The 115,343-nt window shown below is 39.7% G+C and carries 111 protein-coding genes and 1 tRNA gene (1 of these 112 running past the window's edge); 78 read left to right on the forward strand and 34 right to left on the reverse strand.

What is annotated here, in order from left to right; translation table 11 throughout:
- Positions 1 to 134: 134 nt before the first annotated feature.
- From LHV68_06880 to LHV68_06890, 3 genes are all read left to right on the forward strand, one after another.
- Complete coding sequence (locus LHV68_06880; GenBank protein ID MCB4791595.1) at positions 135 to 1,046, forward strand: PorV/PorQ family protein; 912 nt, start codon at positions 135 to 137, stop codon at positions 1,044 to 1,046.
- 98 nt (positions 1,047 to 1,144) lie between these two features.
- Positions 1,145 to 1,534, forward strand: a complete 390-nt coding sequence (locus LHV68_06885; GenBank protein ID MCB4791596.1) for a HEPN domain-containing protein — start codon at positions 1,145 to 1,147, stop codon at positions 1,532 to 1,534.
- Positions 1,513 to 1,830: a nucleotidyltransferase domain-containing protein gene (locus LHV68_06890; protein ID MCB4791597.1), complete on the forward strand. Its 318-nt coding sequence runs from the start codon at positions 1,513 to 1,515 to the stop codon at positions 1,828 to 1,830. The genes LHV68_06885 and LHV68_06890 overlap by 22 nt, the downstream gene beginning before the upstream one ends.
- A 335-nt stretch (positions 1,831 to 2,165) precedes the next feature.
- Here LHV68_06890 and LHV68_06895 read toward each other — a convergent pair whose 3' ends face one another.
- The 3 genes from LHV68_06895 to LHV68_06905 form a co-directional block, all read right to left on the reverse strand.
- Complete coding sequence (locus tag LHV68_06895; protein ID MCB4791598.1) at positions 2,166 to 2,909, reverse strand: MBL fold metallo-hydrolase; 744 nt, start codon at positions 2,907 to 2,909, stop codon at positions 2,166 to 2,168.
- A gap of 13 nt (positions 2,910 to 2,922) precedes the next feature.
- Positions 2,923 to 3,495, reverse strand: a complete 573-nt coding sequence (locus LHV68_06900) for a flavodoxin family protein (protein MCB4791599.1) — start codon at positions 3,493 to 3,495, stop codon at positions 2,923 to 2,925.
- A gap of 86 nt (positions 3,496 to 3,581) precedes the next feature.
- Entirely contained in the window at positions 3,582 to 4,370 is a 789-nt protein-coding gene (locus LHV68_06905; GenBank protein ID MCB4791600.1) for a hypothetical protein, read from the reverse strand.
- 213 nt (positions 4,371 to 4,583) lie between these two features.
- Here LHV68_06905 and uppP point away from each other — a divergent pair, with 213 nt between their 5' ends.
- From uppP to LHV68_06925, 4 genes are all read left to right on the forward strand, one after another.
- Positions 4,584 to 5,357: an undecaprenyl-diphosphatase UppP gene (uppP, locus tag LHV68_06910; protein MCB4791601.1), complete on the forward strand. Its 774-nt coding sequence runs from the start codon at positions 4,584 to 4,586 to the stop codon at positions 5,355 to 5,357.
- 137 nt (positions 5,358 to 5,494) lie between these two features.
- Positions 5,495 to 7,216 (forward strand): phosphoenolpyruvate--protein phosphotransferase, encoded by a 1,722-nt coding sequence (ptsP, locus tag LHV68_06915; GenBank protein ID MCB4791602.1) that lies wholly within the window; start codon positions 5,495 to 5,497, stop codon positions 7,214 to 7,216.
- Positions 7,217 to 7,233: 17 nt separating this feature from the next.
- Positions 7,234 to 7,473, forward strand: a complete 240-nt coding sequence (locus LHV68_06920; protein ID MCB4791603.1) for an NrdH-redoxin — start codon at positions 7,234 to 7,236, stop codon at positions 7,471 to 7,473.
- Positions 7,474 to 7,562: 89 nt separating this feature from the next.
- Positions 7,563 to 8,138 (forward strand): rubrerythrin family protein, encoded by a 576-nt coding sequence (locus tag LHV68_06925; protein ID MCB4791604.1) that lies wholly within the window; start codon positions 7,563 to 7,565, stop codon positions 8,136 to 8,138.
- Positions 8,139 to 8,212: 74 nt separating this feature from the next.
- On the opposite strand, the gene LHV68_06930 is transcribed toward LHV68_06925, so the two are convergent.
- The 10 genes from LHV68_06930 to LHV68_06975 form a co-directional block, all read right to left on the reverse strand.
- Positions 8,213 to 8,806, reverse strand: coding sequence for a sulfite exporter TauE/SafE family protein (locus tag LHV68_06930; protein ID MCB4791605.1), 594 nt, complete (start codon positions 8,804 to 8,806; stop codon positions 8,213 to 8,215).
- 114 nt (positions 8,807 to 8,920) lie between these two features.
- Positions 8,921 to 10,435, reverse strand: coding sequence for an AmmeMemoRadiSam system protein B (gene amrB / locus LHV68_06935; protein ID MCB4791606.1), 1,515 nt, complete (start codon positions 10,433 to 10,435; stop codon positions 8,921 to 8,923).
- Between the two features lie 18 nt (positions 10,436 to 10,453).
- Complete coding sequence (gene gltA, locus LHV68_06940; GenBank protein ID MCB4791607.1) at positions 10,454 to 11,839, reverse strand: NADPH-dependent glutamate synthase; 1,386 nt, start codon at positions 11,837 to 11,839, stop codon at positions 10,454 to 10,456.
- The gene (locus LHV68_06945) at positions 11,824 to 12,666 is read right to left on the reverse strand and encodes a sulfide/dihydroorotate dehydrogenase-like FAD/NAD-binding protein (GenBank protein ID MCB4791608.1); all 843 of its coding nucleotides are present in this window, start codon (positions 12,664 to 12,666) and stop codon (positions 11,824 to 11,826) included. Before LHV68_06945 ends, gltA begins: the two co-directional genes overlap by 16 nt.
- Positions 12,667 to 12,737: 71 nt before the next feature.
- A complete protein-coding gene (locus LHV68_06950) occupies positions 12,738 to 13,340 on the reverse strand; it encodes an HNH endonuclease (protein ID MCB4791609.1) in 603 nt (200 codons plus the stop codon).
- A gap of 168 nt (positions 13,341 to 13,508) precedes the next feature.
- Entirely contained in the window at positions 13,509 to 13,919 is a 411-nt protein-coding gene (locus tag LHV68_06955; protein ID MCB4791610.1) for a response regulator, read from the reverse strand.
- A 27-nt stretch (positions 13,920 to 13,946) separates the two neighbouring features.
- The gene (locus tag LHV68_06960) at positions 13,947 to 14,333 is read right to left on the reverse strand and encodes a response regulator (GenBank protein ID MCB4791611.1); all 387 of its coding nucleotides are present in this window, start codon (positions 14,331 to 14,333) and stop codon (positions 13,947 to 13,949) included.
- A 334-nt stretch (positions 14,334 to 14,667) separates the two neighbouring features.
- A complete protein-coding gene (locus LHV68_06965; GenBank protein ID MCB4791612.1) occupies positions 14,668 to 14,871 on the reverse strand; it encodes a cold-shock protein in 204 nt (67 codons plus the stop codon).
- A gap of 145 nt (positions 14,872 to 15,016) precedes the next feature.
- Positions 15,017 to 15,226, reverse strand: coding sequence for a hypothetical protein (locus tag LHV68_06970; protein ID MCB4791613.1), 210 nt, complete (start codon positions 15,224 to 15,226; stop codon positions 15,017 to 15,019).
- Between the two features lie 159 nt (positions 15,227 to 15,385).
- Entirely contained in the window at positions 15,386 to 17,368 is a 1,983-nt protein-coding gene (locus LHV68_06975; GenBank protein MCB4791614.1) for a diguanylate cyclase, read from the reverse strand.
- 313 nt (positions 17,369 to 17,681) lie between these two features.
- Here LHV68_06975 and aspS point away from each other — a divergent pair, with 313 nt between their 5' ends.
- The 34 genes from aspS (at position 17,682) to LHV68_07145 (ending at position 51,870) form a co-directional block, all read left to right on the forward strand.
- Complete coding sequence (aspS, locus tag LHV68_06980; protein ID MCB4791615.1) at positions 17,682 to 19,454, forward strand: aspartate--tRNA ligase; 1,773 nt, start codon at positions 17,682 to 17,684, stop codon at positions 19,452 to 19,454.
- Positions 19,455 to 19,499: 45 nt separating this feature from the next.
- On the forward strand, positions 19,500 to 19,895 hold the full coding sequence (locus tag LHV68_06985) for a response regulator (GenBank protein ID MCB4791616.1): 396 nt from the start codon (positions 19,500 to 19,502) through the stop codon (positions 19,893 to 19,895).
- A 26-nt stretch (positions 19,896 to 19,921) separates the two neighbouring features.
- Positions 19,922 to 21,115: a HAMP domain-containing histidine kinase gene (locus LHV68_06990; GenBank protein MCB4791617.1), complete on the forward strand. Its 1,194-nt coding sequence runs from the start codon at positions 19,922 to 19,924 to the stop codon at positions 21,113 to 21,115.
- 21 nt (positions 21,116 to 21,136) lie between these two features.
- The gene (glgB, locus tag LHV68_06995) at positions 21,137 to 23,053 is read left to right on the forward strand and encodes a 1,4-alpha-glucan branching protein GlgB (protein MCB4791618.1); all 1,917 of its coding nucleotides are present in this window, start codon (positions 21,137 to 21,139) and stop codon (positions 23,051 to 23,053) included.
- A gap of 112 nt (positions 23,054 to 23,165) precedes the next feature.
- Complete coding sequence (locus LHV68_07000) at positions 23,166 to 23,795, forward strand: CsgG/HfaB family protein (GenBank protein MCB4791619.1); 630 nt, start codon at positions 23,166 to 23,168, stop codon at positions 23,793 to 23,795.
- Positions 23,796 to 24,091: 296 nt separating this feature from the next.
- Positions 24,092 to 25,771, forward strand: a complete 1,680-nt coding sequence (locus LHV68_07005; GenBank protein MCB4791620.1) for a diphosphate--fructose-6-phosphate 1-phosphotransferase — start codon at positions 24,092 to 24,094, stop codon at positions 25,769 to 25,771.
- Positions 25,772 to 26,025: 254 nt separating this feature from the next.
- The gene (locus LHV68_07010) at positions 26,026 to 26,268 is read left to right on the forward strand and encodes an AbrB/MazE/SpoVT family DNA-binding domain-containing protein (protein MCB4791621.1); all 243 of its coding nucleotides are present in this window, start codon (positions 26,026 to 26,028) and stop codon (positions 26,266 to 26,268) included.
- Positions 26,265 to 26,663, forward strand: a complete 399-nt coding sequence (locus LHV68_07015) for a type II toxin-antitoxin system VapC family toxin (protein ID MCB4791622.1) — start codon at positions 26,265 to 26,267, stop codon at positions 26,661 to 26,663. Before LHV68_07010 ends, LHV68_07015 begins: the two co-directional genes overlap by 4 nt.
- Positions 26,664 to 26,680: 17 nt before the next feature.
- A complete protein-coding gene (locus LHV68_07020) occupies positions 26,681 to 27,022 on the forward strand; it encodes a hypothetical protein (protein MCB4791623.1) in 342 nt (113 codons plus the stop codon).
- A 220-nt stretch (positions 27,023 to 27,242) separates the two neighbouring features.
- Positions 27,243 to 28,223, forward strand: a complete 981-nt coding sequence (locus tag LHV68_07025) for a PhoH family protein (GenBank protein ID MCB4791624.1) — start codon at positions 27,243 to 27,245, stop codon at positions 28,221 to 28,223.
- Entirely contained in the window at positions 28,216 to 29,724 is a 1,509-nt protein-coding gene (locus tag LHV68_07030; GenBank protein ID MCB4791625.1) for an HDIG domain-containing protein, read from the forward strand. Before LHV68_07025 ends, LHV68_07030 begins: the two co-directional genes overlap by 8 nt.
- Positions 29,725 to 29,751: 27 nt before the next feature.
- On the forward strand, positions 29,752 to 30,198 hold the full coding sequence (gene ybeY / locus LHV68_07035) for an rRNA maturation RNase YbeY (GenBank protein MCB4791626.1): 447 nt from the start codon (positions 29,752 to 29,754) through the stop codon (positions 30,196 to 30,198).
- 1 nt (position 30,199) lies between these two features.
- Entirely contained in the window at positions 30,200 to 31,264 is a 1,065-nt protein-coding gene (locus LHV68_07040; protein MCB4791627.1) for a hemolysin family protein, read from the forward strand.
- Positions 31,261 to 32,520 (forward strand): hemolysin family protein, encoded by a 1,260-nt coding sequence (locus LHV68_07045; GenBank protein ID MCB4791628.1) that lies wholly within the window; start codon positions 31,261 to 31,263, stop codon positions 32,518 to 32,520. Before LHV68_07040 ends, LHV68_07045 begins: the two co-directional genes overlap by 4 nt.
- 23 nt (positions 32,521 to 32,543) lie before the next feature.
- On the forward strand, positions 32,544 to 33,209 hold the full coding sequence (gene recO / locus LHV68_07050; GenBank protein MCB4791629.1) for a DNA repair protein RecO: 666 nt from the start codon (positions 32,544 to 32,546) through the stop codon (positions 33,207 to 33,209).
- Between the two features lie 105 nt (positions 33,210 to 33,314).
- On the forward strand, positions 33,315 to 34,172 hold the full coding sequence (locus tag LHV68_07055) for a glycine--tRNA ligase subunit alpha (GenBank protein ID MCB4791630.1): 858 nt from the start codon (positions 33,315 to 33,317) through the stop codon (positions 34,170 to 34,172).
- Between the two features lie 144 nt (positions 34,173 to 34,316).
- On the forward strand, positions 34,317 to 36,401 hold the full coding sequence (glyS, locus tag LHV68_07060) for a glycine--tRNA ligase subunit beta (GenBank protein ID MCB4791631.1): 2,085 nt from the start codon (positions 34,317 to 34,319) through the stop codon (positions 36,399 to 36,401).
- A 40-nt stretch (positions 36,402 to 36,441) separates the two neighbouring features.
- Positions 36,442 to 36,963, forward strand: a complete 522-nt coding sequence (locus LHV68_07065) for a hypothetical protein (protein ID MCB4791632.1) — start codon at positions 36,442 to 36,444, stop codon at positions 36,961 to 36,963.
- Positions 36,956 to 37,147, forward strand: a complete 192-nt coding sequence (locus tag LHV68_07070) for a hypothetical protein (protein MCB4791633.1) — start codon at positions 36,956 to 36,958, stop codon at positions 37,145 to 37,147. The genes LHV68_07065 and LHV68_07070 overlap by 8 nt, the downstream gene beginning before the upstream one ends.
- 69 nt (positions 37,148 to 37,216) lie before the next feature.
- Positions 37,217 to 37,444: a hypothetical protein gene (locus tag LHV68_07075; GenBank protein ID MCB4791634.1), complete on the forward strand. Its 228-nt coding sequence runs from the start codon at positions 37,217 to 37,219 to the stop codon at positions 37,442 to 37,444.
- Positions 37,445 to 37,473: 29 nt separating this feature from the next.
- Complete coding sequence (locus LHV68_07080) at positions 37,474 to 37,653, forward strand: hypothetical protein (protein MCB4791635.1); 180 nt, start codon at positions 37,474 to 37,476, stop codon at positions 37,651 to 37,653.
- A gap of 68 nt (positions 37,654 to 37,721) precedes the next feature.
- Entirely contained in the window at positions 37,722 to 38,015 is a 294-nt protein-coding gene (gatC, locus tag LHV68_07085) for an Asp-tRNA(Asn)/Glu-tRNA(Gln) amidotransferase subunit GatC (protein ID MCB4791636.1), read from the forward strand.
- 1 nt (position 38,016) lies between these two features.
- Complete coding sequence (gene gatA / locus LHV68_07090; GenBank protein MCB4791637.1) at positions 38,017 to 39,480, forward strand: Asp-tRNA(Asn)/Glu-tRNA(Gln) amidotransferase subunit GatA; 1,464 nt, start codon at positions 38,017 to 38,019, stop codon at positions 39,478 to 39,480.
- Positions 39,437 to 40,426 carry a class A beta-lactamase-related serine hydrolase gene (locus tag LHV68_07095; protein ID MCB4791638.1) on the forward strand — a complete coding sequence of 330 codons (990 nt, stop codon included), beginning with the start codon at positions 39,437 to 39,439 and terminating at the stop codon, positions 40,424 to 40,426. The genes gatA and LHV68_07095 overlap by 44 nt, the downstream gene beginning before the upstream one ends.
- 102 nt (positions 40,427 to 40,528) lie before the next feature.
- On the forward strand, positions 40,529 to 41,992 hold the full coding sequence (gatB, locus tag LHV68_07100; protein ID MCB4791639.1) for an Asp-tRNA(Asn)/Glu-tRNA(Gln) amidotransferase subunit GatB: 1,464 nt from the start codon (positions 40,529 to 40,531) through the stop codon (positions 41,990 to 41,992).
- Positions 41,993 to 41,999: 7 nt separating this feature from the next.
- Positions 42,000 to 42,503, forward strand: coding sequence for a cupin domain-containing protein (locus tag LHV68_07105; GenBank protein ID MCB4791640.1), 504 nt, complete (start codon positions 42,000 to 42,002; stop codon positions 42,501 to 42,503).
- A gap of 16 nt (positions 42,504 to 42,519) precedes the next feature.
- Positions 42,520 to 43,041 carry a ferritin family protein gene (locus LHV68_07110; protein MCB4791641.1) on the forward strand — a complete coding sequence of 174 codons (522 nt, stop codon included), beginning with the start codon at positions 42,520 to 42,522 and terminating at the stop codon, positions 43,039 to 43,041.
- A gap of 28 nt (positions 43,042 to 43,069) precedes the next feature.
- The gene (locus tag LHV68_07115) at positions 43,070 to 43,879 is read left to right on the forward strand and encodes an inositol monophosphatase (GenBank protein ID MCB4791642.1); all 810 of its coding nucleotides are present in this window, start codon (positions 43,070 to 43,072) and stop codon (positions 43,877 to 43,879) included.
- A 451-nt stretch (positions 43,880 to 44,330) separates the two neighbouring features.
- Positions 44,331 to 44,918, forward strand: coding sequence for a sigma-70 family RNA polymerase sigma factor (locus LHV68_07120; GenBank protein MCB4791643.1), 588 nt, complete (start codon positions 44,331 to 44,333; stop codon positions 44,916 to 44,918).
- An 11-nt stretch (positions 44,919 to 44,929) separates the two neighbouring features.
- The gene (locus LHV68_07125; GenBank protein ID MCB4791644.1) at positions 44,930 to 45,811 is read left to right on the forward strand and encodes a protease complex subunit PrcB family protein; all 882 of its coding nucleotides are present in this window, start codon (positions 44,930 to 44,932) and stop codon (positions 45,809 to 45,811) included.
- Positions 45,812 to 45,848: 37 nt separating this feature from the next.
- On the forward strand, positions 45,849 to 48,683 hold the full coding sequence (locus tag LHV68_07130; protein MCB4791645.1) for a hypothetical protein: 2,835 nt from the start codon (positions 45,849 to 45,851) through the stop codon (positions 48,681 to 48,683).
- 4 nt (positions 48,684 to 48,687) lie between these two features.
- Positions 48,688 to 50,715 (forward strand): PorV/PorQ family protein, encoded by a 2,028-nt coding sequence (locus tag LHV68_07135; GenBank protein MCB4791646.1) that lies wholly within the window; start codon positions 48,688 to 48,690, stop codon positions 50,713 to 50,715.
- 187 nt (positions 50,716 to 50,902) lie between these two features.
- A complete protein-coding gene (locus tag LHV68_07140; protein MCB4791647.1) occupies positions 50,903 to 51,442 on the forward strand; it encodes a nucleotidyltransferase domain-containing protein in 540 nt (179 codons plus the stop codon).
- Positions 51,427 to 51,870: a HEPN domain-containing protein gene (locus LHV68_07145; protein ID MCB4791648.1), complete on the forward strand. Its 444-nt coding sequence runs from the start codon at positions 51,427 to 51,429 to the stop codon at positions 51,868 to 51,870. The genes LHV68_07140 and LHV68_07145 overlap by 16 nt, the downstream gene beginning before the upstream one ends.
- A 35-nt stretch (positions 51,871 to 51,905) precedes the next feature.
- Here LHV68_07145 and atpC read toward each other — a convergent pair whose 3' ends face one another.
- From atpC to LHV68_07220, 15 genes are all read right to left on the reverse strand, one after another.
- Positions 51,906 to 52,154, reverse strand: a complete 249-nt coding sequence (atpC, locus tag LHV68_07150) for an ATP synthase F1 subunit epsilon (GenBank protein ID MCB4791649.1) — start codon at positions 52,152 to 52,154, stop codon at positions 51,906 to 51,908.
- A 50-nt stretch (positions 52,155 to 52,204) separates the two neighbouring features.
- Positions 52,205 to 53,605: a F0F1 ATP synthase subunit beta gene (gene atpD, locus LHV68_07155; protein MCB4791650.1), complete on the reverse strand. Its 1,401-nt coding sequence runs from the start codon at positions 53,603 to 53,605 to the stop codon at positions 52,205 to 52,207.
- 111 nt (positions 53,606 to 53,716) lie between these two features.
- Positions 53,717 to 54,589, reverse strand: coding sequence for an ATP synthase F1 subunit gamma (gene atpG / locus LHV68_07160; GenBank protein MCB4791651.1), 873 nt, complete (start codon positions 54,587 to 54,589; stop codon positions 53,717 to 53,719).
- Positions 54,555 to 56,087, reverse strand: a complete 1,533-nt coding sequence (atpA, locus tag LHV68_07165) for a F0F1 ATP synthase subunit alpha (GenBank protein MCB4791652.1) — start codon at positions 56,085 to 56,087, stop codon at positions 54,555 to 54,557. Before atpA ends, atpG begins: the two co-directional genes overlap by 35 nt.
- Before the next feature lie 214 nt (positions 56,088 to 56,301).
- Positions 56,302 to 56,835 carry an ATP synthase F1 subunit delta gene (gene atpH / locus LHV68_07170; GenBank protein MCB4791653.1) on the reverse strand — a complete coding sequence of 178 codons (534 nt, stop codon included), beginning with the start codon at positions 56,833 to 56,835 and terminating at the stop codon, positions 56,302 to 56,304.
- Positions 56,832 to 57,335 (reverse strand): F0F1 ATP synthase subunit B, encoded by a 504-nt coding sequence (atpF, locus tag LHV68_07175; protein ID MCB4791654.1) that lies wholly within the window; start codon positions 57,333 to 57,335, stop codon positions 56,832 to 56,834. The genes atpH and atpF overlap by 4 nt, the downstream gene beginning before the upstream one ends.
- Before the next feature lie 4 nt (positions 57,336 to 57,339).
- Positions 57,340 to 57,702, reverse strand: coding sequence for an ATP synthase F0 subunit C (locus LHV68_07180; GenBank protein MCB4791655.1), 363 nt, complete (start codon positions 57,700 to 57,702; stop codon positions 57,340 to 57,342).
- Positions 57,703 to 57,793: 91 nt separating this feature from the next.
- Positions 57,794 to 58,522, reverse strand: coding sequence for a F0F1 ATP synthase subunit A (atpB, locus tag LHV68_07185; GenBank protein ID MCB4791656.1), 729 nt, complete (start codon positions 58,520 to 58,522; stop codon positions 57,794 to 57,796).
- Complete coding sequence (locus tag LHV68_07190; protein ID MCB4791657.1) at positions 58,498 to 58,887, reverse strand: ATP synthase subunit I; 390 nt, start codon at positions 58,885 to 58,887, stop codon at positions 58,498 to 58,500. Before LHV68_07190 ends, atpB begins: the two co-directional genes overlap by 25 nt.
- Positions 58,871 to 59,089 carry an AtpZ/AtpI family protein gene (locus LHV68_07195; GenBank protein ID MCB4791658.1) on the reverse strand — a complete coding sequence of 73 codons (219 nt, stop codon included), beginning with the start codon at positions 59,087 to 59,089 and terminating at the stop codon, positions 58,871 to 58,873. The genes LHV68_07190 and LHV68_07195 overlap by 17 nt, the downstream gene beginning before the upstream one ends.
- A 46-nt stretch (positions 59,090 to 59,135) precedes the next feature.
- Positions 59,136 to 60,440 (reverse strand): MFS transporter, encoded by a 1,305-nt coding sequence (locus LHV68_07200; GenBank protein ID MCB4791659.1) that lies wholly within the window; start codon positions 60,438 to 60,440, stop codon positions 59,136 to 59,138.
- Between the two features lie 101 nt (positions 60,441 to 60,541).
- Positions 60,542 to 60,871, reverse strand: a complete 330-nt coding sequence (locus LHV68_07205) for a DMT family protein (protein ID MCB4791660.1) — start codon at positions 60,869 to 60,871, stop codon at positions 60,542 to 60,544.
- The gene (locus tag LHV68_07210) at positions 60,868 to 61,458 is read right to left on the reverse strand and encodes a MarC family protein (protein ID MCB4791661.1); all 591 of its coding nucleotides are present in this window, start codon (positions 61,456 to 61,458) and stop codon (positions 60,868 to 60,870) included. Before LHV68_07210 ends, LHV68_07205 begins: the two co-directional genes overlap by 4 nt.
- A gap of 34 nt (positions 61,459 to 61,492) precedes the next feature.
- Positions 61,493 to 63,001, reverse strand: coding sequence for a glycosyltransferase family 39 protein (locus tag LHV68_07215; protein ID MCB4791662.1), 1,509 nt, complete (start codon positions 62,999 to 63,001; stop codon positions 61,493 to 61,495).
- A 12-nt stretch (positions 63,002 to 63,013) separates the two neighbouring features.
- Positions 63,014 to 64,684, reverse strand: a complete 1,671-nt coding sequence (locus tag LHV68_07220; GenBank protein ID MCB4791663.1) for a glycosyltransferase family 39 protein — start codon at positions 64,682 to 64,684, stop codon at positions 63,014 to 63,016.
- Between the two features lie 207 nt (positions 64,685 to 64,891).
- Here LHV68_07220 and LHV68_07225 point away from each other — a divergent pair, with 207 nt between their 5' ends.
- From LHV68_07225 to LHV68_07315, 19 genes are all read left to right on the forward strand, one after another.
- Positions 64,892 to 65,368, forward strand: a complete 477-nt coding sequence (locus LHV68_07225; protein ID MCB4791664.1) for a flavodoxin domain-containing protein — start codon at positions 64,892 to 64,894, stop codon at positions 65,366 to 65,368.
- Positions 65,369 to 65,407: 39 nt separating this feature from the next.
- On the forward strand, positions 65,408 to 66,148 hold the full coding sequence (locus LHV68_07230) for a DUF3108 domain-containing protein (protein ID MCB4791665.1): 741 nt from the start codon (positions 65,408 to 65,410) through the stop codon (positions 66,146 to 66,148).
- Positions 66,149 to 66,419: 271 nt separating this feature from the next.
- Positions 66,420 to 73,514 carry a hypothetical protein gene (locus tag LHV68_07235; protein ID MCB4791666.1) on the forward strand — a complete coding sequence of 2,365 codons (7,095 nt, stop codon included), beginning with the start codon at positions 66,420 to 66,422 and terminating at the stop codon, positions 73,512 to 73,514.
- A 289-nt stretch (positions 73,515 to 73,803) separates the two neighbouring features.
- Complete coding sequence (locus LHV68_07240; GenBank protein MCB4791667.1) at positions 73,804 to 74,370, forward strand: flavodoxin domain-containing protein; 567 nt, start codon at positions 73,804 to 73,806, stop codon at positions 74,368 to 74,370.
- 100 nt (positions 74,371 to 74,470) lie between these two features.
- On the forward strand, positions 74,471 to 75,265 hold the full coding sequence (locus LHV68_07245) for a nucleotidyl transferase AbiEii/AbiGii toxin family protein (GenBank protein ID MCB4791668.1): 795 nt from the start codon (positions 74,471 to 74,473) through the stop codon (positions 75,263 to 75,265).
- Entirely contained in the window at positions 75,244 to 75,867 is a 624-nt protein-coding gene (locus LHV68_07250; protein ID MCB4791669.1) for a hypothetical protein, read from the forward strand. Before LHV68_07245 ends, LHV68_07250 begins: the two co-directional genes overlap by 22 nt.
- A gap of 133 nt (positions 75,868 to 76,000) precedes the next feature.
- Complete coding sequence (locus LHV68_07255) at positions 76,001 to 77,164, forward strand: AAA family ATPase (protein ID MCB4791670.1); 1,164 nt, start codon at positions 76,001 to 76,003, stop codon at positions 77,162 to 77,164.
- Positions 77,165 to 77,457: 293 nt separating this feature from the next.
- Positions 77,458 to 78,669 carry an ATP-binding protein gene (locus tag LHV68_07260; protein MCB4791671.1) on the forward strand — a complete coding sequence of 404 codons (1,212 nt, stop codon included), beginning with the start codon at positions 77,458 to 77,460 and terminating at the stop codon, positions 78,667 to 78,669.
- A 369-nt stretch (positions 78,670 to 79,038) separates the two neighbouring features.
- The gene (locus LHV68_07265) at positions 79,039 to 79,893 is read left to right on the forward strand and encodes a transposase (GenBank protein MCB4791672.1); all 855 of its coding nucleotides are present in this window, start codon (positions 79,039 to 79,041) and stop codon (positions 79,891 to 79,893) included.
- 116 nt (positions 79,894 to 80,009) lie between these two features.
- Complete coding sequence (locus LHV68_07270; protein MCB4791673.1) at positions 80,010 to 80,600, forward strand: hypothetical protein; 591 nt, start codon at positions 80,010 to 80,012, stop codon at positions 80,598 to 80,600.
- A complete protein-coding gene (locus tag LHV68_07275; protein ID MCB4791674.1) occupies positions 80,569 to 81,594 on the forward strand; it encodes a hypothetical protein in 1,026 nt (341 codons plus the stop codon). Before LHV68_07270 ends, LHV68_07275 begins: the two co-directional genes overlap by 32 nt.
- Positions 81,595 to 81,669: 75 nt before the next feature.
- Entirely contained in the window at positions 81,670 to 82,260 is a 591-nt protein-coding gene (locus LHV68_07280; GenBank protein MCB4791675.1) for a nucleotidyltransferase domain-containing protein, read from the forward strand.
- Complete coding sequence (locus tag LHV68_07285; GenBank protein ID MCB4791676.1) at positions 82,229 to 82,672, forward strand: hypothetical protein; 444 nt, start codon at positions 82,229 to 82,231, stop codon at positions 82,670 to 82,672. The genes LHV68_07280 and LHV68_07285 overlap by 32 nt, the downstream gene beginning before the upstream one ends.
- A 490-nt stretch (positions 82,673 to 83,162) precedes the next feature.
- Positions 83,163 to 85,277 carry a type I restriction-modification system subunit M gene (locus tag LHV68_07290; GenBank protein ID MCB4791677.1) on the forward strand — a complete coding sequence of 705 codons (2,115 nt, stop codon included), beginning with the start codon at positions 83,163 to 83,165 and terminating at the stop codon, positions 85,275 to 85,277.
- Positions 85,274 to 86,635 carry a restriction endonuclease subunit S gene (locus LHV68_07295; protein ID MCB4791678.1) on the forward strand — a complete coding sequence of 454 codons (1,362 nt, stop codon included), beginning with the start codon at positions 85,274 to 85,276 and terminating at the stop codon, positions 86,633 to 86,635. Before LHV68_07290 ends, LHV68_07295 begins: the two co-directional genes overlap by 4 nt.
- Positions 86,635 to 89,577 carry a DEAD/DEAH box helicase family protein gene (locus LHV68_07300; GenBank protein ID MCB4791679.1) on the forward strand — a complete coding sequence of 981 codons (2,943 nt, stop codon included), beginning with the start codon at positions 86,635 to 86,637 and terminating at the stop codon, positions 89,575 to 89,577. Before LHV68_07295 ends, LHV68_07300 begins: the two co-directional genes overlap by 1 nt.
- A 15-nt stretch (positions 89,578 to 89,592) precedes the next feature.
- On the forward strand, positions 89,593 to 90,711 hold the full coding sequence (locus LHV68_07305; protein MCB4791680.1) for a hypothetical protein: 1,119 nt from the start codon (positions 89,593 to 89,595) through the stop codon (positions 90,709 to 90,711).
- A 2-nt stretch (positions 90,712 to 90,713) separates the two neighbouring features.
- Positions 90,714 to 91,874: a hypothetical protein gene (locus LHV68_07310; GenBank protein MCB4791681.1), complete on the forward strand. Its 1,161-nt coding sequence runs from the start codon at positions 90,714 to 90,716 to the stop codon at positions 91,872 to 91,874.
- Between the two features lie 158 nt (positions 91,875 to 92,032).
- Positions 92,033 to 95,839, forward strand: a complete 3,807-nt coding sequence (locus LHV68_07315; GenBank protein MCB4791682.1) for a hypothetical protein — start codon at positions 92,033 to 92,035, stop codon at positions 95,837 to 95,839.
- Positions 95,840 to 95,922: 83 nt separating this feature from the next.
- Here LHV68_07315 and LHV68_07320 read toward each other — a convergent pair whose 3' ends face one another.
- The 6 genes from LHV68_07320 to LHV68_07345 all read right to left on the reverse strand — a co-directional run bounded on the left by LHV68_07320 (position 95,923) and on the right by LHV68_07345 (position 99,533).
- Entirely contained in the window at positions 95,923 to 96,741 is an 819-nt protein-coding gene (locus LHV68_07320; GenBank protein ID MCB4791683.1) for a metallophosphoesterase, read from the reverse strand.
- A 31-nt stretch (positions 96,742 to 96,772) separates the two neighbouring features.
- Positions 96,773 to 96,943 (reverse strand): hypothetical protein, encoded by a 171-nt coding sequence (locus LHV68_07325; protein ID MCB4791684.1) that lies wholly within the window; start codon positions 96,941 to 96,943, stop codon positions 96,773 to 96,775.
- A 66-nt stretch (positions 96,944 to 97,009) separates the two neighbouring features.
- Positions 97,010 to 97,243 carry a hypothetical protein gene (locus tag LHV68_07330; protein ID MCB4791685.1) on the reverse strand — a complete coding sequence of 78 codons (234 nt, stop codon included), beginning with the start codon at positions 97,241 to 97,243 and terminating at the stop codon, positions 97,010 to 97,012.
- A 1-nt stretch (position 97,244) separates the two neighbouring features.
- Entirely contained in the window at positions 97,245 to 97,994 is a 750-nt protein-coding gene (locus LHV68_07335) for a hypothetical protein (protein MCB4791686.1), read from the reverse strand.
- Between the two features lie 21 nt (positions 97,995 to 98,015).
- Positions 98,016 to 98,753 carry a hypothetical protein gene (locus tag LHV68_07340; protein ID MCB4791687.1) on the reverse strand — a complete coding sequence of 246 codons (738 nt, stop codon included), beginning with the start codon at positions 98,751 to 98,753 and terminating at the stop codon, positions 98,016 to 98,018.
- A gap of 66 nt (positions 98,754 to 98,819) precedes the next feature.
- Positions 98,820 to 99,533, reverse strand: a complete 714-nt coding sequence (locus tag LHV68_07345; GenBank protein MCB4791688.1) for a sigma-70 family RNA polymerase sigma factor — start codon at positions 99,531 to 99,533, stop codon at positions 98,820 to 98,822.
- Positions 99,534 to 100,043: 510 nt separating this feature from the next.
- Here LHV68_07345 and LHV68_07350 point away from each other — a divergent pair.
- The 18 genes from LHV68_07350 to alr all read left to right on the forward strand — a co-directional run.
- The gene (locus LHV68_07350; protein ID MCB4791689.1) at positions 100,044 to 100,463 is read left to right on the forward strand and encodes a hypothetical protein; all 420 of its coding nucleotides are present in this window, start codon (positions 100,044 to 100,046) and stop codon (positions 100,461 to 100,463) included.
- A gap of 139 nt (positions 100,464 to 100,602) precedes the next feature.
- A complete protein-coding gene (locus LHV68_07355) occupies positions 100,603 to 100,782 on the forward strand; it encodes a helix-turn-helix domain-containing protein (protein MCB4791690.1) in 180 nt (59 codons plus the stop codon).
- A gap of 321 nt (positions 100,783 to 101,103) precedes the next feature.
- Positions 101,104 to 103,227 (forward strand): helix-turn-helix domain-containing protein, encoded by a 2,124-nt coding sequence (locus LHV68_07360; GenBank protein MCB4791691.1) that lies wholly within the window; start codon positions 101,104 to 101,106, stop codon positions 103,225 to 103,227.
- Positions 103,228 to 103,245: 18 nt separating this feature from the next.
- The gene (locus tag LHV68_07365) at positions 103,246 to 104,355 is read left to right on the forward strand and encodes a site-specific integrase (protein MCB4791692.1); all 1,110 of its coding nucleotides are present in this window, start codon (positions 103,246 to 103,248) and stop codon (positions 104,353 to 104,355) included.
- A 198-nt stretch (positions 104,356 to 104,553) separates the two neighbouring features.
- On the forward strand, positions 104,554 to 105,333 hold the full coding sequence (locus LHV68_07370; GenBank protein ID MCB4791693.1) for a sugar phosphate isomerase/epimerase: 780 nt from the start codon (positions 104,554 to 104,556) through the stop codon (positions 105,331 to 105,333).
- Positions 105,334 to 105,410: 77 nt separating this feature from the next.
- A complete protein-coding gene (locus LHV68_07375) occupies positions 105,411 to 106,460 on the forward strand; it encodes a PDDEXK nuclease domain-containing protein (GenBank protein MCB4791694.1) in 1,050 nt (349 codons plus the stop codon).
- A 192-nt stretch (positions 106,461 to 106,652) separates the two neighbouring features.
- Positions 106,653 to 106,979: a hypothetical protein gene (locus tag LHV68_07380; GenBank protein ID MCB4791695.1), complete on the forward strand. Its 327-nt coding sequence runs from the start codon at positions 106,653 to 106,655 to the stop codon at positions 106,977 to 106,979.
- Positions 106,980 to 107,430: 451 nt separating this feature from the next.
- Positions 107,431 to 108,225 (forward strand): nucleotidyl transferase AbiEii/AbiGii toxin family protein, encoded by a 795-nt coding sequence (locus LHV68_07385; GenBank protein MCB4791696.1) that lies wholly within the window; start codon positions 107,431 to 107,433, stop codon positions 108,223 to 108,225.
- Positions 108,204 to 108,827 (forward strand): hypothetical protein, encoded by a 624-nt coding sequence (locus LHV68_07390; protein ID MCB4791697.1) that lies wholly within the window; start codon positions 108,204 to 108,206, stop codon positions 108,825 to 108,827. The genes LHV68_07385 and LHV68_07390 overlap by 22 nt, the downstream gene beginning before the upstream one ends.
- Before the next feature lie 228 nt (positions 108,828 to 109,055).
- A tRNA-Ser gene (locus tag LHV68_07395) sits at positions 109,056 to 109,140 on the forward strand.
- 480 nt (positions 109,141 to 109,620) lie between these two features.
- Positions 109,621 to 110,763, forward strand: coding sequence for a response regulator (locus tag LHV68_07400; protein ID MCB4791698.1), 1,143 nt, complete (start codon positions 109,621 to 109,623; stop codon positions 110,761 to 110,763).
- 7 nt (positions 110,764 to 110,770) lie between these two features.
- Positions 110,771 to 111,613 (forward strand): hypothetical protein, encoded by an 843-nt coding sequence (locus tag LHV68_07405; GenBank protein ID MCB4791699.1) that lies wholly within the window; start codon positions 110,771 to 110,773, stop codon positions 111,611 to 111,613.
- A 182-nt stretch (positions 111,614 to 111,795) separates the two neighbouring features.
- Positions 111,796 to 112,209, forward strand: coding sequence for a 30S ribosomal protein S6 (rpsF, locus tag LHV68_07410; GenBank protein ID MCB4791700.1), 414 nt, complete (start codon positions 111,796 to 111,798; stop codon positions 112,207 to 112,209).
- Positions 112,169 to 112,606, forward strand: a complete 438-nt coding sequence (locus LHV68_07415; GenBank protein MCB4791701.1) for a single-stranded DNA-binding protein — start codon at positions 112,169 to 112,171, stop codon at positions 112,604 to 112,606. Before rpsF ends, LHV68_07415 begins: the two co-directional genes overlap by 41 nt.
- Before the next feature lie 176 nt (positions 112,607 to 112,782).
- A complete protein-coding gene (gene rpsR, locus LHV68_07420) occupies positions 112,783 to 112,989 on the forward strand; it encodes a 30S ribosomal protein S18 (GenBank protein ID MCB4791702.1) in 207 nt (68 codons plus the stop codon).
- Positions 112,990 to 113,082: 93 nt separating this feature from the next.
- Positions 113,083 to 113,553: a 50S ribosomal protein L9 gene (gene rplI, locus LHV68_07425; GenBank protein ID MCB4791703.1), complete on the forward strand. Its 471-nt coding sequence runs from the start codon at positions 113,083 to 113,085 to the stop codon at positions 113,551 to 113,553.
- Positions 113,554 to 113,658: 105 nt separating this feature from the next.
- Positions 113,659 to 115,020, forward strand: coding sequence for a replicative DNA helicase (gene dnaB / locus LHV68_07430; GenBank protein ID MCB4791704.1), 1,362 nt, complete (start codon positions 113,659 to 113,661; stop codon positions 115,018 to 115,020).
- 174 nt (positions 115,021 to 115,194) lie between these two features.
- Positions 115,195 to 115,343, forward strand: partial view of an alanine racemase gene (gene alr / locus LHV68_07435; protein MCB4791705.1) — the start only. Its footprint extends 1,000 nt past the window's final position; the window shows 149 of its 1,149 coding nt (coding positions 1-149); its start codon is at positions 115,195 to 115,197; its stop codon lies beyond the right edge, outside the window.

Genomic DNA, 115,343 nt, shown 5'->3' on the forward strand with positions numbered 1-115,343 from the left:
CGCCAACATCCATTGCGGGAGTGGATGTTGGTGGCAGGACATAGCCGGTAACATTCCCGCATTGTCTTATCCAATGCAGGAATGCTGCTGCACAGAACTGGAGATAGCGGATAAATAATCGGAGGATTTTAAGCATGTTTAAAAAATTATGTTTATCAATAATGGTTTTAAGTATTTCAGCGGTTTTTAGCTTTTCAGCAAGCAAAGGGACATCCGGAGCACAGTTTTTGAAGATAGTTACGGCGCCGAGGCCGGCGGCGTTGGGTGGGACGTTCGCTGGATTTAGCGGTGATGTAAATTGTATGGCAGTAAACCCTGCGGGATTGAGTACGCTTGATATGAAAGAAGCTTCGTTAAACCAGAATAACTGGATGGAAGGTATAAGCAATCAATATATAGCTTTCGGGATGCCGGTGAACAACGACAGCGCATTAGGTGTAAATGTTACGATGTTAAGCGTTAAAGACATAACAAGAACCGATACAAGCGGCAATACAAACGGCACGTATGATGCGTCGGATTTAGCGGTAGGGATTGCCTATGCAAGGAAAGTGGCTGAGAGCTTGAGTTTAGGACTAAATGCCAAGATGATAAACTCAAAGATAGAAAATGAGAATGCATCAGCGTACGGGGTAGATATTGGCGGGTTATATAAGGCAAATGAGAAAGTAGATATTGGCCTATGTGTACAGAACCTGGGAACAAAAATGAAGTTCATTGATGAAGCAGATTCCCTGCCGATGATAGTTAAAGCAGGCGGAGCATATAAGATGAATAGTGAGTTAACTTTAGGAGCAGATATTAATTATCCAAATGACAGCGATATATATTTGAGCGCCGGTGCAGAGTATTACATAAAAAGCGGAGATAAGCTTGAATTCCCAATACGTGCCGGATACCGCACAGGTATGCAGACAGGCGGATTATCCGGTTTAGGTACGGGGCTTGGAGTGCTGTATAACAAAACCTTAGGTATAAACCTTGCCTGGACCCCGGAAGGCGACCTCGGCGATTCGGTCAAGTTCGGCTTAGATATAAAGTTTTAGAAGAGATAACTAAATACGATTATGTTCCGCTTCTATATAAAATTTATTCCATGCATTTTAAGTTATGAAAAAATATAATATTTTGCTATAATTGTTGCGTGAATAAAAAAGAACACATCAAATATTGGTTAGAATCAGCAAAGCATGATTTAGCGGCAGCAAACAGCCTATTTAAAAGCAAACGGTATGATTGGTGCTTGTTTTTATGTCATTTAGTTATAGAGAAAACTTTAAAAGCAATCTGGGTAGAGGATAATAAAAATAGTACTCCTCCAAAGGTGCATAATCTATTAAAACTTGCTGAACAGACAAAATTAAATTTAAATAGTGGTCAGAAGTTGTTTTTATTAGACATAAATGATTTTAACATAGAAGTGAGGTATCCGGATTATAAATTGAGCTTTTATAAAAAATGCAATAAGGACTTCACTGAAAATAATTATAAGAAAATAAGGAGTTTTTATTTATGGCTGCTAAGAAGAATGTGATAAAATCTGTAGTGGATTTGTGCAAAGAACTAGAAGAGAACAGAGTTATAGAAATAAAATCGGCATATTTGTTTGGTTCAACACTAATAAGCAAGGCCAATTCATCCAGCGATATAGATTTAGCTATAGTTTCCCAATCATTTTCCGGGTTTAAATTTAACGATAGAGCTAAAATAAATCCCTATATCTTAAAGATAAATCCTAATATTGAAATTCATCCATTCAAAATAGATGAATTCAACCCCAGCAACCCATTTGCAAAAGAAATAATAAAAACGGGTTTAAGAGTATATTAACCACAATATACTATTCCTACTTCTTTTCTTGAGAAAAACCATAAGAAACAATAGTGTTAAGCTGTAAATTTGGTTTGGAGAATATTCCTTGCTAACTATGCCACAGGAGGTGGACTGATATGATCAGAGAACCAGAGCCAATGAGGCAAATACACGAAATAAGGTTAAAAATATACAAAGAAGAGAAAAACTTATCTATGTAAGAAAGAATTGCCAAACGTCACAGAAAAGATGAAGAGTTAATAAAAAAGTACGGTTTAAAATTTATTACTAAAAAAACTAAAGCTGCCTAAATTTATAAACAAAAAAAGAGCTAAGTAAAACAAGCTCTTTTTTTATTTATAGAATCCGATGAATTTTATTTTTATGGATTTATTTCCCTTCAAGACTTTCTCATAAAACCTGTTTATATTTCCGGCGCCTTCTTTTTCCCTGAAGTGGTACGGATAAACTACCTTCGGCATGAATTCAAGGACCGCTGAAGATGCCTGGTCATCGGACATCGTATAAGGAAGGTTCAGGCAAATAAAGGCATAATCAATGTTTTTAAGGGCTCTCATTTCAGGGATATCTTCTGTATCTCCTGAAATGTAAACCCTTATACCCGGCCCTGTTTGTCCGGTACTTAGGGTAAGAACATATCCGTTGCCTTCTCCTTTCGGATGGTATTGGAGACTTTCAGGAGTTGTATTATACGCAGGTATGGCTTCGATACCTATCTTTCCGTAATTCATGGTTTCGCCGTTGTTAAGTAACTGCCCGGAAGCCAGGCCGTCGATAACGGTTTTTGGCCCGACAATAGCTGTATTCTTATTCTTTAGGGCTGTGACCAGTTTTTTATCAAAATGGTCTTTATGGGTATGAGTTACAAGGATAATATCCGGTGCCTTAAATTTTGAATACCGCATTTTCTCGCCGACCGGGTCTACGAAAATAGTTGTAGTATCTGCAAGGATAACAAAACTTGCGTGTTCTATCGCTATAAAGCTGATATTATTTCCTACTTCAACACTAAAGGCTTTTGTGAACGGCATAAGAGCCGCTCCCAGGAAAAAAACTGGCAAAATTATATTTTTCATAAATTCTCCGTACTCAAGATACTTTTTTGCCCAGAGCCACGGCTTTTTTGCGGATCCTTAAGTTTTTTTTAAGCTGGCCTGAAACTCCGGCATTCGGAACAAGAAGGGACTCAAAAGGCATGCTTGTATAATCTGCAGTAAGTTTAAAAGGTTTCTCAAGGGAGCCTAAACCGGCATCCTCATAGGCGCTGGCTATTACAACAAGGGTCTTTCCTTTTAACGGGGTTTTCATGGTGCCTGCGTCGTTGTCCCATTTATAAAGGCAAAACATCCTGTCAAAAACCATTTTTATCTGCGCGCTTGCGCCGAAGAAATAAAGCGGTGTTGCCATCACTATTACGTCCGCTTCAAGCATTTTAGCAAGGACCGGTTTTATATCGTCATTGACAGCGCATTCGTATTTGTCCAGCTTCTGGCATTTTCTGCAGGACAAACACCCGTTCGCTCTGGTTTTAAGGAAAGCGGTTTGTATAACCTCTAATTTGGAACCTTTTGACCTGGCTCCTTCGCTGAACCATTCTATCAGCGATGCAGTATTGCCGTTTTTCTTTGGGCTGCCTGAAAGTATTAATATCTTTTTTGCCATGTTTTGGAATTCCTCCAGCAAAGAACGTCCTTTTTGTGTTTCTGTGTAATCAGGGCCGTTGAGGATTTTTTCAACAGGCTCAATGTTTACAGGAGGTCGGTTGATGTTCTTCCCGGGGGTATTTTGACGCCTTTGACCTCTATGATGCCGGCCACTATAGCTGCTGTAAAATATATTACCCAGAGGTAAGTATAGTATTTGCCGAAAAAAGCTGCCAGGCCTGAAAAACACAGGGATACTACGAAGATCAATAACCCTACCTCAAGGTATTTCCATTTCAGCGGGAGGTTTACATAAACTTCGCTGTATTTTGAATTATACCTGCGGTGGCGGACATAGGCTGCCGCGAGCATAAAAAAACCTACAGGCGAGATAAGTTGGGAGATAAGATGTATCAGGACTATCTCTATATATTTATGGCCTTCGGGAAACCAGACCGCATCATAAATATGATAATTCCCCAGTGTTACGATTATTTTAGAATCTGTAATTGCAAGTTTGTTTGCAAGAACAAATATTATAGCCGCACAAAGACCCGTGCCGTAGGAGGCAAAATCAGCCGACGCAGGTGGGCCTTTTTCATCAGGCACCCAGTGGAATATACCTACGAGAATGGAAGGTGCGATTATAGCCATTAAAAAAGACTGCCGTACAGAATTGATGATCATCGGCCACGGGTGAGGCCAAAGCATCTGGAACGGCCTGCTGAGGAAATAAATGCCGAACATGATAAAAGCCAGGAAGACTTTCTTATAAGCCATTTCACCTACTATCAACATCCTGACTTTGCTGTATTGGTATATTTGAAAGGCCATAAAAAAATATACACACGCCGTAATTATCGGTAAAACCATATTAAGTATTGCTTCAAACATAAAGGCCCCGTTATCGTTTACTTAAATAAGCTGTATTTATAAGAATTTTAACATTATTAAAGTCTCAGGTCAAGAATCAGTGAGATAATAAGAGGTTCAGTTTTTTGACTAATAAGGCAGAATTATATAAAATAGCTTACTATTTAGAGATAAAAAAACAAACATCCTCTTCTCTAAAAATTATCTTAGCTGTTGGATAAAAGGAATAATATCATGGAAGTAATTCAAGCAGTAGTGCTCGGCCTTGTGCAGGGGTTTACAGAATTTTTACCTGTGAGCAGTTCCGGGCATTTGATAGTGATACCGTGGATTTTTAAGTGGAACGATCTGGGAGCGACTTTTGACGTGGCGCTTCATTTGGGGACCCTTATTTCTCTGGTTTTCTATTTCTGGAGAGATTGGATTGAGATAATAAGAAGGTGGAAAGAACCTTTTCTTTGGCTCATAGCCGTAGGGTGTGTGCCTGCAGCTGTCTTCGGCTATAAATTCGAAAAAACTTTTGAGACAGTATTCCGTTCTCCTCTTCTTGTAGCCGTATTTATGATAAGCATGGGCCTTTTGATGTGGCTGGCAGAGCTAAGAGGTAAAAAGAACAAGGATATGGAATCCCTTAACCTCGGGGATACGTTATTTATCGGGTTTGCTCAGGTCCTGGCGCTTATGCCGGGCGTATCCCGCTCCGGGATAACGATAACTGCTGGCATTTTCAGCGGGTTTAAGAGAGAAAGCGCCGCCAGGTTTTCTTTCCTTTTGGCAATGCCGATAACCTTCGGAGCGGGGTTACTCAAATTAAAACATGTGATGGAATTTGGGATACCTAAGGATGAATATAGAGTATTTCTAAGCGGGATATTGTTTGCAACGATCTCAGGATTTTTGGCTATCAAATATTTATTGAAGTTCTTGCAGAAACACAGCCTTTACGTCTTTATATGGTACAGGATGATAGTTGGTTTAGCGGTACTTTTAATTTATTTCCTGTCTTAAGAATTTCCTGCACGTGAAATAGACAGGTTCCCGCTTAATCTATGCCTAGGCACTTGACTGGCGTAACCTAAATTTATAGGATATTCCCCTATGGATCAACAGCATAGGATTCAATCACATAAGGAGAAAACAGACTCTTGAAAACTTTAAAAGGCATATCAGCGGCTCCAGGCATAATCCAGGGCACTGTATGTGTATATGATACCGAGATAGAGGGCGTTGTACCTCATTATAATATTGATGCTAATCAGGTGAAAAATGAAGTCAAGCGTTTGACGGAAGCATTTGACCAGGCCAAGAAAGAAATGTCGGGTATGATAGAGGATGCCAGGTCTGTGTTTGACGAAAAAGCAGCTGAGGTTTTTAACAGCCACCTTGTTATTTTAAAGGACCAGGGGCTTTTCGACAAAATGGCGGACCTTATAAAAGAAAGGATGATAAATGCCGAGCATGCTGTAAGCGATATATTTGATTATTATATAAAGAAATATGAAAAGCAAGAAGGCCATTTTAAAGAACTGACCCATGACCTTCTAGATACAAGGACAAGGATTTTGTCTGCTTTTAACCTCGGTAGCGGGCATTTTATGTGCCCTATAGGCGAGCAAAAAGCCGTAGTCGTAGCCGCAAAGCAGCTTACCCCTTCAATGATTTTAAATATCCCTAAAGAACACGCTCTTGCCTTCGTCGCAAAAGAAGGAGGGTTTACAAGCCATGCTACCATCCTTGCCCGTTCTTACGGGGTGCCGATAATCTTTGGCTTAGATATAGAAAAAGAGCTTGAATGCGGAACAGAGGTTATCGTTGACGGTTCTTTAGGTAAGGTTATAATCTGTCCCGACGATAATACAAGGCAGTACTACCGGGCAAAGATAGATAAAATTAATCAAAAAAAATTAGTGTGCGATGCTACAAGCACTATCAGCAAAACAAATGCAAGAAAACTAAAAGATGTAAAGCTGAAGCTGAATATAAGCGTCCCGGAAGAGATCGATATGGTATCGGAGTTTACGCATGACGGGATAGGTCTTTTAAGGACCGAGTTTCTTTTTGCAAAGGATGAAAAACCGCCGAGCGAAGAAGAACAATACAGGGAATACAGGCATATTTTAACCGCAGTTAAAGAACCTGTGACTGTAAGGATCCTTGACTTGAGCAACGACAAACTGCCGCCGTTTTTGGAGTTCCCGAAAGGCATCTCTCCGGATATGGAAGTAAGAGGGGCTATGGCTGTAGAGCTTTTCAGAGAGCTTTTTATCACGCAGTTTAAAGCGTTGTTAAGGGCTAACGTAAATAATAACCTGAGGCTGTTATACCCGATGGTGGCCGATCTAAATGACCTGAACGTATATAAGAGTACGTTGGAAGAAGCAAAAACTATCCTGAAAAAAGAAAAGGCAGGGTTTAATGACAAGAATATAAAAACAGGGGTTATGATAGAAACCCCGTCTGCAGCGATGATGATCAGTGAACTGATAAGAGAGGTCGATTTCGTAAACATAGGCTCCAATGACCTTTTTCAGTACACGCTTGCAACTACAAGAAAAAATTATCTTACGGAAAAAAGATACCACATACTGCACCCTGCTCTTGTAAAATTGATGAGTATTATAGCGAACGAAGGTAAAAAGGCAAAAAAAGAAGTCTGCCTGTGCGGTGAGATAGCTTCTTTTGAGGAGTTTTATCCTTTATTTCTGGAACTCGGCATAAGGAGCTTTAGCGTGGCTGTGTCAAAATTTATGGATTTACAATGCGAATTTCTGCATATTAAAGATATAAAAAACAAGAATATCGCAAAGTCCTATTATAAGACCAGATCTAAAGAGGAAGCAGACAGCTATTTCGCAAAATTCATTTAAGTTGTTAAGAGGCATACATGAGCAGGGTTATAAAGGTTTATTCAACAAGCACATGCCCGTATTGTGCAACGGTAAAAGAGTTTTTAAAAAAGAACAACGTACTATTTGAAGATATTAACATAGGCAATGACGCACAAAAAGCGCGGGAAATGATGGATAAGTCAGGACAGCTGGGTGTTCCTGTGATAGATATTGATGGTAAAATAATAATAGGTTTTGACAAAGAAGAGATCAAAAAGGAACTAAATATAAAATAAAGCCTAGAGCGTGTAGTCAAGTCAAAATGAGTTGTGATTTTGGTTTTTCCTATACGCTCTACGCTAAACGCTAATTGTCGGAGGGAGAAATGAAAAGCATTAAAGGCACAAAAACTGAAAAAAACCTGCTGGCATCGTTTGCAGGCGAGTCACAGGCAAGGAACAGGTATACTTATTTTGCTTCGGTTGCAAAAAAAGAAGAATATGAACAGATCTCTGCGATATTTTTAGAAACTGCCGAAAATGAAAAAGAACATGCAAAACGGTTCTTTAAATTATTAGAAGGGGGCATGGTCGAAATAACTGCAAGCTATCCTGCAGGAGTTATAGGAAAAACAACTGAAAACCTGAAAGCTGCCGCAGCAGGAGAGAACGAAGAGCATACAAAACTTTATCCAGGGGCAGCGGACATTGCAGACAAGGAAGGTTTTCCTGAAATAGCAAAGCAATACAGGGCTATAGCTTCGGTAGAAGTCCAGCACGAAAAAAGGTACCTGACCCTGTTAAACAATATCGAGACACATAAGGTTTTTAAAAGAGATAAGGTCGTGAAATGGAAATGCAGAAACTGCGGCTATATCCATGAAGGGATAGATGCTCCTGAAATTTGCCCTGCCTGTGCTCACCCCAAAGCATACTACGAACTCTTCTGCCAGAGTTATTAACAATTTAGGGGACAATTTGGGACTTTCACCGGAACGCTCACTTAGGGTAAAGTATGCTGTGCGTAAAGCTTATCCTATTCTGTTAATATGAAGATTGAGGTGTAAAGGTACCAGAAACCTACCAGGATAGATGCTGTCTGGGCCAGAAGCTTTACCGGTTTGAACCTTGAAACCTGGCCTGCAAAAATTAGTATAGCCACCCAAACGCTTGAGCCAAAATAAAAACCCAAAAAAAAGATTATCGAACCGGCCACACTTCCCATCTCCAGTATCTTGTTAAGACCCAGTAAGAACGGCGGGCAGATGTTTAAGCCCATAACAATTCCTGCAAGCAACGGAAAATTTTCGCCAGGGATAAGCTTATTGGCTGTACGGCATACGGACAGGTTAAGGTTTATTCTGCCGAAGGCAAAGCCTATAAGCCAGAGAGAAAGTATGAGGGTCAGGACAGAGAAAAATCTGGGGTTTATCCTCCCATCAAAATAAAGGCCTAGGGAACCGAAAAAGGCTGCAAAGAAAAGATATGCGATTAACCTGCCTGTCAAAAACTTTAATACCGGGAATACGGAGCTTCTGGTTTCACTTAAGAGGAACGGAAGAAGTACCGGAGAGCAGACTGCAAAGCAGCCTAAGTTGTTGGAAAGCCCTAATAAGAATCCTTCAATCATATTTATTCCGAGCGTATTTTGGATAGCGTTTACCGTATAATTAAGTCAAAATAAATTGTGATTTTGTTTTTCCTATCCGCTAAACGCTCTACGCTGTACGCTAAAAATTATACGTTATTTTGGTTCTTCAAAAGCAACGACCGTAAATACATAGAGTTCTGTGGAAGGATTCTTCCATGCGTCGCGGGAAAGGCCTGCTTTCTGGGAGCACAGCTCGCTCATAAAATCCTCTTTATCCGGGAGTTGTTCCCAGACCTGAGGAAGGAAAAGGCCGCTCCTTCCAAAGCCTTTCTTTACGACTACTCCGTGAATCTTCGGTTTTATCTCATCCGCGTTTTTTATCCGCCTCATGGGAGAAAGAATGGATATTTCAAAATGAAGGTTCTTTAGCTCTGCGGAAGTCACGGGAGAGAAACGAGGGTCTTCTGTTGCCGCAGCTGTGGCCATTTGTGTTACGGCAGCGTATAAAGGCGCCCGGGGTTCGGTTGTGCCGATACAGCCCCTTAACCCGCCGTGTTCCGTAAGCGTTACAAATACAGCCGCTGGTTCTATCAGTTCAGGGTCAGAGGTCTTGTATTTATAAACATTGTTATTTTTCAAATAATACTCTACCGACTGCCTCGCTAGCAAAAGAAGTTCTTTTTGATGTTTTTCGCTGATCTTGAATTCGTCCACAGATCCCTCCTTAGGCGCATTATTTTGGGATTTATTAGCTGATGCGATAAATGCCACTGATCCGTACCCCACTACCCTTGAACGGTCCCCGGTCAAGTCTCCGGAATTTGAATAATTGAGTATTTTTACCGTGTCTGCCCCGAGCGCTTTGGCTGCGAACATCGTTGTATAAATGGCTTCTTCGGCACATACGGTGCAGGCTTCATTCGGGACGTTTAAAGCCATAAGTTCGTCAACCGTTTTCTTAAGGCTGTAAGGGTCGAATTTTTCCATAGATTTTAATGATTTTGAATCTATCATATTGGCATTTGCCCAGGTCGGATAATGAGACATGTCGCTTGAAGCAAGGATCAAGACTTCGTCTGAAACCCCGAGTTCATTGACTGAACTTACGATCGCCTCAGCTATTTCCTTGCAGTTTTCCATGGACTGGTATGAGCTTAAAAGTATAGGTACGATAGAAAATTCTTTTAGGGTATGCTCAAGGAACGGAAGTTGGACTTCAAGGGAATGCTCTTTTTTGTGAGGATAAATGTTCTCTTCAAGGAGAGGTGTCTTGGCAAGGATGTTTCTTGCAAGCTTCTCGTTTACAGGTACTTTGCCGATAGGTGTTTCAAAATTGCCGCTGGCGTATACGGCGCCTTTACTTAAAAGGTTCTGGTGGCTGTTCCCGAATAAAATTACGGTTTTTATGTTTCCGCCCGATAAAGCTTTGTAGCTGTACGCTGCAGTGGGGGCTGAATAAACATACCCTGCGTGCGGGCATAGAACAGCTATAACTTTGCCTTCTATATCGAGTTTGGGTACTGAATTCAAATAACCGTCAACTGTTTTATTTAACTCCTGGGGGTTTGAAGGATAGAAGCTTCCTGCTACTGCGGGCGGCCTGTCATTTGCATAGGTACAACCAAAAAAAGACAAAACCAAAAGTATGAATACTGATTTTTTTAACATTTGAGTTTGCCCCCTGTCTTAGGCAGGTACGAGGTTGGTTAGATATTTTTCTATTGCCCGGGCAGCCCGTTTTCCCATGCCCATTGCCTCAATGACGGTTTCGCCGCCTACGATATCTCCGCCTGCAAAGACACCCGGCATTGTGGTCATGAAATTGTCGTCTATTATAAGCTCTCCCCATTTATTGGTTGTAAGGCCTTTGGTTAAAGAAGGTATAAGAGGATTGGGGGAAAGGCCGACAGCTATTACTACCATATCTATAGGCATGGTAAAATTTGAGTTTGGAATAACTTTCGGGCTTCTTCTTCCAGACTCATCCGGGGCACCAAGTTCCATCTTCTGGCATTCTATTTCTTTTACAAACCCGTTTTCATCTCCTGTGTACTTTACCGGGTTTGTAAGGAGCATGAATTTTATTCCTTCTTCAAGCGCATGGTTAGCTTCCTCAAGGCGTGCCGGCATCTCTTCTTTCGAACGGCGGTAGATAAGCGTAACCTCGCTTGCCCCAAGGCGAAGAGCTGTCCTTGCCGAGTCCATGGCTGTGTTGCCGCCGCCTATGACCGCAACCCTTTTGCCTACGTATACAGGCGTGTCATGTTCAGGAAAGGTATAAGCATTCATAAGGTTGACCCTTACAAGGAATTCGTTTGCAGAATATATATTGTTAAGGTTTTCTCCCGGGATATTCATAAAATTAGGAAGCCCTGCACCCACCGCAAGAAATATCGCTTTAAAACCTTCTTTAAAAAGGTCGTCTAAGCTTTTTGTGCGGCCGATAAGCGAATTCCTTATTATTTTTACACCCATTTTTTCAAGGTTTGCAAGTTCAAAGTCAAGTATATCGTTCGGGAGCCTGAACTCCGGTATCCCGTACCTTAAGACCCCGCCGGGTTTATGGAGGGATTCAAATATGGTAACGTCAAAACCCGCCTTTGCAAGGTCTCCTGCGCAGGTCAGGCCTGCGGGGCCTGAACCTACAACTGCGATTTTGATTTCTGAATTATTTCCTCTAACAGGGCCGGTTGTGAAGTTGTTTTCTCTTTCCCAGTCAGCGGTAAAACGTTCCAGATAGCCTATACCGACTGGTTCGCCTTTTTTGCCGAGAATACACTTTAACTCGCACTGCTCTTCCTGCGGGCAGACCCTTCCGCAGACTGCCGGGAGGTTATTCTTATCTTTTAATATTCTTACAGCCTCAGGCATGTTATCCTGGGCTATGGCTTTGATAAACCCCGGTATATTTATTTCAACGGGACAGCCTTCTATGCACAATGGTTTTTTACACTGGATGCACCTTTTGGCTTCTTCTACCGCCTGCTCTTTCCTGTAGCCAAGGTTTACCTCTTTGAAATCTTTACTGCGTTCAACGGAAGGGCGCTCGTTCATCTTTACTTTTTTTGACATAGGCACTCCGCATTATATTTTTCAAAAGAGACTTTTTCTTTATCTTTGAACAAGCTTAAGCGTTTGATAAGCTCATCCCAGTTGACTTCATGCCCGTTAAATTCAGGGCCTTCGACACAGGCAAACTTAGTCTTTCCTCCTACAGATACCCTGCATGCACCGCACATCCCTGTGCCGTCAACCATTATAGGGTTTAAAGATACAATTGTATGTATATTATAAGGTTTTGTAAGGTTTGATATTACTTTCATCATAGGCACAGGACCTATGGCATAGACAAGGCCTATCCCTTCTCCTTTTTCTATCAAACCCTGCAAAACATTCGATACAAAACCTTTCTGGCCGTAAGATCCGTCGTCGGTAGTAACAAATAATTGATCGCAGGCTTGTTTCATTTCTGCTTCAAGGATCACAAGGTCTTTGTTCCTTGCCCCGATTATGCCTATTACCTTATTGCCGGCTTCTTTATAAGCCTTTGCGACCGGCAGTATCTCCGCCACGCCTACTCCTCCGCCTATGGCCGCAACAGTCCCAATTTTCTTTATTTCTGTAGGGTGGCCGAGAGGGCCGAGGATATCGGGTATATTATCCCCTGGTTCAAGCCTGCCAAGCGAGGCTGTTGTTTTTCCTATCTCCTGAAAAATAAAAGTAATGGTCCCTTTATCTATATTTTTTCCTGCTATGGTCAGAGGTATCCTTTCTCCTTTTTCGGATACCCTTAACATGACGAACTGGCCTGCCAGGGCTTTCTTTGCTATCTGGGGTGCCTGGACTTCAATTTGTTTGACATTGTTGGCCAGATTTATTTTGGAGATGATATTATACATGATCTGCCTTTTTAAAAACAATCCAGCCTTGTCCCTGATAAGATCGAAAGCTGGATATTGAAAATTTAAGCCTATTCCTCGTCTAACTCGCCGTTCCAGTAAATCGTATCAATAAACCTCTGCCATGAAGCCCTGACTCTTATAGGGGAACGGAAAACAAGGGGTATACTGCCGTGCCATTTTGGTTTTGCCGGTTTTACCAGAAGCTTCATGCCGGCCTCTTGAGGGGTTTTATTGCTTTTTCTTAAATTACATGGGATACAGGCAGTAACGATATTTGACCAGGAAGTTTTGCCGCCCCGGCTTTTAGGGACTACATGGTCAAGGTTTAATTCCTGGGTTGAAAGTTTCTGACCGCAGTAACAGCATTTATAGTTATAATATTCATAAATATTTCTTCTTGTGAATTTTACGTCCGTAGAGGGGAGCCTGTCATATAGCTTTAATGCAATAACTTCAGGTATGGCGATCTTGAAACTGGGAGTATGAACGAAACCGGCAGGGTGTTCCTGTATCATATTAGATATTTCCCGCCAGTCTTCGAAGGAATAGGTGCGGTATTCCTGGTCAACTACGCAGGCATGGTCTGCGAACACCAGGGACAACGCCCTCTGCCAGGATGTAATCTGAATTGCATAAAAACTCTTGTTTAGTACAAGCACATCTGTGGACATAAGTGAATATCCTTCGATAGGAGACAGAGTCTCCTATAAATAACACGACATCCCGCCACCATTAAGGTTGATCTCCCGATAAAAGTCGGGACTTTAATTGCGGCGGGATGAATTAGATTATAATTTTTTTGGCGGTTTTTGTCAACATAGAAATAGGGCTGGATATTTTTAGGGAAGTTGTTTTTTTGTTTCTAAATCGTTTTTTGTGGAAGAGATAGATAAAGAATCATTTATGCGTTCTAAAAGCTCGGTCAATTCAAAGGGTTTTAATATGCAAAAGTATGCTTTAGAGCGCGAAATACTCCTTGTGATTTCAGATGAAAAATTTCCGGTAACAAAAATTATAGGTATATCCTTGGTTATATCTGAAACTCCGAGATCTTTCGAGATATGGTCGCCGTCGGTTCCCGGCATGACAAAATCCAAAATTATTATATCCGGTTTTTCCGATTTTGCCAGTTCAACCGCTTTAAGCGCATCGGAAGTACTGACCACGCAATAACCGTTCATTTCAAGCCCGGTCCTGATATATTCTATCATTTCTTCCTGATCGTCTATCACCATGACTTTTTTTTGCATTTTAGTGAACCCTGTAATAAGATATGTCTATTTTTTCAGTGCAGGTTTTAAACCTAAAGCACTATTTATCTTTTCGATCAGCTCGGTTATATCGAACGGTTTTTTTAGGTAGCAATAAGCATTCGTCTCCCGTATTTTATCGGCGACTTCAGGCACCATATGGCCTGTAATAAAAATAATAGGGATATCTTTGGTCTTATCGGATATGCTGAGCCCCCTGTAAATGCTGTACCCGTCTATACCGGGCATCATAAAATCAAGTATTATAATGTCCGGGTTTATAGTATTTGCAAATTCTATGGCATGTAAAGCATTTGAAACCGCAGTCACTTCAAATCCGCACATCTCAAGGCCGAACTTGATATATTCAAGCTGTTCGTATTCATCATCTACCACCATAACCTTTATCGTCATAGGTATTCTCCGTTAAGCGGCTTTTCTTATATTAAAAAAATGAACCGTTTTGCCGATTTATAATGTTTTGATAATTATTTTAGCACTATGAAAGTTTTATGTCAATTAAAAGTAATACATCACTAATACATCGGTTGAAACAAGAGGCGCAGGTTTTTTGTTAGGTGGGAAAAATACGAGGATTCAGCCACGCTGCAAAATAAGTCCCGCCATGGCGGGGTGTCACTGATTCAATGGAGTCTATGGCTCCTGCAGAAGGGGTTTCATTTTTTAAGGCAAAAGAAAAACTCCCCCGCCTATATAATAGCCGGGGGAGTCTTTGTTAAAAAAAGTATTACACTTTTTTTATGTTTGATGCTTTGGGCCCTTTTTCAGAACTTTCAACGTCAAATTCTACGACGTCACCTTCTGCCAAAGACTTAAATCCTTCTGAAGCTATTGCTGAAAAATGTGCGAACACATCTCCGCTGCCGTCGTCATTGGAAATAAAGCCGAAACCTTTTGCATCATTGAACCACTTCACTTTACCGCGTGCCATCCTAAATCACCTACTTTTTTCTTGTCCCACTAAGCGGGATTGTTATTTAAGCCTTACTATGTAAAACTTAGGGTTATAGTATAGCATACTTTTATGATTTTGCAGCATTTAATTTAAAAATAAAATGAAACATAAAAATGGAGCTTCATTTTTTACCCAGCGGTCTGTTGCATTTCGGGCATTTTAGCGCAGAAATCCTGAAACCCGGCTTCGGCGGAACAGGTATATTGCATTTCGGGCAGACCGGATAATGTTCCATGTTCTTCATTTGCATGTTTGCCGAGCTATTGAATTTATTCCCATCGTGCTCATAGGTCTTAGTGCTTCTTATCGGGTTTTGTCCGTTCCTTTGCATGGAGGGTTCTCCTTTAAGTGAAATTTAATTTATAGTATAGATTCCTATACTTGATTACGGTGATTATTAACTACGATTACAACGATTAAAAGCTTAACATCCGGTGAAATCACCGTAATCTTTGTTTTATCGCTGTAATCAGTTAGTCCCCGAAAGGGGCTAACTTTTTTTGACAACTTCAAGGAATGCGTCAACTACCTGCGGGTCGAATTTAGTACCTGAGTTATCTATTATGGTCTGGATAGCCTTTTTTTTCGAAAAGGCTTTTCTGTAAGGCCTGTTTGAGATCAAAGCCTGGAACGTATCTGCAAGGCAAATAACCCTTGCGCCCAGCGGGATTTTTTCTCCTTTAAGCCTCTGAGGATAGCCTTTGCCGTCCCATCGTTCATGATGGTGCATAATGTACGGAAGGATATAATGCAGAAGATGGATAGGCCTTATAATGTCGGCGCCTATCAAAGGGTGCTCCATTATTTCTTCAAATTCTTTGCCTGTAAGTTTTGCTTTTTTTAATAGTATCTTTTCGCTTATGCCTACCTTGCCGAGGTCATGAAGTATGGCAGCCTGCCTTATATGCATAACTTCTTCCTTAGGCATTCCGAGGCTCCTTGCTATTTCTGCAGCAAAATGAGCTGTGCGTTCAACATGCTCGCCTGTATAATGGTCTTTAAGTTCAATTGCTTTTGCAAAAGCAAAAACCGCTTCAATAAGCCCCTGGTTAGCCCTCTTGTGCAGGCGTTCTATCCTTGCTTTTAAGTAATTTACCCCGGTTTTTGTCCGGTTCCCAAGATGGATATTCTCTTCAGGGTTTTCCAGTTTCAGGTCCTCCGATGAAAATACCCTGTTGCCGCCGTACGCTTTTGCCTTATTCAGTATTTTATCGCTGAGCTCCAGCATAGCCGAAGAATTTGCTATGTTGTCCTGAGGGTACGTAGAGACCGCGATGCTGAGCCTGAGTTTGATCAGGCTTTTTTTAGAACCGAAATATTCAAGGTTTATTAAATTTCTGACCCGCTGGGCCAGTGTTTTGGCAGATTTACACTCTGTATTAGGTAAAATAACGACAAATTCTTCTCCGCCGTATCGTATGACGGTGTCATATTTACGCACCAGTTTCTTCAGTTTTTGCGCAAATTGCCTGAGTACCATATCTCCGAAGCGATGGCCGTACAAGTCATTGATGCTTTTAAAATAATCCAGGTCGATCAGTAACATGGAAATAGGCATCTTTTTATGTTTCGCACGCGAAAATTCGGTTTCAAGGATTTTCCCAAGGAACCTGTGGTTATAGAGCCCTGTATGGGAATCTAAAACTACAAGGCGTTCAAGTTTTTTATTGGATTTTAATAAGGCCTTGTTCAAAGATATCAATTTCTTCTCATCTGCCTTGGCCCGGGTGATATCCCGTATCGCAGTTACTATTTTTTCCACCTTGCCGTGTACCGTTATGGGCACTTTTCTTGTTTCTGTATATATTTCCCGGTTGCGCAGGGTAACAATTTCTTCAGTGGTAAGCGTTTTGCCGGATCTAAATACTTTTTCATATTCTTCTGTTATTTTTTTTATGGGGAGAAACGGGAATGCCTGAAATATAGTTTTTCCTACTATATCGGGGCTTATCCCTAACTCTGAATTCATTTTTTTAAATGCAGTATTTACCAGCAGTATCCGGCATTTACGGTCAACTACATGTATCAGTTCCGGAAGGGAATCGATAGTTGTAATATAGTTCTGCTTTGAATCAATAAGTTCATTTTCGATCTGTTTTTGATAGCTTATGTTCGTGATGACGCCGAGTATGGCTGTTTCGTTATTGATTTTGATAAGTTTTGTGGTAATAATAGCGGAAATTATCTTTCCTGATTTTGTTTTTAGTTTATACTCATACGGTTCCACTTCTTTGCCTTTTAAATGTTCGGCATAAGCCTGTTTGGTCTTTCCGGTGAATTCCGGAGTGGTCAGTTTCAGAAAATCAAAAGATTTTGAATAAAATTCACGGCGTGTGTAGCCCATTATTTCTTCGCATTTTTTGTTGGCATAGACCACTTTGCCGCTGAAATTGATGAATATCATGTTAGGGGATTCTTCTGCAAGGACTTTAAAAAATTCTATATCTTTCTGAAAAGCAAAGTTAACAGTCAATTTATAATCCCTCCGAATTAAGATGTGATTATGAAACAGAAACCGAAATGGTATGACCGCCCTATTATATCATCCTAAAATAAAATGGTCAAGGATTTTTATCAAAAATGTTGTTGAAAAAACCTTTCATGGCCATGATTAAAAGATTAGTTAATGGTGTTTCAATTATCCAAAATTGACTATAAACTATTTTTTTGCTAAATTAGAACATCTGAAAGATGTTTGATCACAATGATTCCAAAAACAGATTACAGTGATTACAAGGCTAATACAGAATAATCATTGCAATCAATTATATAAAGGTGTGAATCTTATGAAAAGAACTAATTATTGCGGCAGCTTAAGGCAGGGCGATATAGGGAAGGAAGTAACCCTTTGCGGCTGGGTACATTCAAGGCGCGACCATGGGGGAGTAATATTCATTGACCTGAGGGACAGGGAAGGCCTGGCGCAGATAGTTTTCCAGCCTGAAGAAAAAGAGATATTTGCTGCGGCAGAGAAAATAAGAAACGAATTTGTGCTTGCCGTAACAGGGCTTGTGCGCCAGCGGCCGGCAGGGACTGAAAACCCCAACATGCAGACAGGTCAGGTCGAAGTAGTTGTTGATGAGCTAGAAGTAATAAATAAAGCTCCTGCACTTCCGTTCGAGATATCGGATTATACAGAAACGTCGGAAGAAATGAGGCTTAAATACAGGTATTTGGATCTGAGGCGGCCTAATGTAGCTAAAAACTTTATTTTGAGGCATAAGATACTTCAGGAAGTCCACCAGTATCTTTCAAAAGAGGGTTTCCTTGAAGTAGAAACACCGTTCTTGACAAAATCCACCCCTGAAGGCGCAAGGGACTTTCTTGTGCCTTCACGTTTAAACCCGGACCATTTTTTTGCCCTGCCCCAGTCACCCCAGCTTTTTAAACAGATACTTATGGTAGCGGGTTTTGACAAATATTTTCAGGTTGTGCGCTGTTTCAGGGATGAAGACTTAAGAGCCGACCGGCAGCCTGAGTTTACTCAGATAGATCTTGAGATGTCGTTTGTAGACGAAGAAGATGTGATGTCTGTAATCGAAGGGCTGGTTGCCGACATCTTTAAGAACGCATTGAATATCGAATTAAAAGTACCGTTCAGGCGCTTACCGTACTCCGAGGCGATGATGAGGTTCGGCTCTGACAAACCTGACCTCCGTTTCGGCATGGAGATAGCAGACCTTACTCAGGAACTAAAAGCCTGCGGATTCAAAGTTTTTTCAGGCGCCATAGAAAAAGGCGGAGTGGCCCGCGGTATTTGTGTTCCAGGAGGAGATAAGTTTTCCCGCTCTGAAATAGATGAACTTACAAAATTCGCAGCTATCTATGGGGCAAAAGGGCTTGCCTGGATGAAAGTTACGGACAAAGGCCCGGAGTCCAACATAGTCAAATTCTTTTCAGCCCCTGAACTTGAAGCTATACAGAAAAAACTGGGGGCAAAAGCCGGAGACCTGCTTTTATTCCTTGCTGATAATGAAAAAATCGTCGCAACCGGGCTCGGAGCCTTGAGGCTAAAACTCGGGAATACCCTGAAACTTATACCAAAAGAAGAGTTCAATTTTCTCTGGGTAGTGGATTTTCCGCTTTTTGAATGGGATAGTGAAGAAAAACGCTGGAATGCTATGCACCACCCGTTTACTTCGCCGAAAGAAGAGGATATCCATCTTTTAAGCGAACAGTCAAAGGCAGGGGCCATGCGGGCAAGGGCTTACGACATCGTTTTAAACGGTGTAGAGCTGGGCGGCGGTTCGATAAGGATACATAAAGAAGAAGTCCAGGAAAAACTCTTTAGTATGTTAAATATAAGCCAGGAAGAAGCAAAGGAAAAATTCGGTTTTCTTCTTGAAGCTCTTTCTTTCGGCGCGCCCCCGCACGGAGGCATAGCCCTCGGTTTTGACCGTTTATGCGCTCTGCTCCTGGGAGAAGAATCTATCCGTGAAGTCATAGCTTTTCCGAAAACCCAGAAAGGCATCTGCCCGCTTTCCGAAGCTCCTGGAGTAGTCGCAGAAAAACAACTAAAAGAACTTAACATCAAAAGCACTGTAATCAAACCTGCCTAAAATATATTTGATTTTTCCAGTAATTTAAAAGGAGGAAAGAAATTTATGAAAAAAGTATATATCGTAGATGACGATAGGGACATTGTTGATTCAATTTCGATAGTGCTGAAAAGTTCGGGTTATGAAGTCAAGGCTCAGTATGATGAAGAAAACCTGATAAAAAATGTTGAATCGTTCGGGCCTGATCTTATTATATTGGATGTCATATTCCCTGAAAGCGACAGCGCAGGGTTTGATATGGCAAGGCAGTTAAAAGACAGTAAGTCAACAAAAAATATCCCGATACTGATGCTTTCTGCGATAAATGAAAAAGGCAATTACGGCTTCACTTTTTCAAATAGAGACAGGGATAATTCCTACCTCCCCGTAGAAGAATTTATTGAAAAACCTATAATGCCGGGCGACCTTATAAAAAAGGTAAAAGAACTCATAAAAAAATAATCTTTCAAAAACCATAAAAGAAAAACATGAATAAGTCGATAGCAAGCATTTCTTTAGTAGGTGCCGGCAAAGGCGGCAAAGCTTTGCTGATGGATCTGGTAAAGATTCCAGGAATCAGGATCAAATATGTTTATGATGTCGCTTCCGATGCGGAAGGGATGGTCTTTGCAAGAAAGCAGAAAATAAAGACATTTACAGGCAGGAACTTGAATAAGATACTTTCAGACCCGGAGCTTGACCTGATCCTTGAGGTAACAGGCAAACAGGATGTCTACAATTATTTAATCAAGAACAAGCTCCCTTCTGTGAACATATTGAGTTCTTCGGCAAGTAAAATAATATTTTACTTTATCGACGCTCAGCAGCATATTACAAACGAGCTCGAAGACTATAAATTGACCCTCGAGCACAGGATCCTAGAAAGAACGGAAGAGATAAAACGTGCCAACCTGGAACTTGAAAAAAAGGTTTATGAGTTCGAGAAACTGAACGAAAAACTCCAGCAGATCAACGATGCAAAAACAAAGTACCTCCTTCAGGCGACACATCAGCTTAAAGCACCGTTTGCGGCAATACAGAGTTATATTGAAGTGCTTTTAAACGGATATGCAGGCAATATACCAGAGATGGCTTTAAGCATCCTCAACAAGGTAAAGGTAAGGTGCGATCTGCTGTCAACATCTATCAAGAATATGCTTGAATTGGCAAACCTTAATTCATGCGTGATCGAAAATGTTAAGATGAAGACCGTCAAGCTTGATAAAATAGTGTCGGTTGTTGTGGAATCTTTTGCCGCTATGGCAGGGCAGAAAAAAGTAGCTATAGAAATAAAAAATGAAACAAAGTATGATTCCGTCCTTGGGAACCAGGAGCAGATAAAAATAATGGTAGCTAATATTATTGAAAATGCGATAGTCTATTCTTTTGAAAATACCGTAATTAATGTGGCTCTGCAGGATTATAAGAATAATAAGGTAGCCCTGATAATAGCGGATCACGGGATAGGTATCCCGGAAGAGAATGTAGACAAGATCTTTTTAGAGTATTTCAGGTCGAACAATGCGGTAAAAAACCATGAGAACGGAACGGGCCTGGGCCTTTCAATAGTTAAACGTATCGCGGACATACATGATGCGGAAATAGAGGTTAAAAGCACGGTCGGTTCGGGCACGGAAATAAAAGTTATTTTCAATAGATTAAAAAAAGGCAGCGGCAGGTAACATGCCTCCGGAGAATTGAGAATGGATAATTTTGTAAGAGCATCATCGCTTATGCAGCCTAATGATGAATATCTTTTTAAGGAAGGAAGCCATTTCAGGCTTTATAATATACTCGGCGCGCACTTAATTGAAGTTGACGGAATGAAAGGCGTGCAATTTGCAGTCTGGGCCCCGAATGCGGAAAAGATCACAGTTATCGGAGATTTTAACTTCTGGGATAAGGAAGCCCATCCTTTAAAAGCGCGCTGGGATGGTTCGGGGATATGGGAAGGTTTTATACCTGGCCTGGCGCAGGGCAGTATCTATAAATATTTTATAACTTCCCGTTTTAATAACTACAAGGTTGAAAAAGCCGATCCTCTGGCGTTCCATTACGAAACACCGCAGAAAACCGGCTCTATCGTATGGGGCCTGGATTATAAGTGGAATGATGCTGAATGGATGAAAGACAGGTTTAAAAAAAATAAATTTGCTTCTCCTTATGCTGTTTATGAAGTGCACCTTGGCTCATGGCGCAGGGTTCCGGAACAGGGGAACAGGCCGCTCAATTACAGGGAGACTGCCCACGAGCTTGCAGACTACTGTAAAGACATAGGTTTTACTCATGTGGAGTTCTTGCCTGTTATGGAGCATCCTTTTTACGGGTCCTGGGGTTATCAGACACTCGGGTACTTTGCCCCGACAAGCAGGTTCGGGACACCGCAGGACTTTATGTATTTAGTCGACTATATGCATCAAAACGGGATAGGCGTTATACTTGACTGGGTGCCCTCCCACTTTCCTTGCGACCAGTACGGGCTTTCATTTTTTGACGGGACGAACCTCTACGAGCATGAAGATATGAGAAAGGGTTTTCATCCTGACTGGAAAAGCAGCATATTTAATTATGACAGGAATGAAGTAAAAAATTTTCTTTTGTCAAGCGCGTTGTTCTGGCTGGATAAATACCATGTTGACGGTATAAGGGTCGATGCTGTAGCTTCCATGCTTTATCTTGATTATTCAAGGAAAGAAGGGGAATGGATGCCGAATAAGTATGGAGGCAGGGAAAATATAGAGGCCATAGAGTTTTTAAAACGCTTTAACCATGTCGTTTTTGAAAATTACCCGGATGTGCAGACGATAGCCGAAGAGTCAACTGCCTGGCCCATGGTTTCAAAGCCTACCTATATGGGGGGCCTGGGTTTCGGCATGAAGTGGAATATGGGCTGGATGAACGATATGCTTAAATATTTTTCGGTTGACCCGCTGTTCAGGAAATATCATCAGGGGCAGATAACTTTCAGTTTTCTTTATGCTTTCGCGGAAAATTTCGTGCTGCCGTTCTCTCACGATGAAGTCTGCCAGGGAAAAGGCTCCCTGGTAGGCAAGATGCCGGGCGATGAATGGCAGAGGTTTGCGAACTTAAGGGCCTTATTAGGGTACATGTACGGCCATCCTGGCAAGAAGCTTCTTTTTATGGGGTGTGAGTTCGGCCAGGTAAGGGAGTGGAACCATGACGAAAGTCTTGAGTGGCATGTACTTGGCTTTCATTTTCATAAAGGCATTCAGGATTGGGTTAGGGACTTGAACAAAATGTATAACTCAGAACCTGCGCTTTATGAGTTCGATTCTTCGTGGGAAGGTTTTGAATGGGTAGATTTCAGTGACAATGACCAAAGCATAATAAGCTTCATAAGAAAATCAAAAGACAGTAAAAGTATTGTGCTCTGCGTATATAACTTTACACCTGTATTAAGACAAAACTATCGTGTAGGCGTTCCCAGGGGAGGTTTCTGGAAAGAAATGCTTAACAGCGACGCTTATAAATATTGCGGCGAACAAAGAGGTAACCTGGGCGGTTTTTATGCAGACTGGTGGCATGCACACGGCAGGCAGTTTTCTTTAAACCTTACTATTCCGCCCCTCGGCGCAGTGTTCATGAAGAGCGAAATTTAAGGGCTGTCAGCTGGACATCTACGTAAATCTTGACAAGGTTTTGTCAAATATGTAGATTATTATCGTTAATAAGACGTTGTCTCTAAATAAAAAACTTAAGGAGGAGGTTCGTATGCTCAAAAAAATCTTTATTCTGGCGATGGTTGCGGGTTGTTTGGCTGTTGATTCATATTCTAAGGATATCCCCTTTGAGGAAAGGACTATAGCGGCTGTAATGCCTTTTTCGTATCACGTGGATGAGTACCCTCAATATGAAAAAAGCGTCAGCGGGATCGCAGATGCCCTGGCTGTCGACCTTTTGAAAACGAATAAGGTCAGGCTTCTTGAACGCACGCGCATAGACGACGTTTTAAAAGAGGTAGCGTTAGGACAGTCAGGAGTTATAGACAACGCAAAGGCGATTCAGGCCGGGAAGCAGCTCGGCGCCCAGCAGGTTATCCTCGGCTCGATAATTGCCCTTTCGATCAGGGAAGAAGGCCGCAGCGTCAAGATAGCGGAAAAAACAACAAGATGGGTAGAGATCCAGGCAGAGGTGCGCCTCGTAGATGTTGAAACCGGGGAACTGCTCGCGACAGGAAAAGCCACCAACAAAGTATCGAGCGCCGAGAAACACGCTTTCGGCGGAAAGATCGGGAAACTTGCGACCCCGGAATCCCTTGTTCAACAGGCCTTAGAGGGGCTGGGTGAAAAACTTGCAAAAGACCTGGCAAAAAGCATAAGGCCTGTCACTAAGAAAAAATAATAAATACAAAAAAGAAATTAAAAAATATATTTTAAAAAGCCACATTCAAAAAATGTGGTTTTTTATTTATGAGTCCGGTCTAAAAGGTGCCATTCCCAGGAAAATGGGAATCCAGTAAGGCAGTGTCCTGCGAATGATTAGATTCCTGCTTTCGCAGGAATGACAAAATCAGGTTTTTAAAGTGGGCTCATTTAAGTATTAAGTAGCAATAATTTGAAAATAATAACAAAATTTAGTATATTACACTTCAACATTTAAGACATATCGTCTAATTTATGTAACAAGGGAGAAAGTATATGCAAAAAAAGCAGATATCCGAACTTCAAAAAGAAAGGGCAAAATTCAAGCCCATACTCCCGTCAATATATAAAAACGGGCCGTCAAATGTTTTGGGCAAATTAGGAAAACCGACTAAAAGCATATCCAATGAAGAGACAGTGCAAAAGCTGTTCCCGCACACCTATGGATTGCCTATAGTAAGTTTTGTAAAGGGAAAGAACACTGCCCTGGCAAAGAAGGCAATAAAAGTAGCCGTAGTCCTTTCAGGAGGCCAGGCGCCCGGGGGGCATAACGTGATCGCAGGTATTTTTGACGGGATCAAAAAAGCCAACCCAAAAAATAAACTTATCGGTTTTTTAGGAGGGCCTTCAGGGATAGTAGAGAATAAATGGAAAGAAATAACCGCGCCGCTAATGGATGAATACAGGAACACGGGCGGGTTTGACATAATTCAGTCCGGGCGTACGAAGATAGAATCTCCGGAACAGTTTGAGAAAACCAAACAGACTATCCTGGACAATAAGATAGATGCCCTGGTAGTCATAGGCGGAGATGATTCAAATACTAACGCCGGCCTTATTGCTGAATATTTTAAAAAAGAAGGAATGGAGATAAGTGTTATAGGCGTACCCAAGACAATTGACGGGGACCTGAAAAATGACCAGATCGAAACATCTTTCGGGTTCGATACGGCAACCAAGGTCTATTCCGAGCTTGTCGGAAACACCTGCAGGGACGTGAATTCCGGGCAAAAATACTGGCACTTTATCCGTCTTATGGGAAGGAGCGCATCGCATATCACGCTTGAGGTCGGGTTTAAGACTCAGCCTAACATAGTCCTTATCGGAGAAGAAGTTCTCGCAAAACAGATGACGCTTGCCCAGGTCGTTGATCAGATAGTTGAGGTCGTTATTAAACGGGCGCAATTAAATAAGAATTTCGGGGTAGCCCTGATCCCCGAGGGGTTGATAGAGTTCATACCTGAAATGAAAGAACTTATCACGGCTCTAAATGATGCTTTGGCCGGTAATGAAGAAAAGATAAATTCTCCGGCCAGCCCGGAAAATAAGAAGGATTTCATCTATACTCAATTGCCGGTCCACCTTGCGAACCTGATGAGGTCATTGCCGGGCAATATAGCCTCCCAGCTCATGCTTGAGCGTGACCCTCACGGGAATGTCCAGGTATCTTTGATTGAGACTGAGAAACTACTAATTGATATGGTAAAGATGAAACTTGCAGAATATAAGAAAACAAATAATTATACATGTAAATTTTCTGCGGTTACGCATTTTTTTGGCTATGAAGGCCGGAGCGGTGCCCCGTCTAATTTTGATGCAGCATATACTTATGCACTGGGTTATAATGCAGCCGTGCTTGTGTTGAACGGTTTTACCGGCTATTTATCTTCGGTAAAGAACCTTATAAAACCGTCAAAAGACTGGGAGTGCGGCGGTGTGCCTCTTACGATGATGATGAACATAGAAAGAAGAAAAGGCAAGGAAAAGCCCGTTATACAAAAAGCTTTAGTAAAACTTGACGGGGCACCTTTTAAAGAACTGGTAAGAAACAGGGAAGCCTGGGCAATGACCGAGAGCTACTTGTTTCCGGGCCCTATCCAGTATTTCGGGCCTTCCAGTGTAACGGATCTGACGACAAAAACGCTTGTTTATGAACATATGAAGAAAAAGCGGTAATACCGGCAGAAGAAACACAATATTAAATATAGAACAAGAAGTTACCTCCGTACAGAAAGTCCAGAACTTTTCTTCTCGTGATAACGAAAGCCACTTTCGATGCGTGTTTGAAAATGGCTTACCTAATCCAGCGATAAAATCAAATAAATACTACACCTAACAATAGGTAGTACATATAATAATAGTAATACTATAAAATACTTGACATACAATATGTAATATGTTATACTTTTATTGAAAAGGAGGATATTACTATGATGACCACGATAATGACAACCAAAGGACAGATAGTTATCCCGTCAAGAATTCGCAGGCATATGAACATCAAGAAAGGCTCAAAGCTTTATATTGAAGAAGAGGGAGACAAGATAGTTATAAAACCCATGAATACCGAGTACTTTAACAATCTTGCCGGAGTTTTGCAGACAAAGGGCAAATTAACCAAGACTTTGATCGAAGAAAGGGTTAAAGAAAGAGAAAAAGAGGGGCATAAATGATAAAAGTATTAGACTCCCATGCATTAATGGTATTCTTGGAAAAAGAACCAGGATACGAAAAAATGCAACAGATTTTTGTGCAAGCGGCCGAGAAAGACAACCATTTATTAATGACTAGCGTTAATTTCGGAGAAATTTATTACATTGTACTCCGCGAGTGCGGAAAAGAAAAAACCGAAGAGGTGGAAAAGGTAATCGCTTCTTTGCCTATCCATATTGTTGATGTAAATATTGAGTTGGCCAAAGAGGCCGGGAAGTTAAAAGCTATAAATAAAATGTCTTATGCCGATTGTTTCGCGGCAGCATTGGCAAAAGTCAATAAAGGCGAGCTTATAACCGGCGATAAAGAATTTAAACAAGTAGAAAGCGTGTTGAAAATTCATTGGCTTGAATAAAACCATAAGAGAATTCTATGAAAGAATTATGCCTTAAACTAGCACAAGCAGTTTCTGAAGATGAAATAGAGCAGATAATAAATAATGATTGTATCTTAAGAAATAATGAAAATTGGAGACGTTACGGTTCTATTAACAATATTGGAACAGTTACCGGGCAATCTCCACAAGCAGTTCCTTCCTTAGTGGAAAAGATTACCAATTATATAGATGCTTTATTAATCAAAGCTTGTAAAGATCACGGGGATAATCCCGAAAGTCCAATAAGCCCTAAATCAATGATTGTATTTAATACTAAACTGTTCACTGAACGCCTCTGTTTTAATCGCTTTTTATATGAACTAATAACTCCGAACTAATAACCTAAGAACTCATTTCTCTTGATACTACTCCCTCCGGTTTAGTCTTGCTTTTCCTGTCATTTTTTAGTTTAATATTATATAAATTATATGTAATATCATAATAGCACAAAGCATGATTGTTTGGTGCTATTTTTCATTGGTAGTATTAGAAGGAATTTTGCAATTTTCAATTTGAAATTTGAAATTAAATTAGCGAACAAAGTGAGCCTAACTTGATATGGTTACAAAAAAGATATTTTTAAAAAGTTCAGATGAAGTCTTGCATCTTTTAGGCCAGCAGGACGAGAACTTAAGAAGGCTTGAAAGGGATTACGGAGTACAGATCTTCGTGCGCCAGGGCGGCAGTACGGGCGATTTCTCTCTGGTAGTGCGCGGCGGCAGCGGGAAAGTCGACAAGGTATTGTCCCAGCTTGAATGTATGAGGGAGAAAAGGAACGATTTTCCTTCTCTTGAAAAAGAAAAAAAGCCGCTCCACGTAGTACAGCCGGTCCAAGCCGGGTCAGGCGTGATCTACGTTACGTATCAAGGAAAAAACATAAAGCCGCGTTCAGAACACCAGAAAAAGTACGTAGAGTACATAAACAAATATGACATAGTAATGGCTGTAGGCCCTGCAGGAACCGGGAAAACGTTCCTTGCGGTTGCCTGTGCCCTTGATTTTTTACAGTCCGGAAAAGTAGGTCGCATTGTCTTAACCAGGCCTGTGGTTGAGGCTGGGGAGAAGCTCGGGTTCCTGCCGGGCGACCTTTACGAAAAGATAAACCCGTACCTAAAGCCTCTTTATGACGCATTTTTTGCCATGCTCGGGCATGAGAAGTTCAGATTCCTTAAAGAAGACGACGCTATCGAGATAGTCCCTCTTGCCTATATGAGAGGCAGGACCCTCGACGATGCATTTATTATACTTGATGAAGCCCAAAACACCACTACGGAGCAAATGAAGATGCTCCTTACAAGGATGGGAGCCGGCAGCAAGGTAGTTGTTACGGGAGATGTCACCCAGATCGACCTTGAAGCAAAAAAACAGTCCGGGCTTGTTATGGCCCGGAAGGTTTTAGACCTTGTTGAAGGTATACGGTTCGTAAATTTTTCTGAAGAAGATGTAGTGCGGCATGAACTTGTAAAAAAAGTTATCAAAGCTTATGAGAAATGGGAAACAGGAGAAAATCAACAAGTTTCCGAAGGGAAATATGTTTAAAAATTCTTTTATTTCATCATTCAGAAAAGTTCTTCTCGGTCTGCTTAAGTGGACAGAAAAAGTCCAGGACGTCCAGTCCGTGGTAAGAGGCAAACAGAATTTATGGCAGAAAGAAATAGTTTTGCCTAAACTTCTGATTTCAACGGTAAGTTTTATAATCGTCACCGGGATCCTTGTCCTGGGAATAACTTTCTCGCCTTTAAAAATAATAGGGCTTATATTCCTTCTTTTAATGTGCTTTATATTTTTGAGCTTGTACCTGCAAAAGGACAGGGCGTATCTTTTGGAAGACAGCGAAGCGCTGATGCTTTTGGCGATAGTTTTTATCATAGCTGTGTTCTCCATGCTGATCTTTAAAGTCTGGAACCTGTTTGAAAGGCCGATGATAATGGCTACTCCTATGGCGGCTTTTGCCGTGATCATAGGCATCTTACTCTCTAAAAGGCTTGCGGTCGTTGTTTCTATCATATTATGCGTTATTTTATCTGCTATAAATGATTTTAATTTAAGGTTTTTCTTTGTTCATTTTTTCGGTTCTTTGGCCGGCATATATTCTATCCCGATGATCCGTAACAGGGGCGATCTGACGAAAGTCGGGGTAAGGATTTCCCTTGTCAATGTTATGGGTATAGTCACCGTATGGCTTTTTTACAATAATGATGTTATTAATTTGAAAAATTTTTCTACGGATATTTCCTATGGGATCGCAAGCGGTATACTTTCAGTAGTTATTATCCTTGCCACTCTTCCTTACCTTGAAGTTTTTTTCTCGCGCACAACGAACATCAAACTGCTTGAACTTGCAGATTTTAACAGGCCGCTTTTAAAACGTCTTATGCTGGAAGCTCCGGGAACATACCACCATTCATTGATAGTAGCTTCCCTGGCCGAACAGGCGGCGGAAGCGATAGGGGCGAACTCGCTCCTTGCCAGGATAGGAGCCTATTATCATGACATAGGAAAGCTCGTTAAACCGGAATATTTCATAGAAAACCAGCAGACTATGGGAAATCCGCACGACCCTTTGGCTCCCAGCATGTCAAGCCTTGTTGTGATATCTCATGTCAAGGAAGGAGTTGCTTTAGCCCGTGCAGCCGACCTTGATAAAGTCATAATAGGCTGTATAGAACAACACCAGGGCACATCGCTGATACATTATTTTTATCACAGGGCGCTTGAGAAAAATGCCGATATAAATGCGGAGAATTTCCGCTATCCCGGGCCAAAACCAAAAAGCAAGGAAACAGCGATATTAATGCTAGCTGATTCAGCCGAGGCTGCCAGCCGTGCGCTCGACGACCCGTCGCCGTCCAGGCTAAGGGATATGGTGGAAAAGATAATTAACAACAAATTTACGGACGGCCAGTTTTCCGAATGCCCTATAACCCTTCATGACTTGAGCAATATAGCGGAGAGCCTTGTGCTGACTTTAAACGGTATATTTCATGCACGCATAGAATATCAAGAGTCAAACGGATCGGATGAGAAGAAAAAAGAATAAAAAACTTAGCAGGAACCCTCTATAAAAATGCATCTGCCGAATAATTATAAAAAAATCAAGATAAAAAGAGGCATAAATTTATTCAATTTCAATGAAAAATCAAGGCCCGGCCTTGCTAAAGCCGCAAAAAGGACACTGCTTGAGAAAAAATACCTGAAGCTCGGCGTGGTCAATGTAGTGCTGGTGGGCGATAAGGAGATAAAAAGATTAAATAAAAAATACAGGAAAGTTAACAGGGTAACTGATGTTATATCTTTTTTAGAGAACCAAAAACCGTTGTTCGGCGATATCTATATAGCAAAAGAAAGATCTAAAAGACAGGCGCTGCAGTACGGCCATACCTGGCAGGAAGAATTAATGTACCTTGTTATACACGGTATTTTGCATCTTTTCGGGAACAGGGACTATCTGCCGGCCCAGCGGAAAAAGATGTTTTCAAAGCAAGATAAGATATTTAAAGTGCTAGTAAATTAAAATGCTTATATTCTCAGGTTCTGTAGTAATAATCCTTCTTTTTCTTTTGTCTGCGTTCTGGTCTGGCTCTGAGATAGCCCTGACGAGCCTTTCAAAATACAGGATAAAAAAAATAATCGCATTAAAGAAGTCTCTGTCCGGGCCTCTCAAGCAGTGGCTCAAGTCGCCGTACTATCTGTTGACGACTATCCTTGTAGGAAATACCATAACGAACCTTACTCTTAGTTTTTTTGCTACCGTGCTTGTACTGCATGCCTTTTTACCTTCAGATACTTCTTCGAATAAGCTTGGGATATTCGGCTTTATAACTAACCGCGAGTTCCTGGAGTTCGTTGTGTGGATAAGCATAACGTTTTTGCTGCTTATTTTCGGAGAAGTTACTCCAAAGATATACTGCCGTTCCAACCCTGAAAAAATCACTTTTTTTGCCCTGCCGGTATTATCGCGCATAGCAAATATATTCATACCTTTGATCTGGCCTGTAAAACAGGCCATAAGGCTGATTTTCCCTAAGGCCGAGTTGTTCCCTGTAGGAAAGATGACCGCCCTAAGCATGGACGAGACAAAGGAACTGATAAGGGAAGCGGGCCAGTCCGGGATGCTCGCAGGCGAAACAAGCCAGATGCTTGAGCGGGTGTTGAAACTCGGCGACTTTAGTATAGATAAGATAATGACAACGCTTGATAAAGTCGAAGCAGTAAATATAGATCAAAGCCAGGAGAGATTCCTTGACCTGATAGTTGAAACCGGACGCAGCCGCGTACCTGTTTACCATACTTCCGTTAACAGGATTGCGGGTTTTATTCATACAAAAGACCTGCTTGAACTCTGGCAGGGCGTCAGCGAGATAGAGATAGACGATCTGATACGGCCTCCTTATTTCGTGTCAAAGAACAAAAAGATATATGACCTGATGAAAGAGCTGCAGTCCGGCAGGACCCACATGGCTTTTGTTACGGACGAAATGGAAAATCTTGTAGGCGTAGTTACCCTGGAAGATATCCTTGAAGAGATAGTAGGCGAAATACTCGACGAATATGACCTAAAGGAAAAAAACGAGCAATGAACGTTTTGATAGTTAAATTATCCCTGTTCTGTATATTCTTGCTGCTTGTAGCGTTCTTTTCTGCCATTGAAACCGCCCTGACAAGCCTGTCTCCGCTCAATTTAAAAAACCTTAAAGCAAAATATCCTTTGATCGAGAGGCAGTTCCTGTTCTGGGAAACAAGGCCGAACGAACTGCTTGTAACGATACTTATCGGTATAAACATGGCTATTATCGGTTCGGGTGTCCTGTCCACGTCCATAGCCATTGACCTGTCGGAAAAATATTCTTCTTTCCGTCATACTATTTTAGCCGCTGTCCCAATAATCTCGACCATCCTGATATTGGTCTGGTGTGAGATAATACCTAAAATATTCAGCCGTTACAGGTCGGAAACAGTCGCGAGTTTCGGCATCACATACCTGGCGCTGTTTAAAAAGATATTTACTCCGGTCTCAGACCTTTTGCTTGAGATAGCAAAAAGGATAATAACGTACCTTACAGGGCAGCAATCAAGAGAGATACCTTTCTTAAGGCCTGAGGAACTGAAGATACTCCTTTCTTTAGACGATACGCCACTGTCGAGCCCTGCAAGGAAGATCATGAACAATATCCTTGATTTTGGAAAGACCAGGATCAGCCGTGTAATGATACCCAGGGAACATATCCAGGCTGTGAACCTGGAAGGTGATGTAAATACGGTAATAAAACAGATCATTGAAAAAGGGTATTCCCGCGTTCCTGTGTACAGGAAAGACCTTGACAATATTGTCGGAATTATTTATAGTAAAGACTTGAATTTATCACTCAGGAGCGGGTCTTTATTCCTTCTGGAAGACTTGATAAGGCCGGTTTATTTTGTGCCAGAATCGGCAAGGATAGACAAAGTTTTAAGGGAGTTCAAAACAGGCCATCAGCATCTTGCCGTAGTCGTAAACGAGTTCGGCACTATGGTAGGGCTTGCCACTATCGAAGACCTTGTGGAAGAGATAGTGGGCGATATCTGGGATGAATACGATATACAGGAAAAAACGATATTTCCTCTGCCCGACGGGTTTTATATTTTAAGGGCTAATGAGTTGCTTGAAAAGGTAAATGACGAATTGAAACTCAGCCTTCCTTCCAGGGAATTTACTACTGTAAGCGGCTGGGTGCTTGACCTCTTCGGAAGGATCCCTAAAGTAGGCGAGACGATAACCTGGGGCGACGTAAAACTTGAGATCGCAGATGCAACAAAGAAAAAGATCACGAAGGTTAAGATTAAAAAACTAAGCTAAAGCTTAGCTTCAATTTAAAAAATATGTACCAAAACTCATTCGGTCTTATTTTAAAAGCAAGCGTCTTGAACGAAGCCGATAAACTTCTGACCATATACACCCGTCAATGGGGGAAGATCTTTGCGGTTGCGCCGGGTGCAAAAAAGATAAAGGCAAAATATATCGGTGCGACTGAGCCGATCATAGAAACTGATTTTATGTTCTATTTTACTTCCAGTACTTCAAGGCCGAAAGTAACAGGCGCAAAAATATTGAACAGTTTTCCCTGTCTTACGAAAAACTGGAGGCGCCATTTCATAGCCCAGTACTGTGCTGAAATATGCGATAAGCTTACGCCTCTGCAGTCACAAAACCTGTCTAAGTACGACCTGCTCCACCGCAGCTGGAAATTGCTTGAAACCGCGGATAACCCGTGGCGTATCTATATAGCCTATGCGCTGCGGTTTTTAAAACTCTCAGGGTATGATTTCTCGGAATATATAAAAAAAGAAGATTCTTATATGACCAAAGATGAAACGGAAGTTATCAGGCATCTTTCTATTTTCTCAGGAGATGATATAGATAAAAATCTGTCCATAGAACAGGAAATGGAAGAAACTTTGATGAAAAAAATAGATAATTTCATAGCCTATTACCTTCACCATAACCTGTCAACAAAAAAACAATGGCAGAAACTAATTTACGCATAGCGTTTAGCGGGTAGCGTATAGCGGATAGTAACTGCAAAGTCTTTGTTTTTGGTTTTTCTATACGCTAAACGCTATACGCTCTACGCTAATATTTGAGGTGTTACGATGACTTTTCAGGAAATAATAATGACGCTTGAAAGATTTTGGGCAAAACAGGGATGCCTGATCTGGCAGCCTTACGACCTGGAAAAAGGAGCAGGTACGTTCAACCCTGCGACTTTCCTCCGGTGCCTGGGCCCCGAGCCTTGGTCGGTCGCTTATGTTGAGCCGTCAAGAAGGCCGGCAGATGGCAGGTACGGCGAAAACCCGAACCGGCTCCAGCATTACTACCAGTATCAGGTGCTGTTAAAACCTGCGCCTTCGGACATTCAAGCTATGTATCTAGACAGCCTTAATGTTATAGGACTAAACCCTAAAAAACACGATATACGTTTTGTGGAGGATGACTGGGAATCTCCTACTCTGGGAGCCTGGGGGCTTGGCTGGGAAGTATGGCTGGACGGCATGGAAATAACCCAGTTCACTTATTTTCAGCAGGTGGGGAGCATCGATTTAAACCCCATTTCCGTAGAAATAACTTACGGGCTTGAACGGCTCTGCATGTATTCTCAAAAAAAGGACAATGTGTATGACATTATGTGGACACCAGAAGTTACATACGGCAAGGTACACCTCGAAGACGAAAAACAGTGGTCAAAATATAATTTTGAAGAGGCGAACGTTGAGCTGTTAAGGAAGCATTTCACGGAATGGGAAGAAGAGGCAAAGAAACTCCTTGATAAGGACCTTGTCCTGCCTGCCTATGATGCAGTAATGAAATGCTCCCACTTATTTAACCTGCTTGAAGCGCGGGGCTCCATTTCCGTTACGGATAGAACGGCGTTCATAGCAAAGGTAAGGAACCTGGCACGAGGGGTCGCGGAGAAATATATAGCTCAAAATTCAATGCAAAATGCAAAATGAAAAATTCAAAATTAAGGTATCATCTTTGGCGGTTTATTTAGATAATCACGCTCTGGCGGGATACAATAATTCTGCATTTTTCAATTTTCATTTTGCAGTTAAGTTAAGTCGCTTTTGCGATCCTAACTTGAAAGGGTATTAATCATGACAAAAGATGCGCTTTTAGAGATAGGTACTGAAGAAATACCGGCATCGTACATAGAACCTGCCATGGAACAGTTAGGTGAAACAATAAAAAAATCCCTTGAACTCCACCAGCTGCCCTACCAGGAAATTAGGTCCTATGCGACGCCGAGAAGGCTTTGTGTTGTAATTAAAAAGCTCAATGAAAAAACCCAGGACAGGCTGGAAGAATATTCAGGCCCCATGTTAACCATAGCGAAGGATCAAAACGGGGCTTACACCCAGGCTGCCAGAGGCTTCGCGTCAAAATACAATGTAAGTGTAGAAAAACTTATTATAAAGAAAAAAGAAAAAGGCGAATATGTCTGCATAGAGAAAAAAATACCGGGCAGAAAAGCAGAGGATCTGCTTAAGGAGGTCTTCCCTGACGCGATAAAAAAACTTTCTTTTCCTAAAAGCATGGTCTGGGAAGAATCGGGTTTCAGGTTTGCCCGGCCTATAAGGACAGTTATTGCGCTTTTTGCAAATAAAGTAATAAAGTTTTCTGTTGCAGGAGTAAAATCGAATAATTATACCTTCGGCCTCCACACCATATCAAGAAAAAAAATAACCATCTCTACGCCTGAACGCTATGAAACGGAGCTCCGCAATAATTGTGTCCTGATGGACCAGAAAAAAAGAAGGGCGGAGCTTGAACGGGTAATGGAAAATGCGACAAAGCATATGAAGGGAGATGTGGTTGTTGACCAGGACCTGCTTAGAGAAGTAAATTACCTGGTGGAACACCCCGTCGCTATAGTGGGCACATTTGACGAGAAATACCTGAAGCTTCCGCAGGAAGTCCTTATCAACTGCATGAGGAAAAAACAAAAATTCTTTCCTGTAATAAATAAAAAAGAATTAACAAATCATTTCATAGGTATCCGCAACGGCATATCCGAGAACCAGAATGTAGTAAAAGAAGGGTACGAACGGGTGTTGTCTGCAAGGCTCTCGGATGCGGAGTTCTTCTTTCACCAGGATACTAAAAGGCCTTTGGCCGAGAAAGCAGAAAAACTCAAAGGCGTAGTATTCCACGACAAACTTTTAGGCGATAGGACGATGTTCGGCAAAATAAACAGGGTAAAGAAGATAGCTTCTTTCCTGAACGATAGGCTTAACGATAATGTGAAAGTTGACGGTTCAAGAATCGAAAGGGCGTGCATGCTGTTAAAAGCAGACCTTGTAACAGAAATGGTCTTTGAATTCCCCGAGATGCAGGGTGTTATAGGCCGCATATATGCGGAACACGACAATGAGGATAAAGATGTCTCACAGGCTGTGGAAGAGCATTACTGGCCCCTTGTAAACGACGGGAAACTGCCTAAAACCGGTCTCGGCACTATCCTGGCGTTGAGCGATAAGCTGGACACGCTTACCGGCTATTTCTCCGTAGGCATACAGCCGAGCGGCTCAGCAGACCCTTACGGCCTGCGCAGGCTCGCTGCCGGGATATTAAGGATACTTATTGAGAAACAGTTTCCTGTAAGGATAAAAGAACTCATTGATATCCTAAAAAGCAGCGGCTGGCAGATCAGTCAGGAAGTTGAAAAAAGCATAAAAGATTTTTTAAAACTTAGGATAGAGAATATCTTTGAAACAAAAGGTTATAAATTCGACGAAGTCCGCTCTGTACTTGCTACGGAAGACGACGACCTTCTTGATATACAGAACCGCCTGGAAGCGTTAAAAAAGATACGCAAGCTGCCTGATTTTGAGCCGCTGGCCACAGCTTTCAAGCGTACGGCAAATATCTTAAAACAGGCAAAAAAGAATAACTTTGAAATCCCGGGCACCGTAGATGAGAACCTGTTCAAAGAGGAAGCGGAAAAGAAACTATTTTTAAGTATATACAATTTAGAAAACAATCTCAAAGTTTCTCTGGATAACAAGGACTATATGGCCGTGTTAAAACAGATGGTAACCATAAAACCCGACGTTGATGAGTTTTTTGTCAAAGTAATGGTAATGGCAGAAGATATAAGCCTCAGGGCAAACCGCCTTGCTGTTTTAAAGTATATTGAGAATTTATTCTTTAAAGTGCTTGATTTTTCTCAATTACAATAAATATTAGCGTATAGCGTTTAGCGTGGAGTGTATAGAAGAAATGAAAAGAAACGGCAATACCTTAATCAAAGATGATTTTAGGGATTTTATAAATTTATTGAATAAACACAAAGTTGATTATTGTATCACCGGAGCTTATGCCGTGTCTTTTCACTCTGAACCGCGGGCCACAAGAGATATTGATTTTTATATAGCACATACAAAAGATAATTCTAAAAGGGCGGCGCTTGCCATAAAGGAATTTGCCGGCGCTGAAGTTGACAAGAACTATTTCAATACAGATGAGGTCGTTATTTTGCGTATCGGAATCGAGCCAAACCAAATAGAATTAGCAAACGGATTAACCGGCTTAAAAGATGATGAAATAATTAAGCATCGTGTAAAAGGAAAATATAGTGATGTAACCGCATATTATATAGGCATGGATGAGCTTATAAAGAACAAAGCTATTGTAAAAAATATGCCTCATAGAGGGAGAAAAAAAGGGACAGATTCAACAGACTATGAGACATTGAGACTAATTAAAAAAAAGCTTATAAAAATGGGCACAGTTAATGAATAAAATGCAAATTAAGTTTTATCATTCATACAAAGAAGCAGACGCTGATATGCTTAAAGATTCCTTGTTAATGAAACCTGAAGAACGAGTTGCAGCCATGAATGCAATCAGAAAAAGAGTTTATGCGTTGAAAGGGATAAAGGCTGACAATGAGGTTATTAAAACCATTTCTTACGGAAAAAGGTAACTGACATTAGGAAATCCGCAACACAGGGACTAAAACAGCATAACCGGATTTATTAAGATTTTAAAAAGCATGAAATATTCAGTAATTTTATCAATAGTAACTGCGCTATCAGCAATTATGGGTGGGGTATTTGGAGCTTATTTCCAATCTCGTTTTCAACATAAAAAGGAAGTTGAGGAAGATATTCATCAGTTGAAACGAAAAAGGTATGGTTCAATTTTAATCCAGATGCTTACAATTCTTAATCCTGATAGTTTGCAGAAGCACAGCAATTTCGAGATGATCTTAAAAACATAGAAAATTTTAAGGAAGAAGTAAAAGCAGAAATGCTTCACAGTATCCTGTTTGCTGATGATGCCGTAATAAAAGCAATGGCAGAATTTGTTAAAAAACCCTCTCACACTTCATATATCAAAACTGTCTCTGCAATGAGAAAAGATTTGTGGGGTAAGAAAACGGAGATAGACGAGGATATTTTGAAAGAATTTTCTGCTAAAAAGAATTGATGAAATTTATTTTATGTGAAACAGCAGGACGCCTGAGTCAATTTTGTAGTTTATAGGAGTATTTTTAAGTGAAAATAACAATAAAAGAAGTTGAACATGTAGCTAAACTGGCAAGGCTTGAACTTTCTCCGGAAGAAAAAGAGAAGTATGCCGGCCAGCTTGAAAAGATATTGGAGTATGTAGACCTGTTGAATAAACTGGATACCAAAGATATTGAACCGACAAGCCATGCTCTTGAATTAGAAAATGTCTTTAGGGAAGATAAGCTTGAGCCTTGTTCAACGGAAGCCCGCGACAGGCTCCTGGCAAATGCTCCTGAGCGGGAAGGCGATTATTTCAAGGTAAAAAAGGTAATTGAATAAAATGGAAAACAATATAACGAACCTTTCTGCAAAAGAATTGAGCGAGAAAATAAAAGCCCGCGAGCTCTCAAGCTCTGAAGTTACACGGGCCTATCTTGACAGGATAAAAGCCGTAGATCCTAAGATAAAATCTTTTGTCACGGTCTTTGAAGAAGAGGCTTTAGAACAAGCCGAAACAATCGATAAAAAAGCCGCAGGCAAAGAAGAACTCGGGCCGCTTTGCGGGGTCCCTATAGCGATAAAAGATAACATGATGATCACTGGCACTCCGACAACCTGTTCTTCAAAGATATTAAAGAATTATCTGGCGACGTATGACTCTACTGTAATAACAAAATTAAAAACCGCTGATGCGGTTTTCCTTGGGAAAACGAATATGGACGAGTTTGCCATGGGTTCTTCTACCGAGAACTCGGCTTTTTTTACTACCAAAAACCCGTGGGATACAAGCCGTATACCCGGAGGTTCATCAGGAGGGAGCGCAGCGTGTGTTTCAAGCCTCATGGCTGCGGTATCTCTTGGTTCGGATACAGGAGGGTCTATAAGACAGCCTGCAAGCTGCTGCGGAGTTATCGGTTTAAAACCGACCTACGGCAGAGTGAGCAGGTACGGCCTGGTAGCTTTTGCTTCCTCTCTTGACCAGATAGGCCCTTTTTCAAGGACTGTTGAAGATACCGCACTGCTTCTTAAAACGATCTCAGGTTATGACCCGAAAGATTCTACTTCTGTTGATATGGAAGTCCCTGATTATGAGGAGTTAATGAAAAAGGATATAAAAGGTTTGCGCATTGGCCTTCCAAAAGAGTATTTTATTGCCGGCCTTGATAAAGAGGTTGATACGGCGGTAAAAGAAGCTATAAAAGTTCTTGAAAACCTGGGCGCAAAAGTTGAAGAAATCTCCCTTCCTCACACGGAATATGCCGTGGCAGTATATTATATTATCGCGCCCAGCGAAGCATCCGCAAACCTTGCCAGGTATGACGGTGTAAAATACGGCTTCAGGGCGGACTGCGATAACCTTATTCAGGAATATGAAAAAACAAGGGGCCAGGGGTTCGGCCCTGAGGTCAAAAGGCGTATCATGCTTGGGACTTATGCCCTCTCTTCCGGTTATTATGACGCTTATTATGCAAAGGCTCAGAAGGTTCGGACACTGATAAAAAAAGATTTTGAAGAAACGTTTAAAAAGGTAGATGTTATAATAACACCCACTTCTCCTACGGTTGCTTTTAAAGCCGGGGAAAGAACGGACAACCCCTTAGAGATGTATTTGTCTGATATCTTTACCATATCGTGCAACCTGGCAGGCATACCGGGGGTATCGGTACCCTGCGGTTTCTCAAAGGACGGCCTTCCAATAGGGCTCCAGCTGTTAGGCGATTATTTTAAGGAAGAAGAACTGTTAAGAACGGCATACAATTATGAAAAAAATACATATTGGCATACTAAACATCCTGAAGTTTAGTTATTATAACTTCGAGATGCTTATAAGGAACATTTTCTTCCCTCACACGGCTGTGAAGAAAGCTTTTTCTATAATTAATTATATAATTATCGTGGTTTTTTTTGCAGGTATCGGCGCAGGCTTATATTCTTACATACCTTTTTATGTTTTTTTTGAGCAGCGCTGCGAAGATTACCGTTGTATGATGAAAGACCTGAATAAAAGAAGCCAGCATTTTCGCGGAGATGTTGCTATTCTGGTCAAAGACCTATTGACCAATGAGACAGTTAAAATAAATTCGGATAAACTATACCCGAGCGCAAGCCTTGTAAAAATCCCTATCATGGCCGCTGTATTTGAAGCTCAAAGGGAGGGCAAGCTTAACCTTTCGGATAAGCTTGTTTTAAAAGGCAGCCAGAAAGTATATTCTCGTAAAGGTTTATATAGAAAAAGAGCCGGGAAGAAATTTACTATCAGGGAGCTTGTGGAAAGGATGATAATAACAAGCGATAATACCGCAACGAATGTGCTTGTTGATGCGCTTGGTTTCGGGTATATAAACCAAAAGTTTACAGAGTTCGGGCTGAAAGATACGGACTTAAGGCGCGGCATAATGGAGTTGAAGTGGCGCAAGCTGGGCATAGAGAATTATACTACAGCAGAGGATATGACATACCTGCTTGAACAAATATACCATAGCAAGATAGTGGACGAAGAATCCTGCAAAGAGATGCTTGATATCTTAAAAAGGCAGAAGATAAACGACAGGATACCGTACCTTCTTCCTACGACCCTTGATATAGCGCACAAAACAGGCACCCTTGACGATACTATAAGCGATGTCGGCATAATATTTACCCCAAAAGGCGATTTTATAGTCTGTGTCCTTACACAGAACATAAGAAGTTTAAGAATGGCAAAAAAATTGATAAGGAACGTTGCTGCTGACGCATACAGCTACTACTAGCGTAGAGCGTGGAGCGGATAGCGTATAGGAACGTCAGAGTCTCTAAGGTTTTGTTTTTCTATACGCTCTACGCTATCCGCTATACGCTAGATATGAGAGAACATGTATCAAAAATACGAAACCGTCATCGGGCTTGAAGTACATTCCCAGCTTAAAACACTGAGCAAAGTATTCTGCGGGTGTTCTACGGAATTCGGGGTAAAGCCCAATTCGAATATCTGCCCGGTTTGCACTGGCCAGCCGGGCGTGCTTCCGGTACTGAACAGAAAAGCCGTAGAGTTGTTGGTAAAAACAGGGCTTTCTCTTAATTGCAGGATAAACAAACACTCGGTCTTTGCAAGAAAACAGTATTTTTATCCGGACCTCCCGAAAAATTTTCAGATATCCCAGTACGAACTTCCAATAGCAGAAGGCGGTTTTTTGGAAATTGAAGTTGAAGGCAAGCTAAAACGGATCGGAATAACAAGGATCCATCTTGAAGAAGATGCCGGGAAACTTCTCCATGCTATAGGGAACAGGGAACTTGATTATTCGCTCGTCGACCTGAACAGGACAGGCGTACCTTTAATGGAAATAGTCTCCGAACCGGAGCTCAGCTCTCCGGAAGAAGCCTGCCAATACCTTTCAAAACTCAAAAGCGTAATTGAATACCTGGAAGTTTCGGATTGCAATATGGAAGAAGGCAAATTCCGTTGTGACGCCAACATAAGTATCAGGCCTGCCGGGCAAAAAGAACTCGGTACTAAAGCGGAACTTAAGAATATGAATTCCCTAAAAGGCGTAAAAGATGCCCTTAGCTACGAAATAAGCCGGCAGATAGATGTGGTCTCAAGCGGCGGAAAGATAATACAGGAAACAAGGTTATGGAATTCCGGGAGTTCAAGAACAGAGCCCATGCGCACAAAAGAAGAAGCCCATGATTACAGGTATTTTCCGGAGCCTGACCTTGTGCCTCTTAATTTAGACGAGGGTTTTACGAATAAGATAAAGGAAGGAATACCCGAACTGAGGAACGAAAGGCAGGAAAGGCTGATAAAAGAGTTCGGGCTCTCTCAATATGACGCAGGCGTGTTAACAGCGGATAAAGCCCTGGCGGAATACTACGAGAAAACGCTTGAGTCCGCTTCAAAAACAAAGAATACTGCAGATATAGCAAAACCCGTTGCAAATTGGGTCACAACCGAGCTTTTGGGAAGATTAAATGCTTTGAATAAAACTATTTTGGAATCGCCTGTATCTCCGCAGAATATGGCAAACTTGGTTTTGCTGGTACAGGACGGCACGATATCCGGCAAAACAGCCAAAACTGTTTTTGATGAGATGTTCAACAGCGGGAAAAATGCCGATGATATCGTAAAAGAAAAAGGGCTTGTACAGATAAGCGATGAAACAGCTCTTGAAAAAATGTGTGATGAAGCGATTTCTGAAAACGCTAAAGCAGTAAGCCAGTATAAGGCCGGTAAAAAAGAGGCCCTTGGCGCGATAGTAGGAAGTATAATGAAGAAATCAAAAGGAAAAGCCAATCCCCAGATGGTGAATAAGATCCTATCTAAAAAACTTTCTTAAAGCCTTTATGGATACAGCAAACAAAATAATAAAAACACTGAAACTTAAACCCCATCCTAAAGAAGGCGGGTATTTCAGGGAAATCTACAGGTCAGCCGAATCTCTAAAGCCCGGTGCGCTTCCAAAAAGGTATAAAAAAGGGAAGTCCCTGGCTACCGCGATCTATTATCTTTTGACTCCGGGAACATTTTCTTCCGTTCATAAGCTTTCAAGCGATGAGATATTCCATTTTTATTTCGGAGACCCGGTCGAGATGCTTCTTCTTTTCCCCGACGGGTCGGGTAAAGCGGTTACCCTCGGCGGTAATGTGCTTAAAGGGATGTTCCCTCAGGTTATTGTAAAAAAGAATACCTGGCAGGGTTCAAGGCTTGTAAAAGGCGGCAAGTTCGCTCTTTTAGGGACTACTATGTCGCCGGGTTTTGATTACGAAGATTACGAAGACGGCAAAAAAGAAGCTTTAATAAAAAAATATCCAAAATTCAAGAAAATGATAAGCGCTTTAATGCGCTGATCAAAGGAGAAAGTCTATGCCGACAAAACTTAACATGCTTAAATTTGCCCACGAATTTGAATTAAAAGGACTTAATTTTTATTTGAGGTATGCGTTTAAGACAAAAAACATGCTTGCCAAGGAATTATTTTATAACCTGGCAAAAAAAGAAATAGAGCATGCCCAGAAGATAGACGGATTGTACGCCGAAGCCCAAAAAATCAGCTCAACTAAGATCGATCTGAGAATGGGGCCATCAGATATAGAAAAAGACTTAAAGGATTTTTTTAAGAACCAGGTGAAAAAGGAATTAAAAAAAGGTGCTCTTGACATTGCCGGTTATAAGACAGCGCTAAATATGGAAAAAAAGAGCATTGACATATACATCAAGATGAAAGAACAGGCCGAAACGCCGGCAAAAAAGAAGTTCTTTGAACTCCTGGCAAATGAAGAGGAAGACCATTATAACGCCCTTGATAACGTGTTAAGGTATCTGACCGGGACCGGAGACTGGCTGCAGGAAGACGAAAGCAAAACCTGGAACTGGATGAACATTTAACAAAGCAATGCAAATTGCAAAATGAAAAATGCAAAATGAAATCGATTTAAGGACACTTTTGGACAAAGAAATAGAAAAAAGAAAAATAGTTGCTGTAGCTGCGGCAAAGAAAGCCGGCAGGATATTACTGTCTCATTTCGGCAGAAAAATAAGCATTAAAACGAAGGGCGACAGGGATTATGCCACTGAAATGGACCTGCGGTCAGAAAAGCTTATAACAACCATGATAAGAAAATATTTTCCGGGCGATAATATTCTGGCTGAAGAAAATAAATATTCAAGTTCTGATTCAAGTTATAAATGGATAATCGATCCCCTAGACGGCACTCATAACTATATGTACGGTATCAGGGATTTTGGTATTTCAATAGCGCTTGCAAAAAATAATGAAATCATTCTTGGTGTGATATATATGCCCTTAAACAACGAAGCTTTTTCTGCAATAAAAGGGAACGGAGCATATTTGAACGCCAGAAAGATAAGTGTTTCAAAAAGGCCTTTGAGAAGGTCAACGATGGTCTATGACAGCAGAATAAGGCTGCATAAGAAAACGATGATGAGGAACCTCGGTCTCTTAAGCGAGAAGGTTTTTAATATAAGGATGTACGGTTCATCAGTAAGAGGGCTCACGTACCTTGCCCAGGGCAAAGTTGATGTGGTCCTGGAATATGACGAAAAAATATGGGACTGTGCCGCAGGCCTTATTATAGTCGAAGAAGCAGGCGGGATAATAACAGACCTGAAAGGCAATAAATGGGGTATAAATACGAGGCAGTACGTAGCTGCAAATCCCGTAATTCACAAAGATATATTAAAAATAGTCAAAAAACCAAAATAAATGAAAAGTAAACCGGTTTCTTGTATTAAAGCCAGCCGAGGAAAACTTTATATCAAGGTCGATTTAAAATTACTTGAAAAAAAATTCAAATCCAAAAACCTCATACACGAAAAAAGCTCCGCAAAAAAAAGCAAAAAATCCAAAGAATCCGATAAATACACTGAATTTGATTTGTTAAGAAATTTAAGAAATAAGAAATGTAAAAACTGTTGTTTATGCGGCAGCTGCGGCAGATAATCAGCCAGCAATTAGTTTGTTAAGCAAAACTGATTCCTTGAAGAATCACAGACTCCTATTGGGGGGAGTAGCCGAAGCATCTACAACGGGTGATTTTCGGCTATTTTGTTGTTGGGGACTTGAAGCTTTGGGTAAGAATTTTAAAAAACTTTAAGAAAATATTTTTTATTTGGATGCAGAGTTGTAAAAAATGATACGTCTAATGAGGTAGAGCATGAGGGATGTACGGAGTAAGGAAGATGACATTATTCATGATGTCCAAAACGGTAATATTGAAGCTTTCGATGAGTTGGTAAAGTTATACTCAACTAAGATATTTTCGTTATGTTATTATTTTACATGTAATATTGCAGAAGCAGAAGACCTTTCGCAGGCTGTTTTCATTCATGCACTAAAAGGTATTGGAGGTTTTAAGTTTAAATCAGCTTTTTCAACCTGGCTTCACCAAATAGCTGTAAATCTTTGGTATGATGCCTTGAGAAAAAACAAAAAAATAACGTATGTCTCTTATGATATTAATACAGGTAAAGATGAAGAAAGAACTCTGAAAGATGAAATAATTGATAGTATTGTCATTCCGGAAATAAAAATGGAAAAAAAAGAGTTAGAAGAGCAAATAAAAAAAGCACTTAATGTAATTACTCCGGATCAACGTATCGCAATAGTGCTTAAATATATTGAAGGCAAATCTCTTGAAGAAATAAGTAATATTTGTAACTGCCCGATAGGTACGATAAGCGCAAGGCTTACAAGAGGAATAAAGGAAATAAGAAAACATCTTAAACCTTATATAAACAAATAAGAGGAAAGAAAATGAACTGTGAAAATATCCAGGACCTGCTTCAACTCTATATCGATAACAAACTTGATGCCGAGACAAAAATGAAAATAGCAGAACACATTAAGCAGTGTAAAGAATGCTCTCAATTCTTAAATGAATTCAATGACACAATAGAAACACTGGGAAAATTGAAAGAAGTTAAATTGCCGGCAGATTATTATTCCAAATTGAGTTTAAAACTTGCTGATGTCAGGAAAGAACCAATAAACAAGCAAAACCGGCTGTTTAAACCAACGATATATATTCCTGCTTTATGTGTTTTTACCCTAATAATCTGTTTGGGATATTTTGTAAACAGCTCTAAGAAAAATGTACCGGAATCAAAAGTTGAATTAAAGGGAAAATTGGTTTTAAGCAAACAAAAAAATGAAAAACTTGTATTTGCCAAAATTAGGGAAAATAAGATTAACGATGCAGCCGAACCTCAAAGTATTGCGATAAAAAGGACTGTTGAAATTGCAAAAATCCCTGAAGAAAATAATAAACAATTTATTCTAAGAGGTGCAGGAGCTAAATATACAGATAAAAAAATAATACAGGAGTGGCAGGGAATAAACAGCGGAATGAAGGATAAAAAGACGATTCTTATAAACGACAATACCCAATGGCTGAGATTAATGAAAGAGAGCCAGGTTGAGCCGGTACTTCCAGAAATGGATTTTACAAAATACATGGTAATTGCTACATCCCTTGGCGAACAGAAGACAGGCGGGTACAGCATTCATATATCCAAAATCCGGGAAACCGAAGAAAAACTTTACATTGATATGGTTGAAACTCATCCAAAACAAGGTACAGCAGCCACACAACAACTAACCCGGCCGTATCATATTGTTGTAATAGATAAGGATTAATATAAATTCATCCTAAAAAGGAACTTTTAATGGTTTTATGAACTACAGAACTTTGTTGCTATCATTTTCAGTGTTATTTTTGCCAATTATAGCCATAGCCAGCATTGTTACATTTGAACCGTACCCATGGGACGATCCGACGCATAAAGTTGACATACTTAACGGGGCGATCGTGACGCAGGGCGATACAAGCCTTCCTGTGATGAAATTCAGGTTAAAAACAGATACATCAGAAGCTGCCTGGTCAAAGATAAGGGTTGAGCGTATCGGGCAGGGTGCGGCCGGTCAGAATTCAGGCGGCAGTAATAGCGATATCGCTCATGTGAAAATCTTTAAAGATTCAAACGGAGATGAAAAATTTAATGCAGGAGACACACTTATTTCTTCAGGCATTGATAAATTTCCGCTTGATGTAGTGGGTCCGGCCTGCGATATTACTTTGGCACAGGTTCAGACCCTAGGTACTGTACCTCAAGTTTATTTCGTTGTCTATGATATAGCTACAACAGCTTATTCAGGCAATAGTATAGGCGTAAAAATAAAAGACTACTCAAGCCTTACAGTTGATGCCCCTAGCAGTGTTGCAGTATTTTCTACGTCTGCGCCATTTCAAGCTGGAGGGTGGTTCCAGAGTTCATATGCTACTATACTTCCTATAAGAGTGAAGGTAGAATGCCAGAATTTGGCGCCCGAAGTTAAGCTGCCGGGGGATAAAAATATTCCTATCCTGAAAGCTAAATTTGCTTCAGAATCAAATACTGTAATTTTATCTTCCATAACTGTTTATCAGACTGGCGATATAAGCCGGCCCCAAAGCGACCGGGATTGGTATTTGGGTGTAGGCGACGGGGATTTCTCTGCCATTAAACTCTGGAGAGATGATAGTGACGGGGTTTTTGACGAAACAAAAGATACACAAATTGATAGTATCCCGAGCAAGGAGTCGCTAATAGATGCCGCAGTTATACTTAGGACTGATGCTGCTCCCATCCGCTGTTTCTCAGGTGGCCTGGCCACTTTGTATTGCGGAGACCTCATTAATCAAAAAGGACAGAATTATTTTATTACCGCTGATATAGGTACAACTGACCTTGGAGGAAAGCCTGTATTCCAGCATTTAGCAGGACTTGAGATATCATCTTACTCTGATATTAGTATAGTGCCTCACACATCAGTGTCAAGCGCAAGTAACGCCTTTCCGTATATATCGAGCAGTTTACGTTTAGGTGATGTGATTATATTAAATGTGAACATAAGGCCGGACAAATCAGGGGTGCATACCGAAGCCTGGTGGAACTCTACCACAAAAGTAAGCGTAAAATGGGATATAATCAAAGTGGCGCAAGCTCAAATAGTATCGTACATGACAGCTATAGGGAGCAATCCGGATCTGGAAGATATGACAATAGGCATGGGACAGAACGGATGGTTATCTACTGGCCCTCAATCAATTGATATAAGCGAGCTTGCTTTGAGCGAGCCTATGGTGACATTCCTGGCAGCTGATTTGTCTGCAACACAAGGTAATGGAACAAATATTCAGGTTTACCTGCCTGCAGGCCATCCAAGGATAAATACAAGTGCTACGTCTGGTTTTGACTCTGCCGGGTCTATTGTAATAGGAAAGGAGATAATAGGTTATACAGATACAAGCGCTGATTCATTTAGGAATATAACACGAGGCCTGCATGGAACAAGTATAGAAGCTCATAGTAAGTCTGATCAGGTAACAAATCATGCTTACTTCGTTAAGGTTAAAGCTGTTTCAAGCCTGGCAGGCATAACACCTCAAGCATGGGGAGTAATAAAAATAGACATGTCGCCTCCTTCCAGCCCTACAAATGTATTACCTAGTTACGTAGTATCAGGGGTTCCTGCTGCGGGCGGAAAATATGAAGTTAAATGGGTCACTGCAAAGGATTTTGAATCAGGTGTAGAACAATACGAAATTCAGGAATATTCGGATACAAACTTTATATGGAAAACTATTGACGCTGTTACAGGCGACAAGAATAGCATAAATGTTGGTGACGGAATTGCTTCTGATATTGATGGTACGGCAATAGAGGATAACCCGAGAAACGCGAACCACTTGTATTGGTACCGCGTGCGTGCAAAAAACTATGCAGGCAGCTGGGGTCCGTGGTCAGCGCAATCTAGTAATCTTGACTCAGCAAATAATAATCATATAATTAATGATAATGGAATAAAAATCGATATCCCAACAGGTACACTAACTACATCAGCAAGCATTGAAATAAGCACGCCCAGTGTTTCAAGCCTTCCGGCACTATCTAATGATTCAAAACTGAAAGGCAGTTCCAAAGCTGTAGAAATAAAACTTAGTGACGGGACTACAAGTTTAGCTAAAGAAATAACTCTGACTATTCTATATACGGCAGAGGATGTTGGCGGATTAAATGAAAATAATTTAAAACTGTTTTATTTTGACACTGCTAAATCCATGTGGGTTTTAATACCTAATTCTACGGTGGATACTTCAAGGAAAGTTGTTACTGCAAATGTCAACCATCTGACTATATTCAGGATCATGGAATATGCGGCTATAACCAATGCAATTGAAGACTTGAGCAATTATCCTAACCCGTTTAAAGCCGGGGTTGGCTCCACAAAGATAAGGTATACATTAAAACAAGACAGCGACGTTAAGATAACTATTTATGACCTGATAGGTGGTTTGGTACTCGAAAAAAGCATCCCGAGAGGGGTACCGGGTTCTTCTGTCCAGGGGCCGAATGAAGTATCATGGGACGGGAGAAATGGCAGCGGAAAGATCGTAGATATAGGCGCATACATCTGTGTTGTTGAATGTGACGGAACGAACATGAAAACAAAAATCGGTGTCAAGTAGCTTTATGAAAAAGATATCAAGCATATTACTATTATTGGGATGTTTACTGTTGTTTAGTAACCACTCTTTCTCAAAAGATGCCGATGGGGGGTTGCCCGGGTATTTTCTTGACCTTGGGATAGGAGCAAGAGCTTTGTCTATGGGGCGCAGCTTTGTGGCTGTTAGTAATGATGAATCTTCGATATATTGGAATCCGGCAGGATTGGTAAATATAAAAAGCAGTGAAGTGTCCGCAACATATATTTCGTTGTTTGAAAATACCAGCTATAATTCTATAGGATTTGCCTGCCCGGCAAAACACGGATTAGCATTCGGCGCCGGTTTTATACAACTGGGTAGTGACGGAATAATCAGGCGCGATGAAAACAATAACCCGATGGGAGAAATACGGGACAGGAGCACAGCTTACTTATTTTCAAGCGGGTACTCAATAAACGAAAAAGCTTCTATCGGTAGTTCCCTTAAATATGTTAATAAGCAGTTTGATGATATTGATAAAAACTGGGCCGGGCTTGATATATCTGCGTTATATTCTCCTATAGATAAGCTGAGTGTGGGTATAAATTTACATAATATTGCTACCAGGGGCACTGAATGGACAGATGGCAGGAGCTACGATGTACCGATCGAAACAGATTTCGGGATAGCATACAAGCTGTTTTGTGATAGATTAACCATTGCTGCTGATTTTGACTCGAAATCCAGTCAAATATTAGAGTTACATACAGGCATAGAATGGAGCATAAACAAATTGCTAACGTTCAGGGGCGGTTATGACGAAAGGGATATAACTACTGGCATTGGGATTTCTCTGAAAAGCTATCGATTGGATTACGCACTGCTGAACCACCCGCTTGGAATGAGCCAGAGAGCGACATTCTCTTATCGTTTCGGAGAAAAAGCAGGAAAAAATAACATCAGAAATAAGCCTGGCATAGTTGTGAAAAAAGGAAAAGAATATGATACAGCGATAAATACAATGAAAGAGATACCGATGGCGATATATCATATCTTCCATGACAAAGATATATCTGTCATTAATGTCCGGATCAAAAATAATCTCACAAATGAAACAAAGTTCAGGATAAATTACAGGATAGGACTGAAAAATCCAAGTGAAGTAAAAGAGGTCAATGTACCCTGTAATGAAACTGTAGATGTTCAGATCATTCCATCATTTACCCAGGAAGATATACGGCAAATCGCGGTTGTCCCTACTCCTACGACGATTTTTATAGATGTGGAAAGCATCAGCAGGAAAGGAAAACCTCATAAGCTGTCAAATGAATCGTTTCCTATAATCCTTTTGCCTTATGACCAATTTACTCCTCAAATAATCGATGCGAGAGGTAAAACGATCGACTTGCTTGACACGCTTGTTAATTGGATCACGTATAATGACCGTAATTTAGGCGCTATAATCAACAAGGCAAGCGAAAGAGGGGCGAATTTGAATCCGCCGGTTAAAATTGTGGGATTTCAATCGCCTACGGCATTTACAAAAAAGCCGGATGATAACAGGACTCTGGAACAACGATATAGCGATTATCTTTCACAGGTAAAGTTGATATATGATACCTTGAAAGACGATTATAAAATTACTTATATCAACCAACCTGTTGCCTACGGTAATTCACAAAGAATAAAGCTTCCTTTCGAAACACTAAAAAATAAGGGAAATTGTATCGAGCTTTCTGTGTTGTTTGCCAGCCTTTTGGAAAGTATTGAAATGGAACCTATTCTTGTAATATTTAAAGAGGACAGGCACGCTGCTATAGCCTGGAAAGTTTCCGGTGAAGGTAAGGCAAGGTACAGCATGCTTGAAACAAACGTATTCGGCGAGGAATTTAGGAAAGTGGTTGAAAAAGGTGATAAACTCGTTAAAGATAATGACCTGACATCGGAATTTTTAAGCGGTAATGATATAACTTTTGATGAAAATGGTGTTTATAAAAAGAATTCAAATGTTATATTATTTAACATAAGTAAAATCAGGAAGCGTTTACCTCCCAGCCCATATATACCACAATAAATCCTAATAACAAGAGAGTTGAATAGGGAAATTAGCATGAGACAGTACTATGTCTTAGTAATATAGAGATAATAAACGAATAATTTTCGCTTGACATTGGCAATATAATCTATTATAATAGATACGAATCTAATATAAAAGACACATGTCTAATATAATAGACATGTGTCTAAAATGAGAGGTTGCTATGTTGGGTTTAGAAAAAGTACTATTTTTTACAAACCATCAAAAGATTCTTAAATTTCTTTTGGATAATCCTGAACAAAAATATTATGATCGCGAGATTGCCAATATTACGGGAGTTAGCCGCGCAGGTGCAAATTTTGCCTTGCGCGACCTGGCAAAAATCGGTATAATTGATAAAGAGAAAAAAGGAAAAATGAACTTTTATCATGTTTCCCTTGTTACAGCAATAGTCAAAGAACTTAAAACTCTTTTAAATATTCTGACAATCAGTGAATTAATCGATACAGCCAGCGAATATTCTAGTAAAATAGTTCTTTTCGGAAGCGCCTTAAAAGGCGAAAATACTCAAGAAAGCGATTTGGATATACTTTTTATAACAGATGATAAAGAGAAAGTCCATTCAATTATACTAAAAGATAAAAACAGGGAAAAAATACAACCTGTTATTGCCACTCAAAACGATTTTATAAAGATGAAAAAAGAAAACCCAGTTTTTTATAACGAAATTAACAACGGGAAAATATTGTGGATAAAAAAGTAAATATAGAGTTTCAAAAAGGATTGGAAAAGAAACGGATTGTTCATTTTGCTGAAGCTATGAATTCTGTTGATATTGAAATACAATCCGCCAAGGACGATTTATCCGAAGCTTCGGACAGATTTAGCAACAAAAAGTATAAATATGCAACTATAACGGCATATTATTCAATGTTTCATTCCTCTAGAGCTTTGGTATATTCCAAAGGGTATAGGGAAAAGAGTCACTATTATTTGCTGGTAGCTATTAAAGCACTGTTTGTTGAAAAGGGTGAAATTCCGGAAAACCTGTTAAACGAATTTCACGAAGCTATGGTTTTAAGAGAAAATGCTGATTATAGTGCGCAATTCTCAAAAGAGGGTGCCGAAGCAGCAATTTCAACTGCAAAGGATTTTCTTCATTTATCAGCAAAAATACTCGGAAAGAAATAAACTTAAGAATTGCTGTTTTTGCGGCAGGTAATGAACTATTCTGTATATATTGTAACCCTATCTGGATGGACTTCTAACAACCCACCTGAAATCGCAAACTGTACCCCTGCACCTTTTGCGTCCTTGATCTCAACATTTGAAGCTTTAAGGCCTGCGATCATATCTGCGTGGCCGGCAAGGACACCGAGCTTTCCTTTTTCCGAGGTGCAGACAAGGGAAATGATCTCCTGGTCGAATATGACGCTTTGCGGTGAAATGATTTTTAACGGTACTGTTCTTGCCATGATTTTAAAACAGCGTTCCACCTACGCGGTGGAATGTGATTATTTTGAGGCTAGACCATGTTTTTGGCGTTGGCTATGACGTCGTCTATGGTTCCTACCATTAAAAATGCTTGCTCAGGTAGGTTGTCGTGCTTGCCTTCGATTATTTCCTTAAAGCTCCTGACGGTTTCTTTTAACGGGACGTACTTGCCTTCAAAACCGGTAAATTCTCTGGCAACAAAGAATGGCTGGGAAAGGAATTTCTGGATCCTCCTTGCCCTTGCGACCGTGAGCTTGTCTTCATCAGAAAGCTCATCGACGCCGAGTATGGCGATGATGTCCTGAAGGTCTTTGTATCTTTGAAGTATTTTTTGCACTTCCCTTGCCACATTGTAATGTTCTTCTCCTACGATATTCCTTGCCATTATCCTTGAAGACGATTCAAGCGGGTCAACAGCCGGGTATATCCCCAACTCCACTATCTGCCTTGACAGGACCACTGAAGCGTCCAGATGCGAAAATGTAGTTGCAACTCCCGGGTCTGTCAGGTCGTCCGCAGGCACGTAGACCGCCTGAACGCTTGTTATGGAACCGTTATTAGTTGACGTGATCCTTTCCTGAAGCTTTCCCATTTCAGTCGCCAAGGTAGGCTGATATCCCACGGCAGAAGGAAGCCTGCCCAACAATGCCGAGACCTCAGCGCCTGCAAGCACGAACCTGAATATATTGTCTATAAACAGAAGGACGTCCTGTTTTTCTACGTCCCTGAAATATTCTGCTTGTGTAAGGCCTGACAAGCCCACACGTAACCTTGCTCCTGGAGGCTCGTTCATCTGGCCGTAAACAAGGACGGTCTTATCTATGACTTTTGTCTGCTGCATATCAAGCCAAAGGTCGTTTCCTTCGCGTGTCCGCTCCCCCACTCCCGCAAAGATCGACACTCCGCCGTGTTCTTTTGCCACATTATGGATAAGTTCCTGGATGATAACGGTCTTTCCTACTCCGGCACCGCCAAAAAGCCCGACCTTTCCGCCTTTCATAAAAGGCGTCAAAAGGTCTATGACTTTAATCCCTGTTTCAAAAACTTCAAGGCTGGTTTTCTGGCTCACAAAATCGGGCGCGGCTTTATGTATAGGCGACCTTTCTTTTGTCTTAATCTCTCCAAGCTCGTCGATCGGTTCTCCGAGCACATTCATTAACCTGCCAAGGCAAGCTTTGCCTACTGGCACTGAAATAGGAGCGCCGGTATCTGTTACAATCGTCCCGCGTTTTAAGCCTTCTGTCGGGCTTAAAGAGATAGTCCGCACTACATTATCACCGAGGTCAGAGACCACTTCAAGGACGACTTTGGATCTCTTGTCCGTGCCTTTAGTTTCAGCTATCTCAAGGGCGTTATAGATCGCGGGTATTTGTTTTTCAAATTCAACGTCTACTACAGGGCCTATGACTTCCACTATCTTTCCTTCGTTCATAATTTCTCCCAGAAATGATTACGATGATTATGAAATGCAATTACAGTGATTAAATTCCTAGTTTTTATTTATCACCGTAATAATATTGCAATTAATCGCTGTAATCTTGTTCTATAAAATATTTGCCGTAAGTTCCGATATTTCTGATGTAATCTTTTCCTGGCGCAGTTTATTAAGCTGTAAGGACAACTCGCATATAAGCTCATCGGAATTTGTTATAGCCGTATCCATGGCAAAGATCCTTGCTGCGTGTTCCGCCAAATTAGAGTCAAGGAGTATCTTGTAGAACTCGGATTTTATGTACATCGGCACTGAATGTGAAAATAACCTTTCCGGCTCAGGCTCGCAAATAGGGTCTGCCGGTACGGCCAGCCCGGTATTAAAGGCATCAAGGGATAACGGGAGGAACTGTTCGACCACGACTGACTGGGCTATCCCTGATTTAAATTTTGCATGGGCTATATGAAGGCCTGTAAACCCTTCTTTGATGTAAATATCCAGTAGTTCGTCAATAACTGCCTTTGCGTCACTGTAGTTTAAGCTGGAAAGATTTGCAAATTCTTTTAAGAGAGGGATATTCTTGATCAGGGCATTCCTGCTTTTTTTGCCTATTGTAATTACCTTAAGGTCTTTGGATAAGTTTTTATTTATAAAATCAAGCGATGCCCTCGTGATATTGGAGTTAAAACTGCCGCACAACCCCTTATCGCTTGTTATGACGACAAGGCAGAGATTCTCTTTTTTATCCGGAAAAATAAAAGGTTTAAGGTTTTTTGGGAAATCCGCAACCGTTAACCTGTTTTTTGCCAGGAGGAACAAGCCCGCGATCACTTTCTTTAAATCCAGACAGTAGGCCTTGGCAAATTCAAAGGTATTTTTCGTACGCTTAAGCCGTACGGAAGATATCATTTTCATGGCATTGAATATTTGCTGTATGGATTTAACCGATTTAATTTTTCTTCTTAAGGTTCTCAGAGAAATCATCTTTAAACTCTTTTATTGCAGCCATTAACTTGGTTTGCGTGCCGGGCTGTATTTCCTTGGTTTGCAGTATCTCTGTTTGAATATCTTTATACTTTCTCTCTATAAAGGAGAGCAGGCTTTTTTCAAAAGCAGTGACGGAATTAACCGGGACGTCATCTAAATATCCGTTAACGCCGGCAAATATTATGATTATCTGGTTTTCTACCCGCATGGGCTGGTGCTGGTCCTGTTTTAAGAGCTCTATCATCCTCTCGCCGCGGTCCAGCTGAGCCTTTGTATTCTTATCCAGGTCGCTTGAGAACTGGGCAAAGGCCGCAAGTTCCCTGTACTGGGCAAGGTCGATCCTGACCCTGCCGGCAACTTTTTTCATGGCTTTTATCTGAGCTGCGCCGCCTACCCGGGATACGGAAAGCCCTACATTGATTGCAGGCCTGATACCCGAAAAGAACAGGGCTGATTCCAGGTATATCTGCCCGTCAGTGATAGAGATGACGTTGGTAGGAATATAAGCCGAGACGTCGCCTGCCTGCGTTTCGATTATAGGAAGCGCGGTCAAAGAACCGCCGCCGTTTTTTTGGCTTAATTTACATGCGCGCTCTAAGAGCCTTGAATGAAGATAGAAAACGTCTCCAGGATAAGCTTCTCTTCCCGGAGGCCTTCTGAGTAAGAGAGACAGCTGTCTGTAGGACTGTGCGTGTTTGCTTAAGTCATCATATATCACAAGAACGTCTTTTCCCTGACACATGAAGTGTTCTCCCATGGCACACCCGGCATACGGAGCAATGTACTGCAGGGGAGCGACATCAGAGGCTGTGGCATTTACTACAATTGTATAGCTCATCGCATCGTTATCTTTGAGTGTTTTTACTAGCTGCGCAACAACGGACTGTTTTTGTCCTATAGCTACATATATGCAAATTGGCCTTTTTTGTTCGTTTTTCTGGTTTATTATGGTGTCAATGGCAAGGACAGTTTTTCCTATCTGCCTGTCGCCTATTATTAATTCTCTTTGTCCCCGTCCTATGGGGATCATCGAATCCACAGCTTTCCACCCGGTCTGAAGAGGCTCGTGAACAGGCATCCTCTCTACAATGAGCGGTGCGATGATTTCAATAGGCATCGAATGAGAAGTCTTTATAGCGCCTTTGCCGTCAATAGGCTGGCCGAGAGGATTGACCACGCGGCCAAGGAGCTCTTCGCCGACAGGCACTTCCATAACCCGGGCGGTACGCTTTACCTGGTCTCCTTCATGGATCAGCTTGTCGTCGCCGAACAATACGCAGCTCACGGTCTCCCGTTCCAGGTTCATTACCAGGCCATAAAGCCCTTTGGGGAACTCGAGAAGCTCTCCCATAAGGACATTCTCAAGGCCGTGAAGCAGCGCCACGCCGTCGCCTACCTGAAGCACGTAGCCTGTCTCTTCCAGGGATATCTTTGATTCGTACTTTTTCAGCTGTTCTTCTATCAAACTTACGATTTCGTTCCTTTCAATAGTCATAACTTATCCTTTATTGACAAAATAGCTGTTGAAATTTGCATTTTGCACTTTACAATTTTTAATTTGAGATAATTGAAAAACCCCCTATATATTCACTTCCTGTCATTCCCGAAGGTCTTTATCGGGAATTCAGTTCGACGGAAACTGTAGATTCCTGCTTTCGCAGGAATGACAAAAAATGGGTTTTTCAATTAACTCAATTTGCAATAATCAGTTAATTTGTAGAAAGCCTCTCTCTTATTGTTTTTAATTGCCTTTTAATACTGCCGTCAAGCAGGTTATCTCCGTACTCTATCGTAAATCCGGCGATAAGGCCGGGGTCGACGTCAAATTTACAGGCCGTGTCTTTGTTTAATGTTTTATCAAGCCTCTTTTTTATAGCGGTTTGCTTTTCTTCTTCCAGTATAGATGCAGAAGTGACTTTTACCTGTTCAATATTATGGGAAATATCCATGAGCTCTTTATATTTTATCGTTATTCCCTTGATTAATCCCAAAGCCTTGTTTTTCATCAATACAAAAATAAAATGTAATGCTAGGGGGTCTATTCTGAAGGCTTTTTTAAGCAGCTCTTCTTTATCGTTAAAAGAAACTGAAGGGTTGTAGAAAAATGTTTCGAAGCGCCGGCCGGATCCGAACACCTTTAATGCTGTTGTTAAGTCTTTATATATGCCCTCTTCGATCTTCCTGTCGTATGCAAGTGAAAATAAAGCAAGGGCATAATTATATGTCCTTTCGTTGTTTTTCATTGAAGGTTTTCCTTGTCGTTTTCTCCTACTTTGCCTAGGATATCCTCAAAAACCCTGTCCTGTGTTGTTTTATCGATGCTTTTTAATATAAGTTTTTCAGATATCTCAACGGCGAGTTTGGTGACGTCGTTCTGCAGTTCTTTCTTAAGCCGTTCTTTTTCATTTTCAAGTTCGCGTTTGGCGTTTAATATGATATTCTTTGACTCGTCATGGGCATACTCGATTATCTTGTTCCTCTGGGCATTGCCTTCTTCGATAGAATCGCTTATGATCTTTCTTGTTTCAAGCTTGGACTGCTTTATCTGGTTTTCGTACGATTTTCTCAATTCTTCCGCGGCAAGCCTTTCCTGCTGGGCTGTTTCGATGTCGGCCTTTATATCGCCGGACCTTTTTTCCATCATTCTGGTAAGCGGGCCCCAGGCTATCTTCCAAACGATGAATAAAGCTACAAGAAAAGTGACGATCTGGACTAATAATAAACTAAAATTAATATCTATCATATATTTATTGCAAATATTTTATGAACGGGTTTGCGAACAGGAGTATTATGCAGACGAACAGCGTAAAAAGAGCGAGCGATTCTATGAAAGCAAGCCCCAAGAGCATGCTCATCTGTATCTTATCGCTTGCTTCAGGCTGGCGCGCTATGCCTTCAAGCCCGCCGCGGATAGCGTTTCCCTGTCCAAGGCCGCAAAGCCCGGTACAAATGGAAAAACCTAGTGCGATGGCAAGCGATGTAAAAACAAAATACTCGCTGGAACCTGCACTTAACTTAGACGACTCTTTTGCAGCTTCTTCAGCCCAAAGCGGGACTGAACTTAAAAGAGGAAACGCTGCTCCTAACAAATAACTTAATCTTTTCTTCATATTGCCTCCGATTTATAGCGTAGAGCGTACAGCGTTTAGCGTATAGAAGTCTTTCCTATCCGCTCTACGCTCTACGCTATCCGCTAATTTTTTAATGGCTTTCGTTTACAGCCATGGCTACATATACTATGGCAAGGATCGTAAAAACGAACGCCTGTACGATGCTTACCAAAACACCCAAAAGAAGTATAAAAGGCCTTAAAATAAATACTGCGCCGGACAGTAATTTGCTAAAAAATCCGGGGCCGACAAGGAAAGTCAGGAACAAACTTGCAAGTATGCCTAAAAGGAGTTCCTTTGAGAAAATGTTTATAAAGAGACGCAAAGATAAAGATATGATTCTGGCAAAGTGGCTTATAATCTCGATTATTAAAATCATTATATTTATTGGAATAAGGTACCAGGGCAATTTCGGCCCTAAAAAATGCCTGATATAGCCAAAACCGTGTTCTTTTATGCCCTGGAACTGATAGAATAGGAAAGTAATTATCGCAAGGCCCAGGGTAATACTTAAATTTGCGGTAGGCGATGAAAACCCGGGTATTAAACCAAGGAGGTTGCCGGTAAGGACAAAAAGAAAAATACCGAGGAAAAGCGGGTAAAAGTTCTTTGCTTTTTCTCCTATCGCCGAATCTGCCATGCCGTAAATATAGTTGAACAGCAGTTCAAATGCCGTATTGATGCCTCTTGGCACGGGCCTTAAGTTCATACGGATGACAAGCGCAGAAATAATGATTATCGCCCATGTCACGATAAGCATTAAGGCTATACTGGGTATTCCTGGTATATGGTATTCTACTGCTTCCGGGAAAATTGCCATAAGTCTTTCCTTAAGATATTCATCATATATACAAAAGTTGAAGCAATAAGTCCAATAAGAAGCCCGAACCAGTTTATATTTAGGAATTTAACGAAGAGTATCAAAAGTAAGGCAAGAAAAAGCATCTTTAAGAAAAACCTTATAATATATAAAAAAGTTTTTTTAAATATGTCGCTTGAAGAAGTGCCGTTTGCGTCAAATACGTCCCTGATTGATACATGCAAGAGCACAAAATTTAGAAAACCTGTCATATAACCAAGGCAAAACCCAGGTACTAGGCTGCTTTTTTTTAAAAGGAACAGAAAAACAGCAAATAAGGCCAGCGTAAAAAGATTGATGTATATTAGTTTAGATATCCTGGCCATGGTTCAGTTTTTTAACTTCTTTTATTATGCTCCAAAAACCCGAGACTATGCCGAGCAGAAACATCCCGAGAGTGAAGTATGGAGAGGTATTAAGGAATTTATCCAGAAAAAACCCGATAGTAAAACCTATCACAGTGGCTGAAACAAGCATTATGCCCAGGGAACTTACAACCAGCCAGTTAAGTTTTTTGTTTTTTTCCATAAGTTTCAAAGAAGCTGATATATTTTTTATTAATTCACGATTTTGTTTAGGGTTTTATACCTATTACATTTAGGAAAAGGTCAATGCTCCTAATTTTCTCTACGTTCCTTACTTCTTTGAGTTTCTTGGGAAAATAAAAGCTTACCACAAACCTTAAAACAGAGGATATCAAAAATAAAGTCAAAATACCAGTGCCGAATATCGGCGGTAGCCACTTGAGCATAATGCCTCCAAGGAGCGCGCCAAAGCATATAGCTATCCCGTTCAAAAAATTAAAATAGGAGATGCACCTTGTCCTTTTTGCCGGTGATACGGCGTCGTACATAAAATTAGATGTCGTAAGGTTAAAACCTGCCCATACAAAACCGCTCAATATCTGGGCAAAGATAAGAAAGACCGTATTCCTGTTTATTATCCACAAAACAGGCACGAAACTTATAAAAAAAGATGTAATTCTGATTACCTTAAGGTTGCCTGCGGTATCTGCGAACCTGCCCCATCTTTGCATGGTAACGTACATGGGGAGTGTGGCGCTCAAGACTACGATGGTATAGGTAATGTAGCTGAAGGAAAGGTTTTCAAGCATTAGGACCGCAAAAAACGGGGCCGATAAATAGACCGAAAAGTTGAACAGGGAAACAAGTATCACGAATTTTGCAAAATTGCTTTGTTTTAAACGTGAAATAAATTCATAAAAGGTAAAATGATCGTCTTTTGTTTCTGTCGTGCAAACGTCGTGCATTTTTGAGAGCAGATTCCATGATATAACCCTAAAGATAGAAGCAATGAAGAATATCGTTACAAAACCGTACAATAAATTTATGCCCTTAAAGACCTGCAATAGAAATCCGGCTATAAATGACATGCCTACCAGGGTAAGCCCCACGACCTTGTTCCTCAAGCCGAAGAACAGCCCGCGTTTGTCATCAGCAACAAGGTCGGAAATAAGGCTTGACCAGGCAGGGGCGGCAAACCCGCCTAAAGAAGCGATCAAGACTATCAGTATGATGAATGTAAATGGGCTTAGTAATTTAAAAAGGATCGACACGGTCAAAACGATCAGCATAAATATCTGAAGGAGCACAAATATGCTGATGGTCCTTTTTCTTGATTTTAAATGGTTAGTATAATCGGCTGATTTGAACTGAAAAAGAGAAGTGAACAGGTTAGGGACAGCCGTAAGCATGCCGACATGAGCGGCAGTCCCTCCAAGGAATAGGAGGCACGGGGTAAGGTAATCCTGGGTGAACCCGAGCATGCCTGCCGCAGCAACGCCTTCAAACATCGATATCTTAAGACTGGATTTCACTTCTTTGGTGTCTTGTTTCGCACACTGGTTGATAGTAGACATGTTATATTGAACAGCTTATTGCAAAATGTAAATTGAAAAATGAAAATTTTAAATTATAAAGACAAAAAAATCAGGTTTTTTAGAATAGCAGTTAATTTGTCTTACCATTTCTTGAAAATAACAAAAACCGCGACAACTATCAGAGAAAACCCTGCCAGGTAATTCCATTTAAAACTTTCTTTAAGGTATAAAACCGAAAAAACCGCAAACACCGCTAAGGTTATGACTTCTTGTATGGTTTTTAATTCTGCCCCGTTGAACTGGCCGTAACCTATCCTATTAGCAGGCACCTGAAAACAATATTCCACAGAGGCGATAAGCCAGCTTATGATAATCGCTTTCCAGATAGGAGAATTCCTGAATTTCAGATGGCCGTACCAGGCAAATGTCATAAAAACATTGGATATAGTCAAGAAAATAATAGTTCTCATAATCTGGTATTGATAATTAGTTGAATCAGGCCTTTTCTTATCATCATAACCGCTATGGCGGCAAGAAGGAGGCTTGCGACCTTTGAAAGTGCTTTTGAGCCCGCATCTCCGAAAAATTTTATTAAGATCTCTGAGAACGAAAATATCAAGCCTGCCAGCAAGACATTTACAAAAACAGATATTAAAGTAGCGATAGTACCGTACTCGCCGATAATGATCAAGGAAGTCGTAAGTACAGCAGGCCCCACTATCAAAGGTGTTCCAAGAGGTACTGAGCCGAGTTCTTTCATGGTATATTTTCGTTTTTGCCCGGGATAGAGTATGTCCATTAAAGCTATACAGAAAAGTATAAGGCCCCCTGCTACCATGAAGTCGCCTATAGTTATATTTAGAAACCTGAAAACAGCTTTTCCAAGGAATATAAAACCTAGGGCAAGAGCCAGAGCCGTAGACATTGACTGAAAAATTACGGATTTCCGTTCTTTTTTGTTCAACCCCTGGGTTATAGAAACAAAGATAGGCAATACGCCGATGGCATCAACAGCTACAAAGATGGGAATGAAAGCTAATAGGATATTCTTAATCATTTTTACCTCACATATACAAACATATTTTATCTATTTAATAGCTATTTTTCAAGTAATGCGCTTTTTCTTGAGGTATCCCAAACCCGGTATTTTCTAAAATGGATATGCCGTTTTTGGCGTCTATATTGCCTGGATCAATATTTAGTGCTTTCTCATATTCTCTTATCGCTTCTTCCTGACGGCCCAGCAGGATAAGCATTTTAGCGGTAAGACAATGAATATGCGGGTCATCCGGCTTTAACTCTGCCGCTTTATAATAATATTGTAACGCCTTATCATATTTTGTCAGCTGTTCATAGGTAGCGCCCAGGTTATTATTGACCAGGAAGGAATGAGGTGAAGTCCTCGCTGCATTTTGCCAAAAATATTCACTGTCGGAAAAGAACCCTGTAAAATTTAAACTTATAACAGACAATAGTATTCCTGCTAATACAATAATTGATGCCGCGGTATTTCTGTATTTTAATATCATATTATCCCACAGGGGGCCGCGTATTTCTCCCATTATCAAAAACACCCCCGCAAGAGGAACATACGAGCGCTGTATAAAATATATCCCTTCTTTATTAATGATGAGCGTAGGAAGAAGAAAGAATATAGCCCATATTGTGCCAAACCATACTTTTCTCATCTGCCTGCCCTTGGAAAGATATAATAACAGCGACAAACCGCACACGACACATATCCCGGCAAAAGCATTGATATCTTCGGCAAAAGGAGCTACGGACAAATTAAAAGGAAAGAAAATATTCCCGAAATACCACAACAGTATTCTCGGGGTATGCCATGAATAAGGGAACAGATACTGATACGGGATATTATCGTAACGAATGGCAAATAAGTTTGCGGCAAAATAGGCGGCCGCTGTTATCCCCCAGCCTGTAAGAAGTGCTTTCCGATCTGCAGTTGAGGCCCTTTCTCTCATTAAAATAAGAAAAGCAACAGCAACGGGGAAAACGGCGACAGCCGTTTCTTTTATAAGCAAGGATACAGCTGTAAAAAGGATATGAAGATAAAAATCACGCGTCCGATGCCGTTCCAGGTAATCGATCAAGAAAATAAACGATGCAAGGACCCCTATACCCAATAATGAATCATTCCTGCCGGGGACCCACGCTACAGAAGGAAGTACAAGAGGGTGAACGGCAAAAAATACTGCAAACACAAAAGAACGGAGACCCCCTACGTTCAACTTCTTGAAGAAAATATAGATGAGCCAGGAAGCGATGATGTGAAACAAAATATTCGATATATGATAACCGAAAGAGTTCAACCCGCTTATATGAGCGTCTATCATTAACGACAGCATATAGAGCGGGCGGTAGAAATGGCTGAAGTCAGCATGAATCCCATGCAAAAACACAGCGTAGATACTCCCCGGGTCCTTTAGAAAACTTTGATTCTTCACGATCAGGGAGGATTCATCATAGTTAAGAAAATCAAACCCGGTTGTTTTGCTGTAGATTAAAAGTACTATCAGCGCTATCCAGATGAATGGATAGCACCCGAAAAGAAGAAAATAGCATTTATTATTTGGCTTCATAGCATAAACCTCTCATGTTCTTCTTTTATACAAGAGTATCGGATAAGAAGTGGGGTCTCTGTAATACTGTTTAGACAGTGAAAGGCAAGAAAATTTATTTATATCGAAGTAATTCAGGATTCCGGCATCTACAGCTTTTTTTGTTTCACCCGGTCCCCAAAAATACAGCGTACTTTTAGAAACGAATACTAAACTGTCCAAAAAATAGTCTTTTTTTAATATCTCAGGCAAACGTTCGTAAAAATATGACTCTGTCTGATATATGAAAAAGTTGGATTTAATAAAATAAAAAATAATTATGAATTTTGGCTGATTAACAAGGATGTCCCGTTCCAGTTCCTTGTGGTAATCCGTAACTTTATCAGGGTCGATAAAAACATACTGGTTTGTCAGCCTTGTACAGCTTCTTCTTTTTGCATAAAACAGTATCTGAGGTTCTGTCCCTAATATAAATAAGGTATCTTTTTCATTCGTGTTATTTTTAATGTAATCGGCGATTTGCAGTGATTCATAAAAAGGGTTATTCCCGTAGTTTAACCTTGACACTTCCTCCTTATTAGCATTGTAGTAATTCAGGTAGGGGGCCACGGACAGGATGATCACAATAACCGTAAAAGGAAAAATCAATAATCTATGGTTAAATCTTTTCAGCAAAGTTTCATATACTGCGAAAAGGCCAAAACCCGCTATTAATGATTGAGATAAATAGATTTGCTGGAAATAATGCCCGGAAAACGTAAAAAGAGGGAAGATCGCTGATGCCGCTCCCAAAAACCATGAAATTAAAAAACAAAAAATTATTACCCTTTTTTGTTTAAACAGAGAAATCAACCCCAATATACCGGCAAACCAGTAAAGCCAGTCGCTTTTAGCCATTACAGACAGCACTCCGCTTAAACGGCTAACGGCCTGCTCCATTGAAACGGTATTTAGAGGCCTGACGACAAAAAGATATTTGATCGTAAAATATAGATATTCATTAATTAAATGGTGGTACCAGAAATAAACTGCCGATAATATAAAGACAGCCAGATATCCCATAACGTAGTTCGATAAATATAAAACAATATTTTTAATGTTTTGATTGTTTTTAAAATTTAAAATCACAATAAAAGCTGAAAATATGCAAATTTCGGCTATTGAAGTTTGTTTGATTAAAAAAGCGGCCCCCATGAAAATACCGCTTAATAAATAATGTTTACATTTTCCGCTTTCAACCCCATAAAAAATCATGATGGCACCCAAGGCAATAGGCAGTGACATATATAATTCAGTTAGGGCAGCAATACCCATTCCGTAAACCGGTTTAAATGTCAGGAATATGAAGGATAAACAGGAAAAAAATGAAACGGCTTTATTGCTGAATATTTTTAGAGCCAGAATATAAATTAAGGCCACGGTTAACATCAACCACAGGCTCATCATCGTATGAATTGCGGCTGTTGTGTATCCAAATAATATAAAGGCCAATCTATAAATGAAATAAACCAAGGTTCCTTTTACATCTACAAAATCCCTGAAAGGCACGCCGCCGGCTGCCATTATAAAAGCGCCGTAAGCATAGTCACCTTCGTCCCTTTCCAGAGGAATGTTTGTATAAGGCAGTCTTATAACGAACACTAATAATATCAGAAATATAATAGGTATTAAATGTTGTTTTATTATTTTATAGTTTATATTCATGTTAGATTTTTATTCCATTCTAAATTCATAAGGACACTCATAACTTCCGTTATAAAGCTCATTGTATTTTTTATTATTATACTATATTCCCGGTTTTTAAGAAATAACCATGGCAGATTTTGCTGTAAATTTGCTATAATCAATAAAATTTACAGAAGTTGCTGCTGTTTGAAATTAATTTAGCAGCGGAAGAAAACAGGAGTTTCTATGAAAAATCTAGTGGTTTATTATTCTTACACCGGTAAAACTGAAATTGTCGCCAAGGCAATGGCGTCAGAACTAAATGCAGAATTACTTAAAATTGACGATGTAGAAAGGCCTTCAAAGTTAAAGGCATATTTTTCAGGAGCTTTTGCGGCCCTTAAAGGAAAAAGCTGGCCGATAAACCCATTAACTGCCGATATCTCGTCTTTTGACCGCATATTTGTAGGGTCCCCTGTATGGTGCTGGAAAGCGGCTCCAGAGATAAACTCTTTTTTTGACCAGGCAAACCTCCCGGGTAAATCAGTTGTCGTGTTCGTTACAATGGGAGGGAGCAGCCCTAAAGAAGCGATAAGAACACTGAGCGCTAAAGCTGGAGCAAAGGGCGCAAAAGTGGTATCTTCCTTCTCCATAAAAACCGGCTGCATGACTAACGAGCAGATAGCGGCAGAGGCAAAAGAAATAGCTGCAAAATATAGATAAAACCGGCAATAAAATATATATAATTGAAAGGAAGGCTAGATGAAAAAATCGTGCTTGAGTTTAATGTTATTGTTTGTTTTTGTTCCTCTTAAGGCAGAACGGCAGCAAAAAATTCCTTTTAATGTTGGTGAAAAGTTGAAATATGAAGTTGGCTGGGAGTTTGTAAAAGCAGGGTATGCTACTTTAGAGATACCCGGTTTTGATAATTTAAAAGGCAATAAATGTTACCATATTACCGCAAAAGTTGAGACAGCTTCCATGTTTAACAATGTTTTTAAGGTCAGTGACGTGTATGAATCCTGGATAGATTGTAATAAGCTATTTTCCTCAAAATTCCTTACAAATATAAGTGAAGGAAATTATCTAAGAACTGAAACGCTTGTGTTTGACCAGAAGAACCACATTTATAAAATCCTTGAGTCAAAAAAAACAGGGAAAGTCCCGGCATCTGTGCAGGATGTTATCTCTGCGTTATACAGCATAAGGAACAAGGATTTAGGCGTCGGGAAATCATATCAGCTTGATGCCCATATAGGAGACACTACCTGGCCTTTAGCCGTAAGGGTTTTGTATAAAGAAAAAATTACGGTCCCTGCTGGAGACTTTGACTGTTTTGTGGTTATGCCCAGGCTTCGCTCACAGAAGGCGGTGAGCCCGAATGTTCAGGGCACTCTTCTTGTATGGCTTACGGCAGATACAAACAAAATACCCGTAAAAGTCAGCTGTAAAATACCTCTGGGCTCTATAACGGCGGATTTAGTGGAGATGAAACAACAGTGATAAGTTGTAAGTGGTTGAGATCTGGACATCTAAAACACCTCTAGGTAAAAAATCTCTTCATTCTACAGTTTTCTTTCCTTACTTGAACCTTTGAAATAAGGGTTTACCGGACATATTTCACAAAGATTTTTTAAATAGTTTATACATTAATTATATATTTATTATAATATATATAATATTATCAAATCTGGTTTTTGTAAATATAGTTTCTGTCTGCGGTTTTAAAAATCAGGATTTTTTTTCTTTTCGTTGTTTCAGGGATCTTAAGAAAATGAAAAAAGCAATAACACTTATAACATTATTCTGTTTCATCCTGTCAGGTGTAGCGGACCAGGCTTTGTACGGGATAGTTACCGGGGTGCGCGATGAGAAGAAAGTAAACGAAGCCCTTGGCAAGATAGACGGTTTTATACTGCCGAAGAAGTACGGGCGTATAACCGGCGGTAACTACAGCGGCGGCGGTGCCCTGGTAGTCTGGATACAGGACCTGCACTGCCATCCTGAAGTACAGAGGAATATAAACGAAATAATACGGTTTTTCGACACAAAGTACAATATGACGAAGCTGTTGATAGAAGGAGCGCCCCAGGGCAGGGCAGGCACAGAGCTTTTGGGCACTATACCGGACGAAAAACTGAAGCAGAAGACCATAGATACTCTACTGAGCAACGGGTTGTTAGGCGGTGCAGAGTACTACAGCGTAAAAGAAAAAAAGGATACATTGTACGGCCTTGAGGACTGGAGCGTATATACCGAAAATCTGCACAGGATACAGGGCCTTTTGCGTCATAAAGAAGAAAACCGGAAGGTAGCGGACGAATTTAACCTGTGCCTTAAAGCAATAAGCGGCAGGTATGGAACAAAGAGGCTCAAGAAGCTTAATAAGTCCCTGGCCAAGATCAGTGAGAACGCAAACAGCCCCGATAAACTGTATGCGGTGTTTGAAAACCTGGAAGCTTTAACAGGCGAAAGCTTGTTGCAGTATCCTAACCTACAGCGGTACGGGAAAGTGCTTGAGGCAGGACGGCGTCTGCGCTATAAAAAGATAGCAAAAGAGCAGGCACAATATTTAGGTGAACTGCGGCAGGTGCTGTCTTTCGGCGTGTACCGGCAGCTGATGGACATGCTGAATGATACGTCCCGGGGTGCGGACACATATTATTTTGGACTGGGGGAGATAAGCAGACAATATACACCGAAGATGAGCACCCGCTATCCGCACCTCAGTGCTTTTATCGAGTATATAAAGCAGAGATCTGCGATAAATCCGATCGAGGTCGTACGCGAGCAGAATGTTTTTATAAAAAAGGCCGGTGACCGCTGTGTGAACACGCTGGGTGACCGGGAACTGTTGTTCCTTGAACGTATGGGTGAGCTGCTTGGCAAGATGGCCGGGCTTGAGTTGAGTGCAGAAGAGTTGAGCGTATTTGAAAAAGACATTGGCCGGTTTACCGCACTCCTGCCGAAATATTTCAGCCCGCGGGAACGCTTGGGGATAGAGGCTCTGGCAAAGAAAGACGAGTTGAGCAGGTACTACGAGGTAAACAGGCATAGGAATAAGATATTCGTCCAGCATATATTAGAGGGTTTCAGCGGCGGTGCAAGTATACAGGCGGGAGTTCCAGGCATGGCAGGGAGTTATCAGGAAACTGCCGCGCGGCTTAAGAGTTTTAAAGAAGTAGAGGTTGTCGTGGTAGGAGGGTTCCATGAAGGGATGGCCGCGGCATTGAAGGAAAAGGGGATATCCTATCTGGTAGTTACGCCGAACGTGACCTCTTCGTATAACAGGGAAGTCTATGAGAACGTTTTGGCCAACAGCCCCGCACCTGCGAGCCTGCCGGGTGCAGCATTTGCGCCGCCTGCTATGGCGGGGCTGATAGAAAAAAATGATCTGGAGAGGTTTTATTCTACAGTTGCCTTAGGGGCAGCAGAGATAGAATTGGAGTTGCCGGATAAAAGCAGCCGGGAACGCATAGCAATAATGGGTGAGTGGCTTAAAAAGATACAGGGCGAACTTGCCAAAAAAGGGATTAACCTATCTTTGCCTCAGGTCAGCATAGAAAGATCAGATACAGGGTTGACGGTCCAAATACAGCATGAAGGCAAGGTCCTTTCGTATCATGCATCTAAAAAAGAAGATACTGTTGTCGTTGACCGGATTGTCGAAGTAAAAACTGCCGCAGGTACAGCTACGGGGCCAGAAGAAAAAACCGGCCCGAAGCTTTCCTCGATTCTTGACCCGTTGGCTCAGCAATGGTTCAAAGACCGGCCTGTTGCTTATAAAAGGTTCACAGCAGCAGCATCAGTTGCAGAAGAAGGAATATTCCGTTTATCCCTGGGCCTGGCTATACAGCACGGGCTCATCCACGGCCCCTTCGGCATAGGGATTGCGGTGGCGCTAAGCATAATTATATTTTCTGCCGCACATGTCATTGTTTCCTGGCTTGCCTCAAAGGATAAGCCGTACACGTTCAGCGATGCTAAAAGGGATTTTTTAAACCATGCCTTTTCTTCCTTTGTTTTATCTGTAGTACCATACCTGGGCGTCTATTTCCTTTTACCTAGCATATTAATAACCACATTTTTTATTGCTCCTTCTACGGTATTTTTTATAGCTCCTTTTGCGGCATTTGTTTTAACTTCCCTTATTCATGCGGTATATGATCTAACTCTTACGCATCTGAATTCAGAAAACAAATCTGAGGAGAAGGTAAAACAGCATCAAAATTACCGCCGTTTCATCGAAGTGGTGCTGATCGCAGCTGTGGTAAGCGAAACTATTATTGCTTTAAGCCTGTTCGGCGTCCCCCCACAAGTTATAGCATGGTATAAGTTCATTCAGGGCACATATTTCATAGCTTTTGCCGGGATGAAGATCCCGCTTATAAATATCGCTTTGGGCCAGGTTATTACGTTAGCTGTAGAGCCTTTAGTGATGTCCAAATTCCAGGATAAAACCCAGTCCTTAGACAAAGCAGAAAATAGCAAGACTAAAATCCCGTTGTCCCAGCTGATAATAACCCTTTGTGTTAATCTTCTTTGGACCACTTCTACTTTGGCTGTTACCCAGTCCGCGCTCATCATATTTCCTCATTCTGTTTTAGCCAGCTATTATTATATGTCTTTCCTGGGTGTAGGCTTGCTTTTTGCAGTGATGTTTTTAAGGGTAGGTCTTGAGAAAGGCGGAACTTTTATGCGCTATTTCTTTACCGATACGTCGATAATAGCCAGTTCTTTCGGGCTGGCCGCGGTATTTTTCTCATCAATTCCAAGGTCTGTAAATTACTTTTTTTCACATCTTCCGTCTTTGCGGGAATCAGCAATAGCGATAGTCCTGTCTGCGCTTACAGCAGTATATAATGTACTTTTGACTATGGCACCGTTTTTATACCTCCCGGCGGCCGCAAAGGAGAAAAACCTTAACAATTACAGAAATGTACTGTTAGTCGGGGAACTGAATTACGTGAAAATGCCGTTCACCGACCTGGTGCTGCTGTTGGTCCTGAGCGCTGCCCAGGGAGACGTAAAGGTTATCTTTCAGCAGTTAATAGGAATAGCTTATTATATACTTTACGCATATTATTCTTATCTTACACGGACAAGCGGGACCCCGCCTCTTTCCAATTTCCTTTATTCTCTGCTTGTCAAAAGGTATAAAGCCAATGAAGAAGATTTGAACCTTGATAAATTGGCCGATGCCAGGGACAAGGGTGTCCTTGAAGAGGTAAAGGAAATACGGCAAGGCACTTCTCTAAAGGCAGACCTTGGCGGCACATGGGATATGGGGTTTGTACTGCCCGCGCAATTAGTCCAGGCAGCACCTGCGTTTAAAGATAGAGCCTTAAACAATATGCCGGTCTTAAAAACAATAGTGCCTTATCTGGCACGGGTGTTACGTATGCATAGGGAACTGGAAGGGGCCGGGTCCGAGGGTACTAAGACCTGGCTTCATACTCAGGTCCCGGGAACAGCTTACGCCGCGCTTATTGAACATAAAATCATACCTGACCCGTTCAAAGGTATGCATGAAAAAGATGTTCAGTGGGTGGGAGAAACAGATTTTACGTTCGTAAAACGTTTTACCGTATCGCCGTCTTTGAGGAAAAAAGACAAAGTCAGCCTGACCTTCCACGGACTTGACACCTGCGCTACTATATGGATAAACGGCATGAGGCTTCCTAAACCAGGTTCTGCGCCGGATTCTTTGGAAACGTACAGCGCCGACAACATGTTCACAGACTGGACTTATGATGTTAAAGACTACCTCGATGACGGGGAGAACGTCATAGTTGTGGAATTTGATGCTCCTATGCGTGCCGCTCGGGAACGCGAGCAGAGATGGGGAACTCTTGGAGCGGTGTTTTCACGCCTGAGGATCTATCTGCGCAAAGAGCAGGCTTCGTTCGGCTGGGACTGGGGCCCGTCTATGCCTGATTCCGGTGTATGGCGTTCGGTTGAACTGGCAGGGTATGATACCGCCGAGGTGTCTGACAGCTCTGCCGAAGTCACTTTTGAAGGTGATGATCTGGCCCATCCGTTAGTAACCGCACAGGTCGAGCTTAATAAGTATGCTCAAGAGCCTTTCGATGTGAAAGTTGTGCTGAAGGGCCCGGACGGGACTGAAGTTGAAACTAAAACCATAAAGTATGAAGATATAGTGTTTGATAAAGCGGGCAAAGCGCAACTGTCTCCTTTGTTCGCTGTCGAAAACCCTCAGTTGTGGTGGCCTAACGGTTATGGGGAACACCCGTTGTACCAGATAGACGTAAATATCTTTACCCGCAAAAAAAGCACGGGAGAACGTGTTTTAAGTTCTTCCAAGGCCCAGAAGTTCGGAATACGAAAGATCGAGCTTATGGAGGAAGAGCCAGGCCCGGACGGCAAAATGCAGAAATGTTTCAGGATAAAAGTTAACGGCATACCTATATTTGCGAAAGGTACGGCCTGGATACCTTCCGACTCGGTCAACACTCATATGAATGAAGAGCGGTACAGTGATTTGCTTACCAAGGCGGCAGATTCCCATTATAATATGATGAGGGTCTGGGGCGGCGGGTATTATGAAGACGAGGCGTTCTATCGTGTATGCGACGAAAAAGGCCTTTTAGTTTGGCAGGATTTCATGTTCGCGTGCGCGGACTATCCGGAGAGCAAGGAGTTCACAAATTCGGTAAAGCGTGAAGTAGAACTCATTGTAAAGAAGCTGAGGAGCCATCCATGTATAGCTCTTTGGTGCGGGAACAACGAGAACCAGTGGCAGCAGCAGCAGGGATTGTTCAGCAGTTCCACCCATCTATTCGGTATTGATATATACGAAAAAATGATCCCCGAAATACTGGGCAGGCTCGACCCGGGACGAAAGCTTTTGTACCGCAAGAGCAGCCCCTGGGGCGGTAAAAACCCCAACAGCTTTAAGGAAGGAGACGCCCATATATGGGGTATATGGGATTATTCGTTTTATCTCGGGGTAGATACACTTTTCGGATCTGAAGCAGGCTGGCAGGCACCGCCGGACCCAAGGACTATTTCCTCATATTACAAGGTCCCTTTAGGCAAAGAGCGCAATCCGTTCGATGAGATGGCGAAGTTCCACAATAAGAAAGAGCCCCTCGGTCCTGAAACGATATGGCATTTCATGCTGAAACATTTTCCAAAACCCGGTACGTATAACGACTATGTCTTATACTCTCAGCTCAACCAGGGGCTTGCACTTGATACCTTGGCAAAACATCTGAGGCGCATCAATTCGGGCGGTTGCCTTGTATGGCAGTTCAACGACATCTGGCCGTGCGATTCCTGGTCGGTCGTAGATTATTTCCACCGTGCAAAGCCGGCATACTATATGCTCAAACGGGCTTTTGCTCCGGTACTTATCAGTATTGGCCGCGAGAAAAGTACGGAAGGCAGTGTTGTCATAAATAATGACAGGCCAGTACCCGTGAAGGGAAAAGCTGTTATTACCTTAAGCGATTTTGAAGGGAATATAATAAAAAGAGAGGAAAGGGATATCACCGTAAAAATGGGTTCGTCTGAAACAGTAGAAATCCCGTCTGCTATGCTCAATCCTTCTGACAGGCAGTCCCAGTTCCTGTCGGTAGAGTTTTACGATGATAAAAATGAACTCTTAAGCCAGGATATCCAGTTCTTCAGAGAGTTTAAAGATATAGATCTTCCCGCTAGTGACGCTGCAATAAATAAAGAGGATATCCAGCCCGTTGACACACGGCCTGAGACTGAACGCCGACTGCCCGCGGAAACCTTTGACACTTTTAGGGTGCCGGTGAGCGCAGAGCGGTTTGCTCCCTGGGCATACCTTGATATTGAAGGCGACATTGAAATAGAGTGCGACGACAACTACTTCTGTATCCTTCCGGGCCAGATGCGGACTATAACGGTTAAGACAAAACAAAAGATGACCCCGGAAGAGTTCGCTAAAAGACTCGTGCTGCGGATTACACCGGATAAAAATGCAAAAAAAGATGAACCGTCTTTAAAGCGTGCGCCGGCGATCATCCGGGACAGAGAAGTGGTCCGCATCCGCACAGGTGAAATAACCGAGAAAAAAGCCGGAGAGCTCCACTCCATGGCGTGGCAGGGAGCACGGGTCGTAGATATCGGGATGATGGATGAAGAAACTAAAGAGCGCCTTTCGGATAATGGTGTGCCGAAGCTGGGTACTACCATTGTACCTATAGTTTTTGAAAATGGCTATATGATGTATGCATTGGTTGATGTGTACGGAGAAGAGATAGAACATTATAAAAGCGGAGGCCGGGTCGTACAACTTTACATGGAGCTATCCGAAGCTCAGGAAAAAGAGGTCCTGGACCGCGGTTTAAATATAGAAGAACTGAGAAAGCAGGTATCAGAACACGGGGCGTTCAAGGTAATAGCTGAACTGAAAGAAGGAACCGTCCTTGAACCCCGAAACAACAAAGAGATAAGAAAGCTGCTCGGCAGAAAGGAGTTCAAACCCTGCGCTGTTGAACTCGACACCAGAAAAGGCCGTACTGCAGGCGGGTCTACTTATGAATCGTTAGCCCGGGAAGCGCAGGAACGCGACACTTTCTTAGAAGGTGCAGGCTGGCTGGTGGATATTGTAGATAGAGACGTAGGCCCTGACGGCTGGGGCGGGGAACAGGATGCAGCTGAGTACCTCTCGGGTATTGCAGGAGACTCAGAAAAGAACATGAGCCTCCGCGGTAAAGGGCTGCTGCGGCAGTTATTAAATAAACTGCAACCGCCCGTTGCTGCGGGCCAGCCGGGCGACATATTCCCTGTCTTAGACAGTTCGGATATAAAAGAGACTATAGTTGACGAGGATTCTCTGCACCGCGCAACAATGGCAACGCTCTCTGCTTCATAAAAAAATGTAAATGTACCGTCATTCTTCGCGTGATAAAGGTTTTCTCTCCGAATGAAAAAATATAGTACAGTCTCTTGTTTAATTCTCATTCCAAACAGCAAGAAATAGGTCATACACCCTAACGGAAACTTTCCGCCGGTTCCAAGATCAAAATATTTTTGTTATAATATGCTCATTAATAAAAAACATAAGGAACGGCCGGTTTTTTTAAGGTTCTGCATAGTAGGGAAGATTTAACAAAACAAAAATCAGTAATTATTAGAATATGCACCCGGATAAGGAGGATCAAATGAAAAAAGTTATCAGCTTTATGTTTTTGTCCTGTATTGCAGCAACGTTTTGCATGAATTTGTCGGCTAAAGAAAAAAAAGAAGTTCCTTTGAAAGACCTTATCGTTTATTATTCTTACACCGGTAAAACTGAAATTGTCGCCAAGGCAATGGCGTCAGAACTAAATGCGGAATTACTTAAAATTGACGATGTAGAAAGGCCTTCAAAGTTAAAGGCGTATTTTTCAGGTGCTTTTGCATCGCGTAAAGGGAAAGCCTGGCCTATAAAGCCTTTCAATACCGACCTTTCAGCTTTTAACCGCATATTTATCGGAGCTCCGATCTGGTGGAGTAAAGCAGCTCCTGAGATAAATTCTTTTATTGAACAAGCAGACCTGAGCGGGAAATCCGTTGTTGTGTTCGTTACCATGGGAAGCAGTGACCCGGAAGATGCGATAAAAGCGTTATCTGAAAAAATCAGGGCTAAAGGCGGGAACGTGCTGTCTTCCTTTTCCATGAAAACCGGCAGAATAAAAGATGACCGGCTTTTGCAGTTGTCAAAAAAGATAGCTTCTACGTATAAATAGGTGACCCAAGATTCTCAAGATTCACAAGATTTCAAGATTTCAAGATTTCCAAATTGGATAATGTATTGAAATTTAGTTATAAATAAACTATAATTCATATATGAACACCAATACTTATTCATTATTACAGGTAAGGGAAGTTTTTCATATAGAGTTTTTACGGCTTTTCGGTAAGAAAATAAAGGCTTCGAGTTATACGCTAAAAGGAGGCGTCAACCTGCGTCTTTTTTTTAAAAGCGTGCGTTATTCAGAAGATATGGACCTGGATGTAAGCGGTATCCAGGCGCACGCGTTGAAAGACGCCGTTATGAACGTTCTTCAGACTAGTTCGTTTGTGCATTCCCTCACGACCTTCGGGATAGAAAACATTATCCCACCTGATATTGCTAAAGCAAAACAGACGCAAACGACACAGAGGTTTAAAATTCATCTTATTACCTCTCGCGGCGAAGATCTTTTTACCAAAATAGAGTTTTCCCGCAGGGGCACATCTGGCAACGCCGTAGTACAGCCGGCGGACTCTGAGGTTTTAAGAGCATATAAGCTTTCTCCCTTAATAGTGCCCCATTACGACACGAATTCTGCTATACTGCAAAAAATAGGCGCTCTTGCTAACAGGACGGTCATTCAGGCAAGAGACATATTCGATCTGCATGTTTTAAGTTCACAGTTTGTTCCGGGTTCTATTAAGAGTGGAGAAGTAGACAAACAGGCCGCTAAAAAGGCATATGATAATTTGTTTACAATTTCTTTTGGACAGTTTAAGGATACGGTGGCCGGTTATTTGTCGTATGAGGACCAGGGCGTATATAGCAACCCTTCGGTGTGGGACGAGATAAAGCTTAAAACAGCAAAATTCATAGAGGAAGACATATGCAAAATTTCTCTGTCCTGAAGTACATAAAGGATCTTAAGCGGCCGGTTTTTACCACATCAGAAATATCTAAACTTTCCGGCAAATCCCTGTCTTCTGTAACCCAGGCATTGAACTACCTCGTGCGCCAAAGGGCGATAACCAAGATATACAGGGGCATATGGTCTGAGATAACTGAAAAGCCTGTGAGCACGTATCTTGTCATCCCATTTTTGTTTCATACTCAAAGGGCTTATGTTTCATTTACCACGGCACTTCATCTTTATGGTATGATAGAGCAAATACCTCAGGTTATAACCCTTGCATCCACAACTCATTCTAAAATAATACGTACCGGTATAGGGACGTTTTCTGTACATCAATTGGCGCCGTATTTCTTTGATGGTTTTGAATGGTATAAAGGAACCGGCGGTTTTCTGATTGCAACTCCGGAAAAGGCTTTGGTTGACTGCCTTTATATAGCTACCAGGAAAAAAAATCAGTTTCAGTATTTTCCTGAACTTAATTTCCCGAAGTCATTCAATTTTAAAATTGCGGAAAAATGGGCTGATAAAATTCAAGATGGCAAAATCAAAAGCCTTGTATTAGAGCGGTTAAAGCAGTTAAAGAAACAAAACGGCTAATTCATGGATTTGTTGAAGTGGCATTTTTGAATCCGGAGTTGTTTTTTAAGCTGGCCAATATTAAAAGCCTTGACAAATTGATAAAAATGCAGTATACTCCTAAATAGTTAAACTAATAAGGAATATAGTCTATATGCAAAACATTCATCGTATTCTAAATATAAAACTTCCCAAAGGGCAATCAGCGTTTTTATGGGGGGCAAGAAAAACCGGAAAAACAACGTATTTAAGAAGCGCTTTTCCTAAGAGTATTGTCTATGATTTTCTTAAAACAGATTTAATGATAGAGTTTTCTAAACATCCTCACAGGCTGCGCGAAGAACTGTTTGCTAAAAGCGCTGAAGAACTAAAAAGCCCGGTTATTCTTGATGAAGTGCAAAAAGTGCCGAATATCCTTGATGAGGTGCATTGGCTAATTGAAAATAAGAAAGTTTCATTTATACTCTGCGGCTCAAGCGCAAGAAAGCTTAAACGCAATCATGCAAATATGCTTGGCGGCAGGGCTTGGCGTTACGAACTGTTCCCTTTGGTAAGTAAGGAGATTAAAGATATTAATCTCCTGCGTTCGCTTAACCATGGGTTAATACCCTCGCATTATCTTCAACAGGAAGAAGAAGCAAGCAAATCGTTAAAAGCGTATGTTCAAGATTACTTAAAGCAGGAAGTTTTCGATGAAGGGTTGACCCGCAATATCCCCGCCTTTTCAAGGTTTTTTGACGCTATGGCTTTTTCGCATGGAGAGCTGACAAATTATTTAAACATTGCGCGTGATTGCGCCATAGATGCAAAAACAGTAAAAGAGTATTATCAGATTTTGGTGGATACTCTTTTAGGAAGAATAATTGAGCCTTTTTCGAAAAGACAAAGCAGGCAGGTAATTACCAAAGCTTCTAAATTTTATCTTTTTGATGTTGGCGCAGCAGGGTCTTTAATAAACCGGAAGCTTGTTGATGAAAGAGGTGAAGCATTTGGCAGGGCCTTTGAGCATTTAATATTTATGGAGTTAAATGCGTATAGTTCGTATTCTGACAAAAATTACAAGATAAATTTTTGGAGGACAAAATCCGGATTGGAAGTTGATTTTATACTCGCGGAAGGCGAAGTGGCTATCGAAGTAAAAGGCGCTAAAACAATTAATAGTTCAGATTTAAGGCCATTAAATGCTTTTATTGAAGAGGTGAAGCCCAAAAAGGCAATTTTAGTATGCAATGAAGGCAGAAAGAGAGTTGTTGGGCCTGTTTCTATAATGCCATGGCGGAACTTTTTAGAGAAATTGTGGACAGGAAAGATACTATAGACAAAAGATAAGGCAGATCCAGGAAAAAGCCAAAGAAATCGTCGCGCAGTATAAATAAAAGCGAATAATACCGGGGGTTAGGGGTAAGAACGCCGGTCTCGAAATCATAAAAGACAAAAAACTAACTTCTGACGAAAAGTAATCCTACCGACGCTAAAACCGATAAAATCAATTTGTCCCAATTTGTAGCATTTGCCCCTATTTTGTCTATGAGATGGACACCAAATGGACACCTAAAAGCAAGTGTTTATTTCTTTTCGCTGATGAAAACGTTTTAGTAAATAATATACAAAATGGTAATATATGTTGACAATCTGTATAAAAATATGTATTATAATCCCATGATAAAACGAACGGCAGAACATACATTACGCTTGCTGACGAAAGAATTCCCTGTTGCAGTAGTCACTGGGCCGCGACAATCAGGAAAGTCAACGTTGGTACAGTCCACGTTCCCGGGCAAGCCATATATAACTTTTGATGATATAGATATTTTGGAATCTGCCCGTACTGATCCCCGCGGTTTCCTTGAAGGGTTCCCAAAGGGTGCGATTGTTGATGAAGCCCAGAAGTTACCGGAATTATTTTCATACTTGAAGGCCCGAGTTGACCGTTCCCACAAGCCTGGCGAGTTTATTCTTACCGGTTCCCAACAGTTTGGGCTGATGTCCCATGTCTCAGAATCCCTGGCAGGGCGTGCAGGTTTTATTCAGTTGCTTCCATTTTCTATTAAGGAATTGGTTACGGCAAAAAAACTACCGTCTTTAGATAACCTTCTTTTCCAAGGGATGTACCCTCCTCAATACGATCGTGCAATAACTGCAAGGCACTGGCATGCAGCGTATGTTACCACCTATCTTGAACGGGATGTTCGCTCCATGCTCCATATACGCGAGCTAAGCATATTCCAGCGGTTTCTGCGGATGTGTGCGGCAAGGGCTGGCCAACTGCTCAATATTTCAGCCCTCGCTAACGATTGTGGTATTTCCACACCCACAGCACGGAACTGGATATCGGTACTTGAAGCCAGCTACATCGTTTTCCTGCTTCAGCCGCATTTTGTCAATTTTGGTAAACGTCTTGTAAAATCGTCAAAGCTTTATTTTTATGATCCTGGCCTCGTGGCTTGGCTTCTTAATATTCAGGATACGGCGCATCTTTCCATCCATCCCAGCAGAGGTGCCCTTTTTGAGAATTTAGTGATATCTGAACTCCTCAAACAGCGGTTCAATCGCGGCATGGCATCAAATCTCTACTTCTGGCGTGATAACCTGGGTGACGAAATTGATGTCTTGATAGACCATGGTGCTACACTGATTCCTGTTGAAATAAAGTCCGGGAAGACCCTAACCGATGATTATTTTAAGACCCTGAATAAATGGAAAAAGGTAACCGGCAAAGATATTGATTCATATCTTATTTACGCGGGCCATACACCCCACAAACGAAACAATATCACTGTCCTGCCGTGGAATTCCATGCCCGATCTCGCTGTTACTCCATAATGTGTTTTCTCTATTCTTATAAATTCTCGATTAAAATATTCTCATTTCTTGTCTTTCCCTGCGGTTAACCTGGTCTTTTTCTGCCTTTTCCTGCATATTTGCTGTTTTTATATATGAAAATGCTCGAATTTGCAGGTCTGAATTGAAAACCACTGTGAAGGACATAGCCCACACATTTTAGTCTATTTTCTGTTTGAAAATAGACATTTAAAGGTGTATAATACATTAAATATTGGATAATTAATATGACTTAAACTAGGGAGAAAATCCGAATCCGTGTCAGGCTTGCCTAACTTGCCTAAACAATGATAGAATAATCACATGCCGCGTAAACCCAGACTTCACTTTCCCGGAGCATTATATCATGCCATGGCAAGAGGCAATAACAGGCAGAATATATTTTTAGATGAGAGCGATTACATCCTATTTCTTAAGCTCCTGTCTGAAATAAAGATTAAATATCCATTTTACCTCTATTCATATTGTCTTATGCCGAGCCATTTTCACTTGCTTATCGAAGCTAAAGAAACCCCACTTTCAGTAATTATGCAGCGCCTCCTTACCGGGTACACCGTAAACATTAACCGTAAATACAAAAAGTTCGGACACTTATTCCAGGGGCGATATAAAGCTATCTTGTGTCAAAAAGACAATTATTTACTGGAACTAGTGCGATACATTCATTTAAATCCCGTTAGGGCGCATTTGGCCGCAAAGCCGATGCAGTGGCTGTGGTCCGGACATAATGAGTACTTAAAGCCATCAGGAAATTCTCTGCTTGATGAGCAGTTTGTTCTTGAATACTTCAGTAAAGATAAGCTTAATGCAAGAAAGTTGTATTCGGAATTTGTTCGGGAGGGGATGGGCATGGGGCATCTGGCAGAAATGTATCCTCCGGAGAAAATGCCTTATGTGGGAAATGAAGAATTTGTTACGGAAAATGTTTGCAGGCATACTGAGATCATAGAGAAAAGAACCCCTGGAGCAACTTTTGCGGTTATTTCTTTGTCTGCAATTCTTGAGGATACCGGAAAGAAGCTAGGTGTAAAAGATGGCGTAATACAAGGCCCTTCTAGAAATAAGAAAGCAGCAGCGGCCCGCAGGGAGTTTGTACTTCAAGCTTATCGTTCCGGACACAAGATGGCGGATATAGCGAGATTTTTACAAAGGACCCAGGGGCACATATCGAGATTAATAGACAGAGAGATTGCGGCTGATCAATAAGGCAAGTTAGGCAAGCCTGACACGTTTAGTTTACGTTTAGTTAGAATAAGCCTTGACAGAATAAAATTAAGTAATTATAATGTATAGCACTTATAACAAGTGGCATAAGGACTATTATGATTAATAAAGAGATATTACAAAAATCATTGAAACTGCTTGGTGAAATACTTGAAAGTGAACAGACTGATCCAATGAATCTTGTGGTTTGTGGCGGGTCTGCATTGTTATTTTGTGAATACGTTTATAGGACTACAAAAGATGTCGATGTTGTAGGGCTTGGCTATGGAGAACAGAAAATCGGCGCATCTAAGCCGTTGCCTGAGATATTGAGGAAAGCTTCTTTTCGTGTTGCTCGTGATTTAGGGCTTGATGAAAACTGGCTGAATTGCGGCCCCAGTGACTTGATGCAAGAAGGGTTGCCTCAGGGATATTTAGAGCGGGCAAAAACCGAAAAATTCGGCAGCAAGCTTATAATTCATTTTTTGGGCAGATACGATCAAATTCATCTCAAGGTTTATGCTTGCGTCGATTCCGGGCCCGGAAGGCATTTGGATGATTTACGCGTTTTAAAACCGACAGATGATGAAATGGAATCTGCGGCGAGATGGGCAATGAAACAAGACCCGAGTAGTGATTTCAGAACGATTTTATTTGATATGATGAGGAAGATAGGTTATGGAACAGCCGCTGATAGGTTTCAGGAATAGATTCCGCGAGCATTTGTCTTCTTTTCTGTGGAGGCAATGGCACGCGCTTGGAGTCGCCGGTTACGAAGGCGCTCTTGATGCATGGTATATAGATCCTGAGGCACTGCTCCTTTTTTCACTTACTATCTCAAGAAGCGAGGCGCGGCTTTTTGATGAGGTTATAGACTGGCTTGTTACAAACGGCAATTTTGTTAATATACAGAGATTAAAAACCATTCTCGCGAAAGAAAATTTTTCCTCAGGGAAAGTGCTCATCCCCGTAGCGGAGATAATGTCTAAGGAAGGTAAATATTTAAAATGGAAGGGGCTTGTAAAATCCAGAGATATGAACAAGCCTGTACACGAGAACCTCTTCTTCCCGGCCGATGGTTCGCCCGTTCAAATGTTCGGTTCTCCTGATAAAGTATTTTATAAACATGGATTTAACCGTGGAGAATTGAATTTGCGCCGGCATTCCGGGCAGGTTCGCAACATTCACAATACCGGGGTGTTATTCAAACTTAGGGCGCTATTTGGTATTAATGTGCGCTGTGAAATTATCTTATATCTTTTAACTCATGAGAGCGCCCACCCGAGTAAAATAGCCCGTGAGACGTATTATGCCCAGAAGACCGTCCAGGACACGCTCATTGACATGGTTAAATCCGGATTATTGTTTGTGAAGCCGTATGGCAAGGAAAAGCATTACTGGTTAAAGACAGACAAATGGTTTGAGTTTCTAGATATTGAAAAAACTAGTTTAAAATGGACAAACTGGCCGTCTTTGTTAATTGCACTGGAAAAAATATGGCTAAAGATAAATGGCGATAACTTAATTAATATGGATCCTTTGATGCAGTCATCGGAACTGCGTCAACTGATGGGTGAAATAAGGCCGAAAATTGAAGCAGCCGGATTCGGGCAGTTATTGTCAGATGAAAAGCAGTATATAGGCGAAAGTTATCTGGATGTGTTTCTGAAGGACATAGAGAAAATATTGGTTACCTGGCTGTAAATGTTGAGACTTGACAAATGACTACAATATGTATATAATTGACTACATAAAGTAGTCAATTAGAGAGAGTGATATATGTTAGAGCAATTGTTTTCATCAAAAGCGCGTGTTGATATACTAAGGTTGTTTCTGTTTAGTTCCCCAAAAAGATTTTATCAAAGGCAAATAGAAATATTGACAGACCAGCCGATAAGGGCGGTACAGCGCGAAACGGAGAAGCTTGTATCCATGGGGCTTTTGGAAAAAGAATCCGAAGGTAACAGGGCATATTACAGGGTAAATAAAAATAGCCCTATATTTGCTGAATTAAAATCTATTTTTTTCAAATATGTAGGAATTGCTGAAGTTCTGCGCAGCAGCCTTAACAGTAAGGAAAAAATAAGAACAGCTTTTATTTATGGGTCATATGCTAATGGAAATGAAACACCGTCAAGTGATATTGATCTGTTTGTAATAGGGACATTAACATCAAGAGAGCTTTCCGGTATACTCTCAAAACCGAAGAAGCAGCTAGGGCATGAAATAAATTACTCTGTTATTCCGGAAGCTGAGTTCAGGCAAAAAGTAAAGAATAAGGATCATTTTCTAACCAGTCTTATGAAGGAAAAGAAAATATTCATAATCGGAACACAAAATGAGCTTAAAGCAATTATTAGATCAGAATAGAATTATTCATCATACAACATCAAAACAGGAGATAAGTAACCTGTTTGAACTGATACGTCGTGATCTTAACGATGCGAAAATTATACAGCTTTCCGCAGATAGAAGATTTGCTACAGCCTATAACGCAGCATTGCAACTGGGTACAATTCTCCTTTATTGTAAAGGGTATAAAACAAAAGGCATAGGGCACCATTTCATTATTTTCCAGGCAATGAAAGAAATATTAGACAAAGAGCATCACTCGCTGGCCGATTACTTCGATTCTTGCCGCACAAAAAGAAATATTTCTGATTATACAGGTGCCGGGAATGTTTCAGATGCGGAAGTAGATGAAATAATTAAAGAAGTTGAATCGTTCTATGATTTTGTGATAAGCTGGATAAAAAAGAATTATCCCGGGCTAATAAAATGAGAAAAATAATTTGTGACCAATTTGTGACCACATGGTGTTCGTTTTGGGTCATTTTGGGTCGTTTCGTGACGGGTGCTGTCGCAATGGTATCGATTGAAAAATCAACAAAAATATAAATTGGAGAGGTGGCCGAGTGGTTGAAGGCGCCGGTCTCGAAAACCTACCCATCCTTTTAGTCCGTCGTCGGTAAATATCAAAATATCCCCCTGCTTGTGGCCGATTTGTGTCATGTCATTGCAGAAGGGCAGTGTCCTTCGTAGCTTTAGCGAAGAATGGAGCAAGTTTTTATAGATTTCGGGGGCAGTAAATGACAGGAAAAATTATCTTAAAAGTAGTATAATAAAAACCATACTGAATCAGACAGTGTGGTTTTTGCTTTTAAATATAGTAAAGGAAGCTAATGAACAAATTTGACTTTGTCAAATAGAAAAGAAGATAATAAAAAGTAGTCAATATAAAAGAAAAATATAGAGAAATAGGAGTTTAAATAATGGAAAGACATAACGAAATATCAGAATTCATTTGGGGTATTAAAGAACATATCCGCGATGAATACAAAGAGAAAGATTACGAGGAAGTTATATTGCCTTTTACACTGCTAAGGCGTATTGACTGCGTGCTTGAAAAAACTCATGAGAAGGTTGTTAAGACTTATGAAAAATATAAAGGCAAAGCAACTCCTGAAGTATTAGACCAACTGCTGAAAAAGGCATCCGGGCAAAACTTTTATAACATCTCAGCTTTCACCCTGCTTGGCCTAACTAAAGATAAAGATAACATTGGCGAAAATTTTGATGCATATCTAAAAGGTTTCAACGAAAGCATTAAGGATATTCTGCTTAACTTTAGCGGTGGACCGGAAAAGGGGCTTTCTCCAATTTATGAAACTCTACTAAGGAAGGAACTGCTTTATATCGTTACCTTTGAATTTACCAAACTTGATATGAGCCCGGACACAATAAGTAATCATGACATGGGAACTATATTTGAAATACTTATTCGTAAATCAAAAGAAGCATCAAATGAAAAAGCTGGCCAGTTTTATACACCCCGTGAAATCGTAAGACTAATGGTAAACCTTGTTTTTGCAAACGAAACAAGCAAACTGCAAAAAGCAGGAGCAGGTATAAATGTTTATGACCCTTGTTGTGGAACAGGAGGTATGTTGACTACGGCAAAAGACTATTTACAGGAAAGTGTTAATCCTAAACTTACTGTATATACTTTTGGGCAGGAAATAAACGAACAAACCTACGCTATTGCCAAATCTGATATCTTAATGAAAGGCGAAAACGCTGACAACATCAAGCACGGCAATACTATTACCAAAGACAAGCTCATTGGTAAAACTTTCAACTATATGCTTACTAATCCGCCTTTTGGTGATGACTGGAAAAATATAAGAGAGTTTGTAGAAAATGAATCCGAAGAAAAAGGATTTAGCGGTCGTTTTGGTGCAGGAACACCTGATGTAAGTGATGGCTCTTTTTTATTCTTACAACACATGATAAGCAAAATGAACCCACAGGGCAGTACTATTGGTATTGTTTTTAATGGATCACCTTTGTTTAATGGCGATGCAGGCGGTGGCTGGAGCAATATTCGCGGCTGGATAATGGATGAGCCAAATGATTTGCTGGATTGTATTGTGGCATTGCCAAAAGATCTGTTTTACGGTACTGGTATAGGTACTTATATTTGGATATTAAACAATAAAAAACCTGCAAATAGAAAAAATAAAGTTCAATTAATAAATGCAATACATCCAAACTTCACTAAGAAAATAAAATCCCTGGGCAAGAAGCAATACGAAATAAGTGAAGATGGTATTAGCCTGATAACCAAAATATACAAAGCTTATAAAGATCACAGTATTGAAGTAGAAGAAGACAGCAAAAAGCGTACAATTGAAATCAGTAAGATTTATGATGTAGATGATTTTAAATATACTAAAGTAATCGTTGAACGGCCTTTGCGTTTGGCTTATGAAATAACCAATGAGAAAATTGAAGCACTAAAAAAGCACCCCAAATTTATAGAATTTGCCACAAGTAAAAAGAAAGACAAATCATCCGCAAAAGCCGATATTTCTGAAGGCAAAGCTATACAAGAAAAGATAGTCAAGGCCCTTGAAACATTTAAAGGTAAAGCAAGAGAAATGAATGATGCTAATTTCTTTTCAACTTTTGAAAAAGCTTTTGGAGCCAAGCCAAATAAAGCATTACTTAAAATGTATAGAGATTCCATTGGCGAAAAAGACGAAGAAGCAGAAGTCGTTTTTGAAGATCCCTATAATATACCTGTACAAAAAGGCAGGGTTTGCGATTGGAAAGAAAAGCCGATGCAGGATACCGACCTTCGCGATAGTGAAAGCATTAAATGGAAAGAAAATATTGATGAATATTTTGAACGGGAAGTATTACCCTTTGCCCCAGATGCCTGGATGGATAGAGAAAAAGACAAAATCGGATATGAAATCCCCTTTACTAAATTCTTTTATGAGTACAAGCCTTTGCGTGATTTGAGTTTGATTATGAAGGATATAGAAGCCCTTGAAGAGCAAACAGAAGATTTGCTTGAAGAAATTAAAGAGGTCGTTAAATGAGACAATATCTAGCATATAAACCAAGCGGAGTGGATTGGTTGGGAAAAATTCCAATTGGTTGGGAACCTATTAAACTAAAATATATTTCTAACAGAATTACTAAAGGAACTACGCCTACAACAGTTGGTAAAGCATTTGTAGATAATGGGATTAATTTTATTAAAGTGGAATGCATATCAGAAACTGGAACTATTATTAAAGAAAATTGTGCATTTATTGATGAAGAAACTCATAATATTTTAAATAGGTCACAATTGAAAAAAGGTGATGTTATAATTGCTATCGCAGGAGCTATCGGAAGAGTTGCTATAATTGAAGATGATATTGTTCCTGCAAATACAAATCAAGCGGTTGGAATAATAAGTGTAAAAAAGAAAAAGTATAATTTACAGTGGGTCAAATATGTATTAAACTCCGATGCAGTAAAGCAATATTACAATATTGAAATTGTGAAAACAGCACAAGCAAACATAAGTTTAGAAAATGTTGGATTGGCAATTTTGCCTACTCCTTTGCTACCTGAACAAAAATCTATAGTTTGTTTTCTTGATTATACAACAGGACAGATAGATACTTTTATTGCAAACCGCCAAAAGCAGATTGAATTGTTGAAAGAGCAACTGCATTTCAAAATAAACGAAGCAATTACTAAAGGTATCAATACTAAAGTACAATTCAAAGCTGCTGATATTAAATATGTCCCTGAAATACCGGAGCATTGGGATATAAGAAAATTCAAGAGTCTTACTTCAATTCTTACCTGTGGTGTTGCGGCTACCCCAGAATATGTTGATGAAAATGAAGGTGTTGCATTCCTCTCAGCACAAAATTGCAGACCTTTTGCAATGGACTTGTCTAAATATAGTTATATAAAACCAGCACTACACAAGCAGCTTACAAGATACAAAAAGCCACAAAAAGGTGATGTATTAGTAACCAGAGTTGGTGCGGGAATAGGACAGGCTTGTATAATTGATACGGATTTAGAATTCTCTGTTTATGTAAGTTTAACTCATATCAGACCAAACAAGGAAATATTAAGCGAATATATAGTCTATTTTTTTAATACTGAATATTGCTATCAATTAAATCACGAAGGCACAGTTGTTGGTGGCGGGCAAGGAAACTTAAATGTAAAGAATGTTGAACGCTACCGTATACCGTTACCACCTATTGAAGAACAAAAAGAAATTATTAAATACCTTGATAAGTACAGAACAGAAATGGATACCCTTATCTCCAAATACCAAAAGCAAATAGATTTAATGCAGGAATATAGAGCATCCTTGATCAGCCAAGCAGTAACAGGAAAAATTGATGTGAGAGATTGGCAGCCAAAAAAGAAGGAGAAACAATAATGAGCCAAACAAGAGAAATTAATTTTGAAGATACAGTGGTTGACTTCCTAAAAGGCAGTAAACTCTATACAACAAGGGACAGCGGCCACTTCAATTTAGACTATCTTTTAGATATTGAATTATTAGAGCAATTCATTCAAAATACCCAGCCTGAGACCTGGCAAAAGATACAAAGGCAATTCCCTTCAAATACAATGCAAGCAGTAGCCGATGAATACGCTAAGCTGCGGGATAAGAGAGGTGTACTCAATTTAATACGAGAAGGCTTTGTTTTGCAGGGTGCAAGCATTAAACTTATATCTTTCAAACCCTCATCAGGCTTAAATCCTGACCATAAAATTAAATATGAAGCAAATAGGTTTTCTATAGTTCGGCAAGTGCATTATAGCGCACAATACCCAGATAAGAGCCTAGATTTAGTTATTGCTATCAATGGTATTCCAATTATTACCCTGGAATTAAAGAACGAATTTACGGGACAAAATATAACTCATGCTGTTGAGCAATATAGCAAAAGGCGAGACAGTAAAGATCCATTCTTGAAAAATTGTTTGGTTCACTTTGCGGTTGACAACAATACAGCTTTAATGACTACAAAATTAGAAAATGGTAATACCAGATTTCTTCCGTTTAATCGTGATACAATAAACCCAATTATTAATGATAAATTTGCCAGTAGTTACTTGTGGGAAGAGGTTTTGCAGGCAGATAGTTTATTAGAAATACTGAACAATTACGTTTTTATTGAAGAGGATGAAAAAACTAAAGAAGTAACAACAATATTTCCCCGTTACCACCAAAGAGACTGTGTCTGTGAGTTAGTGGCAGATGTAAAACAAAATGGAACCGGCAAAAATTATCTGATTCAGCACAGTGCGGGAAGCGGTAAGAGTAAAACTATAGCCTGGCTAGCACATCAGCTATCCAATGTGTTTGGAACAAACCAGCAGCCGATATTTGACAGTATTATTGTAATTACCGACCGCATAGTATTAGACAGGCAACTGCAAAGGCAAATTAAGCAGTTTGAGAAAATAAATGGAACTGTAAAAACTATTACTCAAGGCAGTAAACAACTTATCAAGGCTTTAACCGAAGGCGATAAAATCATCATCAGTACTTTGCAGAAATTTGGTTATATAGGTGAAATAGCTAGTCTAAATGGAAAGCATTTTGCGATTATTGTTGACGAAGCTCACAGTAGCCAAAGCGGTGAAAATATAAAAGACTTAAAAATCAGCCTTACAACTGAAGAAGCCTTAAAAGATATTGTTACGCAAGATGATGAAAATGGTGAGCCCAAGGATACAGTAGAAAAAGAATTGGAAAGAATAATGGCAAGCCGCCAGAAATTACCACATCTTTCATTTTTTGCTTTTACAGCAACGCCTAAACCCAAAACATTAGAGCTGTTTGGTATTCCTGATGCTACTCAAAAATCAGGTTATCGTGCTTTTCACGAATATACCATGAGACAGGCCATAGAAGAAGGTTTTATTCTTAATGTATTAGATAATTACATAACAAAGAGCACTTATTTTGAGTTAATAGAAAATGAGAAAGCCGAAGAAGGTAAAGAGTTTGAAAAGCTTAAAGCAAAACGCTTGCTAATCAATGAAGTAAATAAGCATCCTTTTGCTATAGCAGCAAAAAGTCATATTATGCTGGCTCATTTTATGGAAAAAACTATACATAAAATAGGTGGAAATGCTAAGGCAATGTTAGTAACAAGCTCCAGAGCCCACGCGGTTCTTTATAAAAAAGCTTTTGATAAAATTGTCATTGAACAAGGCTACAACATACAAACACTTGTTGCATTTTCAGGGACAGTTGAAATAGATGCTGAAAAGTATACTGAAAACGGCATGAACGGGCCAAAGGTGAAAGATATTGCAGAAGAGTTTAAAAAGCCAGGATACAAGATTTTAATAGTTGCTAATAAATTCCAAACAGGCTTTGACCAGCCTCTTTTACATACAATGTATGTTGATAAAATATTAGGCGGAGTTGCAACCGTTCAAACCCTTAGCAGGTTAAACAGAAAAATTAAAAATAAACAGGATACATTCATTATAGACTTTGTTAATAAACATGAAGAAATACAAAATGATTTTCAAAACTATTATCAAAGCACTAGCCTTGATAAGGCTACAGACAAACAGAAATTGTATAACCTAAAATATGAAATAGAAAAAGCGGATATGTTTACTACTGACCAAGTTGCCTATTTTATTGAAATGTTTGTTCGTAAGAAAGTTAAGTCGGAAGTTCTTTCTCCGTTTTTTAGGAAGATTGCTGATGAAAATTATAAAAACCGGCCAATAGACGAAAAAACAAAGTTTAGAAAGAATCTTAATAAATACATTAGGCAGTATTCCTTTGTATCTCAAATCATTACATTCATTGATACAGACCTTGAAAAGTTTTATCTCTTTACTAAACTGCTTTACAAGTATTTGCCTTATGAAAAAGGAACATTGCCTCTGGAAGTGACCCAAATGGTGGATATGGATAAATACAGAGTTCAAGAAGAAGAAAATGGAAGCATAATGCTTAAGCCGGAAGATGCCATGCTTGAAAACCCACAAGGTGATGGGCATAAAGGCAATAAGCAAGATACAAAAGAGATACTAGAAATAATTGTCAAAGAAATAAATGATAAATATGCAATTGCTCTGGGTGATGATGATAAGGTTGTAAAGGAAATGTATGAATCTTTGAAAAAAGATGATGCATTAATGGCAAGTATGCGAGCTGACAATATTGAAGATGTAAAAAGAATGAAGTTGCGTGAAAGTATTGATCAGGCTTTATTGAAAAATGCTGAACCTCCTATTGAGTTTATGAATAGATTGTCAAAAGATAAAGGATTGGCAAATTATGTTGTAGGCCAGTTTTTTCACTTGTTGATGAAAGAAGTTAATGAAAAAGATTTAAAATAGGATTTTTAAATAAATATGACTAAAGTATTAGAATTAATTATTAAAATAATAAAAACTGCGATTGAAAGCAGCAAACTATTTTTGGGATTAACCGGTCTTTTGGCTGTCCTAATCGCTTATAATTATTTAACAAATAAACCAGAATTAGTTATTGAGAGATATGATCCATTTGTGTCTGTTAAAATGGATTTATTTTATGGTTTATTGAGAATTAGAGATGGGAACAAATATGACAAAATCCATCAAGTAGAAGCGTTATTTAAAGACTTAAAAGTGCCACTCTGTGATGAGTCTCAGGATCCTGATGGACGTTTTATTATTTTTCCATTAGAAACTAATTTTAATAAGAACTTTATAAAACTATGGAATCAGATTGGTAGAATCAATGAAGCAAATTGGAAACCATTGTCTGATGAACAGAAGAAAACCAATCATTATAATGGAACTTTAGTAATGGCAGGTTATGATAAATATAATCTAAGTGTGTCATCTGAAGCAAGTTTCTATTTAGAAAATATCGGAGACCCATGGAGTTTTTTTAGTTTGCTAAATATTCCGGCCCCTAAAAAGTACAAGAGTGAAAAGGACAATTACTACGAAAATGTTTTTAACTTCAATGACAATTATAATAAAGATGTTATTAAGGATGCTTTGGATAAAATAAAGGACAGGGATTTAAAAACAGATTTCCTAGACTCATTTAATGGAAGCAGACAACTCTGGACTCCATTTGTAATTAGAAATGCAGGTGATGCTCCAGCAAAAGATATAAGTATAATATTTCAACCGGGTTGTGTCAGTGGAATTCATGAGTTAATATATAGTAATTTGGATCATCAAGGTATAGGGTATACTTCCGCAGTAAAGACTCCCAGCAATAACCTATATGTTTTTGATGCAAAAAACAATGTTCTTCAAATACCTATTCTTAAACCTGGCGAAACAAAAATAGTAGTCATTAAAAGTATTTCTATGCTCCCAGGGGATGAAATACTTAGGGTAAAAAGCTATATAGGAGAACAGATAAATAGGAACATGATTAAATGGTGGCTCATAATATCTTCAGTATTATCGTTCATTTATTTCTTTGTTTTACTTGTGTTGGAATACAAAAATGAAAATAATAGAGGCTGACTATGCCAATGCTAATAATCATGCCATGGTGTAGAATAAAGTGTGATATTGATCTTGGTGAAATAAAGTTACTTCGCTATCAAAGACAGGGAATGCCCTTTGGTGCAGATAAGGAAAAACAAGAAACGTGCGATAAGGTGATGTCTAATTATTGTATAAGCAAAGATAAACCAATATCAGCTGCTGTTATTGTCCAATTGAAAGACAAAGAAATATTTGCTGACCTAACTGATGATGAAAGGTCCGATGTTTTTTCTCTCTGTAGCCTAATAACATTCTCTACTCTGTCTATGCGTCAATACTTCTCCTTTGGAGATACGTATTGGAACTCATCTAACTCAAACGTAGTTATTCAATCATTTAAAGAATCTCCTGAGCCATATTTCGCAATAAATACTAGAAGACGAGACGGATATAGAATGAATGTGTTTGATACATCAGAGTACATGACATATCGTCCTCATTATGCAGATAATGGAGTTATTAATGTCGATATCCCTTTAGTAGATGCTTTGTTTAAAGCAAGACAAAGCAATAAAGAAGGTTGGTTATGTTATGAAGAAGGTATAGATAATTTTAACCGTGCGAATACAGATAATACAGACATTATGCTGCACCATGAAATAATAATGATAGCAAGTGCTTTCCAAAGAATCTGTGATTCTTCTTATAAAGAAGATGATCTTGTCGACAAACTTTCCCCATTATTTAATCCAGATATAGGTGGAAGAATTAATGATTTGTCTGGATATTCTTTAACAACAAAATCTGGCAATACTATCCATTGTAAATCAGCCTTTGAGTTCTGGATACGTGATTTATATAGAGTACGCAATGGCTGCGCCCATGGAAAACGCAACGATGCATATCAGCCTATTTGGAGTATGCAGGAACATTTATTGTTTGTGTCTTATGTTTATCCGTTAATAGTAAAGTATAAGTTAAGTATTGAAGGCTACTACATGCTATCAGAAAAAGATGTGATGGATATTAATGTTTTTGAAACTCTTTTAGATTACGACAATGTATTTGAATCAATAACAGAGAAAAATGAGAATGTAAAATATCCTTGGAACGAAATTCGTAGCAAATTTCGGCTTAAATGGATTATAATCCAAGCAGTTAGACAACAGGGAGAACAAAATACATCCAATAGCTTATGAAAATAGTATGTTCGGGTAAGTAAACGGTGCTTGACTAATTGGACTTATTGTAGGAGTAAGAAATAAAATGATAGAGTGAAGCAAGACACGGAATAAGATCTAGTCAAGTTAGGCAAGCCTGATACACGGATTTATATCGTGGCTCATGGAGAAATAGCATGATAGATTGGTTAAAAGTTAATAATGATAAGACATTTCAAAATTTAGTTAATCACCTCTTTTTCTTGGAGTGTCCTTCAACTTATGGTTTTGTGCCGTTTAGCCCTTACATAGGCAAAGATGGGGGGTGGGATGGTAAATACGAAGGATATTATCCAAAAGAGAATTTAGAAGGTCGGTATTGTATCCAGGCAAAATATACTAAGCATAATTTAAAAGCTGCTATGCCGTCGCTAACAAAATGGGTAAAGACAGAATTAATAAAGGCTAAGAAAAATAAGGTTGATCATCTTAGATTAGCGACATGTGCACAATTGCGAGACGAACATATCACTAAAATTGAAGCATTAAACAAAAGGCATGTAAAAACTTTCAAGATTTGGCATGGGCAAGACTTAACACTGAGGATTGAACAGGAGCCATTTTTACGTTTATATTATTTTGATGGTCCGTCAGTACCGCTATTTGTTCCTCCAACTATATATTTTGAAAAGGTAGAAACAAGACTTGCAAATATTACTGTTCCCCAAGGTATTAAAAGTGTAGAAGACCGCATTAATGAGGTTATCGCATTTCTCAATGACAATAGTAATAAAATATTTGTGCTTAGCGCTTTCGGAGGGTTTGGGAAGAGCCATTTCTTAAGCCTATTTCCAAAAAAAGTTGCTAATTCTAAAATAGACAGGGAAGTATGGTTTATTCGAGATGGTGTAAGGAATGTTCAAGATGCAATGCAGGATGAAATTGGTGTTAGAGATAGTGCTCATAAAAAGCATAAATATGTCTTTGTATTAGATGATGCGGACCGCGCGGGTGATGTAAAAGATATTTTGAATTGCATAAATAAGACAGGAATAGATGCAAAACTTGTCATCACGCTAAGAACAATAGGATTGTCTAATTTAGAAGAAATTATAGATTCTATTCGGTGTAGGGATTTGACCATTTATAAATCTATTCCTGAGTGGTCAAAAGACGAACTAAAAACATTATTAAGGGCAGCAGCGCAGAAAGATAAGATTGATAATGAAGATGAAATAATTAGAAAGTATCCGAATCCCTATTTTATTATACAAATCGGATTAAACATAAAAGGTCGGAACAGTTTTGATTTACAAACTTTTAAACAATCCATTATTCAATCTTTACTAAATGACGCGAGAAAGATTTTGCCTACAGAAAAGGGAGATGTCGGGAATTTGCTTTTTCATCTAGCTTTGATTACTCCAGTAAACATTAATGACAGCCAAACAATTACTAAGCTATCAAAAATAGTAGATATATCTAGTAAAAACATAGAGAAAATATTGAATAATTTTGACAAAAATGGAGTTCTTAGGAAAATCGGTTCAGTTTTACGATTTATCCCAGATATGATTGGTGATGTTTATCTATTAGAAACGATGCAGAAAATTGGAGAAAATGAACGAAAAGAAGCTTTCCTGTATTGGCTTGACACTCATTCGAAAAATATATTTTGTAATTTGGGCGCGACTTTGCAGTACGGTAATCCAGATTGTTTGGTCCCTGTGGTAACAGATATTGTTTCCGGTTGGATAGACAATGCTACTAAATATGGCGGTTATGAGAAAAAACAAATATTAGAAAATCTAGAAGAGATTTGTTACTTGGTACCCGAGAAGGCATTAGATATGCTTTGGGCTTATATAAATACTCCTGAATTGAGCACTGATGATTATGGCCTTATCATTATACGATTAATTCATAGCGATTGTGAGCGACAAAAAATAGTAGATATATTAGAAGAAATACGAAACAAGGTAAAGCTTGGCACTTATGACAATTACAAGCCGAATACTCTAGTCAGGGATGCTGTTACCCCTTTAAAAAACAATATTGATAGGAAAATAATTCCGATTTTAGATATTATAGAAAAATCATTAAAAGGATTGCATCCGATAGTTGAATTTTCAAAAGCGGCTTTAAAGGAAGTGTTGGCTTCAGCGCATGAATGGACATATTCTACCTATGATAGCGTGCAATTTAGCAGTCGTTTTCTTATGGTAAACGAGCCGGTCTTGTTGATGCGAAAAAAATCAATTGAAATAGTTAAACAAATGTTGTTGGATGTTCGCCCTGAAGTGCGTTTAGCGGGTATTGATATCGTAAAAGAAATAGGCGAATGTCATTTTGGTCCAGGTGTTTCATCTGATATCCCTTTAAAGGATAGAATTGATGATGAGAGAAAGGAAATGCTAGAGTTTATAGACAAGAACAATCTCATAGAAAAAGAAAAAGATTATCATGTTTTATGTTTATATGAAGATTTGTTGGTTAGTTGGTGGGCTCTTCAGAAAGTTTCGGATGAAATATCTTTGAAGCTTATTAATCATTTTAAACATGACCCTGAATATAGGATTTTTAGATACTATACTTCCAGGTATGATATTACAGATGATATTCAGGATAAATTTAAAAATGCTCCTGTAAAAGACAGATGGCCATGGACTGTAGATAATATAATGAGAAAATGGTATTTGACAGTTAATGATTTTGAAAAAGATGCAGTAGCTTTAAATAATAAATATTCTTCTTCAGAAGACATCGCAATATTTCTTGCTAAATTAGGAAAATCGGTAACTGTTTCATCTGCTAATGCATTATTTTTACGTGCGTGGTTTAAACAAAATCCAGAAGTATTTAGGCATATACGAAATCAAAAAGAATTATGGGCAAATATTCCATTAGCATTCAAATATACGATTACTCAAGATTTGGTTGGGAAATATCCTGAAATGGCGAAGATAATTATTGATGAAGTTTTGTTGACTCCGCATATATCCACAGATGAAGCAAAGATAGCTATAGACATTCTTTCGTATGACATCCCATCTCTTAATAAAAGTGAAATTATTAAGACGGTGGCAGAAAAGAATATTGATGATTTAAATTTGTCAATATTGGAAAGAATGCGCTTTATCGAAGACAAGATTTCAGCCAAGTCTATGGCAGTTATTGTCTTAAATGTGATGAACCACTTGAGTTCTAGTTTTCAAGCCAAAGCGATTGATTATATTGCATTTATTTTGCACAACAAAAATAGTGATTATGTTAGTGATTTCTTTGGCATAACTCATGATGTTATTTGTCAAGCTCTTTTACATAAAAGTGAGCTGGATTACCACGATTTTGAAGTGTCAGCCATTCTATTTAACAAGGCGGGTGAGTTTTTTAGTTTTATTGAAGCCCGCCTGGAGAAGGAAAGTAAAATAAAAACATATTCAGAATATAAGGCTATCCCTTATAGGGGTATTGAATTTGCAAGCAAGTTTATCAATACAAAAGAGAGCTTTGTTATTGCAATAAAAAAGGCACTTGAATGGGAAAGGAAATATAAAAATAATATTAGTTTCAGTGTTTCTAAGTTATTTGAACAATTTATGTCCTTACGGGATGAATCAGGAACTTTGTATTTTGATAATGTTAAAAGCGAATTTTATAATAAAAATGACTTTTTAGAATATCTGCAATGCTTATTTAGTCTTCCATTAAATAAGAAGAATCTTGGCGCATTCAAAGAAGCTATTGGGAAAAGCGCGGAATTGAGATACGAAGAAAAAATGGCAGAGTTACTTAGAAGTAAAATATACCCAGAAGATGGTTGGAGTTCTTCTGTTGGGCAAATACCACCCGCTTTTATTGAAAAAAAGGAATGTTTTGAAGAATTAAAAAATATTGCTCCTGCGGGGAAGTTAAGAAATGCACTGGAAGAATGTGTGCGTGGTGTAGATAACATGATTAACCAACATAAAAAAGAAGAAGAGAATCGCTCTCATTCACGGTAGAGGAATTCCAGCGACACTATACTTAATTAGGACATAAAGAAAGCTATGCCTGGTTTCACTAAGTATACTAACTGTTTTTTGCATTATACCATCACTCGCTCGCATTTCATTGTAACTAAATCAACCACCACGTAGACCAGATCCTCTGTTTGTCCTGCCTGGATGCAGATAGTTGAATCTAATTGAGCCTTCCAGCAGCCTGTCATGGCAGGTGATTCATGAATATGACCGTGAAGGGTTAACAGAGGCTGATTGTCTCTGATGAAAAAATACAATGCTTCAGAACCAACTCTTTCTTTATTTATGCAAACGTCCAGCTCTAGATTACACGGCGGCATATGAGTAACATAGATTGCCTTTTGCATATTAACCGGCCGCTCGAGTTTCTCAAGCTCTTCTTCTATTGTAGGAAGAGTTGCTACATATTGCTTCCAGTTTGGAATTTCCTTTAAACCGGTTTCTGTTGAATGCAGAGCCGTGCCTTTCTGGAATCCTATTTCACTATCCTCCGTGTCTTTCCGGCACCTATCTTTGAGTAGGAACGGATAGTCAACTACCCAATTCATTCCGATAAAATCATACCCTTCAATTTGAATTCTACGCTGAGCGATGTTCTTGACATATTCATACCTATCGCACACTTCCTGAAACAGGTTATCAAATACCATAAGATCATCGTTGCCAGGAAAGCATAGGTAGTGAATTCTATCGCTGTTAAAGGCCTTAAAATGCGCATTTATCTGGTTTTGGATATATTCGTTCTGGCTGTAGAGATTATTATCATTAGGGAACATATCTCCGGCGTTGATAACAATGCTGGAGCGCACTTTGCAGGCTTCTTTATAGAGCATTTCATATTTCCATGTGTTACCATGTAGATCGGAAGTTACCATTATTTTCATATTTTTACCTCTCTATCGTTCTCCCTTTAGATTATTTGGATAATAAATCTTTATTTTCCTTTCTTTTTTTCATTAGTTTAAAACTCTTTGACCAATTTTTTCTTGGTTCATCCTCAATCAAATACTTGTCATGATTTCTAGCCACATCTTTTTTGCCTCTAAACACTCCAATGATGCCTTTAAGTCTTATTGCTTTTTTCATGAATAATCCTTTCATCTAAAACACTATGCCGGTGGTTGGCCGGCATAGTGTTAAAGAACATTTTATTTAGATTGCTTCCATTTCCCGTTTTTGAACAGGTTTTGCATACTTTTCTTCGATAGGTCGCAGTATTTCATTTTTCAAGACGGTCAAGACACCGCTGTTCAACACATTCTGTAACTCAAGCTTTGCTAGATTCATATCAAGACCGATCTCAGCGCAACCTGATACTGCTATGTCCATACCCTGCCCATCAGGCAGGTTAATGTGTTTTTTAACGGATATTTCCTTTACCTGCATACTAATCACCTCCCTTGGTTTTGTCGGCTCCAAACCAGCCGAGATATTTTGCTAATGCTTTATAACCATTTTTCCATACAACTTTATATACCTGTCCTACTTTTGGATTTTTAACAGTAGCCGTGTAACATTTAAAACTTTCTTTTTGTTTAAGATTGAATCCTAGGTTCTCTTTATAGAGGTTAACTTCCTTGAGTGTTCCAATCTTATGCTCTTTTCCGTTATCTTTAACAATTACAAGCACAGGATTAGTATCTACAGGGGAAAACCTATGGAAAATAGCTTTAAATATGAGTTTCTTTGTGGGATATTCAACCTTTAACATACTATGCCGAGTTTCTTTCTTCTTGTATGTAGTAAACATTACCGGGCTTATCCAGCACCAGATATATTTTGCTTCACTTCTAAAGCCAAAAGACAGATCCCAGAATAACCTGAATGTTTTATATGGCTGATCAGTAGAAACCTCCTTGATTATTCCCTCATTGCGAAATCCTTGTTTTGATGCAACATGGAAACTGTACTCATTGCTGTTCTTGGGTTGTTTTTTGCTCAAGAACCTTTTCTGGGCTTCTTCAATACTTCCGAGGCATGGGGTTAAGCCTTCATCCCAGCCAAAGGTATGATCTATGGCAAAAGGCTCAGAACAATTCTTAACAGCAGCAGTTATTTCATGAAATACTGCCCCATAGCCGCTAAAGGATGGTACGATGCATTTACAATACTCTTTGATTAATAATCTTTCTTTCATAGAATTTTCCTTTGTGCTCCCTTATCTGTTGGCTTCAAGCCATTCTAGATATTTTATCATCTGATCTAGTCCCAATTTCCAAACAACCTTATAAGTGTGTCCAATAGGTGGATTGTCAACCTCGATTTGAAAGCACTTAAAATGGAAATTGCCATCCATTTTAAAGGCAAAATCAGACTTTTTGTAACTAGTCTCCTTTAGTGGGCCTATTTTATCTTCATGCCCTTTTAGATCGACCTTTATCAGTTCCAGGCAATTTTCTAAAGGATAAAACCTGTGGTACATTATTTGGTAAACAAGTTTCTTTGTAGAGTATTTAACTTCAAGTGAACTTTGCTGAGTGCCAATATGGCTCAATGAACTGAACATTACGGGACTTATCCAGCCCCAGACATAAGAAGCCTGCTGTTTAGTGCCGAAATTATCTTTCCAGGATATACTGAAGGCTCTTTCTCTGTTTTTTGATTCCATTTCTTTGACGATTGGTTTTCCTCCAAATGCATCACGAGAAGCGAACGCAAACGTATACTCGTTATTTTTTGCAGGTTGTTTCCCTGCAAGATAGTAATCATAGGCCTTTTTTACACCGATAATTTTTGCAAATGAGTTTATACTCTCGTCAGACCCAAATTTGTTCTTAATAATAAAGGGTTTCTTACCTTTATACTCTGCCAGAACAGCGTGGAATGCTGCGCCATTACCGCTAAAATACGGAAAAACGGTTTTGGTGTACTTTTTAATTAAAAAACTATTTTTCATACTGTTGTACCTCCTGTTTAGATTTCCTACTACTGTATAGTAAACCAGTTGTGCCAAATCGGCAACTTAAAGAGTGCGTAAATATTCAATTGTCTTTAACTCGATCTTTCTGACCGTTTCTTTTGAGATGTTTAAGATATGGCCAACTTCGACATGACTCATTGGTTTGTTTAAATACCGCCTATTGGGACCTATCGAATAGCGTAGTTCTATTACTTCCCGAGACAATTTATGAGGTGCCTTTTGATCCCTACTTAACTTAGAAAGCAAGTTATTGACTTCCATTATAAGGTACGCATTACTGTCTTCCTGACTTGGAATAATATCCTGTAATAATAGTGGATGACCATCCTCAGTGTTGTCCAATATTATCTTTTCTAACGAATCTGTTGGATTTATGTCCTGATGTAGTTTCATTTTCTTAATACATAGCCTTCTCGAATATCCAAAGTTCTTAGAAAAAATTTCATTGAAAATATAGGCCTTTATTACTTTCGTCACATAATGATAGAAGTATCCTCGATTAAAAGAATGTTTTGAGACGGCTAAAGTTAGCGCGAGGCACCCTGTTTGGTAAAGATCCTCGAGCTGAATCCCGTATTTTTTAGAGAAGCTCATATAGCGGAACACATAGTTGCAAACAAGCCTCATTGTTCTTAAAATTATAATCTCTAATGCCTTGTCTCTGTCTTTCTTTAAAAGCTCCCTTATTTCTGTTTCGGTAAGAAGTTTTATTTGTTTAGCTTGTTGTGCAAGTGAAAAAAAGTTCAAATTGCTCATTTCAATACCCTCCTTTAATTAATTTTTCGCAGAAAATAAAAAACCAGTGATGCAGGTTTGATGAACCTATATCACTGGTTTTTTTGTTTTACTATAAAGCAGATCCGTTCTTGGATTTTAATAAAAAGACTAAGTGTAGTTATCTGTTTTCATGATTAAATCCTCCTTACTATTACGATTAGAAAATAAAGAAATTAGTCCAAGATACATAAAACTCAAAATGATTATTTTTCTATTATTACATGAAAAAAAATTATAAATTGCGATGTCAGGAAATGGGAAAATTTAAGTATAAATATATAGGGAGAGAAATAGTTGTTAAATGGAAAAATAATGAATAAAACAGGTAGTACTAATTCTATAACCTATAAATTTGATAGCCTTATAAGAATGGACGCGTTACTGATCCGCGAATATCTATGTAGAATTAAGGCACTCTCACCAGGAATTAGCAATTACGATATAATGAACAATTTCCGCGAGTCACTAAGGTTAGCATTTGGCGACATTATGTCTAGGTATGAGATTATTGTTTATGAAGATTGTAGAGAAATAACATACCGAGGAAAAAAGATTAAGTTAGGTGAACAACAACATATTGTAGTATGTAAAACCATAACCAAACTATTTCACGATACTTTTCAACTTCATAGCACTGAAAGACCTGGACTCTGTAGAACATGGGAAGGGAAAGATCTTACTAAACGAAAACCTGAAGAGATAAAAAATAGTATGGACAATGTAATAAGAGATATACTTCCGGATTCCATAATTACATATTCTAATGTAAATTCAATTGTACGAGATATCCGTGACAAAACTTCTCCAGATATAATTGTAAATATTAAAAAACAGGGTATATATTTTAATTATTCTCCTCTTTTCATAAACTACATCAAAGGGCACGCATTTTCACACATTCTGGATTAATCGCTCAATTCGTTCATCGTCGCAACCTACAATAATTTAAAACTAATTCACGCATTTTCAGTCTCTATCCACTGGTTTACCTTTCAGGTAATATTTAGGCATAAGCAGCATTAACGAAACCTATAAGTATGGAGGAATCATGGAAGATGAACTGTTAACACCCCAAGAAGTAGCTGATAACTACTTGAAATGCGATATTCGGACCCTTAGGAGATACATAAACAAAGATCTCCCTGTGGTTAGAATATCACCCAGGTGCATACGTATTCTTAAATCAGAGTTGATTAAATGGATAAATAAAAGAAAAGGAAATAGTTAGGTGCCACTATGAAACAAGGCCAGTTCGTTAAGTCCATAGTTAAATTGCGCGATATGGGTATTTTAGCAACAAAGATGAGTTGTCAAAAATACTCTTCGTCGGAACGTGTCCAACAGCAAATACAACCGGTTATGAGCCGATTCACTTCCAGCGTTAATTTTACTAGTTACACTGTCACCTCTTGCCACTTCTTGTCATCTTCGAAGACTTCGCTTTCAAGGATGTCCTATTTCGCGGTTGCAATAAATTCAACTTAAAGTTGCCGTTTCGGAATAAGTGGTTTACTAAGAATAGTAAGAAAACATTTAAGGAGGTACAGTCATGAAGGGTTACGATTTGTATAAGCATTACGGTATTGAAGTGCCCGGATTTTATATTGATCCGGAGCAGGTCTACAATGCATTAAAAGAAATAATCAAGAGGAGGCCCAAAACAATGTATTACATAAAGAAGCTAATAGAATATTTAAGGAAATTAAATATCAGTATTCAGGAGTTCATATTTGCTGATCATTATAAGGACTTACTTCGTAGCGAAGATATAGCTGATAATGAAGATACAGAAATGTTTTTTAGGTATATACTCAGTTCTTTATGCAAAGACCACAAAATACTGCCACTTTCATATGAATTATGCATTGTACCGGATTTGAAAGAGAGGTGTGATTTATATGATCTGAGCAATCTTGAGACGGGTTTGTCAGAGGCAATTGTATCCATTTATCCTTCTTCAATCATACCAAAAAATAGCAAGGTGAGTATTCTTCAGAACACTCAGATACCTATAGTTGTTGTAAATCAGGCGAAGTTATTTTTTAAACATTATAGAACTAATAATGTAAAAAGAGACCTTACCACTAGAACTTTAGTGAACTTCTGGTACGCGTTAAGAAAACTTACCATAGTTACGGAGATAAGTGATCTTGGTAAGTTAGATGGTGAGAATGGAGCCAAACGACTAAAGGAATACTTTGAAAAAGAAAGAACGAGAAAATTAAAAACAGGGACACTTGTTTATAAAATTAAAGGCGACTCTGACACAATAGAAAACATAAAGATATTTTTCAATACTATGTGGAAACAGCTTGGTATGGTTGAAAATCCTTTTTCGGCACTTGATACCTCAGATTCTGTGATTATAAAGGGAGGATCTAAGATACTCGATAGACTTAAGCTCCCTTATGATAGGAGCGAATATAAGGGCACAAAAATTGTGCGAAATCAATTGCAGATTAGAGTAAAAGGCATAGATAATAATGACTTGTACATTATTCCTTGCTTTGAAAAAGATGAAATAAGATTAATAAGGGATTATATAGAAAAGAAAGAAAATTCAATAAGAAATGGTACAGAACCTGATTTGGAGAAAATGGATTTGGAAGATCTAAGAAAATATCATGAGAAAGCTCAAGGTGATTTTATTCTGGCTTTAGGCATATTTAATGGACCGCGCCCACTAGACTACAGGTGTTTAAGTTTAGAGCAAATCGGGAAATTCAGTACGGATATCAATGATCCCATTAACGAAAGATTTTTTAATGATATTCCAACTATACAAAGTGATATAAAGGAAAATCCGCTAAAACTAAGACCCGAAAAGAGATTTTTTGGTCCTATATTTGTTTTGTTTGCACAGATGATAAAAGCGCGCAGGATATTATGTAGACGTAAAAACAAAAATATCCAACGTGATAAAAATCGGCATATGAATGATTTGGGAGAGCCTGTTTTGGTTACAGATGAATTAGTAAGAATATCTGATTTAGTTCTTAGAAAACTGACTAGAAATACCCTTGTACGTGTAGGTTTAAATATGACTAAGGCATTAAACTCAACGATATATTTTTTAAGAAAAGCATTCATAGTATATGCACGTATGTCAGGAATGCCTCTTGAGGCTATCAGCATAGTAACTGGTACGGATCCTAAGACCTTAATGGATTTTTATCTCTATCTTGACTTGTTAAAGGATACCAATAAGCATTTTGCGGAAAAATATTTGCCATTTCTTGGTTTTAAGCATTGTATTCCGTGTGAAGGAGTAGTAACAGATATAGTGCCGGTTGATGCTAATAGGATAAGAGAAAATGTTTTAGAGACAATTGCAAAAGAGGATGAGTGTTCTATTGATGAAGCTATTCAGATATTTGAAAAAGGGAGTCGTCAAATGTCCAGGAATATGATTCTGGATGCTATTAAAGAAAAATACATCATCGCCGTGAAAAGAAGTAATCAGTGGATAGTGTCAAAGAAAAGTATAGAGGAATTCATAGAAAAATACATAGATGTAGAAGGTATTGTAGATGTGTTTAAAAACAGGCATATGAGAATTACAAAAAGGAGGGCACAGCAGGTAATTAAAGAACAGAATATAATTCCGCTGAGATTGTTAAATAAAGTGTTTGTTGATTACAAGTCAATATCAAGCTACCTTGATCGTCGGTAAAAAACTAAAGGAGGATTTATGAGCATATACAAAAGAGGTAAGATGTGGTACATGGATGAATGTAATAACGGAGTAAGAGTAAGAAAGCCTTTGAGCACTGATCAAAGAGTGGCCTTACAGATGAATCGTTCGTTATTAGTTAATAGAGACAAATTCAATGCCGGGCTGCCCGTTGATATTAAAGTTCAGCAGTTATTTGATGAATATGAAAAGTATTCAAAGGGTACTAAACGGGAGAAAACATATCAGAAGATTATGGATGGGATTAAGTTTCTCAAAAAAATAGTAAATGTTGACATGCCTATTTCCAAGGTAATAAATAGCCTTCCCAAAATTATAGATGATTATAAAGCGGATGCATTAAGCGCCGGTAAAAACCGTTTCACAGTTAATAACTATATGAAGACTGCAAGGCAAATATTTAATAAAGCTGTAAAATGGAATTATATTTCTTCTAACCCCCTTTCCCAAATTGAGCTGGCGGAGGTGCCGCCGATACCAAGGCCGAGATTCCTGGACAATGAAGAATTGAAAAAAATATTAGCTGTGTGCACAGGAGACCTTTACGACATGATCATAGTTTTTGCCTACACTGGTTTAAGAGCGGCAGAACTTATGAACTTAGAATGGCAGGATGTAAATTTTGAGCAGAATTATATAATGGTTACCGAGAAGGATATCTTCACTCCAAAAAACTATGAGCGTAGAACAGTGCCCATACATCCTGATTTAAGAGAACTGCTTATATTGCGCAAGAGTGGAACCACATCAAGTTTTGTATTCTTTGACAGGTCAAGAGATAGAAAACAAGATCAAATAATGAGAAAGGTTCCAAATGGCCGCCTGTACAGATCCATATATAAGAAGTTTAAAAGAAGGCTCAAGGAGTCAGGAATCAATAATATTGATAAGGTATGTATTCATACCCTGCGCCATACCTTCGGGAGCCACTGCGTTATGTCCGGCATTGATATTTTTACTACTTCTATGCTGATGGGACATTCTTCTGTAGATACTACTAAGATTTATGCGCATGTCTCACCCCAGTACATGCAGGATGCCATATTTAAGCTTGATTACGACTTTTTGGGTAAAACCAAGGAGTTCAAGCTCAAATGTATTAAATAAGGGATGTTCAGGATTCCAAAATTCTCGGTAATCTTCTAAAAACTCTCGCCATTGGCGAGAGTTTTTAGTTTGAGATGCAAGCCCATAAATCCTAGCATTTAAATAAATCAGCACGATATATTTTGAAGTTTTTTACCTAACAAAGTATAATATTCGCATATTTGTTAGGTAATTCTAATATCAAGGGGTATAAACAGAATGAAAATATCAATCAGGGCCGCTTATCCGGAAAATGGCAATTATGATTGGGCTCAATCACTAAAAATATATGAGGAAATCGGATTTGTTGAAGTAGCATTTGTAAATCCAGAGTTGTTTTTGAAGCTGGACAACAAAGAAGTAATCAAGCCATTTGCCTCTCTAAATATAAAAGTATCATCGCTGCATCTTCCTCATTTCAGCCTTGTAAACCTGGCATTGTTTTCAGAAATATTTAAGAAAGCAACTGATTTAGCGAAATTGCTTGATTGTCAGGATCTTGTTATCCATCCAAGTTTTGGCAAGGCACGTTCCATAGAGAACTTTATTAAGGATGAAATAGACAGCGTGCTTGAAAAGAATGGCCTTTGTTTGTGCTGGGAGACATTTGAAAGTAAAAAGAGAGTATTTGGCGGCCTTGATCCTGTTGCCCAATATTGCCAGGGAACCCAGAACCATGGAATATGTTTTGATTTTTCACATGTGCATAAAGAACAAAAGGAAGTGATAGCAACAATTGACAGGTACCTTCCGCTCATTAAAGTATTCCATGTTTCAAACAGAATCAAAGATACTATAAAACAACATTATCCTATTTATTATGATAAGGAAGAAGCTGCCCTTGATTTCAAAGAGATATTTACTTTTTTGAAAGGCAAACAGTACGAAGGACATCTTGTGCTTGAATATTTATACGAATTTCATGATCAATTACTTCCAGATGCGATAAGTTTGTTGTCATTTTTAACCTACAAAAGCAAAATAAACGATAAAATGTAGTTAAAAATAACTAGAAGAAATTTGTTTGAGAAATCAGGTCAAAAATGCTAAAATTCCATTAATAGGAGAATGTAATCATGGTTAAGAAAAACACTCTGGTAAAATCTGAAGATGCAGCGCTGAATAAAGCTTATTTGAATATTAAAGCAATAATAGAAAAAGCCCGCTCCAATATCGTCCGTGCTGTTGATACAACAATGGTTCAGGCATATTGGCTGGTTGGAAAAGAAATAGTAGAAGTAGAGCAGCTAGGAGCTAAAAAAGCTGAATATGGTACTTATTTGCTAAAAAATCTATCCGTCAAGCTTTTTAATGATTTTGGGAAAGGTTATGATGTCTCAAATTTGAAGCATTTCAGGAAATTTTATCTATTATTTCCAAAAAGCGACGAGCTTCGTCGCCAATTGTGCTGGACACATTATAGGTTTCTTTTAAGGGTGGAAAATCCAAAAGCTAGAGAGTTTTATATAAATGAAATTGCCGAAAATAATTGGAGCACAACGCAACTTGAGAGGCAAATAAACTCTTTTTATTATGAAAGGCTTTCGGTCAGTCGTGACAAAAAAGCTGTGATTACAGAAGCCCGTAAAAAGCTAAAACCATTAGAAGAAAAACCGAGCAATATTATTAAAGATCCATATACTTTGGAATTTCTTGGTCTTAAAGAAAACATCAAATACAAAGAATCTGAAATAGAAAATGCAATCATAGATAAATTGCAGGATTTTCTTTTAGAGCTCGGCAAAGGTTTCTGCTTTGTTGCAAGGCAAAAGAGAATTTCTACCGAATCAAAACATTTTTATATTGATTTGGTTTTTTATAACTATTTACTGGATTGTTTTTTGCTGATTGATTTAAAAACTACCGAACTGACGCATCAGGATATTGGACAAATGGATATGTACGTTCGCATTTATGAGGATTTATACAAGCCCAAGAGAAGCAATCCTAGTATCGGGCTTATTCTTTGCACAGAGAAAGACCATGCAATGGTGAAGTATTCGGTGCTTAATAAGAGTAAGAATCTTTTTGCTTCCAAATACAGGCTTTATTTGCCTACAGAAAAAGAGTTAAAAGCGGAAATTGAAAGAGAAAGAAAATTGATTGATCAAGGAGCTAGTAAGTAATTTAGGTACTCTGTTTATTCAGAACGGTTTCCTGAAATACGCCACATTGGATGTGGCGTATTAGATAGACCAAAAAATGTCACATTGACGCCAAAGGCGCCATGCAATGGCTCATAATTGGCTCAACGCCTCAGAGAACATAGGGGGCATAGGATATTTCGGACATTTATCGGACATATCGGACAAGGACAAATGAAGAAAAAACTAAAAAAATCGCATAACAAAAAAGATTATAAAAAACTATTAAATAGCATAAGGCCGCTTGCTGCTCAAATCGTAAGGCTAAAAAGTGATATGAAGAAAATGGGCATGCATACAGGGGATTATGATTTAATAGAATGTTCTAAGTGTCACTTGGCGGAAGATGTTCTTGCAGACAATAGGCTCGTAACGTTCTTTAATATTAATGTAGAAGATTTTGAAAAAGTAAAATTCACGAAACTGAAATTTATGGAATTAAAGGATAGCTTGTTTTTGTGCCCTAATTGCGGAAACATAATTAAAGCAAAGGAATTTTAATCCGATTCGACAGGCACTGTCTGTTGAATTACTTTAGAGATTCAGTTTAGTTGGTCTTTCAAATTGGCACGAGCCTCGTGACCAAATGAGTTGGAAAGATGGAGAACAGAATACATCTTAACCCGCAATAAACCCGCAAAACCCGCAATGGCGAAACAAAGGGGACATTTGGGACAGAAGCGGTAAGGGGCACTAAAGGGGCAAAACGGGCATAGAATATATGGGACATATTTGGGACATTTATCGGACATTTTGGAACAATCGGTTTAACCCGACATAAACCAGGTAAACAAGATATAAACGAGCCAAATGCGCCATTAACGCGCCATAATGGCGCCATACAATGGCTTATAATTGGCTCATAAATACCCCAAATGCCTCGCTAAGCACATCCTTTTCAAAAATATAACAATGTCTTGCAATTTAGTTATAAATAAACTATAATACATATATGAACAACAACACTTATTCATTATTGCAAGTAAGAGAAGTTTTTCATATAGAGTTTTTAAGATTTTTCGGCAAGAAGGTGAAGGCTTCAGTTTACACGCTGAAAGGAGGCGTTAACCTGCGCCTTTTTTTTAAAAGCGTACGCTACTCGGAAGATATGGACCTGGATGTAAGCGGCATCCAGGCGCATGTGTTGAAAGATACCGTTATGAATATTCTCAAGACTAACTCTTTTGTGCATTCTCTTAAAACTTTCGGTATAGAAAGCGTTATTCCTCCGGATATTGCCAAAGCAAAACAGACGCAAACGACACAACGGTTTAAAATTCACCTTATTACTTCCCGCGGCGAAGATCTGTTTACCAAAATAGAATTTTCACGCAGAGGTACATCCGGCAATGCCATAGTAGAACCGGCTGACGCGGAGGTCTTAAGGGCGTATAAGAGTTCTCCTTTAATAGTACCTCATTACGATACGAACTCGGCTATTCTGCAAAAAATAGGCGCTCTTGCTAACAGGGCCGTTATCCAGGCAAGAGACGTATTTGATCTGCATGTTCTAAGCTCACAGTTTGCCAAGGGGTCTGTTAAAGGTCAAGAGATTGACATACACGTTGCAAAAAAAGCTTATGATAATTTATTTACAATTTCTTTTGAACAGTTTAAGGATGCAGTAGTTGGTTATTTGTCTCATGAGGATCAGGGGGTGTATAGTACCCCCTCAGTTTGGGATGAGATAAAACTTAAAACAGCAAAATTCATAGAGGAAGACATATGCAAAACTTCTCTGTCCTAAAATATATAAAGGAACTTAAACGGCCGGTTTTCACCACATCGGAAATATCTAAATTGTCCGGTAAATCCCTGTCTTCCGTAACCCAGGCCTTGAATTACCTAGTCCGTCAAAAGGCAATAACCAAGATATGCAGAGGTATATGGTCTGAGATAACCGAAAAACCGGTAAGTGCGTATATCGTAATCCCGTTTTTATTTCATACTCAAAGAGCTTATGTTTCATTTACTACAGCGCTTCACCTTTATGGTATAATAGAGCAAATACCACAGGTTATAACCCTTGCATCCACGGCTCATTCTAAAACAATACATACCGGCGTTGGGACATTTTCTGTGCATCAGCTGGCACCGTATTTCTTTGACGGTTTTGAATGGTATAAAGGAACAGGGAGTTTTCTGATAGCTACTCCGGAAAAGGCTATGGTTGATTGCCTTTATATGTCTACCAGGAAAAAAAATCAATTTCAGTATTTTCCCGAACTGAATTTTCCGAAATCGTTTAATTTTAAAATTGCCCAAAAATGGGCTGATAAAATTCGGGATAGAAAAATAAGAAGCCTTGTTTTAGACCGGTTAGAACAGCTGAAGAAACAAAACAAATAAGGCATGTTTAATATAAAAAAATATTTAAAAGCAGAAATTTGTGACATACTTGCGTTTATAATTATTTTACAGGTGAGGATTTTATGTGGTATAATCAATTAAATATGACAAAAGTAATTTGTGGCAGATTTGTGACATACGAGTGGTCATTTCGTGTCATTTTGAGTCATTTCGTGTCAGCTCGTGTCCGATGTGTATTGATTGAAAAATCAACAAAAATGTGAATTTGGAGAGGTGGCCGAGTGGTTGAAGGCGCCGGTCTCGAAAACCGGTATACTTTCGGGTATCGAGGGTTCGAATCCCTCTCTCTCCGTTTAGTTTTTGGTGGATATCTTCAGGGAAAATGCGATTTCTTGACTTAAAGTTTAAAAAGAGTTAAAATCTCACCATAGATGGACCAGATAAATAAAAAAGAAAGGATAATATTTGAACGACGAAGACCGTTCGAATAAATAATTTGATATAATGTTTTAAGATATTGTCAGCGCGGTACGGGCGATGCCGGTTGATATATGCAGAAGGGGGGATGTTTAATAAGGACTTAAAGCGATCCGCGTTATTACATGGACATTAAAACCCCTGACCTTCGTCGGGGAATGAATGCATAATGATGTCGCCCCTAAAGGGATTCCATTAAATTTAATTAAGAAAGTCTCTGTAGACTGCGTTATGAAAGAAGCCTCCGCTGCTTCGATTATGCTCGGCATTCTGAGTGCATCGAAAGGTCCCTGCTGGATGAGGATTTTTCTTAGAAGATAATTAATTTGGTCAAGAAGCCAGGAGATAAAAATCTATGAATAATAGCAACTCAAAAGCACAGGTTTTAATAATAGAGGACGAAAAAGGCATCAGGTCCCTTTTAAGCGCCGAACTGTCAAGAAAGAACTATGAAGTAGATACAGCTTCCGACGGGGAAGAGGGAATAGAAAAGGTAAAAAATAAGAAATATAACCTTGTTATAAGCGATATAATGATGCCCAAGTTGAACGGCCTTGAAGCCCTGAAGATAATCAAAAAAATATCTCCTGAAACAGAAGTTATCATAATAACCGGTTATGCAACAGTAGAGAATGCCATTCAGTCAATGAAAGACGGAGCCTATGATTTTATTCAGAAGCCTTTTGACCTGCAAAAACTTTTTACACTTATAGAAAAAGCACTGGAAAAAGTCGAGCTGAAAGCGCTTGTTGCCATCTATGAAAGCAGTCAGGCTGTTTTTTCAACATTGAAACTCGAAGAACTTTTACCGATGATGATCAAATCATTAAAAGAGCTTTTAAAGGCCGATGAGGTGGCTTTGCTCCTTTTTGACCATCAATCACAGCTTTATCTTGCAGCAGCTTCTTTTCCCTTAACAAAATATTCCGCAAAGGAATTTTATCTTTCTTTAGCGGAAAGGTTAAAATCTTCGATAAAACTTAACAGGTCGCCTATCGTTATAGATGTTTCCACGGATACCGAGTTCATCCTTGAAGGTTCAAAAATAGACGTGGATATAAAATCGCTTGTTGTATGCCCGATAGTTTTAAAAGGGCGAAAATACGGCATATTGTGCGTGGCACGCGAAAAAGAACATTCCGGTTTCGGGGGGCAGGACCTGCGGAACCTGGCAATTTTCACTTCACAGATGTCACAGGCGATAGCGAATACAAAATTATATGAACAACTTGAAATAAAAATATCCGAACTTGAAGAGATAAATAACCAGCTGGCGGAGACAAAAGCAGAGCTCAGTTCTACGCAGAAGCTGGTGGAGAAAAACCGTGTATTTGTTGACATACAAAAGGAAATGAAAGAATCCTTATCCGAGGCTTTAAAGTATATACAGCCCATTTTAAAAGACATCAAAGCTTCCCATGATATTAAAAAGAATGTAATCGGCGTCAAAGAAACGATAATTTCCTGCCACGACAAGATCCTCGCGTTCCTGAAATAGCAATGAAATGATAAAAAAACTGCTTGGCATATTCCTGGTATTTACCGGTATTGTTTCCATTTTACTGGCTGTACTAATACTCGGTTCAAGTATCCTTTTTCCAAAAACAAAAATAATAGACATAACATCCCGGAGGGTCAAGACATATTTAAACCGGGAAATTACAATCGATAAATTATCGTTCAGCGTACTCAGCGGGCTGAAGTTCCACGGGGTAAGACTGTCAAACCATCCGGACTTTTCAAAAGGGGTGTTCTTCGAGGTTAAAAATGCGGAGGCCGGACTTGACCTGCAAAAGTTTTTTAAATACAGGGAAATATACGGCTTTGTTACTATTGACTCGATATATTTTGATATAAGGGAAAAAGAAAGCATCCTTGAAAGTATCGCTAAAAAACCGGGCCGATACCTTGAAAAGAGGAATTTTTTGATCTGCTATTCTTTCCTGCCTTTCCCTGTATCTTCCGTCACTTTTAAGTTTAACGCAGGAAAGATGCATTTCGTGCAGGGCAAATATGCCATAAACCCGGATTTTGACGGGGTTATCGATGTGAAACTGAACAGTTCCGTAAAAAGAATAACTTTTACGGACATTATCGTAAAAGACGACAAAGGCCATTTAAAAATATCCGGTTATCTGGATAATTTTTATGACCCGAAGGACCTTTCGTATGCTTTGAACATAAAAGGCGACAGAGACCTTTTTGACAGGCTGATCAAATTCGTGGCATCCTCTGACCTCAGCTACAAGCCCGGAAAAACCGCTTTTGTAGATATAGAAATAACCGGGAACACACGGGGTATAAAGATCTCCTCAAATGAATCCGGCCCTGCGGGCCTGCGGCTATAGTACCCTGTTCCTGCGCTTTAGGGTATTTGTAATATTCCTGTCTGCCCGCTGCCCGCACACATATTGGACAAAAGAAATATAATTTGCTAAACTCAATTAACAATCTTTTGCTCCCTGAAATTTCAGTGGGGCTAACCTGGCCAGCTGTAGAGCAGACCAGAAATCCTAAAAGGAGGCCGTAGATGACTCATTACGAGACCACGATAATTTTCTCGCCAGAATTACCAGCCGAAAAATTAGATGAACTAGTCGACAAAATCAAGAAAAACGTCGAAAATTCCGAAGGCAAGGTGTTGATCTCAGAAAAGATCGGAAGAAAAAAGCTAGCTTATCCCATCAAGAAATGCCAGGAAGGTTTATATGTTTATTTTGAGCTTAACGGTACAGGCAAGACTATCTCTTCGGTTGAGAACTTTTGCAAGGTAAATGACCAGGTCATTCGCTACTTAACCGTTAAAAAAGCTAAAAAAACGGCGCCGGCTAAAACTGAAGCTCCAAAAACTGAAGCTCCCAAAGCCGAAGCTGTCAAACAAGAAGTTAAGGAGGTAAAAGAAAATGGCGACCAACATGAATCTCCGTCTCCCAGAACAGAATAATGTTATTTTGGTTGGAAGGCTGACCCATGACCCGGAAGTAAGGTTTACTTCCAAGAACCAGACGGTTTGCAGGTTTAACGTAGCCGTGAACAGGCGCTATAAGGATACGAGCGGGAACTGGCAGGACAATGTTTCTTTTATTCCCGTCGTAGTCTGGGGAGAAGCGGCCACGAGGTGCGGCGAGCGTTTAAAGAAAGGTTACCCTGTCCATGTAGAAGGCAGGCTTCAGAGCCGTTCCTGGGAAACTAAAGAAGGCCAGAAAAGGAATTCCCTTGATGTGATAGCAAGAAGAGTCCAGTTCCTGTCTCGTGTTTCAGAAGATACGGAGATAGAGGCAACAGAAGCATCTCCGAGTGTAAATGCAGGTGTTTCTAATGAAGAGGAAATACCGTTTTAAACAACAGCGTTCAGGGTACAGCGTTTAGCGTATAGAAAAAACAAAATCACAATTTATTTTGACTTACCATACGCTCCACGCTATCCGCTAATAATTGGAGGTTTAATAATATGCCAGGAAGACCAGGTGGTAAATATCCAAGCAAAGGTGCACCAAGATTTAATAAGAAAAAAGGCATGATAAAAAAGAAAAAATGCCGTTTCTGTGTAGATAAATCCGATATAGATTATAAGAACATTAATTTATTAAGAGGGTTTGTTACTGAAAGAGGCAAGATACTACCGAGTACGATAACGGGAACATGCGCGACCCATCAGCGCCTGCTGACTACTGCGATCAAGCGCGCCCGCATGCTGGCCTTGATCCCTTTTGCCGCAATATAAAACATCCCGGTAAACGGGAAAAGGTAAATGGTAAACGGTTTTTAAAAAACCATCTACCGTCTACCTTCTACCATTTACCATTCTGGAGGTATAATGAAAGTAATACTGAAGTCTGATATCTTGAATGTCGGAAAACAGGGCGATATAAAAAATCTTTCATCAGGTTATGTCCGCAATTATCTTGTTCCCAAAAATCTGGCTTTGGAAGCCACACCTCAAAACCTGAAGATCTGGGAAAAAGAAAAGGTAAAGCTGGAAAAACAGAAAGAAGAAGTCCTTAAAAAGGCAAGAGAACTGGCGGAAAGAATAGAGAAAACGTCTATAACCATTTCCGTAAAAGTAGGGGAGACCGGAAAGCTTTTCGGTTCGGTCACCAGCGCAGATATAGTCAAGGTCTTGAACGACAACGGTTTTTCGATAGATAAACAAAATGTTTTGATCGAGGAACCTTTTAAAGAAATAGGTGTATACGCAGTAGATGTCAAAGTGCACCCGGAAGTAATAGCCAGGCCGAAAGTCTGGATCGTTGAGGAAAAGGAAGCAACTAAAGAAGAAAAATCGTAATAAATACAGCGTAGAGCGTGGAGCGTATAGCGGATAGAACTTCAGAGTCTTTTCTATACGCTAAACGCTATCCGCTAACCGCTAGTTAAACACATGGCTGAATTAATGGATAAAATACCACCCCAGGCCCTTGAGGCTGAAATGGCAGTTCTTGGTTCTATGCTTATAGAAAAAGAAGCCATAATAAAAGTCCTTGATATCATCACCGACCAGGATTTTTATAAGGAATCGCACCGCCTCATATTCAGGGAGATAAGGGACCTTTATCTGGAAAATCAAGCGGTTGACGCAGTGGTGGTGTCTTCAAAACTCAAAAAAGACAAGCTGCTTAACGATGTAGGCGGGGCCTTCTATATCACGGAACTTATAAACAATGTTTCTACTGCGGCTAACGTCGAACATTATGCCCAGATAGTCAGGGAAAAAGCTATCTTAAGGCAGCTGATAAATACAGGAACGAATATAGTCACTTCTGCATTTAACGAAAAAACCCCTGCCGAAGAAATACTTGATACCGCCGAGCGGCTGTTATTCAGCATAGCAGAGAAGCGTTCGCACGGTTTCTCTCATATAAAGGAATTGACTCATCCTGCCATAGAATACCTGGAAAAACTCCATAAAAACAAGAAAGATGTCCCCGGGTTAAGGACGGGTTTTGCCGAGCTGGACAGTATGACGGCCGGGCTTCAGCCGTCGGAATTGATTCTTCTGGCAGGAAGGCCTTCGATGGGAAAAACAGCCCTGGGGCTTAACATAGTGGAACATGTGGCCCTTGAACAAAAAAAACCTGTAGCCATATTTTCAATAGAAATGTCGAAAGAATCTCTTATGATGCGCCTTATGTGTTCTGCAAGCCGCGTGAATGCGCATAAAGCAAGGACGGGTTATATAGGTACGCGCGATTGGCCGGCACTTACGACAGCTGCTACAAAACTTTCGGAGGCGGATATTTATATTGATGACAGCACGAACCTGAGCATCCTTGAACTTCGTGCAAGGGCAAGGCGCCTTGCAACGGAACTTAAAGTTCAGAAGAAAGAGCTTGCGCTGGTAGTCATTGACTATATTCAGATGATGCGCGGCACAGGCAGGTCTGAATCACGCCAGCAGGAGATGTCCGAGATTTCCCGGTCATTAAAAGGGCTGGCAAGGGACCTTAGGGTCCCTGTTCTTGCGCTGAGCCAGTTATCAAGAAAACCGGAAGAAAAAGGAAGAGGGGAGAAAAAGCCGCAATTATCGGACTTGAGAGAATCCGGCGCCCTGGAACAGGATGCGGATGTGGTGGCATTTATTTACAGGGAAGAATACTACGGCCCTACCGAGGAAAATAAAAATAAAGCGACGATCATACTGGCCAAACAGAGGAACGGGCCTACAGGAGAGCTGGAACTAAACTTTTTCAGGGACTATACCCGTTTTGAGAACCCTGTGAGATATGAAAATTCTGAGAAGATAGCCGTAGAATAAGAGCTAATTCAAAATGCAAATTGCAAAATGCAAAATTGTTGTATCCCGCTGAGGCGGGATTAATTAAAATAAATCCCGCAAAGCGGGACACCTTAATTTTGAATTTTTCATTTTTCACTTTGCATTTAAGTTAGGTAGCCGAAGGCTGCCTAACTTGAGTACGGAGGTATTTTCTTGAGCTGGACCTGCAGCTGGAAACCAAGTAACGACCATATCTATCGGCCGACGTGGATAGAGATAAGCGGTTCTGTTTTTCAAAATAACCTCAAAAGTATATTTTCCTGCCTAAAACCCAAAACAAAATTACTGGCGGTTGTAAAAGC

This window comes from Candidatus Liberimonas magnetica, assembly GCA_020523885.1.
GTDB lineage: Bacteria > Elusimicrobiota > Endomicrobiia > Endomicrobiales > JAFGIL01 > Liberimonas > Liberimonas magnetica.

Coding starts and splice junctions, on each gene's coding strand:
- atpH (MCB4791653.1), bottom strand. CDS start 56,835: ATGAAAAACAACGAAAGGACATATAATTATGCCCTTGCTTTATTTTCA.
- LHV68_07375 (MCB4791694.1), top strand. CDS start 105,411: ATGGTTAAGAAAAACACTCTGGTAAAATCTGAAGATGCAGCGCTGAAT.
- LHV68_07080 (MCB4791635.1), top strand. CDS start 37,474: ATGCTTCACAGTATCCTGTTTGCTGATGATGCCGTAATAAAAGCAATG.
- uppP (MCB4791601.1), top strand. CDS start 4,584: ATGGAAGTAATTCAAGCAGTAGTGCTCGGCCTTGTGCAGGGGTTTACA.
- LHV68_06945 (MCB4791608.1), bottom strand. CDS start 12,666: ATGTATAATATCATCTCCAAAATAAATCTGGCCAACAATGTCAAACAA.
- LHV68_07320 (MCB4791683.1), bottom strand. CDS start 96,741: ATGAAAATAATGGTAACTTCCGATCTACATGGTAACACATGGAAATAT.
- LHV68_07000 (MCB4791619.1), top strand. CDS start 23,166: ATGCTCAAAAAAATCTTTATTCTGGCGATGGTTGCGGGTTGTTTGGCT.
- LHV68_07055 (MCB4791630.1), top strand. CDS start 33,315: ATGACTTTTCAGGAAATAATAATGACGCTTGAAAGATTTTGGGCAAAA.
- LHV68_06990 (MCB4791617.1), top strand. CDS start 19,922: ATGAATAAGTCGATAGCAAGCATTTCTTTAGTAGGTGCCGGCAAAGGC.
- LHV68_07220 (MCB4791663.1), bottom strand. CDS start 64,684: ATGAATATAAACTATAAAATAATAAAACAACATTTAATACCTATTATA.
- LHV68_07290 (MCB4791677.1), top strand. CDS start 83,163: ATGGAAAGACATAACGAAATATCAGAATTCATTTGGGGTATTAAAGAA.
- LHV68_07270 (MCB4791673.1), top strand. CDS start 80,010: ATGATTAATAAAGAGATATTACAAAAATCATTGAAACTGCTTGGTGAA.
- LHV68_07315 (MCB4791682.1), top strand. CDS start 92,033: ATGATAGATTGGTTAAAAGTTAATAATGATAAGACATTTCAAAATTTA.
- LHV68_07135 (MCB4791646.1), top strand. CDS start 48,688: ATGAAAAAGATATCAAGCATATTACTATTATTGGGATGTTTACTGTTG.
- ybeY (MCB4791626.1), top strand. CDS start 29,752: ATGCATCTGCCGAATAATTATAAAAAAATCAAGATAAAAAGAGGCATA.
- rplI (MCB4791703.1), top strand. CDS start 113,083: ATGAAAGTAATACTGAAGTCTGATATCTTGAATGTCGGAAAACAGGGC.
- atpF (MCB4791654.1), bottom strand. CDS start 57,335: ATGATAGATATTAATTTTAGTTTATTATTAGTCCAGATCGTCACTTTT.
- LHV68_07140 (MCB4791647.1), top strand. CDS start 50,903: ATGTTGGGTTTAGAAAAAGTACTATTTTTTACAAACCATCAAAAGATT.
- LHV68_07225 (MCB4791664.1), top strand. CDS start 64,892: ATGAAAAATCTAGTGGTTTATTATTCTTACACCGGTAAAACTGAAATT.
- LHV68_07380 (MCB4791695.1), top strand. CDS start 106,653: ATGAAGAAAAAACTAAAAAAATCGCATAACAAAAAAGATTATAAAAAA.
- atpA (MCB4791652.1), bottom strand. CDS start 56,087: ATGACTATTGAAAGGAACGAAATCGTAAGTTTGATAGAAGAACAGCTG.
- LHV68_07415 (MCB4791701.1), top strand. CDS start 112,169: ATGGCGACCAACATGAATCTCCGTCTCCCAGAACAGAATAATGTTATT.
- LHV68_07405 (MCB4791699.1), top strand. CDS start 110,771: ATGATAAAAAAACTGCTTGGCATATTCCTGGTATTTACCGGTATTGTT.
- LHV68_07305 (MCB4791680.1), top strand. CDS start 89,593: ATGACTAAAGTATTAGAATTAATTATTAAAATAATAAAAACTGCGATT.
- LHV68_07240 (MCB4791667.1), top strand. CDS start 73,804: ATGAAAAAAGTTATCAGCTTTATGTTTTTGTCCTGTATTGCAGCAACG.
- LHV68_07250 (MCB4791669.1), top strand. CDS start 75,244: ATGCAAAATTTCTCTGTCCTGAAGTACATAAAGGATCTTAAGCGGCCG.
- LHV68_07110 (MCB4791641.1), top strand. CDS start 42,520: ATGCCGACAAAACTTAACATGCTTAAATTTGCCCACGAATTTGAATTA.
- LHV68_07355 (MCB4791690.1), top strand. CDS start 100,603: ATGGAAGATGAACTGTTAACACCCCAAGAAGTAGCTGATAACTACTTG.
- LHV68_07295 (MCB4791678.1), top strand. CDS start 85,274: ATGAGACAATATCTAGCATATAAACCAAGCGGAGTGGATTGGTTGGGA.
- LHV68_06985 (MCB4791616.1), top strand. CDS start 19,500: ATGAAAAAAGTATATATCGTAGATGACGATAGGGACATTGTTGATTCA.
- atpG (MCB4791651.1), bottom strand. CDS start 54,589: ATGATTTCTCTGAGAACCTTAAGAAGAAAAATTAAATCGGTTAAATCC.
- dnaB (MCB4791704.1), top strand. CDS start 113,659: ATGGATAAAATACCACCCCAGGCCCTTGAGGCTGAAATGGCAGTTCTT.
- gltA (MCB4791607.1), bottom strand. CDS start 11,839: ATGTCAAAAAAAGTAAAGATGAACGAGCGCCCTTCCGTTGAACGCAGT.
- gatB (MCB4791639.1), top strand. CDS start 40,529: ATGTATCAAAAATACGAAACCGTCATCGGGCTTGAAGTACATTCCCAG.
- aspS (MCB4791615.1), top strand. CDS start 17,682: ATGAAAAGAACTAATTATTGCGGCAGCTTAAGGCAGGGCGATATAGGG.
- atpB (MCB4791656.1), bottom strand. CDS start 58,522: ATGGCAATTTTCCCGGAAGCAGTAGAATACCATATACCAGGAATACCC.
- LHV68_06895 (MCB4791598.1), bottom strand. CDS start 2,909: ATGAAAAATATAATTTTGCCAGTTTTTTTCCTGGGAGCGGCTCTTATG.
- LHV68_07360 (MCB4791691.1), top strand. CDS start 101,104: ATGAAGGGTTACGATTTGTATAAGCATTACGGTATTGAAGTGCCCGGA.
- LHV68_06925 (MCB4791604.1), top strand. CDS start 7,563: ATGAAAAGCATTAAAGGCACAAAAACTGAAAAAAACCTGCTGGCATCG.
- LHV68_07255 (MCB4791670.1), top strand. CDS start 76,001: ATGCAAAACATTCATCGTATTCTAAATATAAAACTTCCCAAAGGGCAA.
- LHV68_07275 (MCB4791674.1), top strand. CDS start 80,569: ATGGAACAGCCGCTGATAGGTTTCAGGAATAGATTCCGCGAGCATTTG.
- atpD (MCB4791650.1), bottom strand. CDS start 53,605: ATGAACGAAGGAAAGATAGTGGAAGTCATAGGCCCTGTAGTAGACGTT.
- LHV68_07350 (MCB4791689.1), top strand. CDS start 100,044: ATGTCTAGGTATGAGATTATTGTTTATGAAGATTGTAGAGAAATAACA.
- LHV68_07020 (MCB4791623.1), top strand. CDS start 26,681: ATGAAAGAATTATGCCTTAAACTAGCACAAGCAGTTTCTGAAGATGAA.
- LHV68_06955 (MCB4791610.1), bottom strand. CDS start 13,919: ATGCAAAAAAAAGTCATGGTGATAGACGATCAGGAAGAAATGATAGAA.
- LHV68_07265 (MCB4791672.1), top strand. CDS start 79,039: ATGGCAAGAGGCAATAACAGGCAGAATATATTTTTAGATGAGAGCGAT.
- LHV68_07125 (MCB4791644.1), top strand. CDS start 44,930: ATGAACTGTGAAAATATCCAGGACCTGCTTCAACTCTATATCGATAAC.
- LHV68_07400 (MCB4791698.1), top strand. CDS start 109,621: ATGAATAATAGCAACTCAAAAGCACAGGTTTTAATAATAGAGGACGAA.
- LHV68_06930 (MCB4791605.1), bottom strand. CDS start 8,806: ATGATTGAAGGATTCTTATTAGGGCTTTCCAACAACTTAGGCTGCTTT.
- LHV68_07370 (MCB4791693.1), top strand. CDS start 104,554: ATGAAAATATCAATCAGGGCCGCTTATCCGGAAAATGGCAATTATGAT.
- LHV68_07025 (MCB4791624.1), top strand. CDS start 27,243: ATGGTTACAAAAAAGATATTTTTAAAAAGTTCAGATGAAGTCTTGCAT.
- atpC (MCB4791649.1), bottom strand. CDS start 52,154: ATGGCAAGAACAGTACCGTTAAAAATCATTTCACCGCAAAGCGTCATA.
- LHV68_07205 (MCB4791660.1), bottom strand. CDS start 60,871: ATGAGAACTATTATTTTCTTGACTATATCCAATGTTTTTATGACATTT.
- LHV68_07200 (MCB4791659.1), bottom strand. CDS start 60,440: ATGTCTACTATCAACCAGTGTGCGAAACAAGACACCAAAGAAGTGAAA.
- LHV68_07345 (MCB4791688.1), bottom strand. CDS start 99,533: ATGAGCAATTTGAACTTTTTTTCACTTGCACAACAAGCTAAACAAATA.
- LHV68_07120 (MCB4791643.1), top strand. CDS start 44,331: ATGAGGGATGTACGGAGTAAGGAAGATGACATTATTCATGATGTCCAA.
- glgB (MCB4791618.1), top strand. CDS start 21,137: ATGGATAATTTTGTAAGAGCATCATCGCTTATGCAGCCTAATGATGAA.
- LHV68_07260 (MCB4791671.1), top strand. CDS start 77,458: ATGGTAATATATGTTGACAATCTGTATAAAAATATGTATTATAATCCC.
- LHV68_07115 (MCB4791642.1), top strand. CDS start 43,070: ATGCAAAATGAAATCGATTTAAGGACACTTTTGGACAAAGAAATAGAA.
- LHV68_07385 (MCB4791696.1), top strand. CDS start 107,431: ATGAACAACAACACTTATTCATTATTGCAAGTAAGAGAAGTTTTTCAT.
- rpsR (MCB4791702.1), top strand. CDS start 112,783: ATGATAAAAAAGAAAAAATGCCGTTTCTGTGTAGATAAATCCGATATA.
- recO (MCB4791629.1), top strand. CDS start 32,544: ATGTACCAAAACTCATTCGGTCTTATTTTAAAAGCAAGCGTCTTGAAC.
- LHV68_07040 (MCB4791627.1), top strand. CDS start 30,200: ATGCTTATATTCTCAGGTTCTGTAGTAATAATCCTTCTTTTTCTTTTG.
- LHV68_07130 (MCB4791645.1), top strand. CDS start 45,849: ATGAACTACAGAACTTTGTTGCTATCATTTTCAGTGTTATTTTTGCCA.
- LHV68_06950 (MCB4791609.1), bottom strand. CDS start 13,340: ATGTCCACAGATGTGCTTGTACTAAACAAGAGTTTTTATGCAATTCAG.
- LHV68_07280 (MCB4791675.1), top strand. CDS start 81,670: ATGTTAGAGCAATTGTTTTCATCAAAAGCGCGTGTTGATATACTAAGG.
- LHV68_07075 (MCB4791634.1), top strand. CDS start 37,217: ATGAAATATTCAGTAATTTTATCAATAGTAACTGCGCTATCAGCAATT.
- LHV68_07335 (MCB4791686.1), bottom strand. CDS start 97,994: ATGAAAGAAAGATTATTAATCAAAGAGTATTGTAAATGCATCGTACCA.
- LHV68_07180 (MCB4791655.1), bottom strand. CDS start 57,702: ATGAAGAAAAGATTAAGTTATTTGTTAGGAGCAGCGTTTCCTCTTTTA.
- rpsF (MCB4791700.1), top strand. CDS start 111,796: ATGACTCATTACGAGACCACGATAATTTTCTCGCCAGAATTACCAGCC.
- LHV68_07195 (MCB4791658.1), bottom strand. CDS start 59,089: ATGGAAAAAAACAAAAAACTTAACTGGCTGGTTGTAAGTTCCCTGGGC.
- gatA (MCB4791637.1), top strand. CDS start 38,017: ATGGAAAACAATATAACGAACCTTTCTGCAAAAGAATTGAGCGAGAAA.
- LHV68_07215 (MCB4791662.1), bottom strand. CDS start 63,001: ATGAAGCCAAATAATAAATGCTATTTTCTTCTTTTCGGGTGCTATCCA.
- LHV68_06890 (MCB4791597.1), top strand. CDS start 1,513: ATGGCTGCTAAGAAGAATGTGATAAAATCTGTAGTGGATTTGTGCAAA.
- LHV68_07230 (MCB4791665.1), top strand. CDS start 65,408: ATGAAAAAATCGTGCTTGAGTTTAATGTTATTGTTTGTTTTTGTTCCT.
- LHV68_07340 (MCB4791687.1), bottom strand. CDS start 98,753: ATGAAAAATAGTTTTTTAATTAAAAAGTACACCAAAACCGTTTTTCCG.
- LHV68_07010 (MCB4791621.1), top strand. CDS start 26,026: ATGATGACCACGATAATGACAACCAAAGGACAGATAGTTATCCCGTCA.
- LHV68_07045 (MCB4791628.1), top strand. CDS start 31,261: ATGAACGTTTTGATAGTTAAATTATCCCTGTTCTGTATATTCTTGCTG.
- LHV68_07365 (MCB4791692.1), top strand. CDS start 103,246: ATGAGCATATACAAAAGAGGTAAGATGTGGTACATGGATGAATGTAAT.
- LHV68_07105 (MCB4791640.1), top strand. CDS start 42,000: ATGGATACAGCAAACAAAATAATAAAAACACTGAAACTTAAACCCCAT.
- LHV68_06970 (MCB4791613.1), bottom strand. CDS start 15,226: ATGCAAAGGAACGGACAAAACCCGATAAGAAGCACTAAGACCTATGAG.
- LHV68_07310 (MCB4791681.1), top strand. CDS start 90,714: ATGCCAATGCTAATAATCATGCCATGGTGTAGAATAAAGTGTGATATT.
- LHV68_06900 (MCB4791599.1), bottom strand. CDS start 3,495: ATGGCAAAAAAGATATTAATACTTTCAGGCAGCCCAAAGAAAAACGGC.
- LHV68_07285 (MCB4791676.1), top strand. CDS start 82,229: ATGAGCTTAAAGCAATTATTAGATCAGAATAGAATTATTCATCATACA.
- glyS (MCB4791631.1), top strand. CDS start 34,317: ATGACAAAAGATGCGCTTTTAGAGATAGGTACTGAAGAAATACCGGCA.
- LHV68_07210 (MCB4791661.1), bottom strand. CDS start 61,458: ATGATTAAGAATATCCTATTAGCTTTCATTCCCATCTTTGTAGCTGTT.
- LHV68_06960 (MCB4791611.1), bottom strand. CDS start 14,333: ATGACGATAAAGGTTATGGTGGTAGATGATGAATACGAACAGCTTGAA.
- LHV68_06920 (MCB4791603.1), top strand. CDS start 7,234: ATGAGCAGGGTTATAAAGGTTTATTCAACAAGCACATGCCCGTATTGT.
- LHV68_07070 (MCB4791633.1), top strand. CDS start 36,956: ATGAATAAAATGCAAATTAAGTTTTATCATTCATACAAAGAAGCAGAC.
- LHV68_07005 (MCB4791620.1), top strand. CDS start 24,092: ATGCAAAAAAAGCAGATATCCGAACTTCAAAAAGAAAGGGCAAAATTC.
- LHV68_06880 (MCB4791595.1), top strand. CDS start 135: ATGTTTAAAAAATTATGTTTATCAATAATGGTTTTAAGTATTTCAGCG.
- LHV68_07300 (MCB4791679.1), top strand. CDS start 86,635: ATGAGCCAAACAAGAGAAATTAATTTTGAAGATACAGTGGTTGACTTC.
- amrB (MCB4791606.1), bottom strand. CDS start 10,435: ATGTTAAAAAAATCAGTATTCATACTTTTGGTTTTGTCTTTTTTTGGT.
- LHV68_06965 (MCB4791612.1), bottom strand. CDS start 14,871: ATGGCACGCGGTAAAGTGAAGTGGTTCAATGATGCAAAAGGTTTCGGC.
- LHV68_07065 (MCB4791632.1), top strand. CDS start 36,442: ATGAAAAGAAACGGCAATACCTTAATCAAAGATGATTTTAGGGATTTT.
- LHV68_07325 (MCB4791684.1), bottom strand. CDS start 96,943: ATGAAAAAAGCAATAAGACTTAAAGGCATCATTGGAGTGTTTAGAGGC.
- LHV68_07390 (MCB4791697.1), top strand. CDS start 108,204: ATGCAAAACTTCTCTGTCCTAAAATATATAAAGGAACTTAAACGGCCG.
- LHV68_07030 (MCB4791625.1), top strand. CDS start 28,216: ATGTTTAAAAATTCTTTTATTTCATCATTCAGAAAAGTTCTTCTCGGT.
- LHV68_07330 (MCB4791685.1), bottom strand. CDS start 97,243: ATGCAGGTAAAGGAAATATCCGTTAAAAAACACATTAACCTGCCTGAT.
- LHV68_06905 (MCB4791600.1), bottom strand. CDS start 4,370: ATGTTTGAAGCAATACTTAATATGGTTTTACCGATAATTACGGCGTGT.
- LHV68_07245 (MCB4791668.1), top strand. CDS start 74,471: ATGAACACCAATACTTATTCATTATTACAGGTAAGGGAAGTTTTTCAT.
- LHV68_07235 (MCB4791666.1), top strand. CDS start 66,420: ATGAAAAAAGCAATAACACTTATAACATTATTCTGTTTCATCCTGTCA.
- LHV68_07015 (MCB4791622.1), top strand. CDS start 26,265: ATGATAAAAGTATTAGACTCCCATGCATTAATGGTATTCTTGGAAAAA.
- LHV68_07095 (MCB4791638.1), top strand. CDS start 39,437: ATGAAAAAAATACATATTGGCATACTAAACATCCTGAAGTTTAGTTAT.
- LHV68_07190 (MCB4791657.1), bottom strand. CDS start 58,887: ATGGCCAGGATATCTAAACTAATATACATCAATCTTTTTACGCTGGCC.